Here is an 81,860-nt window from a genome sequence, read left to right on the forward strand (position 1 = left end):
GGTGACCAAGACAACGCAGCTGTACGCCGCCGACCCCGAGGAGTCGAGCCCGGAGGGCCCCCGAACCCGACACCGGACAAGAACCCGAGGCCCAACAAGGCCCCCGCCCCAGGAGGGGGCGTGCAGGGAACGGGCCCCGCAGGGGATCGGCGGCACGACCCGGGTGACCAAGACAACGCAGCTGTACGCCGCCGACCCCGAGGAGTCGAGCCCGGAGGGCCCCCGAACCCGACACCGGACAAGAACCCGAGGCCCAAGCACCTCGCCGGCCCGGCCCCCGGACCCGACGCCCGACAAGCACCCGGACCCCAAAGCACCCGCCCCCGCCGAGACCCGGCAAGGCCCCGGCGCCCGGCACGGGACCCGCGCCGCCCCAGACCCCGCACCGCGTAAAATCAGCCCCACTGTGTCTGAGTTCCGAGAATCCGCCCCCCAGCCCATCCGCGACCGCCGCGCCCCCCGGTTCCCCGACGGGCCCACTCCCGATCCCGCCGGGTCGCATCACGAGCGGCGCATTCGGAGTTTTCAGCCGCGGCGCAGTCGTGTCACCGCCGGGCAGGGCGACGCTCTCAAGCGGCTCTGGCCCGTCTGGGGCTTCGACATCGACGGGCATCGCGTCCTCGACCTGGAGGCCATGTTCGACGGGCTCCCCGTCGTCCTCGAGATCGGCTTCGGCATGGGTGAGGCGACCGCCCAGATGGCCGCCGCCGACCCCGCCACCGGCATCCTCGCCGTGGACGTCCACACCCCCGGCCAGGGCAATCTCCTCGCCCTCGCCGAGCGCAACGGCCTCTCCAACGTCCGGGTCGCCAACGGTGACGCGATCATCCTCCTCCGCGAGATGCTCGCCCCCCGCTCGCTCGACGGTCTGCGCGTGTACTTCCCCGACCCCTGGCCCAAGAAGCGGCACCACAAGCGCCGGCTGATCCAGCCCGAGTTCCTCAGCCTCGTCGCCGGCTCGCTGAAGCCCGGCGCGATCGTGCACTGTGCCACGGACTGGGAGTCGTACGCCGAGCAGATGCTCGAGGTGCTCTCGGCCCATCCGGACTTCGAGAACACCCAGGAGCACGGCGGTTTCGCGCCACGACCCGACTTCCGGCCGCTCACGCGGTTCGAGGGCCAGGGCATCGACAAGGGCCACAAGGTGCACGACCTGCTGTTCCGCCGCACCGCGGGAGCCTGACCCGAGCGAACGGCGGCCGCGCGGCCGGCGGGGGGCCCGGCGGCGGCCCGGCGCACAGCCCCACGCACCGTCGCCCGTTGTCGGTGTCCCTCGTTAGGGTCAGTGGGTGTCCGAGTCGTCGCCCCCGCAGCCTCATCCGCCGCGCCCCGCGGTCCCGGCGTTCGAGCAGCAGCGTGTCGACGAGCTGCTCGCCGCCGTACCGGAGCGTGCCCGCTGGCGCTACAAGCCCCGCCGTGTCTCCCGGTTCTGGCACAGCAAGGCCGTCCGGGCCGGGGTGCTGATCACGCTCCTCGCCCTCTCGGGCCTCGTCATCCTGTCGCTGGTACGGGAGCAGACCGGCACCCAGGGCTTCCTGGTCGGCCTCGGGCTGGCGACCCTGCCGGTGCCCCTGCTCACCGCCGCGTTCCGCTGGCTGGACCGGGTCGAGCCGGGTCCCTGGCGGAATCTGCTGTTCGCCTTCGCCTGGGGCGCGTTCGCCGCCGCCCTCGTGGCAATCATCGCGAACACCTTCGCGACGCAGTGGATAGCCACCGCCACCGCGGACCCCACGGGCGCGGACACGCTCGGCGCGACGGTCATCGCGCCGGTCGTCGAGGAGAGCGCGAAGGCCGCGGCGATCCTGCTGATCTTCCGCTTCCGCAGACAGGAGTTCCGCGGGATCGTCGACGGCGTGGTGGTCGCCGGGTTCACCGCGACCGGCTTCGCGTTCACCGAGAACATCCTCTATCTGGGCAACGCCTTCGGTGAGGACCAGCAGATGGGCTTCTCCGGGATCGCCTCGGTGACGGCGGCGACGTTCTTCGTACGGATCGTCATGTCCCCGTTCGCACACCCGCTCTTCACCGTGCTGACCGGTATCGGCTTCGGCATCGCGGCACTGGCCTCACGGCGCATGCGCGTCCGGCGCATCGTCCTGCCGCTGCTCGGTCTGGCGTTGGCGATGGGCATGCACGCGCTGTGGAACGGCTCGACGTCCCTCTTCGGCCCGTGGGGCTTCTACCTCGTGTACGGGGCCTTCATGGTGCCCGTCTTCGGGCTGCTGACCTGGCTCACGATATGGAGCCGCCAGCGGGAACTGCGAACGATAGCCACCGAGTTGCCGGCGTACGCGGCGGCCGGCTGGCTGTCGGCGGACCAGCCGCCCGCCCTGGCGTCGATGCGGGCGCGCACCCTCGCCCGGGATGTGGCCCGGCGTATGCACGGGCCGACCGCGGCGCACGCGGTGTCGGAGTACCAGCACTTCGCGACCTCGCTGGCGTTCCTGCGCCACCGGGCCCACCGGGGCGCTGCGGACCCGGACTTCGTGGAGCGCGAGCAGGAGCTGCTGCACCATCTGTGGCAGCGCAGGGAGGTGGCGGCACCGGCGCTGACCTACGCGGCACGGGCCACCGGGCGGGTGCACGTGCCCCCGCCGCACCGCGACTACGGCGCGTACAACCCGTACCGGACCTGACCGCGCATTCGTACGGACCGGACCTGACCGGACACCCGTACGGACCGGACCCGACACCACACCGCACTGCGGCCCTGCGGGAAGGGCCCGGCGGCAAGACTGCCCGGCGACGAAACCGGCAGTCCTGGCGTCGGGGGGTGAGCGCCGGGACTGCCGGGGACCGGGATTCGCGGGAAGGGTCCCGCAGGATCAGGGAGTCAGGCCCTTGTCCCGCAGCCAGGCCATCGGATCGATGCCCGAGCCGCCGGGGGTGTGGACCTCGAGGTGCAGGTGCGCGCCCGTCACATTGCCCGTGGCACCCACGCGGCCGATCGTCTCGCCGGTCGCCACCTTCTGGCCGGCGCTCGCGGTCATCGACGACAGGTGCGCGTACCAGACCTCGGTGCCGTCCTCGAGTTCGAGAACGATGCGGTAGCCGTACGAGCCGGACCAGCCCGCCGACTTCACGGTGCCGCTGTGCACGGCCTTGGCGGGCGTACCCGTCGGGGCGGCGAAGTCCAGGCCGGTGTGCTGGCCCGAGGACCACAGGGAGCCGGACTCGCCGTACGTGGAGGTGATCGTGTACGAGGAGGTCGGGAGCGAGTAGCTCTTGGCCAGCTGAGCGAGGCGCTCGGCCTCCGCCTTGGCCTTCGCCTCGTCCTCGGCCTTCTTCTTCGCGGCCGCGGCCTTCGCCGCCGCCTCTTCCGCCTTCTTCTTCGCCGCGGCCTCGGCCTTGTCCGCCGCGGCCTTCGCTGCCGCCGCCTCGGCCGAGGCGACCGCCTTGGCCTGCTGCTGCTCGGCCTGCTGAAGGATCCGGGCGCGCAGCGCCTCGCCGGTGCCGCCCTGGCCGGTGTCGGAAGCGGTGTCGGCGTAGGCGATGCCCATCGCCGAGTACGTGGCCGCCTCGTCCACGACGTCCGAGGAGTCTTCGGACATGAAAGAACCGACGCCGGGAAGAGACTTGGCGTCGGGCAGATTGTCCGAGAGGGAGTCGGGAAGGGATATGGAGACCGCGGGTTTGTCCTGCGCGGTCGCGATGCCGCCCGCGCCGACCGCGGCGATCACGCCGACGCCGAGCACGGTGGAACTCCGGGCAAGTCCGCCGCGCTGCTTGGCGACACGGTGCCGACCGCGCACCGGACGGACGGAGTCCTCGGTGGGGTTCCACTCTTCGAGGGACCGCTCCGCGCCCTCCGCACCGAAGAAGTCATTGGCGAAGGGTGCTTCTGGGGCAGGCCTGTTGGACGCCACTGAGGCGTGCTCCTTTCCTTCCTTCTCGCCTACCGGGTTAGCTGACGGGTTCGGAGCAGGAAGGTCTCCTACGAGCGCCATCCGCCGCACAAGTCGCGGTGGAAGGTGCCCGATTCACCCCAAGGATTGGTTCCCCGGTTCCCTTGCGGAATTCGGCGCACGCGCACGGCGCCGTCCTGACGACGGCTGGGACGACCGCGCTGCGTTATCGAACGTTAATAGACGCGAGGACTGTATTCCAAGCTGTTCCGGGTGATCGTTAACGACTTCCCGCGGGACCAATCGGGACACAAGCAGCCGGAGTCGGGCGACTTGATCGACCTTCGGACTTCGTCACATTACTGACGGGTCGTCAAATGGTATGCGGAGGGGGATCTTCCCACTACGAAGCGTGCACGGCCGCCGGGAGCGGGTCGCGCCGGCGAGACCCCTGGCTCGTTCAAAGTGCCCGCGATCGCCTGCACCACTCATCAGGGCAAGCACCCCAGACGCGTTCCCCGACCCACCCAACTCATCCGGCAAGACCACCGAACCGTTCCTCATCCGGCCAAGCCCACCGTCACGTTCCGCAGCCCGCCCGCACACCTCGCACTGCCTCGCACTGCGTCGCACCGCCTCGCACGGCGAGAGACACCCGCTACGTACCCCCGGAGCCGGTGCCCCTCACACCGGCGGCACGACCGGCACCGTCCTGCGGCGCTCCTGCTGCCTCTCCGCCGGCCGGGCGACCGCCAGCAGCGCCATGTCGTCCCTCGATCCGCCGCCGGTGTACCGGCGCACGTCGTCGACGAGCGCGTCGAGCAGTTCGTCGGGCCCGGGGAAGAGCCGCCCGGAGAGCCGAGCGCCGGGATCGTAGAACTCGCCGGCCGCGTTGCGCGCCTCGCTGACACCGTCCGTGTAGAGCAGCAGGGTCGCCCCCGTCGGCAGCGAGTACTCCACCGCCTGGTCCGGCCAAGTCTCCAGATCGCCCATGCCGAGCGGCAGCGCGGCAATCGACGGCTTCAGGAACTCCAGGTCACCGTTGGCGTACAGCATGATGGGCTCCGGGTGGCCGCGATTGACCAGCCGGACGATTCCGGCGCCGCGCGGGATCTCCCCCAGTACGGCGGTGGTGAAGCCCTCGACCGCGTCCAGGCTGTCCCGGCGCGTGCCCTCGCGTGCCAGCGCCCGCTCGAGGCGCTGGGCGACGCCCTCCAGGGAACTCTCCTGTTCGGCCGCCTCCCGGAACGCACCGATGACCACGGCCACCGCCTCGACGGCCTCCAGCCCCTTGCCCCGTACATCGCCGACCACCAGCCGTACCCCGAAGGGCGTCTCCTGCACGGCGAACAGGTCGCCGCCGATGAACGCGTCGGCGAGCGCGGCCTCGTACCGTGCCGCGACGTGCAGCCCGCCGATCCGTTCGGCGGGCGTGGGCAGCACCGCACGCTGCGCGGTCTCGGCGATGACCCGGGCCGAGGCGAGCCGCTCACCGCTGCGTCTGACGACGGCGTTGATGAGCAGCGCGAGTCCGGAGACGGTGAAGAGCGTGAAGATCTCGGTGTACGCCGTGACCTCGCCGGCGGTCCGGTTGTAGAAGTGCAGCCCGAGCACCGCGAGGGTCGCCGTGATGCCGGTCACCAGCGTGGTGCGCAAGGAGAAGAACGGAGCGGCGATCAGCGGGGCGGCAGCGAACATCGGTACGGCCGTGAACTGCGCCGGGGTCGCCAGGTCGAAGACGAGCCCACCGATGATCATCAGCGTGGGCAGGGCGCGGATGAAGCGGCGGGCGCCGTACACGCGACTCTGTTGGAACTGCGCCAACGGTGCTCTCCTCCCCGGTCCGTCCACGGCTGCGGACGGTACCGCGCTCTACCCAGGCTGTCCGGAGCCGCGCCGCCGAGCGACTCTCCGTCGGCCAACCGGGCGAAACGCCGTGCCCACAGACGGGAAACAACAGCGGCCCGACACTCGAGACGAGTGCCGGGCCGCTGTGTCAGTAGCGGGGACAGGATTTGAACCTGCGACCTCTGGGTTATGAGCCCAGCGAGCTACCGAGCTGCTCCACCCCGCGTCGGTGAACACCACTCTACGCCATCCGGAGCAAGATCAACTCCAATTGAGGGTGCCCCCGCTCTGTCGCTCACGTTTCCGGTGGGTCACCATCTCGCGCATGAGGGGGAAACAGTCCGTGCCCAGGAACCTGCGTCCGTCGATCGTCCGCCCGCTCGTGCGCCGAAGGATCGGCCCTCTCGCCCGGGCGGCGGCGGCGCTGGTGGCGCCCGCCGTCGGCATGGCCGCGTACGTTTTCCACCCCGGCGTGCAGGACGACAAGCTGGCGGGCGCCCTGGCGAACAGCTCCCTCCCCCGTGCCCAGCTGCTGGTCATCGATCCCCCCGGCGGCTTCGAGACGGAACCGGGCAGCGGCCGTCTCGACGCGGACTTCCGTCTCCACTACAGCGCGGGCGGACGGCCCGGCTCCGTCCCCGGCGTCGACTACGAGGTCACCGCACGGCCCGACGCGGGCTGCCCCGAAGAACTCCCCGGCCAGATCGTCTGCCTGGACGCCGGAGACGGCTTCACCGTCGTCAAGCAGTGGCACGTGGACGGCACGGTGTCCCACTACGTCGTCCAGCGCCGCGGGACCCTGCTGCTGCGGGCGCGTACGGCCCCCGGCCTGGACGTGGAACGGCTGCGCAGCACACTCGCCGCCGCCCGCCCCGCGACCGACGAGGAGCTGGCGAGGGCGCTGCCCAACCGCTGACCACGCTCTGTCCACCCGCTGATCGGCGGCGGGAGGCCGGCGGCGGGGAGACCGGCCCGCGGGTGCCACGTGATCACTCGACGGTCAGGTGCCGCTCCCCGTACACCTTCATCGCGTCCCGGACCAGGACGGCCGTCCCCTCGCCGTACCGGTCGTACGCGGCGGTGAAGCGCGGATCGGCGACGTACATCTCGCCCAGACCGATGAAGTACGACTTCGAGGGCGTCGTGGTCGTCGACAGCCATCCGTACTGCCGCGCGGTGACCGCCTGCACCTCGTCGCTGTCGGCGGACCGGCCGTCCCGGAGCGCTTGCGCGAAGGCCTGGGCGATGGAGACCTGCTCGTCCTGGAAGGCGCGCTTCTCCTCGTCGCTCAGGGAGCGCCACCAGCGGTCGCTGTTCTCGTACGCGTCCCGGCCCCAGCGCTCGGTCACCTCTTCTTCGTACTGTGTGTGGTCGAAGCCGTCGAACACTTCCTCGGCCATGAGTTCTTCCCCTCTCTCGGTCTTGTGGAGAGTGGTCCGCACCGAGGCGATCTGCCGCCCGATGCGTTCGCGTTCCTGCTCCAGGAGGCGCAGATGAGCCCGCAGCGCGGCACCCGTGTCGCGTTGCCCTTCGAGCACCTCGGCAATCGCGGGCAGGCCGAGACCGAGCTCGCGGAGCAGCAGAATCCGCTGCAACCGCACGAGCGCGTCCGGGCCGTAGTAGCGATAGCCGTTGCTGCCCACCCGGGTGGGTTCGAGCAGACCGAGCTCGCCGTAGTGCCGCAGCGTGCGGCTCGTCGTCCCGGCGCGCCGGGCAATCTCCTGGATCGACCACTCCATGACTCAGACGCTAAATCTTTACGCTGCGTCAAGGTCAAGCGGCGTTTCGGGAGCGCTGGGCGAGCGGCGGTCCGGGAGCCGGGCGCGGCTCAGGGCAGCAGCCGGGACGCCCGGGCCCGGAGATAGCGCGCCTCGGGGATGCTCAGCGTGCGCCGGGCTGCCAGCTGGTAGGCGGAACGTGCCCCTTCGACGTCCCCCGCCTTCTCCAGCAGATGCGCCCGCACGGCCTCCAGCCGGTGGTGGCCGGCCAACCGGTCCTCCAGCCCGTCGAGCTCCGCGAGCCCGGCCTCGGGTCCGTGCACCATCGCGACGGCGACGGCCCGCCCGAGCTCGGCCATCGGCTCCGGAGCCAGCCGTACGACGAGGTCGTAGAGCGCGAGGATCTGCGGCCAGTCCGTGTCCTCGGCGCTCGCGGCCTCGTCGTGCAGCGCCGCGATCGCGGCCTGGAGCTGGTAGACCCCCGCCGGGCCCTGTCCCAGGGCTTCTTCCACCAGGGCCGTTCCCTCGTCGATCGCCGGCCGGTCCCAGAGCCCGCGGTCCTGCTCGTCGAGCGGGATCAGCTCCCCGTCCGGCCCGGTCCGCGCGGCGCTGCGGGCGTCGGTGAGCAGCATCAGCGCCAGCAGACCGGTGACGGCACCCTCCCGCGGCAGCAGACGGCGTATGGCCCGGGTGAGCCGGATCGCCTCACGGGCCAGATCGGCGCGGTGCAGCGCCCTGCCGGACGTCGCCGTATAACCCTCGTTGAAGATCAGATACAGGACCTGAAGCACGGCGGCGAGCCGCCGGTCGCGGTCCTCGGGGCCCGGCTGCCGGAACGGCAGGCCCCGGACCTTCTGCTTGGCCCGGCTGACCCGCTGCGCCATCGTCGCCTCCGGCACCAGATGGGCGCGGGCGATCTCGGCGGTGGTCAGACCGCCCACGGCTCGCAGCGTCAGGGCGATCTGGGCGGCGGGCGTGAGCTCGGGATGACAGCAGAGAAAGAGGAGGGTGAGGGTGTCGTCCTCGGCGGGCGCCCGGCTCTCCCCGGGGGCGGGGGTGGTGAAAGCGTCGCGCGGCATGAGGGTCACGACCGACTCCTCGCGGCGGCGCCGGGCCTCCTCACTGCGCAGCTGGTCCGTCAGCCGTCGCGAGGCGACCCTGATCAGCCAGCCTCGGGGGTTGTCCGGGACGCCCGCGTCCGGCCACTGCTCGGCGGCCGCGAGGAGGGCTTCCTGCACCGCGTCCTCGGCCAGGTCGAAGTTCCCGTAACGGCGTACCAACGCACCGAGGACCTGCGGCGCGTGCCGGCGCAGCAGGCCCTCGACAGCGGTCGTACGGCTCAACATTCGCCTCCGGCGGCGTCCTGGATGGGCCGGATGACGACGGGGTACTCGGTCGTTCCCTCGGGAGCCGGGCACTGCGCGACGCGTGCCGCGATCTCGGTGACCCGCTCCAGGCTCTCGCAGTCCAGGACCCAGTACCCGGCGAGGACCTCCTTGGTCTCGCCGTAGGGCCCGTCCGTGACGACCGGACGGCCGTCCTGGCCGGCGGCCACCGTCCGGGTCCGCGCGGGCTCGGTGAGCCCTTGCGCGTCCACGAGTTCACCGGATTCGGCGAGGTCGTCGTTGATCGCTCCCATGAAGGCAAACATCGCCTGCATGTCCTTCTCGCTCCACGCGGGGCTCCCCGCGGAAGGCTTCCCGGACATGGCCTCGTAATCGGCCTGCGTGCCCTGGACCATCACCAGATACTTCATGACTCGCTCCCTCGGATGCGCGGTCACCCTCGTGGGCAACTCTCACAGGGGACGTCGGAGCCGGTGAAGGGTTCTCGACACCTCGCGGAAGAATCCTGGGAGATCTTTTCGGGACCACCCGGCCGGCGCCCTGGCCGGGCATCTGGCACCGAGAAGGGCTGCCGGCCGACGAGGACCACTGAGCCGCCTCGTGCCGCCGGAGCGCCGGTGTTACTGGACGGCGCCGAGCACCCCGGTCACGGGCGCGACGACTCCCGTGAGCTGCCCCAGCTGGCTGATCTGGTCGAGCTGGTTCAGGGACGGTGCTCCGGCGCCCGCCCGCTCGGCGGTGTGTCCCGAGGCGTGGGCACCGGATGCGGCCATGGCGGTGGCGCCGGCGGCGATGGCAACGGCGGTGAGGATGCGCTGTGTCTTGTTCATGCCGGGACAACGGCGGAGGGGACGCGGGGTCACGGGGACGGCTCCCGGATGACCCGCACCGACGACCTCACCGATGCCCCGCGACGACGAAACAGCGCTCCTGTGCGAGGACTCGGGCCGACTATGGCGTGTTCTGGACCGTCCCCCGGCCCGCTCCCCCCGAGATCCTCTAAGGGTCCACCGGCGTGAGAGCCCACGCATCGACCTGATTGGGGGACGCATGGCCTGGTATCCGAACGCCACGAAGTACGAACTCCAGCCCGAGTCCGACAGTCAACCGGCCATCCGGCCCACGCAGTTCATCCTGCACAGCATCGCGGCGCCCTGGACGGCGAAACGGGTGTACGAATACTGGCGGGACAGCACCAATCTCGAAAGTCATTTCGGGCTCGGTTACGCAGGCGACCTCGGCCAGTTCATCGGCACGGAGACCCGGGCCGACGCCAACTATCAGGCCAACCGGCGCCCCGACGGGACCGGCGCGGTCTCCATCGAGACGGCGAGCAACACCGGTGCCACCGACCGGTGGACGGACGAACAGGTCGACCGGCTGATCCGGTTGGGGGCGTGGCTGCACCATCGCCACGGCATCCCGCTTCGGATCTGCCGCACCCACGACGACCCCGGCTACGGCTACCACCGGCTGCACGAGGAATGGGCGGTCGGCGGCACGATCTGCCCCGGCAACGCCCGGGTGACCCAGTTCCGTGAGGTGGTCTTCCCCGGCATCGTCGCCGAGGCCGCGAACCCCAGCCCGCCCGAGGAGGACGACATGCCCATCGCGAAACTGCACGAGACGAACGCCTTCGACGTCGAACTGCCCTCCGGCTCCTGGGTGGGCCTCGCCTTCCGGGACGCGGTCATCCACGCCGGCCCCCGCACCCTGATCGGTCCGCTCTACGTCCAACTGACCATCAGCGACGCCCCTCAGGGCACCCGCCTGGACGGCCGCTTCTACGCCACGAACCCGGACGGCTCGTCGCCGTCGGGTTACGGCGACCTCACCAAGTGGGGCGCGGGCACGCACCAGTTCCTGCACAACGTGGACGTCCCGGCGGGCAAGCACCTGCGATTCGAGATCTGCGCGACGACACCGGACGGCAGCCCGGTGACGCTGCTCCACCGGCTGGTGACGGGGGATTACGTGGCGTCGTGAGGCACGGGCGGGACGGGGCGGCGAGCCGGGTGCACGCCGCCCGCAGACACGGAAGCGCCCGGCCGGGGAACCGGTCCGGGCGCTCGGGTGGTGGCCGACCGGAGACCGGTCGGCCGGGTGGTAGGCCGTGTGGGACTCGAACCCACAACCAACGGATTAAAAGTCCGCTGCTCTGCCAATTGAGCTAACGGCCCTCGGCAGGACACCCCGAGCATAGCCCGAGCTGACTCGTGAGCCGATCGGGTATCCGATCAATGGCTTGTCGCGCTCTTCCTGGGAGGTGCCACGAGTCAGTGGGGAGTGTCGTACCGGTCGGCGCGGCCACCGCAGGAGGCGCCTGGTCCCCGTGACGCGTCAGGGCCCGCCCGACACCGAAGTGTCGTGCGGGCCCTGTCAGCGGTCAGCAGGTCCGGCTCGGTGAGCCGGGACCGGATCAGCCGTTGCGCTTCCAGCGCGGCTTGTCGTCACGGCGACCGAAGGAACCGGTGTTCGTGCCGGTGCCGGTGCCGCCGCGGTGGTCGTCACGGCGGCCGTACGGGCGGTCCGCCGAGCCGGCGCGGTAGCCGCTGGAGGGGCGGTCGTCGCGGCGGTCACGGTTGAACGGGCGGTCGCTGCCCCGGTGGCCGGACGGACGGTCGTCGCGGCGGAAGCCGCCACGGTCGTCACGACGCTCGTTGTCGCGACGGAAGCCGCCGGAGGGGCGGTCGTCGCGGCGGAAGCCACCCGCGCCACCGGACGGACGGTCGTTGTTGTCACGGCGGAAGCCACCGCGGTCGTCACGACGCTCGAAGGAGCGGCCACCACGGTCACCACCGCGGTCGTCACGGTTGAAGCCGCCGGAGGGGCGGTCGTCGCGGCGGAAGCCACCCGAGCCACCGGACGGACGGTCGTTGTTGTCACGGCGGAAGCCGCCACGGTCGTCACGACGCTCGAAGGAGCGGCCACCACGGTCACCACCGCGGTCGTCACGGCGGTCGCGGTTGAAGCCGCCACGGTCGTCACGACGGTCGCGGTTGAAGCCACCACGGTCACCACCGCGGTCGTCACGACGGTCGTTGCCACGACGCTCGAAGTTGCCACGGTCGTCGCGGCGTTCGGTCTGCTCCGGCACGGCGGCCGCGGCCACGGCGGCCTCGACCTCCGCCGTGGCGGCCTCGGCCACCTCGGCGATCGCCGTCTCCGGGTCGTCGCCCCGCTCACGGGCCGCACGCGCCACCAGGCGGTCGGCCTCCTCGCGGAGCTCCACCGCGCGGCGCTGCACCCGCTCCAGCTGCTTCGTCAGGTCGGCGACCTCGCGCTCGGCCTGCTTGGCGGCGTTGTTCGCGGAGTCGGCCTGGACCTCGGTGAGCGAACGCGCACCGGTGATCTCGGCGACCTCGGGGTCGAACGCGCCCGCTCCGCCCACGATGTGGCGCGAGGCGTCGACGCCCGCGTCCTCCATGAGACGGAAGATCTGGCGGCGCTGGTGCGGCAGCGACAGCGACACGACCGTGCCGGACTTGCCGGCGCGGGCAGTACGGCCCGAGCGGTGCAGGTAGTCCTTGTGGTCGCCGGCCGGGTCCACGTTCAGGACCAGGTCGATGCCGTCGACGTGGATGCCGCGGGCGGCGACGTCGGTCGCGACGAGCGCGTTGACGTAGCCCTTCTTGAAGTCCTCCAGCACGCGGGTACGCGCGCCCTGCGTCATACCGCCGTGGAGCGCGTCGGCCTTCACGCCCGAGTCGCAGAGCTGCTCGGCGATGCGGTCGGCGCCCAGCTGGGTGCGGACGAAGATGATGGTGCGGCCCTTGCGGGCGGCGATCGCCGCGGTGACGGGCGCCTTGTCCTTCGGCTTCACGACGAGGACGTGGTGCGTCATGGTCGTGACGTTGCCCTGGGCGCTGTCGACCTCGTGGCTGACCGGGTCGACGAGGTAACGGCGCACGAGGGTGCCGATCTCGTTCTCCATGGTCGCGGAGAAAAGCATCCGCTGACCGCCGGCCGGGATCTGGTCGAACAGCTCGGTGACCTCGGGCAGGAAGCCCAGGTCGGACATCTGGTCGGCCTCGTCGAGGACGGCGACCTGGATGTTCTCCAGCGAGCAGGCACCGCGGTTGATGATGTCGCGCAGTCGGCCCGGGGTGGCGACGAGGACGTCGACGCCGCGCTCGAGCGCGTAGATCTGGTTGCCCATGGACGTACCGCCGCAGACGACCTTCATCTTGAGGCCGAGCACGTCGCCGTACGGCTGGAGGGCGTCCGCGACCTGCATCGCGAGCTCACGGGTCGGGGTGAGGATGACGCCGCGGGGCTTCTTCTTGTCGGTGTGGCCGCCGGCCAGCGTCGCGAGCAGCGGGAGACCGAAGGAGAGGGTCTTGCCGGAGCCGGTGCGGCCACGGCCGAGGATGTCCTTGCCGGCCAGGGCGTCCGGGATGGTCGCGGCCTGGATCGGGAAGGGGGTGGTGACGCCGTTCTGCGCGAGCTTGCGGACGACGCCCTCGGGCAGACCGAGGTCGTAGAACGTCACCTCGGGGGTGGAGGGAGCCTCGGAGACGTCCGCGGTCTCGGGGGCGTCGGAGACCGCGACGGTCTCGACAACGGCCTCGGCCGACTCGTTCTCGGGCATGACGGCGTGATCAGTACTGAAAGTGGACATGCGAAATGCGAAACCTTCCGGAGTCTCGGCACGCGCCCAAACTCCGTGATTCGCAATTCGACCGCCTCGATGCGGTCAGCCACGGCTAGGGAGAGTACGCGCCACGCGGCGCTCTTCTTTTTCGGCGCCGGGCAATGGGATCAAACGATCTACCACCATACGCACCCTCCCCCGCCCTAGGCAAACCGCCGGGGAGTGACCCCGGTTACACCGGCCCCATCTGCGGTGATGCGCTGGGTACTCCCATTGTGGGTACTCCCATTGTGCCCTGTCCGTCGGCCAGCCGCATGGCACCGGCGTGCACCTCGGGAGCGGACGACGCCGACGGCACATCGGTGGGCTCGCTCGGAGACTGGGTGGGAGGGTCGACCGGCGGCGGCTCGGACGGCTCGACCGGGGGCTGCGGCTGCGACGGCTGCGCGGAGGGGGACGATCCGCCCCCTGTCGGGTCGGGCCCTTTGGGCGGCCGGGGCTGCTGGCCGCCGCGCGGGGGCTGCGCCGAGGGCGCGGCCGTACCGCTGGCGCTGGGCGAGGCTCCCGGGCCGTCACCCTTGTCGCCGGCCTTGCCGGAACCGCTTCTTCCGCCGTCGGCGTGGCGGCCGCCGGACACCGCCTCGCCGCCGTCCGGTTCGGCCACCGCACCGGGGCGGTCGGCTGACTTGCCGGGCGCCGGTTTGCCGCCTTGATCGTCGCTCACGCTCATACAGCCGGCCGAGGCTGCGACGGCCAGCGAGGTGGCCAGGGCGACAGCCAGACGGCGGGGGGCGGACAACTGGCGCACGAGGGGCACCTCCGGGGGGCACAGGGCACGGTTTCCGTGCCCAACTCCCTGTGCCCCACAGGGGACACGCCCCGACGCCTGACAAGTACACGACCCGTCCCGGCGGTCGGGTGCCCTGCGGTGCGCCCCGGGTCGCCTCCCAGTGCCTCGACCGGCGATGTCCGGCGCGACAGGGCAAAGCCCGCCGGGAGCGGCACTAGTGCGTCCAGGAGCGCGCCAACTCCGCGCCCAGGAACACCGATCCGAGCCCCACCAGCACCGACGCGGTCACGTTAGCCATGGCGAGGAACCCCCGGCCGCGTTCGGCGAGCCGCAGCGTCTCGTAGGAGAAGGTCGAATACGTCGTGAGTGCCCCGCACAGGCCCGTCCCCAGCAAGGCGTACGTGCCCGAGGAGACCGACGCTCCCGCGACCGCGCCCAGCACCAGGCTGCCGGCGGCGTTGACGGTGAAAGTGCCCCAGGGGAACAGCGAGTCGCTACGGGCCTGCACCGCACGGTCCGTCAGATAGCGCAGCGGTGCGCCGACCGCCGCGCCGATGGCCACCAGCAGCCAGGTCACTTCGGCACCGCTCTGCTCGCGGCGGCCCTGGCCGCTGCCGCCCTGGTCGTCACCGCGGCGAGCCACACGGCGCCGAGGCAGCCGGCCACCGTGCCGCCGGCGTAGGCGAGCGCGAGCCCGGCCTCCGCGCGTTCCAGGAGACCCTTGAAGTCCAGGGCGTACGTCGAGAAGGTGGTGAACCCGCCGAGCACCCCGACGCCGACGAACGGCCGCACCAACGGATGCGCGCGCCGGCTGCCCTCGGCGACGAACACCATCAGGACGCCGATCAGGGCGGACCCCAGCACGTTGATCCAGAACGTGGCCCACGGGAAGGTGCCTTCGGCCGCGGGCCACTGCCGGTTCACCGCGTAGCGGGCGAGCGCCCCGGCCGCACCGCCCGCGGAGATCGCCAGCAGCACGGGGAGACGGCGGCCTCCCGTGGTCTCCGCGCGCTGCTCGGGCACGTGGAGGTCGACATCGGGGTCGATGGCTTCGGCGGACGCATCACATGCCTCGGGGGCATCACCGGCACCGGGCACCCCGCCGGCAGCACTCTCACCACGGTCCCTGCCCGCATCCGACGTCCCGCGTGCACCAGCCGCTCCCCGGACCCCCTCCGCACCCGACGCCCCGCCCGCAGCACTCGCACCATGCGCCCCGGAGGCCCCGGAGCCTCCGGACTCCCCAGGCCCCCCGGACCCGGACCCGGACGCGGACGCGGACCCGGACCCGGACCCGGACGGACGGTCCTCGCTCACCCGTACCCCAGCGCGTGCAGCCGTTCGTCGTCGATGCCGAAGTGGTGCGCGATCTCGTGCACCACGGTGATCTCGGTCTCCTCGACCACGTCCTGCCGGGTCTCGCTGATCCGCAGCGTGGGCCCCCGGTAGATCGTGATCCGGTCCGGCAGCACCCCCGCGTACCACTCGCCGCGGTCGGTGAGCGGCGTCCCCTCGTACAGCCCGAGCAGCTCGGGGTCGTCCGCAGGCGGCTCGTCCTCGACGAACACCGCGACGTTGTCCATCAGCCGCGTCAGCTCCGGCGGAATCCTGTCCAGGGCCTCGGCGACCAGTTCCTCGAACTCCTCGCGCGTCATCTCCAGCACGTGGCCATTGTCACGTACGCCGTCCGGCCGGTCGCCCCGGGCCGGCCACTGTGCCGGCCCGGGTGCCTCCGATCCCTCCCCGTACGCCCGGCCGGCCCGGCATGACGCCCCGCATCGCTGGGCATACGCGCCCAATGGCACGCAAGGTCCCGGAACCGGTCCGAGCCGCGACGACACGGCTGCAACGCCTCTATCGCTCCCGACACACCGAACCGACCAGCGCCCTCGTCCATACGCCGCACCCGTGGGCCCGCGCACTGGGACTGACCGTCGTCGTGCTGTTCGGCGCATGGCTCGGCCTGCTGATCGTCGGCAGCGTCCGGACCCCGGTCGGGCCGATGAACACGAGCATGACGCTGCGCCCGGACCTGACCGGTGGCACGAAGATCAACGTCTCGCCACTGGGCGCGCTCGAATTCGACTCCCATGTGGCACCCATCCGCCTGGACGTCGACGTCGACCAACTCGACCCGGCTCGTTCCCAGGCGCTGGTCGAACACCCCGAACGGCTCGCCGGCCTCCAGGACGAGGTCGCCCACGACGTGGCCGACGGCACCACGGAACTGGCCGTGCGGTCCTGCGTCGCCGTCGTCTCCGGCGCCGCCGCCCTCGGCCTCGCCGTCTACCGCCGCCCCCGCCGCGCCCTCGCCGCCGGCGGACTGGCCCTGGCGCTGCTGGCGGCCTCCGGTGTCTCCGCGTACGCCACCTGGAACCCGAAGTCCGTCCTGGAGCCGAAGTTCTCCGGCCTGCTCTCCAGCGCCCCCTCGCTGGTCGGCGACGCCCGCTCGATCGTCACCGAATTCGATGTCTACCAGCAGGAGTTGGCGCGTCTGGTCACCAATGTGACGAAGCTGTACGACGCGACGTCGACCCTGCCCACGTACCAGCCGGACCCGCTGAGCATGCGGGTGCTGCATGTCTCTGACATCCATCTCAACCCGGCGTCGTGGCACATCATCAGCTCGCTCGTGGAGCAGTACGGCATCGACGTGATCATCGACTCCGGCGACACGATGGACCACGGAACGGCGGCCGAGAACGGCTTCCTGGACCCCATCCGGGATCTCGGCGCCCCCTATGTGTGGGTTCGCGGAAACCACGACTCCGACGTCACGCAGGCGTACCTCTCCCGGATGAAGAACGTCCACGTCCTCGACAACGGCCGGGCCGTCACGGTCGCCGGGGTGCGGATCGCGGGCAGCGGAGACCCCCAGTTCACCCCGGACCGCTCGGTCGTCGCCCAGGGCGACCCGGCCGAACGCATGATGGGCATCCGCCTCGCCTCCGCCCTGCGCGACCAGGAACGCGCGGGCACCCCGGTGGACATCGCGGTCGCCCACAACCCGGTCGCGGCCCGCCAGACCGACGGCACGGTCCCGCTCGTCCTGGCCGGCCATGTCCACCGCCGCCAGACGGAGGTGATGCAGCTGGGTACCCGGCTGAAGATCGAGGGCTCGACGGGCGGCGGCGGCCTGCGGGCCGTGCAGAACGAGAAGCCGGAGAAGGTGCGCGCGTCGGTGCTCTATCTGGACCGCTCCACGAGGAAGCTCCAGGCGTGGGACGAGATCACGCTGGGGGGTCTGGGCCTGACGACGGCCGAGGTCAGCCGCCATCTCCCGGAGGACAATCAGCCGGGCGCGGTGCCGTCGCCGAGCGTCTCCTCGCCCTCCCCCTCGGCTACCCCCTAAACCGTTTTGGCGATACCTCCCCCCATCCCATATGCTTCTCACGTCCCCGACGCGCCGAGAGGCGCCCAGGCGGGCCTTTAGCCCTCATCGTCTAGTGGCCCAGGACGCCGCCCTTTCAAGGCGGTAGCACGGGTTCGAATCCCGTTGGGGGCACGCATCACCCTGTGCGAGACTTGTCTCGCACATTGCTTGGTCCTGTGGAGCAGTTTGGAGTGCTCGCCACCCTGTCAAGGTGGAGGCCGCGGGTTCAAATCCCGTCAGGACCGCTGTGGTCACGCGAGTGATCGCGTGGCTGGGTAGCTCAGTTGGTACGAGCGATCGCCTGAAAAGCGATAGGTCGCCGGTTCGACCCCGGCCCCAGCCACCAACCGAAGGCCCCGATCCCCGGATCGGGGCCTTCGTCGTTTCCCTACGCCTCCTCCCGCCGTCGCCACCCCCGTACCCCCAGCACCACCGCCGCGACCGCGACCACCGCGATCAGCAGGGCCCAGTCCGGGACCGCACGGCCCACGTCGCCCGCCCACTGTTCCGCGGCGAACGAGTCGTCGACCGACAGCAGGCCGGGCAGGGCCGTCGCGCCGTCGAAGACGAGGAACAAGGTGCCGAGGACGACGAAGAACAGGCCCGACGCCAGCGAGGTGGTGTGCAGGCGCAGGCGGCCGATGGTCAGTGCGCGGCCGCGGAGCCAGCGTCTGCCGCCCAGGTCGTACCGGTCCCACAGCAGGGCGAGCAGGAACAGCGGGACCGCCATGCCCGCGGCGTAGACCGCGAGGAGCAGTCCGCCGTAGGCGGGGCTGCCGCTGAGGGCCGACACCGTCAGCACGCTGCCGAGGATGGGGCCCGCGCAGAAGCCGGCAAGGCCGTAGACCAGGCCCAGTGCGTAGACCGGGAGGGCCGTCGTCGGGCGGATGCGGCCGGAGAGCGCGGCCATCCGGCGGGAGGCGAATCCGAGGCCGAGGATCTGGGCGAGGCCCAGCACGATGATCAGCCACCCGCCGGTGGTGACCAGGAGGTCGCGGTTGCCGTAGAAGAAGCGGCCCGCCAGAGAGCCGGCTGCGCCGAGCGGGACGAGGGTGGTCGCCAGGCCCGCGTAGAAGATCGCGGTACGGGCGAGCAGCCTGCCCGCCGAGTCGAGGGAGTACGCGAAGAACGCCGGGAGCAGCAGCGCGCTGCACGGACTCACCAGAGCGAGCAGGCCGCCGAGGAAGGCGGCCAGATAGCCGAGGTCGGTCATCGGGCGGCCTTCGCCGCCGCGTCGACCGCCTCGGTGAACGTCCGCTCCGACTGCGCGCCCGCGATCGGCCGGCCGTTGATGAGGAAGGACGGCGTCGAGGTGGCGCCGAGACCGTACGCCTCGTCCTGGTCCTTCTTGACCGCCTGCTGCGCGGCGGCGCTGTCCACGTCACGGCCGAAGCGGGCGAGGTCCTTCACCCCGGCCTCGCGCGCCAGCGCCTCCAGCCGGTCGCCGGTGAAGCCCTTCTCCTTGGCGCCCTCGGCGTACGCGGCGGCGTGGAAATGCCAGAACCGGCCCTGCTGTCCGGCCGCCCAGGCGGCGCGCGCGGCGGACTCGGACTCCGCGCCGAAGATCGGGAAGTTGCGCCACTCGATGCGCAGGATGCCCGCGTCGACGTACTTCTTCACCAGCGCCGGTTCGGTGTCGCGGGCGAACTTCCCGCAGTAGCCGCACTTGAAGTCGGCGTACTCGACCATCACGACGGGCGCGTCCGGGCGGCCCATGGCGAGCGGGTCACCGGCGTCGCGGCGGGCCAGTTTCGCCAGTTGGGGATAGGTGCCGGCGCCCGGCTCGGCGGACACCTCGGCGGCGGAGCCGGTCGAGGGCGCCTCCGGCCGGGTGGCGCTGTACGAGGCGAAGCCGAGCAGCAGCGCGGCGACGAGCACACCCGCGGCGACGGCGACGGTCGTGCCGGACGGCCGGGACGACCGGGCAGAGGGGGAGGAAGGCATGGTGGTTCGGTACTCCTGAACGAGAAGGAACAGCGAGAAGGAACAAGGACGCCGCGAACGGGCACGCGTGAGCGGCCCGTCGCCTTCTAGACGCGCAGGACGGACAGGTCCACCGGAGTGGGAGGTGCGGGTGGGGGCGGCGCCCGGTCGGGCGTGATGGCCGGGGCCACCGCGCTCAGGACCGGGCCGGTGAAGCAGGGCGCGGCGTGCGGCGCGGGCAGCAGTTCGTACGCCGCCGACCCGCGCGGCGGAGTCGCGGGGTGCGCCCCGCGGTCCCCGTCCGGCGCCCCCTTGCCGCAGCCGGGCGTCTTCCCCTGCGCCGTCACCACGATCACGTCGTCGGCGGGGCTCGCGTACGACTGCGAGCACAGCAGCAGCGCGAACAGCATGCCCAGCAACGCGGTCGCGGTCACCGCGGAGCGGTACCGGTGGTCGCGGCCGATCGGCATGAACGCGCGGCCCTTCGTGGGGAGGTGAACGGATCTGCTCCATACTGCACCAGCTTGTGGGCGAAATGCGTTCGCCAGTGCTTTCCCGGGGGTGCGATCCTGGGATCCGTATGTCTACTTCCTTCGCCGATCTTCAGACCCTCCTGGCCGGGGCATCGCTGCGCGACGCCCACCGGCTGGGCCGTCGTCTCGAAGGCGCCCGCCGCATCCATAAGCCCGAGGCGCGGCAGGCCGTGCTGGACGAGATCGCCGCCGAGGCCGAGCAGTCCGCTGCCCGCACCGCCCGGCGCGCCGAGCGCATGCCCGCGATCACGTATCCCGAGCAGCTGCCCGTCAGCCAGAAGCGCGACGAGATCCTGGAGGCGATACGGGACCACCAGGTCGTGATCGTCGCGGGCGAGACCGGCTCGGGAAAGACGACGCAGATCCCCAAGATCTGTATGGAGCTCGGCCGGGGCGTGCGCGGCATGATCGGCCATACGCAGCCGAGACGGATCGCCGCCCGGACGGTCGCGGAACGGGTCGCCGAGGAGCTGAACACCCCGCTCGGCGAGGCCGTCGGCTGGAAGGTCCGCTTCACGGACCAGGTCAGCGGCAACACCTTCGTCAAGCTGATGACGGACGGCATCCTCCTCGCGGAGATCCAGACGGACCGCGAGCTGCGCGCGTACGACACGATCATCATCGACGAGGCCCACGAGCGGTCCCTCAACATCGACTTCCTGCTCGGCTATCTCGCCCAGCTGCTGCCCAAGCGCCCCGACCTCAAGGTCGTCATCACCTCCGCGACCATCGACCCCGAGCGGTTCTCGCGCCACTTCGGGGATGCCCCGATCGTCGAGGTCAGCGGGCGTACGTATCCGGTCGAGGTGCGCTACCGGCCCCTTCTCGAGGAAGAGGGCGACGACAGCGACCGCGACCAGATCACCGCGATCACGGACGCCGTCGAGGAGCTCCAGGGCGAGGGCAAGGGCGACATCCTCGTCTTCCTCTCCGGTGAGCGGGAGATCCGCGACACCGCGGACGCGCTCAACAAGAAGCAGTACCGATTCACCGAGGTGCTCCCCCTGTACGCGCGGCTCTCGCACGCCGAGCAGCACCGCGTCTTCCAGCCGCACACCGGCCGCCGGATCGTGCTCGCCACGAACGTCGCCGAGACCTCGCTGACCGTCCCGGGCATCAAGTACGTGATCGACCCGGGCACCGCCCGTATCTCGCGCTACAGCCATCGCACCAAGGTCCAGCGGCTGCCGATCGAGGCGGTCAGCCAGGCCAGCGCCAACCAGCGCAAGGGCCGTTGCGGCCGTACCTCCGACGGCATCTGCATCCGGCTGTACTCCGAGGACGACTTCGCGTCCCGTCCCGAGTTCACCGACGCCGAGATCCTGCGCACCAACCTGGCCTCCGTCATCCTCCAGATGACCGCCGCCGGCCTCGGGGACATCGAGAAGTTCCCCTTCATCGATCCCCCGGACCACCGCAACATCCGCGACGGTGTGCAGCTCCTCCAGGAGCTGGGCGCGTTCGACCCGGCCCAGAAGGACCCGAAGAAGAAGCTGACCCAGCTGGGCCGCAAGCTCTCGCAGCTGCCCGTGGACCCGCGGCTGGCCCGGATGGTCGTGGAGGCCGAGAAGAACGGCTGCGTACGCGAGGTCATGGTGATCGCGGCCGCGCTCTCCATCCAGGACCCGCGCGAGCGCCCCGCCGAGAAGCAGACGCAGGCCGATCAGCAGCACGCGCGCTTCAAGGACGAGACCTCCGACTTCCTCGCCTTCCTCAATCTCTGGCGCTACGTCCGCGAGCAGCAGAAGGAGCGCGGCTCCTCCAGCTTCCGCCGGATGTGCAAGCAGGAGTATCTGAACTTCCTGCGCATCCGCGAATGGCAGGACATCTACGCCCAGCTGCGCCAGGTCACCAAGTCCATGGGCATCGAGGTGAACGAGGACGACGCGCCCGAGACCAGCGTCCACATCTCGCTGCTGGCCGGCCTGCTCTCGCACGTCGGCCTGAAGGACACCGACAACAAGAACGAGTACCTGGGCGCGCGCGGCGCCAAGTTCGCGGTCTTCCCCGGCTCGGCGCTGTTCAAGAAGCCGCCGCGGTTCGTGATGTCGGCCGAGCTGGTGGAGACGTCCCGGCTGTGGGCGCGGGTCAACGCCAAGGTCGAACCGGAGTGGATCGAACCGCTCGCGCAGCATCTGCTCAAGCGCACCTACAGCGAGCCGCACTGGGAGAAGGACCAGGCGGCCGTGATGGCGTTCGAGAAGGTCACGCTGTACGGCGTACCGATCGTCGCCCAGCGGAAGGTCAACTACGGGCGCATCGACCCGGAGACCTCTCGCGACCTGTTCATCCGCAACGCCCTGGTCGAGGGCGACTGGCGCACGCACCACAAGTTCTTCGCGGACAACCGCAAGCTGCTGACCGAGGTCGAGGAGCTGGAGCACCGGGCGCGCCGCCGCGACATCCTCGTGGACGACGAGACGCTGTTCGACTTCTACGACCAGCGCATCCCCGAACACGTCGTGTCCGGCGCGCACTTCGACTCGTGGTGGAAGCACAGGAAGCGCGAGGAGCCCGAACTCCTCGACTTCGAGCGCGAAATGCTCATCAACGAGAAGGCCGCCGGGGTCACGAAGGACGACTATCCGGACTCCTGGCGGCAGGGGCCGCTGAAGTTCCGCGTGACGTACCAGTTCGAGCCAGGCGCCGACGCGGACGGTGTGACCGTCCACATCCCCCTCCATGTGCTCAACCAGGTCACGGACGAGGGCTTCGACTGGCAGATCCCGGGCCTGCGCGAAGAGGTCGTCATCGAGCTGATCCGGTCCCTGCCGAAACCGGTTCGCCGCCACTACGTTCCCGCGCCGAACTACGCGAAGGCGTTCCTGGAGAGGGCCGTGCCCCTTCAGGAGCCGCTGCCGGTGACGCTGGCGCGTGAGCTGAAGCGGATGGTGGGGGTGCCGGTCGGTGCCGAGGACTTCGATCTCGCCCGGGTCCCGGACCACCTGAAGATCACTTTCCGGATCGTCGACGAGCGCCGCCGCAAGCTCGCCGAGGACAAGGACCTGGAGGCGCTGAAGCTCCAGCTGAAGCCGAAGGCCCGGCAGGCGCTGTCCAAGGCCGCAGCGGCCGCCACGGCGGGCCCCTCGGGCTCGGGCGAGTCCCTCGAGCGCACCGGGCTCACGGACTGGACGATCGGGACGCTGACGAAGGTCTTCGAGACCCGGCGCGCGGGCCAGCCGGTGAAGGCGTATCCCGCGCTCGTCGACGAGGGGGACAGCGTCGCCGTACGCCTCTTCGACACCGAGGCGGAGCAGCAGCAGGCGATGTGGCGGGGCACGCGGAAGCTGATCCTGCTCAACATCCCGGTCAACCCCGCCAAGTTCGCCTCGGACAAACTGAGCAACCAACAGAAGCTCGCTCTGTCGGGCAATCCGCACGGCTCGGTGCAGGCCCTGTTCGACGACTGTGCCACCGCCGCCGCGGACAGGCTGGTCGCGGACCACGGCGGACCGGCGTGGGACGAGGAGTCGTACCGGAAGCTCTACGACAAGGTGCGTGCGGACCTGGTGGACGCGACCGTACGGACGGTGGGCCAGGTGCAGCAGATCCTGGCCGCCTGGCAGGCGTGCGAACGCCGGCTGAAGGACACGAGGAGCCCGACCCTCGCCGCCAACGTCCAGGACGTACGCACCCAGCTGGCGGCCCTGATGCCGGCGGGCTTCGTGACCCTCACCGGTCTGCGCCGCCTCCCGGACCTGATGCGGTATCTGGTCGCCGTGGACCGCAGGCTCCAGCAGATGCCGACGTCGGTGCAGCGGGACACCACGCGCATGGAGAAGGTCCACGACATGCAGGACGAGTACGCGTGGCTGCTGGAGCAGCTGCCCCGGGGGCGGCCGGTGCCGCAGGAGGTCCTGGACATCCGCTGGATGATCGAGGAGCTGCGGGTGAGCTACTTCGCCCACGCCCTGGGCACCGCGTACCCGGTCTCCGACAAGCGGATCGTGAAGGCGATCGACGCGGCGGCGCCGTGACGAAACCGCTGGTCGGCGCCGTGACAACGCCGTCGCCCACCGTGAGTTCGACCGCCGGGCCCGGCCTGCTGTAGAGTCTCTTCTCGCAGCACAGCGCACGATTCGGAGCTGCAAAACCTGGTCCTGTGGAGCAGTTTGGAGTGCTCGCCACCCTGTCAAGGTGGAGGCCGCGGGTTCAAATCCCGTCAGGACCGCACAGACGACGAAGGCCCCGCACCATCACGGTGCGGGGCCTTCGTCGTTCTCGCCGTCTTGACGACGCCACCCGCCGCCGGTACCCACTGAACCAGGGCCTGCCGCTCTTTCGGGGCCAGGCGGGGGACGGCACACACCGGAGGTGACGCGTATGGCGGCGTCCACGGCGAGGCGGCACGAGACGAGGGCACTTCTGCGAGCCCATCTGGCGGCGGCTTCCGGCTATCGGCACCTCACCCGTACCTGCCCCATCTGTCATCGTCTCCTGAGGCTCGCCATGGAGCCGTCAGCGGACGACGAAGGCGCCACCCTCCGCCCTCCCGTGGCGTCCGGGGCCGCCGAGACATCCGAGGGGTCCGCCGCCCGACGGGCATCCGAGGCTTCCGATCGGCCCGCAACACCCGTCGGCGCGGAGGGCGCAGGCACCACCAAAGCGTGACGCCGGGCGGCTGTGGCCCGTTCCGGGGGCGTGTGGTGGGGAGTTGGCAAGAGTCGTGCAGTGTGACGGGAGTCACCGCATGGGTTTTCAGAACCCCCCTCCTTAACCCCTCCCTACAACCGACCAATTTAATATGTGCCATTGCACCGCCCTGGGAGGGCCTCCCGCACCCCTCCGGATGCGCCCTGTGCAGGGGCGATGCCGGCCCCCGAAGAAGCGCACAAAAAAGATCGCGCTGGACCCGGCGGAGTCCAGCGCGATCAACGACGAAGTCTGTTGGGGCAGAGCGCGTCATGTGGAGCTATGGGTGGGCTTACCGGGATGGGGGTCCCGAATACGCCCGTTTCAACGGGGCTTTCAGGCCTCGCTGCGCTGCTGCGGGATACCCGCAAGCAGTGCGCGGACCTCAGCCTCGCGGTACCGGCGATGTCCACCGAGGGTTCGGATGGACGTGAGCTTGCCTGCCTTCGCCCAGCGGGTGACCGTCTTCGGGTCCACGCGGAACATCGTGGCAACCTCTGCCGGGGTCAGCAGCGGCTCGGCATCAGGGGTGCGAGCGGTCATGAGCGGCCTCCTCGGGAGAACCGAACCTTCTCGGTTCTTTCCTCTAAATTCTGCACCTTGACCCGCGTTGCCCGAAATGGCGGACGCGGGCCGAGTCGGTTATAGGACGAACGGCTTGTCCTCGGCACTACAACTACACCATCTGTCCAGCCACGTCGGCCAAACCGACGGAATTGCCCTCTGAGGTGTTCATCAGTGGCGGAAGCCGATGGGACCATGCCATAACGGACAGTCACGCCACAGTGACGATCAGTCACAGAGCGATCAGGAGTCACCAGACCCCCCATAGAGCGCAATACCGAGAAATCCGCCTGAAGTTGGACGGAAGGAGCCCTCCCCGGACTCCTTGTCCTATTTTGACACGAGGGTAGGCGATAGACGCAAGGGCCCTGTTAGTGCAGTCCGTCACGCTTGAGACAAAGGCCCGGATCGGGACCTACGTCCTGGACGGAGGGGCTCAATGATCCCCAGAATCGATCAGTTTGCGAACTGAAGGTCCCTCACGGCCCGCCAGCGTTCCACGAGACGGGCGTACGCCGCGCTCGCGCCGTCGCCGTCACCGGCCCCCAGCGCCGCGATCCCCGCGGCCAGATCCGCCGCCGAGCGGTCCTCCTCGAGGTGCGCTGCGCCGAGCGCGTGCACCAGGCCGCCGTAGTCCAGCTCGACCAGGGAGCGCGGGTGGAACTCCTCCAGCCACTTGCCGACGTCCACCATCCCGTCGGTCAGCAGACCGCCGTCTGCCGACTCCCGCAGCGTCCGCAGCGACCGGGCCACCCGGCGCCGCGCCTCCACCATCGGCGTGCGGTACCGCAGCACGGCCGCCTCGGGCCCGGCCGGCTCGTAGACGCGCTCCTCGTCCGAGAACAGCGCGAACCAGCGCACCGGCACCTGCCACACCGCGGTCCTGATCCACGGCCGGGCGTCCGGGTTCCGCTCGCGCCACTGCTCGTAGTCGGCCGCTGCCTGTCCGCGCACGACCGGCGGAAGGGCCGCGTCCAGCAGTGCGGCCGGCAACTGCTCGGTCAGCTCCTCCAGCGCCAGCCAGCCGCGCAGCCGGGTCCGCCAGGGACAGACGCAGACCACACCGTCGACCTCCGTGACGAAGGCGTCGCCGCTCTCGTGGACGGGCACCGGGACGGGCGGGGTCGGCAGCAAGTCCGCCAGCGAGCGCCGCAGTTCGTCCTGCGCCGTGGGGGTGCTCTCCCGCTTGGCGTAACGGGTCCAATGAGCCCGTTCGTCGTCCGGGAAGGCCGCCAGCGGTTCGTAGACCCGCAGGTAGGCCGCGTAGGGAACGGGGACAGAGGACAGCGCCGGCATGTCGCGAATCCTTCCACGCCCGTACTCCGCCAGGGGGTGATCCTCGGCACTGCGTCGGATCTACCCTGACGTAGGACTTACCCTCATGCCCAAACGGACCTCCCCATCCCTTCCCCTGCCACAAGCGACGGGGAGACCCCAAGGGGGTCCTCCACATCCGCCGCTTCGTACTTGGGAGTCACCACAGTGACCGATCTGACCGGCGCGTCCGTCCCCGTAGATGTGCTGCACACCCTGTTCCGATCGGACCAGGGCGGCCACGAGCAAGTCGTGCTGTGCCAGGACCGCGCCTCCGGCCTGAAGGCCGTCATCGCCCTCCACTCGACCGCCCTGGGCCCCGGCCTGGGCGGCACCCGCTTCTACCCGTACGCCTCGGAGGCGGAGGCCGTCGCCGACGCGCTGAACCTCTCCCGCGGGATGTCGTACAAGAACGCCATGGCCGGTCTCGACCACGGCGGCGGCAAGGCGGTCATCATCGGTGATCCCGAGACCCTCAAGAGCGAGGAGCTCCTGCTGGCGTACGGGCGGTTCGTCGACTCCCTCGGTGGCCGTTACGTCACCGCGTGCGACGTCGGCACCTACGTCGCCGACATGGACGTCGTCGCCCGCGAGACCCGCTGGGCCACCGGCCGCTCCCCCGAGAACGGCGGCGCCGGGGACTCCTCCGTCCTCACCGCCTACGGCGTCTTCCAGGGCATGCGCGCCTCGGCCCAGCACCTGTGGGGCGAGCCCTCGCTGCGCGGCCGCCGGGTCGGCATCGCCGGCGTCGGCAAGGTCGGTCACCACCTCGTGGAGCATCTGATCGAGGACGGCGCCGAGGTCGTGATCACGGACGTCCGCGAGGAGTCCGTACGCCGCATCCGCGACAAGCACCCGCAGGTCACCGCGGTCGCGGACACCGACACGCTGATCCGCTCGGAGGGCCTGGACGTCTACGCGCCCTGCGCGCTCGGCGGCGCGCTGAACGACGGCTCCGTCCCCGCACTGACCGCCACGGTGGTCTGCGGCGCGGCCAACAACCAGCTCGCCCACCCGGGCGTCGAGAAGGACCTCGCGGACCGCGGCATCCTCTACGCGCCCGACTACGTGGTGAACGCCGGCGGAGTGATCCAGGTCGCCGACGAGCTCCACGGCTTCGACTTCGACCGCTGCAAGGCCAAGGCGTCGAAGATCTTCGACACCACGCTGGCAATATTCGCACGTGCGAAGGAGGACGGCATTCCGCCGGCCGCCGCAGCCGACCGGATCGCCGAGCAGCGCATGGCGGACGCCCGCCGGAGCTGACCGCACGGACGCCGGCCCGCCGCCTCGGGAGACAAGACTCACCCCGGTCGGCGGGTCGACCGTCGAGAAGAGGTTAAAATCGCAGTTGACCAGCGAGGACGGGGCTCCTCGCGGGTCCTGTGAAGTGGCACCTCATGCGGGCGGCGTACCGTATGGCCGCGGAAGCAGGTACCGTTGAAGCTCTACGGACCGGTCTCTCCACGGAGAGCCCGTTCCGACTCATGAACGCGTGTCAAGACTCTGGGGCCGTCGAGCCCCGTCACCGAGGGGGTCGAGCCATGGGGCGCGGCCGGGCCAAGGCCAAGCAGACAAAGGTCGCCCGCCAGCTGAAGTACAACAGCGGCGGGACTGACCTGTCGCGTCTGGCCAACGAGCTGGGCGCTTCAACTCCGAGTCCGATTTCGAGCCAGCCGCCGAACAGCGAGCCGTTCGAGGACGACGACGAGGAAGACGACCCGTACGCACGGTACGCGGACCTGTACAACGACGACGAGGACGAGGACGAAGAGTCCGGCCCGTCGTCACAGCGCCGCGGCGCTTGACGTCGTACCCACCGACCCGGTCCGGGGCCTGCCCCGGACCGGGTTCTGTGCTGTTCAGCTCGCGTAGTCGCCGGTGAGCTCCGCCCCGGTGGCCCGGTCGCCGCGCTCGGTGATCTCTCCGGTCACCCAGGCGTCCACACCGCGGTCCGCGAGGGTGGTCAGCGCCGCGTCCACCGACGCCTCGGGGACGACGGCGATCATGCCCACGCCCATGTTCAGCGTCTTCTCCAGCTCCAGCCGCTCGACCTGGCCGGCCCTGCCGACGAGGTCGAAGACGGGGCCGGGCGTCCAGGTCGACCGGTCGACGACCGCGTGCAGGTCGTCCGGCACGACGCGGGCCAGGTTGTTGGCGAGCCCGCCGCCGGTGACGTGGCTGAAGGCGTGCACCTCGGTGGTCCGGGTGAGCGCCAGGCAGTCCAGCGAGTAGATCTTCGTGGGCTCCAGCAGCTCCTCGCCGAGCGTGCGGCCGAACTCCTCGACCTGCTGGTCCAGCGACATGTTCGCCCGGTCGAAAAGGACATGACGGACGAGCGAGTACCCGTTCGAGTGAAGCCCCGACGACGCCATGGCGATCACCGCGTCACCCTTACGGATACGATCCGGGCCCAGCACCCGGTCGGCCTCCACCACTCCGGTGCCGGCGCCCGCGACGTCGAAGTCGTCCTCGCCCAGCAGACCGGGGTGCTCGGCCGTCTCTCCGCCGACCAGGGCACAGCCGGCCAGCACACAGCCTTCGGCGATGCCCTTGACGATGGCGGCGACCCGCTCGGGGTGGACCTTGCCGACGCAGATGTAGTCGGTCATGAACAGCGGCTCGGCGCCGCAGACGACGAGGTCGTCGACGACCATGCCCACGAGGTCGTGGCCGATCGTGTCGTACACGCCCATCTTCCGGGCGAGATCGACCTTGGTGCCGACGCCGTCCGTGGCGGAGGCCAGCAGTGGACGCTCGTAGCGCTTGAGGGCGGAGGCGTCGAAGAGGCCGGCGAATCCGCCGAGGCCGCCGAGGCCCGCCGTCTCGGGGCGCTGCGTCTTCTTCACCCACTCCTTCATCAGCTCGACGGCGCGGTCGCCGGCCTCGATGTCCACACCCGCGGCCGCGTAGCTGGCACCGGTGCCCGCGTGCGGGGCACGCTCGGAAGATTCAGCAGACATTGCTGGAGAACTTTCGTGTCGTTGAGCGGGGTCTCACGGGCGACGGAGCGCGTCGGCGGCGTCGGCGCCGCCCGCAAGCTCGGTCTCCAGAAGCTGCTTGCCGAGCAGTTCGGGGTCGGGGAGGTCCATCGGGTACTCGCCGTCGAAGCAGGCGCGGCAGAGGTTCGGCTTGTCGATGGTCGTGGCCTCGATCATGCCGTCGATGGAGATGTAGGAGAGCGAGTCGGCACCCATCGAGGTGGCGATCTCGTCGACCGTCATGCCGTTGGCGATGAGCTCCGCGCGAGTGGCGAAGTCGATGCCGAAGAAGCAGGGCCACTTCACCGGCGGGGAAGAGATCCGGATGTGGACCTCGGCGGCGCCGGCCTCGCGGAGCATCTTGACCAGGGCGCGCTGGGTGTTGCCGCGCACGATCGAGTCGTCGACGACGACCAGGCGCTTGCCCCGGATGACTTCCTTGAGGGGATTCAGCTTGAGGCGGATGCCCAACTGGCGAATGGTCTGTGAGGGCTGGATGAAGGTGCGGCCCACATAGGCGTTCTTCACCAGGCCGGAGCCGTAGGGAATGCCGCTGGCCTCGGCGTAGCCGATGGCCGCGGGGGTGCCGGATTCCGGCGTCGCTATCACCAGGTCCGCCTCGACGGGCGCTTCCTTGGCGAGCTTGCGGCCCATCTCCACCCGCGAGAGGTAGACGTTCCGGCCGGCGATGTCGGTGTCGGGGCGAGCCAGGTAGACGTACTCGAAGACACAGCCCTTGGGCTTCGCTTCCGCGAATCGCTGGGTGCGGAGACCGTTCTCGTCGATGGCGACGAGCTCGCCCGGCTCGATCTCGCGGACGTAGCTCGCGCCGCAGATGTCGAGGGCGGCGGACTCGCTGGCGACGACCCAGCCGCGGTCCAGCCGGCCGAGGACGAGCGGGCGGATGCCCTGCGGGTCCCGGGCGGCGTACAGAGTGCCCTCGTCCATGAAGACGAGCGAGAAGGCGCCCTTGACGTCGGGGAGGATCTTGGCGGCGGCTTCCTCGATGGTCAGCGGCTTGCCGTCGTCGTCGACCTGGCCCGCGAGGAGCGCGGTGACGAGGTCGGTGTCGTTGGTCGCCGCGACCTGCGTGGAGCGTCCGTCCTGCCGGGGCAGATCGGCGACGAGGCCGGCGAGCTCGGCGGTGTTGACCAGGTTGCCGTTGTGGCCGAGCGCGATGGAGCCGTGGGCCGTGGCCCGGAACGTCGGCTGCGCGTTCTCCCACACGGAGGCGCCGGTCGTCGAGTAGCGGGCGTGACCGACCGCGATGTGTCCCTGAAGAGATCCGAGGGACGTCTCGTCGAAGACCTGCGAAACGAGGCCCATGTCCTTGAAGACGAGGATCTGGGAGCCGTTGCTCACCGCGATTCCCGCGGATTCCTGCCCTCGATGCTGGAGGGCGTAGAGCCCGAAGTACGTGAGCTTTGCGACCTCTTCGCCCGGAGCCCAGACACCGAAGACGCCGCAAGCGTCCTGGGGGCCTTTCTCACCGGGGAGAAGATCATGATTGAGTCGACCGTCACCACGTGGCACGGCACCGAGTGTAGGCGAGATCGACCACTGGTCCGAATTGGGGACGACCTGGGCCTCTCGGTGACCGGCCGGTCACCCGGTGGCGGCGTTCGCGGAGACGCCCTTTCCATCGGGTCCGGTGAGGGTGAGACCGCGGTGCTGGAGGGTGAACGTCACCTTGCCGTCGAGCACCTTGCGCATGTGGTTCTCCACCGTGCCCGCGGTGCCGGCGCACATCTTCCGGGTGCTGGCCAGGCGGTCGAAGGTGATCGTCGAGCCGGAGACCTTCGCCGTGCCGCTGAAGGTGTTGCAGCCGAGGCTACCGCGTACGGAGCCGTCCTTGGCGAGGGTGAACCAGGCGTTCTTCTCGGTGCCGGCCGGCGGTGAGCTCGCGACATCGCCCGTGAGCAGCGAGTTCACCGTCCACTTGGTGCCCGCGAGGGGCGCGGCCGGCTCGGAGGTCAGGGTGATCGAGTCGCCCTTCGGGGTGGTCAGGGTGAGGTTCTTGTCGACGAGCTCGGCCTTGAGCTTTCCGGTGAAGGCGTCCTTCATCGCCTTCTCGAAGCCCTGGATGTCCTCGGCGCAGCCCATCTCGGTCATCTCGCTCCTGCCGACGGTGACCGTGTCGCCCTCGACCTTCACGGCGGCGCCGAACTGGTTGCAGCCGTAGTTGCCCTGGGCGCGGCCCTTGTCGGTGATCTCGACATGCGCGCCGCTCGGGGCGGCGGACTTCTTGCCGTCGACGGTGACGCTGTCGACGGTCCAGTGCACGCCGGTCAGGGGCAGGTCGGTCGTGACCGATCCGCCCCCGTCGCCGCCCGACCCGGAACCGGATCCCGATTCCGTGCCGCAGGCTGCGAGCGCGAGGAGGGCCAGGGCAGTGACAGGAATGCTCAGCTGGTTACGCATACCGATGTGACGGAGCACACCGCGCTCCGGTTCCCGTCCGCGCCCGGACGCGGGATGCCTTCTCGGCTCAGCCCAGCACCGGCAGCAGCGCGGCGAGGTCGGCCCGCTCGCCGCTGGCGCTCACCTTCGCGGCATCGAGTGACTCGGCCCAGCCCGTGCGTCCGGTGGCGAGCCGGATCCAGGTCAGCGGGTCGGTCTCGACGACATTGGGCGGGGTGCCCCGGGTGTGCCGGGGGCCCTCGACGCACTGGACGACCGCGTAGGGCGGCACCCGGACCTCGACCGATCCCCCGGGCGCCTTCACGGCGAGCGCGTCGGCGAGGAGCCGGGTGCAGGCGGCGAGCGCCTGCCGGTCGTACGGGATCGCCGTCCCGGCCGCGTCGTTCAGATCGTCGGTGTGGACGATGAGTTCGACGGTCCGTGTGACGAGGAAGTCGCCGAGACGCATGGCTCCGAACCGGGTCGGGATCAGCCGGTCGTCGGGGACACCCGTCAGCGCTTCCTCGACCCGGGCGGCCGCGTGCTCGTACAGCTCGTCGGTGGTGGCGCCGGCCACCAGTGCGCGGACGTCCTCGTCGACCTGGCCGGCGGCCGAGGCCGTGGCGAACGGCCACTCCAGCAGGGCGACTTCCTGCCGGGCGGGCTCGGGCAGGGCGAGGTTGCGGGCGACGACGGCGACGGCCATGGACAGATGGGCGGCCAGCTCGCGCACGGTCCAGTCCCCCAGGCGGGTGGGCAGCGCCTGCTGCTCCGGCGTGAGCTTCGACACCCCGTCGCGTACGTGCGCGAACTGGGTCAGCACGGCCGTACGGATCTTGTCGGGGTCGTAGCTGCGGGTGCGCTTTGCGGCTGGTGGCATGGCCCGAGGGTAATCAATCCTCCTGCGCCGGCAGGGCTGTTTTTCCGGCCGGGGAGGGGTCCGCGGAAAGGGTGGGGGACGAGTCCGCCGCGGACCCGGCCGCGAACGTCTCGCCGTTGCGCGGGACGCCGATGCCCCGCCATGTGAACGGGACACCCCGGGCGGTGTCCAGGTCCGGCCCGTCCATCAGCTGGAAGTGGACGTGCGGCTCACTGGAGTTGCCGGAGTTCCCGCAGCGGGCGATCTGCTGCCCGGCCCGGACGGTGTCGCCCGCGCGGACGCTCAGCGAACCGCGCCGGACGTGGGCGTACAGGGCGTAGGTGCCGTCGCCCAGGTCCAGCACGACGTGGTTGCCCACCACCCAGGACGCGCCGCTGATGTCCCGCACACTCGCCTCCACCAGCAGCATGTAGACCAGCATGATGAGGGAGTTGCGGCTGAGATGGTCGCGCCGTCCGTCCGAGGCGTGCACGACAGTGGCGTCCGCGACGGCGAGCAGGGGTGCGCCGAAGGCCGGGAAGGCGCTGTTGGGGCGGGCGAGGGGCCAGAGCCAGGCGAACGCGGGGCGCCTGCCTTCCTCGGGCTCGGCGACGATGTCGATGGCGTACGTCTGTCCGTAGGCGTGGACCCCGTGGCTGGGCACCTTGTCCGCCGGGCTGTTGAGCGCCGTCCACCGGCCCGCGACCGGGGCCTCCACCTCGACGGCGGGCGGCCGGTGGGCGTGGACGCGGCGCGCACGGCGGCTCAGCTCCACGACGGCGGCGAGAGCGAGGACGGCGGGCAGCCAGACCCAGTGCGGGGAGAAGGGCAGCTCGGTGACGAGGCTCGTGATCACCAGCGCGAAGAAGACGACCCAGCAGACGCGCTGGGTCACTGTCAGCAGCTTCTGGACGGACATCGTCATCACCTCTCGGGGCGATCGGGGGGCGGGTCGGGTGGTGGGGACCGGACGGCGGCGCTACGGGCGGGCCGCGGCGAGCACCACCAGCAGCGGCACCACCCGCGCTCCCGGCACCTCGTAGCGGCCCCGGCTCGCGGTGTGCAGCCAGCCCGCGGCGGTCAGCTGGCGCAGGTGGTGGTAGATCTGGCCGGTCGTGCCGAGCCCTTCGAGCTCGGTGAGCTCGGCCGCGGTGCGCCGGCCGCCGAGGATCTCGCGCAGCAGCCGCAGCCGTACGGCATGGCCGAGAGCGGCGAAGGAGTCCGCGGCGTCCGACCAGTCGCCGTCGAGCAGCTGCTCGCTCAGCAGGCCGTACTGCCATTCGTACTGCTCCTGGGTCGGCAGCCGTACGGCACCCGTGAACAGCACGCCCCCGGTCTGTGCGCCGGCCTCGGCGAGCTGTTCCTTGAGGCCCTCCAGCGCCCAGAAATCACCCTCGCCCAGCCGGGGAGCCACGCGGTCCGCCTGCTCCAGGGCGGCGAGCCGGCGTTCCAGCGCGGCGACCCGCTCCTCCAGTTCCATGATGCCAACATACGTAGTTACGTAATCTCGCGCAACGGTCCCGCGGAACGATGTCCGGACACGACCTCCGGACACGACGGAGCCCCCGCCCCCGGAAAGGGGCAGGGGCTCAGCGGACGCTGTGATCAGACCAGCAGACCCGGGATGGTCTCCTCGTGCGCCGTGCGCAGCTCGCTCAGCGCGATGCCGAACTCGCCCTGGACCTCGATCTCGTCACCGTCCACGACACCGATGCGGGTCACCGGCAGGCCCCGCGCACCGCACATGTCGGTGAAGCGGAGTTCCTCGCTGCGCGGCACCGCGACGACCGCGCGCCCCGCCGACTCGCTGAACAGGAAGGTGAAGGCGTCCAGACCGTCGGGAACGATCAGTCGCGCGCCCGTCCGGCCGCGCAGGCAGGACTCGACGACCGCCTGGATCAGACCGCCGTCGGACAAGTCGTGCGCCGCGTCGATCATGCCGTCGCGGGAGGCCGAGATCAGGATCTCGCCGAGCAGCTTCTCGCGGTCCAGGTCCACGGCCGGCGGCATCCCGCCGAGGTGGTCGTGGACGACCTGCGACCAGGCAGACCCGCCGAACTCCTCCTTCGTGTCCCCGAGGAGGTACAGCAGCTGCCCCTCCTCCGCGAACGCGATGGGCGTACGGCGCGTGACGTCGTCGATCACACCGAGCACCGCCACGACGGGCGTCGGGTGGATCGCCGTCTCACCGGTCTGGTTGTAGAGCGACACATTGCCGCCGGTGACCGGGGTGCCGAGCTGGAGGCAGCCGTCGGCGAGACCGCGGGTGGCCTCGGCGAACTGCCACATGACAGCCGGGTCCTCGGGCGAACCGAAGTTGAGGCAGTCGGAGATGGCGAGCGGCTTGGCACCAGAGGCGGCGACATTGCGGTACGCCTCCGCCAGCGCCAGCTGCGCGCCCGTGTACGGGTCGAGCTTGGCGTACCGGCCGTTGCCGTCGGTCGCCATGGCCACACCCAGATTCGACTCCTCGTCGATCCGGACCATGCCCGCGTCCTCGGGCTGAGCCAGGACGGTGTTGCCCTGCACGAAGCGGTCGTACTGGTCGGTGATCCAGGCCTTCGACGCCTGGTTCGGCGACGCGACCAGCTTCAGGACCTGCTCGCGCAGCTCCTGCGAGGTCGTCGGCCGCGGCAGCTTGCCCGCGTCGTCGGCCTGGAGGGCGTCCTGCCACTCGGGGCGGGCGTACGGCCGGTGGTAGACCGGACCGTCGTGCGCCACGGACCGCGGCGGTACGTCCACGATCTGCTCGCCGTGCCAGAAGATCTCCAGCCGCTCGCCCTCGGTCACCTCACCGATGACGGTGGCGATGACGTCCCACTTCTCGCAGATCTCCAGGAAGCGGTCGACCTTGTCCGGCTCGACCACCGCGCACATGCGCTCCTGCGACTCGCTCATGAGGATCTCCTCCGGCGAGAGCGAGGAGTCGCGCAGCGGCACGGTGTCCAGCTCGACCCGCATGCCGCCGGAGCCGGCACTCGCCAGCTCGCTGGTGGCGCAGGAGAGCCCGGCGCCGCCGAGGTCCTGGATACCGGCGACGAGGTGCTCGCGGAAGATCTCCAGGGTGCACTCGATGAGGAGCTTCTCCTGGAAGGGGTCGCCGACCTGGACGGCCGGGCGCTTGGCGGGGCCGGTCGCGTCGAAGGTCTCGGACGCGAGGACCGAGACACCGCCGATGCCGTCGCCGCCGGTGCGGGCGCCGTACAGGATGACCTTGTTGCCAGGGCCCGACGCCTGCGCGAGGTGGATGTCCTCGTGCTTCATCACACCGATGCAGCCGGCGTTGACCAGCGGATTGCCCTGGTAGCAGGAGTCGAAGACGACTTCGCCGCCGATGTTCGGCAGGCCCAGACAGTTTCCGTAGCCGCCGATGCCCGCGACGACACCGGGCAGCACCCGCTTGGTGTCGGGGTGGTCGGCGGCGCCGAAGCGCAGCGGGTCGACGACGGCCACGGGGCGCGCGCCCATCGCCAGGATGTCGCGGACGATGCCGCCGACGCCGGTGGCCGCGCCCTGGTAGGGCTCGATGTAGCTGGGGTGGTTGTGCGACTCGACCTTGAAGGTGACCGCGTACCCCTGGCCGACGTCGACGACGCCGGCGTTCTCGCCGATGCCGACGAGCATCGCGTCGTTCTCGGGGACCTTCTCGCCGAACTGCTTGAGATGGACCTTGCTGGACTTGTACGAGCAGTGCTCCGACCACATGACGGAGTACATGGCGAGCTCGGCGCCGGTGGGACGGCGGCCGAGGATCTCGTTGATCCGCGCATACTCGTCCTGCTTCAGACCCAGTTCGGCCCAGGGCTGGTCGACGTCCGGCGTCTCGGTGGCGTGCTTGACGGTGTCGAGGGTCATACGGTGACCAGCTTCTTGATGATCGAGGTGAAGAACGCGAGGCCGTCGGTGCAACCGGTGCCGACCAGCGGCTCGACGGCGTGCTCGGGGTGCGGCATCAGGCCGACGACATTGCCCTCGGCATTGGTGATGCCGGCGATGTCACGGAGCGAGCCGTTCGGATTCCCGTCGAGGTAGCGGAAGGCCACCCGGCCCTCGGCCTCGAGCTCGTCGAGGACCCGCTCGGCGGCGACGTAGCGGCCGTCGATGTTCTTCAGCGGTACGGAGATCTCCTGGCCCGCCTCGTAGTCGGCGGTCCACGCGGTCGTCGCGTTCTCCACCCGGAGCTTCTGGTCGCGGCAGATGAAGTGGAGGTGGTTGTTGCGCAGCATCGCGCCCGGCAGCAGATGCGACTCGGTGAGGATCTGGAAGCCGTTGCAGATACCGAGGACCGGAAGTCCCGCCCTGGCCTGCTCGATGAGCGTCTCCATCACCGGCGAGAACCGGGAGATGGCTCCGGCGCGCAGATAGTCCCCGTAGGAGAAACCTCCGGCGAGGACCACGGCGTCGACCTGCTTGAGGTCCTTGTCCCGGTGCCAGAGCGAGACGGGCTCGGCGCCGGCGAGACGCACGGCGCGCAGGCTGTCCCGGTCGTCCAGCGTTCCGGGGAAAGTGACGACTCCGATGCGAGCTGTCACGACTCCACCTTTACGACGAAGTCCTCGATGACGGTGTTGGCGAGGAACGTTTCGGCCATCTCGTGGATGCGGACGAGGGCGGCGTCGTCGACCGGCCCGTCCACCTCCAGCTCGAAACGCTTTCCCTGACGTACGTCCGCGATGCCGTCGAATCCGAGACGGGGCAGTGCGCGCTGAACTGCCTGTCCCTGGGGGTCGAGGATCTCGGGCTTGAGCATGACGTCGACTACGACGCGTGCCACGGGCACTCCCGGTGGTGTGTTGCGAGGGCGGTTCCCTCAGCGTACCCGGCCGGAAAATCTACTCGCGTAGATATCCCGAGAACATCCTGGCTAACGCACGGAGAAAATCCGTGGAAATATCCCGCCCGCCATTGCTCCAGACACGCGCATGCAATTGAGTGGGCTTCACAATGTGTCGTCGGCCGCTGTACAAAGGAATACAGAGGAAAGCAGCTTTGCCCCTCGGCAGCCGGAAAGTCGGTGGCACCGCATGTCAGAACGGGTGACACCGCAGGGAAAGGACCGATATCCGTGGCTCAGCGAGTAGTGGTCGCGCTCTTCGACGACATCGACGGCGGAGAAGCGGCGGAAACGGTCACGTTCGCCCTGGACGGGAAGTCGTACGAGATCGACCTCAATCCCGCCAATGCAAAGAAACTGCGCAAGGCGCTGGCCCCGTACGTCGCGGCCGGCAGGAAGCAGCGGGACACGGGACGGCGCGGCAGGGCCCGCACCGCCTACACGCACACCTCGCTCGAGCCGGCCCCGGCCGCCGTACGGGCCTGGGCGCAGTCCAACAAGATGGACGTGCCCGCGCGCGGACGTATCCCGAAGGCGGTCTACGAGGCGTTCCGCGAAGCCAGTTGAGCGCTCGGCGCCGGGCCGCGCGCCGATCCGAGTTGCACAGCACCCCTGCTGTTCGGCTAGAGTCTGGAGCACGCCGAGGGGCGAGGCCGCAAGGCCCCACCTCACGCAGCGTGCGGGTGTAGTTCAGTAGTAGAACATCCCCCTTCCAGGGGGAAGGCGCAGTGTGCAATTCCTGTCACCCGCTCTCATCGCTTTACCGTCCTCTCACGGGGATCGGGTAAGGTGATGCGGCACCGCCCGGTGAGAGCCGAGCGGGAGCAATGCGGACGTAGCTCAGTTGGTAGAGCGCAACCTTGCCAAGGTTGAGGTCGCCAGTTCGAACCTGGTCGTCCGCTCCGGAATGAAGGCCCTGGTCATCGACCAGGGCCTTCATCGTTCTCCCGGATGCCCGCCGACCCGGGACCGCCTGCCGCGCCCATGACATTTGTCATCGGGGCCGATGACAGGGCGCACTGCTCGCGGGCCCGTCCGGGCGGAAGCCTTGAGACATGACCACAGACGACCACGTGATCACGGCCGAGCAGGTCCGGCGCTCCTACACCGGGGGCTTCGAGGCCGTGAGCGGGATCTCCTTCTCCGTCTCGCGCGGCGAGATCTTCGCGCTGCTCGGGACGAACGGCGCCGGCAAGACCTCCACCGTCGAACTGCTGGAAGGACTCGCCCGGCCGACCGGCGGGACCGTGCAGGTTCTCGGCCACGACCCGTACCGCGACCGCACCGCCGTACGGCCCCGCATCGGGGTCATGCTCCAGGAAGGCGGCTTCCCCTCCGATCTCACCGTCGCCGAGACCGCCCGTATGTGGGCCGGTTGCACCACCGGAGCACGGCCCGTCCCGGAAGCCCTGGAGCTCGTCGGGCTCGGGATGCGGTCCGGCGTCCGCGTCAAACAGCTCTCCGGCGGCGAGCGGCGGAGGCTGGATCTGGCGCTGGCGCTCCTCGGGCGGCCCGAGGTGCTCTTCCTCGACGAGCCGACGACCGGCCTGGACGCCGAAGGGCGGCGCGACACCTGGGAGTTGGTGCGCGCCCTGCGGGAGCGCGGCACCACCGTCCTGCTGACCACGCACTATCTGGAGGAGGCCGAGTCGCTGGCCGACCGGCTGGCGATCATGCACCGGGGGCGGATCGTGACCGGCGGCACCCCCGCCGAGGTGACCGCGTCCCGGCCCGCCAGAATCCGCTTCCTGCTCCCCGAGGGCTTCCCGGCCGGACGCCTGCCGCTGTCGCTCCAGGCCGGCGTCCAGGGCCGCCGCGTCGAGATCCGTACGCACGAACTCCAGGACGACCTCGGCGAACTGCTGCGCTGGGCACGGGAGTCGGACGTACGCCTCGAAGCGCTCGACGCCCGCTCCGCCTCCCTCGAGGACGCCTTCCTCGACATCGCGCAGACCGAAACGGCAGGGGTGTGACATGAACGCCACCACACGCAGGCTCAACGCCCTCGGGCGCGCGGAGCTGACCCTCCTCGTACGCAACCGGACCACCCTCTTCGTGGCCCTGCTGATGCCCCCGGCCATGATCATGCTGATGGCGTCGACGCTGGACGGCATGGACCTCGGCCCGGCCGGGATGAGCATCGGCGAGGCGACGATGACCGGCGCGATCGGGATGGTGCTGATCCTCGTCGTCCATCTCAACCTCGTCTCGGCCTATGTGGCCCGGCGCGAGGAACTGGTGCTCAAGCGGCTGCGCACCGGAGAGGTGCCGGACCACGAGATCCTCACCGGCACCGCGCTGCCCGCCGTCGGGCTGGCACTCGCCCAGTGCCTGCTGATCGTGATCGCCGGCATGGCCCTGCTGGACCTCGGGGCGCCCCGGCGGCCCGAACTGCTCGTCGCCGGCATCCTGCTGGGCATGCTGCTGATGGCCGCCCTCGCCGCCGCCACCTCCGCGTTCACCCGGACCGTGGAGAGCTCGCAGATCACCACGATGCCGATGTTCCTGATCTCCCTTCCGGGCTCCGGCCTGCTGATCCCGCTGGACGTCCTGCCGGACAGGATCGCCTCCGTCTGTGAACTGCTGCCGCTGACCGGGGCGATGACGCTCGTACGTGCGGGCTGGCTCGGCGACACCGGCTCCGGGGAGCTGCTGGGCGCCGCCGTGACCGCCCTGGCCTGGGTCGTGATCTCGGTCTTCGCTGTGCAACGGTGGTTCCGCTGGGAACCCCGCCGCTGACCTCGGGAGTACGTGTGCCGGTGAAGGCATGGAGCAAACGCAGCGGTCCGGCCAAGGTGGACCTGTACACCCGCGGCACCGTGCATCTGATCGTCTGGATCGGCCCCCTCGGGCTGTCGCTGCTGCTGATGACCAGGCCGGTGCGCCAGGGCGGGCAGACGCCGGTCCAGCTGGCCACGCTGCTCTGCGGCGTCGTGGCGGGCGTACTGTGCGGCCGTCTCGTCCGGCCCGCGATGGACGTCTACCTGGGCAGGGGGAAGCTGCCCCCACGACTGCTCGGCCAGGCCGCCGCCGCGACAGCCGCCACGGCCGGCGGGGTCGCCCTGCTGGCGGCCACCGTCGATCTCGACGGGCTGCTGCCCACGATGCTGGCGTCGGCGGTCGTCCCCTTTCTCACCGTCCACAGTCTGCTCGTGCCCAACCGGATCTCGGTCGTCGTCCAGCTCGGCGTGCTCCTCGCAGTGACGGGACTGCTCGCGGCGACCGGCAGCCCGGTGTGGGAGATCCTCGTCGTCCTCCCCGCCATCGCCTTCAGCACCGGGTGGATGGCCTTCACCGCACGGGCGTCGATGTGGGTGCTTGCGGTGATGTGGGAGCTGCGGGAGGCACGGGACGTCCAGGCACGGCTCGCGGTCGCCGAGGAGCGGCTGCGCTTCGGCCGCGATCTGCACGACGTCCTCGGCCGCAATCTCGCCGTCATCGCGCTGAAGAGCGAACTGGCCGTCCAGCTGGCCCGGCGCGAGCGGCCCGAGGCGGTCGACCAGATGACCGAGGTCCAGCGCATCGCGCAGGAGTCGCAGCGGGAGGTACGGGACGTGGTGCGCGGTTATCGCGAAGCGGATCTGCGCGTCGAACTGGAGGGAGCACGGGGCGTGTTGGCGGCCGCCGGCATCGCCTGCACCGTGACCGCCGGGGACACGGTCCTGCCCGGTGACGTGCAGTCCGCGCTCGGCTGGGTGGTCCGGGAGGCCACCACCAACGTGCTGCGGCACGGGGACGCGCGGCGCTGCACGATCGCGGTGGACACGGCGGACGGCAGCGTCGTCCTCGTCATCGAGAACGACGGAGCGGGCGCCACGGCAGCCACCGCCCCCGGCTCGGGCCTGACCGGTCTGCGGGAGCGGCTGTCCGCGGTGGCCGGCGCGCTGGAGGCGGGTCCGGTGGACGGCGGACGGTTCCGGCTGACGGCCCGGGTACCGCTGGCACGAGCCGACGTGAGGGAGGCGGTGTGACCGTCCGCGTGCTGCTCGCCGACGACGAGCATCTGATCCGCGGGGCGCTCGCGGTGCTCCTCGCGCTGGAGGAGGACCTCGTGGTCGTCGCCGAGGCGGCATCGGGCTCGGAGGCGCTCGCCATGGCGCTGGCGCACCGGCCCGACGTCGCGGTCCTCGATCTCCAGATGCCGGGTGCCGACGGTGTGAGCGTTGCCACATCGCTGCGGGCCGAACTGCCCATGTGCCGGACGATGATCGTCACCAGCCATGGCCTGCCGGGGCATCTGAAAAGGGCACTGACAGCGGGTGTGCGGGGCTTTGTCCCGAAGACGCTGAGCGCCCAGCGGCTCGCCGAGATCATCCGTACCGTGCACGCCGGAAACCGTTACGTGGACCCGGAGTTGGCCGCCGACGCGATCTCCGCCGGGGACTCGCCGCTGACCGCCCGGGAGGCCGAGGTGCTGACGCTGGCGGCGGACGGCGCACCGGTCGCGGAGATCGCGGAGCGGGCGTCGCTGTCACAGGGGACCGTGCGGAACTACCTGTCCTCGGCGGCCTCGAAGCTGGGCGCGGAGAACCGGCATACGGCAGTCCGTCTCGCACGCGAGCGAGGTTGGGTATAGTGGTCTCCGCGCCACGGCGCATGCGGACGTAGCTCAGTTGGTAGAGCGCAACCTTGCCAAGGTTGAGGTCGCCAGTTCGAACCTGGTCGTCCGCTCGGAAAGAAGGCCCCGGTCCTCAGGACCGGGGCCTTCTTCGTGCCTCCGGGGCTTCTTCGTGTCTCCGGGGCCGGTGTCCCCGCGGGCCGCGTGTCTCCGCGACCCGCGTCGCCGGGCGCCTCGCGGGCGCTACGACCAGCGGGTGCCCGTCAGCAGCTCGTAGGCCTCCAGATACTTGGCGCGCGTCGCCTCCACGACCTCCTGCGGGAGCGCGGGCGGCGGCTGCTCGCTCCGGCGGTCCCAGCCGGACGCCGGCGAGGTCAGCCAGTCGCGGACGTACTGCTTGTCGTACGAGGGCTGGGCACGGCCCGGCTCCCAGGTGGCGGCCGGCCAGAACCGCGAGGAGTCCGGGGTCAGCACCTCGTCCGCGATGACGAGGTCGTCGCCGTCGAAACCGAACTCGAACTTGGTGTCCGCGAGGATGATGCCGCGCGCCCGGGCGATGTCACGGGCCCGGCCGTAGACGGCCAGGGTCGCCTGCCGCAGCTCGGCCGCGGTCTCGGCGCCCACCTGGCGGGCGACCTCCTCGTAGCTCACGTTCTCGTCGTGGTCGCCGACGGCGGCCTTGGTGGCGGGCGTGAAGATCGGGGCCGGGAGCTCCGAGCCGTCGGTGAGGCCCTCGGGCAGCGCGAGACCGCAGACCGTACGGGACTCCTTGTACTCGGCGAGGCCGGAGCCGGTGAGATAGCCGCGGGCGACGCACTCGACCGGGACCATGCGCAGCGACTTGCACACCAGGGTGCGGCCCTCCCAGTCGGCGGGGGCGCCCTCGGGCAGGTCCGTGCTCAGGACGTGGTTGGGTACGAGGTCGGAGAGCCGGTCGAACCACCACAGCGAGAGCCGTGTGAGCACCCGGCCCTTGTCGGGGATCTCGGTGGGCAGCACCCAGTCGTAGGCGGAGATACGGTCGCTGGCGACCATCACGAGGTCGCCCGCCTCGTTCCGGTACAGCTCGCGCACCTTGCCGGTGTGCAGATGCACCAGGCCCGGCACCTGAAGCGGTTCGGGCTTTTCGACGAATCCGGACACGGTTCCTCCCCGTATATCTGTCCCAGCGGTCCGATTCTCCCGCATACGGGGGGCGGACCTCGACGCGGGTCAGTCCCGTTTGCAGATCCGGTCCAGCAGATTGGCCGTCGCACGCTGCACACGCGTGTCCTGGTGGCCGGGCCGGTCCAGCGCCGGTGACCAGGCGAAAGTCCCCGACGCGAAGACGAGGGCACCGGACGGCGCTCGGTACAGGGAGGTCTCCTGATGGCGGACCACCCCCTCGCTGTCCCGGTACGGGGAATGCGCGAGCAGGATGCGGCGCCGGTGGTCGGGGAGCGCGGTGCGCGGGAAGTAACGGTCCGCCTCACCGGCGACCAGCCCGGCGAGCTCGTCGCCCTCACCGGCGCCGGTCGCCTCCCACAGCCAGTGGTCAGCGTTCCGCACGACGAGGGGACGCGGCTCGGGGACGCGGCCCGCGTACTGGATGCCGAGCAGCTGCTGCTCCGCCCGGTCCACCTCGCGCCACAGGGCCGCTTTGCCGGGACCGCGGCGCTTGCGGCAGGTGAGAAGACGGTCGGGCACCCCGGAGGCCGAGGGGCCGAGCTCCACCTGCCAGTACATGGTGTTCGCGGAGAGGAAGACGAGCGAGGTGCCGTGGTCGCGGGCGCGCTCGGCCGTGCGGCGCATGGGCGCCGACCAGTACTCGTCGTGGCCCGGGAAGACCAGGCCGCGGTAGCGGGCCGGGTCGATGCGGCCCGCGTGCAGATCGCGGGTGTCGGCGTAGGCGAGGTCGTAGCCGTACCGCTCGGCCCAGCGGATGAAGTCGTATGCGTGGCCGACGTGCAGGGGCAGGCCGGCACCCGCGTACGGCCGGTCGAACGAGACCGTCACGGCGGCGTCCTGCTCACCGAGGAGCCGGCCCTCCTCGTCCCAGGCGTGGTAGAGACTCGCGCCGGTACGGCCGTCCTCGGGATAGAGGTTGTACGCCTGCCAGGTGACGTCCGGCAGGAGCAGCAGCAGGTCCGCGGGGTGGTCGTCGCGGACGGTGAAGGGGATGTGGGAGCGGTAGCCGTCGAGGGTGGTGAGCACGGCGACATAGGCGCCGACCGACCAGTACGAGGGGATCTGCAGCCGCCAGGAGAGCCACCAGTGGTGGCAGGAGACCGTGCGGTCCGCGGCGAGCGGCGGCGGCTGGACGATGCCGGAAAGCCGGGGACTGGTGGTGATCTTGGCGGCGCCGTCGCCGGCGTAGTGCCCGATGCGATAGACGTCGACGGAGAACTGCTGCGGCGGATCGACGGTGACGTGGAAGTCGAGCGCTTCGCCCGGAGCCGCCGCGCCGGTGGACGTGAAGCCCTTGATCTGGCGGTGGACGTCGTCGGCCGTGCGGGGGCCGCGGGCGCTTCTGCCGCGGTCCGGGTCGGCGTACCACGGCACGACCTGACCGGTGTCGTCGAAGTAGTGCTCGCTGCCACGGAGCCAGGGGAGAGGCCCCTGACCGAACGGGTCCGAGACGGCGTGGGCGAGAGCGCCCGATTCCCACCGTCTGATCTGCTCCGCCCCCATGCCGCACCCTCCCTCGACGCCCCCAGGACAACTGTGGAAGCGCCGAGTTCGTTCAGCGCCGGTCCCAGCACATCACATAACGCACGCGCGCCGTCACCCTTCGTCGCTAATTGTTGCGGCAGTGAGCTATTGCCGAGAGCGGGCGCTCGCCCGGGTGGAGGCGGTCCCCGTGAGCGGTTGTCGGGGCGGGGACGGGCCCTGGGGAGCAGCCGGTTGTCCGGCGCGAGGCGGGTCGGGGCGGGCCCTGGGGAGCGGCCGGTCGTCCAGTGCGAGACGGGTCGGGGGCGCGCCCTGGGGAGCGGCCGGTCGTCCAGTGCGAGACGGGTCGGGGGCGCGCCCTGGGGAGCGGCCGGTCGCCGGCGCGAGACGGGTTGGGAGCGGGCGCTGGGGAGCGGCCGGTCGTCCAGTGCGAGGCGGGTTGGGAGCGGGCGCTGATGGAGCGGCCGGTCGCCGGCGCGAGACGGCTTTGGGGCGGGGGTCAGACGAGGCGGACCGGTTTCTCCGGGCGGACGCCGAGCGTGCGGAGCCAGGTGCGCAGCGGGGCCGCGTCGCCGTCCTCGGTCAGGCTGAGCACCCGGGTCGCGAGGTCCCCGCAGCGTTCGCCGCGGATCAGCAGCGCCGGGCCGTCGAGCCAGTCGAGGCCTGGGGCGGCGCCCGCGGTGTCGACCGCGGCGCAGCAGACCATCGCGGTCACATGGTCGGCGAGCAGCTCACGCCCCGTCCGGGGCGGCTGGAGCGGGAAGAGCGGCAGGGGGTCCGCGGCCCAGCCGGCCAGGGTGTCCCCGGGGCTCTTGGCCACCGGTGCCGCCTCCTCCTCCTCGCGGGCCACATGCGCGGTGATCCCGGCCGCGAGATGATCGCCGGTGTCCGTGCCGCGCCCGGACAGATGCTCCATCACGCGGTCCAGCGTCGGTCCGTCCGGACCGGCCGACTGCGGTACACCGAGTTCGTCGAGGACCCGGTGCAGCCGGGCCGCCTCCGTACGCCACTTACGGTCGACGACCTCTTCCGGATACTGCTGCCAGTCCACCGGGGACCAGTCGGGGCACGTCTTCGCGGGACCGCCGTGGAAGAGGCGGGCCGCCAGCAGGGAGGCGGCCTCGTCGATGGCGCCCGGTTCCTCGAGCAGATCGCAGGCGGGGCGCTCGCCCAGCCGGGAGGTGAAGCCCTCGGCGAGACGGTCGCGGCGGGACAGTTCGGTGAGGGCGGAGACGACGCCCGCGTCGAGGCGGGCGGGCCAGCGGCCCATACGCCAGGCCGGCAGCGCCACCCGGGTCAGCAGCCGATCCCAGCCCGCGTAGGCGAGGCCGACCTGCTCCTGCGCGACGATCCGCAGGCCGTAGTCCACAGCCTGTGCGCGCTCGGAAGCCGCCGCGGCGACCCCGCGCTCCATCTCGGCCGCGTGGGTCTGACAGCTGTGCAGCATCAGCCGGGCGACCCGGCCGACGAAGCCGAGCGCCGCCGTGGGTATCGCGCCCCGGCCGGGGCTCTCGCCGACCGCGACCGCCGCGTCCAGACCCCGGACGAACCTGCGGGCCGCGGCTATGTCGGGCTGCGCCGAGGGGCCGGTGCCGGCGACCACCGGTGCGAGCAGGGCCCGCAGCTCCGCCACCCGCATCCACCACAGGAAGGGCGAGCCGATGACGAGCACGGGCGCCTCCGTCGCACGCCGACGGCGCGCTCCGGATATCGCGTGGGCCGGGTGCGTACGGTCCTCGAGCCAGCTGTCGCAGTCCGGGGTGAGTGCCACCGCGGAGGGCGCCGGCACATCGAGACGGTCGGCCAGGTCCCTGACCAGCCGGTACAGATCGGGTGCCGCCCGCTCGGACAGCTCCACCGTGGGGCTGAGCGCCGGGGACGCCCGGACGACCACGGCCGCGACGACCGCGGCCACCACCAGGACAACCGCGGCGAAGATCCCCACGACCCAGCGGGCCGTGCTCCAGGCTTCGCCGCTCATATGGCCGGACACACCGCCCGCGAAGAGCACGACGGCGACGGCCGCGGGCAGCAGAGCGACGGCCAGGGCCCTGCCGCGGGTGCGCAGCACGGCCAGTGCGCGCGAACGCGCGGCCTGGGCCCCGATCGACTCACCGATACCGGTACCGGACACGATCGGTTCTCACCCCCTTTGCCCTGCGACGGTGTAGGTCACTCCCCCACTGTGGCACCCGCCACTGACATCGCAATGCCGGTGGGCCAAGTGCCGGAACGCCTGCGCCGCACCATAGTTGGGGCTTCGGCGGGCGTCATCCGGATGGCCCAGCCGTCACCCGATGGAATGGCTCTGGGCAAAGGTGATGACGGGATTTGGGGGTTGGAGGTTCACTCCTGCGCGGGCTTGCGTGGAGAGGGGATGACCCTGCTCTGGGGCGCCCCACCGGGGTCGCGCGCGGGGGGCGTTTGACGCGCTTGGCGCGTGGCACCGGGGGCCCTGGGGTTCGCCGTACGGCCGGCCCGGTGCGTGGCCGGGTGTTCGCCGTACGGCGGGCCTGCGCGTGCCCCGGAGTTTCCCCGTACCGGGGCTTGCCCGCCGGGGTCTACTCCCCGGCGGGCTTGCGGGGGCTGCTGAACGGCCTGACAGCGGCCCGGCTCCGCGCGGGGTCTCGGTGACCCTGCGGCGGCGGCCCGCTTCGCGCGGGGTCTCGGCGGGCCTTGCGGGGGCCGGCGGCCCGACGTCCCGGGGGTCTACTCCTCCGCGGCCTTGCGGGCGATGTCCGTCCGGTGCTGCGAACCGTCCAGCCGGATCCGGCCCACCGCCGCGTAGGCGCGTTCCCGGGCCTCGTGGAGGTCCTTCCCGGTCGCGGTGACCGAGAGCACCCGGCCACCGGCGCTCACGACGGCGTCACCGTCGTGCCGGGTCCCGGCGTGCAGGACGTACGCGTGCGGCGCATCCTTCGACGCCACCTCGTCCAGCCCCTCGATCGGGTCGCCGGTGCGCGGGGTGTCCGGGTAGTTGTGCGAGGCGACGACCACCGTCACCGCGGCCTCGTCGCGCCAGCGCAGGGGCGGCTGGAGGTCGAGGGTGCCGTCGGCGGCGTGCAGCAGCAGCCGGCCGAGCGGTGTCTTCAGCCGGGCGAGGACCACCTGGGTCTCGGGGTCGCCGAAGCGTGCGTTGAACTCGATGACGCGGACGCCGCGCGTGGTGATCGCCAGGCCCGCGTACAGCAGTCCGGAAAACGGCGTACCGCGGCGGCGCAGCTCGTCGACGGTCGGCTGGAGGACCGTCTCCATGACCTCGTCGACCAGCTTGGGGTCGGCCCACGGCAGCGGCGAGTACGCACCCATGCCGCCGGTGTTGGGGCCTTCGTCGCCGTCGAGGGCGCGCTTGAAGTCCTGCGCGGGGCTGAGCGGCACCACGGTCCGGCCGTCGGTGATCGCGAAGAGCGAGACCTCGGGTCCGTCGAGGAACTCCTCGATCACCACGCGTCCGCAGGCGAGCGCGTGCTCGCGGGCGGCGGCGAGGTCGTGGGTGACCACGACGCCCTTCCCGGCGGCGAGACCGTCGTCCTTCACCACGTACGGGGCGCCGAAGGCGTCGAGCGCCTCGTCGATTTCCTCGGGCGTCGTGCAGACATAGCTGCGGGCCGTGGGCACCGCGGCGGCCGCCATGACGGCTTTGGCGAAGGCCTTGGATCCCTCCAGCTCGGCGGCCTCGCGGGAGGGGCCGAAACAGAAGATGCCGGCCGCGCGCACGGCGTCGGCCACGCCCGCGACCAGCGGGGCCTCCGGACCGACGACGACGAGCCCGGCAGCCAGCTCGGCGGCGAGCCGGGCCACGGCCGCGCCGTCCATGGCGTCGACCGGGTGCAGCTCGGCGACCTCGCCGATGCCGGCGTTTCCGGGCGCGCAGTGCACAGCGGTGACGTCGGGGTCGAGTGAGAGAGAGCGGCACAGGGCGTGTTCGCGGGCGCCGCCGCCGATGACGAGGACCTTCACGGCAGCCAGCCTAACCGCCGTGCGCAGCTCGTCCTGTACGGGCCTCCGAAGGATGGGGCCCTATTCGTTCGTGTATTCCTCCACGACCGTGGCCCCCAGCTCGCGCACGATCAGGTCGTGACCGGAGAGCGCGGAGTCGACCAGGTCGGGGTCGTCGTCCTCGGGCACGTCGTCCTCGATACGGACGGACGGCGGGGGGTGCGCGGGCCCGGAGGTGTGCAACGGCTCGGGGGCGGCCGCCCGGGGCGGACGGGGCGGAGCCTGCGCGGGCTGCGGCGCAGGGGCGGGTGCGGGCGCGGGTGCCTGTGGGGCGAAGCCGGACTGCGGGGGCCGGCCACCGCCGAACCCGCCGCCCGAGGACGGCGGGGTGCCGCCGCCGGGACCACCCGGACCCGGGCCGCCGGAGCCACCGGGACCGCCACCGGAGCCGCCCGGACCGCCGGTGCCGCCCGAGGGGTCGACGATCGCCTCGACCTTCCACTGCACGTTGAACTGCTCGGCGAGTGCCTGCCGCAGCACCTCTTCGCTGCCGCTGCTCGCGAAGTTGTCCCGGGCGCCGGCATTGATGAAGCCGAGCTGGAGGGTGGTGCCGTCGAACCCGGCCACCTGCGCGTTCTGGCTGAGCAGGATCCAGGTGAAGCGCCGCCGGTTCTTCACGGCCTCCAGGATGTCCGGCCACATGTTCCGCACCTGCCCGGCGCCCTGGGCCATGCCCGGCGTGGGGCCGGGGGCCGATTCCTGAGCCGGGGCCTGCGCCGCGGGGGCCGGCCGGGAGGCGGCGGGCGGGGTGCCGCCCTGGCCCGGGGCGGAGGCGGTGGGCCAGCCGCCGGGCCGACGCGGGGCCTCGGGCGCGGAATCGGGTGCTGAGGCGGGTGCGGACGCGGGGGCGGAGCCGGACGCGGGGGCCGCTGCGGTCGGCCAGGCGCCGGGGCGGGGGCCGGTGGCCGGCTGCGGGTCCGCGGGCGCGGCGTACTCCTGCGGTGCCGGGCCGGACTGGGCGGCGGCCGGCTGCGCGGCGGGCGGTGCGGAGGGCGGCTGAGGGACCGGGGGTGCGTCCGGAACGGGGCCGCGGGCCGCCGCACGGGCCGCGGCCGGTCCACCGCCCGCCGGCACCGCCTGTCCGGGCATGTGCGCCTGCGCCTCCGGCCCGGGGATGTAGCCCATCGCGGGCCCGGGCCCGGCCGTCGAGAAAGTCGCGCCCCGCTCCAGCCGGTCCAGCCTGGCCTGCGTCGAACGCTCGTCGTCGTACGCGGCGGGCAGCAGCACCCGCGCACAGATCAACTCCAGTTGGAGCCGGGGTGAGTTCGCGCCCCGCATCTCGGTCAGCCCGGTGTTCACGAGATCGGCGGCACGGCTCAGCTCGGCCGCCCCGAAGACGGACGCCTGCGCCTGCATGCGCTCAACGACGTCGGCCGGGGCATCGATGAGGCCCTTCTCGGCGGCATCCGGCACGGCGGCCAGGATCACCAGGTCACGCAGCCGCTCCAGGAGGTCGGCGACGAAGCGGCGCGGGTCGTTGCCGCCCTCGATGACCTGGTCCACGACCTCGAAGGCCGCGGCACCGTCACCCGACGCGAACGCCTCCACGACCGCGTCGAGCAACGACCCGTCGGTGTATCCGAGGAGGCCCGTGGCCATGGCGTATGTCACGCCGTCCTCGGCCGCACCGGCGAGAAGCTGGTCCATCACGGACATCGAGTCACGCACGGACCCGCCACCGGCCCGCACGACCAGCGGCAGCACACCGTCCGCGACGGGAATCTGCTCCTTGCCGCACACCGCGCCGAGGTAGTCGCGCAGCGTCCCGGGGGGCACCAGCCGGAAGGGGTAGTGGTGCGTACGCGACCGGATGGTGCCGATGACCTTCTCCGGCTCGGTGGTCGCGAAGATGAACTTGAGATGCTCCGGCGGCTCCTCGACGACCTTCAGCAGAGCGTTGAAGCCTTGCGGGGTGACCATGTGGGCCTCGTCGATGATGTAGATCTTGTAACGACTTCCGGCGGGCCCGAAGAAGGCCTTCTCGCGCAGATCACGGGCGTCGTCCACACCACCATGCGATGCGGCGTCGATCTCGATGACGTCGATCGACCCCGGACCGTTCCTCGCGAGATCGCGGCAGGACTGGCACTCGCCGCAGGGGGTCGGAGTGGGCCCCTGCTCACAGTTGAGACAGCGCGCGAGGATGCGCGCGCTGGTCGTCTTGCCGCAACCGCGCGGACCGCTGAACAGGTACGCGTGATTGACCCGGTTGTTCCGCAGCGCCTGCTGCAGCGGGTCAGTGACATGCTCCTGCCCGATGACCTCGGCGAACGACTCGGGGCGGTAGCGGCGGTACAGCGCAAGGGACGACACGTCTACGAGGTTATCGGGGCGCACTGACAACCGTCGCCGCCCCTGCGCGGCCGCCGGGGGGCCGCCGAGATCGTTCCCGTCCACACGGCCGACGATCACGCACTCACCGCCGACGCCGAGGTCCGTGAGGCGGACACCCCGGAACGCACAACGCCCCTCACGCACCCGCCAGAGCCAACCTACCCTTGCTGCCTTCCGGCCCTGGGGGAGTTCAGTCAGATAGCGCCACGTGAGGGGCTGCGCCCAGGTTACCCGATGACGACGGGTGCTCGATCCCCCGGGCCGGCCCCCCGGGAAGGGGTTCGCGAGCACTCCTCAACGTCTTGTATTGTTTGCGGCGGAGGATTCGCCTAGTGGCCTAGGGCGCACGCTTGGAAAGCGTGTTGGGGGCAACCCCTCACGAGTTCGAATCTCGTATCCTCCGCCATTGCTCTCACCGGGCAATACGTCGAAGGGCCCCACCGCGAGGTGGGGCCCTTCGACGTTGTCCGGGTCAGCGGGTGGCCGACGACCTCGCTGGACGGGCCTCCCGCGGTGTGACACGGGTGATGTGTACGGGGTACGCGTCCGGGCCGCACGGCCGGCACTCAGAGCCGTGATCGCGTGGTGCACCGGGCCTCTAGGACGCGAAGAGGGAGGAGCCTGGCTCTCATCGTGTGACGAGCGTCGCGCGGCCGACGATCTTGGGCACGGCGCCCGCTGCAGGGCCTTACGCGTACGGCTTTGCGGCTCAGCAAGCTGCCGACGGATGAATGGCAACCATGTATCCATACACCGAGAGGACCCGGCCGCTCCACCCGTCCCAAGAGACATAACGCGAGGGCCCAGAGCGCTCAGTTGCCACCGTGAATAGTGCCAAGCTCACGCTGGTCGCCCACACAGCCCCCAAGGCCACTAAGTGGCACCGCCACAAAACTTATTGAGGCATGTGGCGCCTGAGACAGACCAAACCGTGCACGTGCCACTTTTGCGGCTGGTGCGAGGCGCTCGGCCACGCACAGTGTGGCGCTGTGCGGCCCGGCCCCCTCTTCCCTGGCTTCATTCTGACCTTGAGGCGTGCGACGCTGCCGTGACTCACATCCGAAAGGGCACTGCCGCGTAGGCGCCCTCAGGCCGGCGCTCCGACCATTGCAACAACTCGCCGTGTGAAAGAGCAGCAGCTTCGACTATTCCTGGTTGCAACCGCGTTGATGCGGTCGCAACGGGCGTTCAGGCAGCAGTCCGGACAGTACTTGCCTGGGACCAGGACCGGCGAACGAGGACGCCCTAGTTGTTCTGTCCGGGGAGGTTGTGGACGGGTGAGCCAGGTCTCGGCTGAGGGATCTTGAACAGGTGAGGGCCTTCCGGGTTCGGTGTGGATTGCGACGTCTACACCGACCAGAAAGGCCCTCGTGGTCCACCGTAATGCACCCCTGACCGAGACCGGACGGCTGCGTCTGGCCCGCTGCGTGGTCGATGACGGCTGGCCCCTGCGCCGGGCCGCCGAACGCTTCCAGGTCTCCCCGACCACGGCCCAGCGGTGGGCGAGCCGCTACCGGGCCCTGGGCGAGGCCGGGATGAGCGACCACTCCTCCCGCCCCCACACCAGCCCGCACCGGACCCCCACCAGGACAGAGCGGCGCATCATCAAGGTCCGCGTCCTGCGCAGGTGAGGCCCGGCCCGCATCGCCCACCTGCTGGGGCTTGTGCCCTCGACCGTCCATCGAGTCCTCACCCGCTACCGCCTCGCCCGCCTCACCCACCTGGACCGTGCGACCGGCCGGCCCATACGCCGCTACGAACGCGACCACCCGGGTGAACTGGTGCACGTGGACATCAAGAAGCTGGGCAACATCCCCGACGGCGGCGGCCACAAGACGCTGGGCCGCCAAGCGGGCCGCAAGACCCGTTCCGGGGCCGGCTACAGCTACATCCACACCGCCGTCGACGACCACTCCCGTCTCGCCTACAGCGAGATCCTCACCGACGAGAGGAAGGAGACCGCGACAGGTTTCTGGCAGCGGGCCCACGCCTACTTCACCGGCGCGGGCATCACCGTCGAACGCGTCCTGACCGACAACGGCTCCTGCTGCAAGTCCCGCCTATGGCGCGAAGCACTCACGGCGGCCGGCATCGCCCACAAGCGAACCCGGCCCTACCGGCCGCAGACGAACGGGAAGGTCGAACGCCTCAACCGCACCCTGCTCGACGAATGGGCCTACGCAAAACCCTACCGCTCAGAGGCCGAACGCCGACAAGCGTTCCCACAGTGGCTGCACTCCTACAATCACCACCGCGGACACACCGCGCTCGCAGGCAAACCACCCGCCAGCCGCGTCCCCAACCTCACAGGGCAATACACCTAGATGACGTGAAAGAAGTCATGCGCCTTGCCTCCAAGCCAGGCGGATCTCGGTTGGCGGATCAGACGAAAAGAGGACGAATTCGAGCGCCGCACCCGGACGGATCCTGGCTGGATGGACGGGTGGACTGCGGGTCGTGAGTGTTGGCGCAATCAGGAGCCGTAGACCTGGGTCTCCCGTGCCCTGATCACCGGGGTGCCGGCGGATGCTCACAGCGCCCCAACGTTCGAGCGGCCCCGGACCAAGTCGGGTCGACTGGTCAGGGGCCAGTCTTCAGCGCACTAACTGCGCGGTGCGTGTGATGCGTCATCGTGGATCACGAGTTGCCATCCCGCCGCCGTCAACTGAGTCGAGAATTCCGCTTTCTAGCGGCCTAAAAGCCGGAACGGCCCGCCGAATGGATCGACGGGCCGTCACCGGGGCCTAGCCTCTCGTCCACATACCGCCGGTTTCGGCCATGGTGTGCGGCGGGCACGAGACGATGGAGTGCCCGCTGGACTTCCACACCGTCGCATCGCGCTCAACCTTTGGGCCACCACTCAGAGCCAGGCAGCGGACCCATGCCCTGTACTGACCGCCGTTACTCTTACTGCAGATCACGTACCAACCGTTGCTCGCCGCTCCGTTGGAGCAACCGGTCGGGTGAGCAGTGACGGATGCTTCACCCGAAGAGACGGCATGGGCGGTGCCTTGCAGTCCGAGGGAGAAACAGGCTGCTACCCCCATAACTGCGGCTTGCAGCTTCAACATCTTCATTTCTGTTGACCCTTTCTCGACTGTTCAGGTTGATCTCAGGAGGCTTTGGTCCAGATGCCCGCTGACACAGCCTTGGAGTCGCCCTGGCAGTACGCGATGGACCTACCCGACTTTTTCCATGGGCCGTCGAAGAAGGCAATCTTGCCGTCCGAGAACCTGCACGTGACAGTGGCCGCAAAGGTGCCCCCGTTGTTCTTGGAGCAGGTGGCGATCGAGCCCCAGACGTCGGAAACCGCGTAGGTGCAACCGCTCGGATGTGCTGTCGCCCCGACTTCAGACGCCGATACGGTCGCACCGGAACCGACGGCGAAAAGGCCGGTCATCAGCAATCCCACGACTGCAGTGGCACCGGCCCGCCGAATGGGAGGAACCCTGTTTTCGGTACGCATGAAATCCCCCTTTGTTCACGCCTTTTGAAGTCTTCAAGAAGACTCCCGCTCGCCGACGATATTTACAGCCCTTTGCAGTCGCCGCAAGCAAACGCCGTTAATTTGAGCTGAATCTGAGCTCGAGCGATCCATTTCAGCCAAGCCCGGCTCGAATAAACCCTCTTGACCGTTCGCCCTCGGCCTTCACGTATTAGGAACGTGCCTGGCCGGCACCGTTCGACCGCCTGCGCTGGACGCCGAAGCGGTCCGTGTCGCTGAACAGATGGGTGTCGCACCGTGCCCTTAGCAAGGGCATCTTCGGCGGGGGGATGTCGGCCTGCCGAGCGGCCGCCGCGTGGCTGTTGCGGGAGTACCTGCAGTTGTTGATCTGGGGCACGGGCAGGTGCAGCAGCTCGCGCAGGCGGCCATCCAGAGCGAGTTCGGCAGCGGCTGAAAGCTGTGGCTCCGGTCTGGCCGACGGCCACAGGGATGGGTTGACCACGGGGGTCCAGTCGCGTCGCATGGATCGGCCGCTCCCTCAGGGGTTAGCACTCATCTCCGGGGAGTGCTCCTCCCACCGTTGCACCGCTCCCCCGCGAGGTGTGGCCTGTCGGAGAGCGCCCGAGTCCAGCGGCGTCAGGGGGACGTCGTGACCGGTGCGCCCGCGCCGGCCGGCTCCGGCAGTACACGGCGGGGGCGGGACGGGAGGCCGAGCAGGGGGTTGGCCACTCCCCAGGCCGCGCCCTTGCAGACCAGTTCCTTGTAGAACGCGGCGAGCCGGCCGGTCAGGGCCGCGTTGACCGAGCGGTCGTCAGCGGTGACGTACTGGATCAGTCCTTCCCTGCGGCCCAGCGAGATGCACTGGTTGAAGTAGCGGAGCGGCGTCTTAGGGAGCTTGCGGCCGGTCATACGGGCCGCGATGGCGTCGGCGGCCTGCCATGCCATCGGGGTGCCCGTGGCGCACGACATCCGCAGCGGCTTGTCGGCGGGGCCCATCGCCATGGCCGCGTCGCCGACCGCGTACACGTCCGGGTGCGAGAGCGAGCGCATGGTTGCGTCGACCACGATCTGGCCCGCTTCCGTGACCTGCAGGGAGGTGGCCGCCGCGATCGGATGGACCGCGAAGCCCGTGGTCCACACGGTGACCGCGGCGGGCACGGCCGTGCCGTCGGCGGTGGCGACGCGGTCGGCCTCGACGCCGGTGACGACGGCGTGCTCGTGCACGGTGATGCCCAGCTTGGCGAAGACCATCCGCAGGTGCGCGCGGCCCTTGGGCGAGAGCCAGTCGCCGAGTTCGCCGCGGGTGGCGAGGGCGACGTCGAGGTCCGGGCGGGCCTCGGCGATCTCGGTCGCGGCCTCCAGGCCGGTGAGGCCTCCGCCGACGACGACCACGCTCTCGCCGGCATCGAGGCGGGCCAGGCGCTCGCGCAGCCGGAGCGCTCCCGCACGGCTCGCGATCTGGTGGGCGTACTCGTCGGTGCCGGGGACGCCCTGGTCGTTCCAGGCGCTGCCGAGGGCGTAGACCAGGGTGTCGTACGACAGCTCCTCGGCCGCGCCGTCGCCGTCCGCGCCGACCACGGCGACGGTCTTGCAGTCGACGTCGACGCCGGTCACCTTCGCCAGCTTCAGTTCGACGCCGGTGCCGGCGAACATCTCACTGAACGGCCGGGCCCTGAGGTCCTGGCCGACCGCCAGTTGGTGGTTGCGGACCCGCTCGATGAAATCGGGCTCTGGATTGACGAGGGTGATGGCGACGTCCTCGCGGTGCAGACGCCTGGCGAGTCGCCCGGCGGCGATGGCTCCGCTGTACCCGGCTCCGAGGACGATGATGCGGTGCTGCATGTCAGGGCTCCTGTCTTCGCGCGGTTTCGCCCCTTGAACCGGGCAGCCCGCCGATTCCTGACAGGAACCGGATGTGAAGCAGGTCACATCGAGGTCAGAAGGCGCAGAGGGCTCTGGCAGAAGGCTCAGAAGGCCGTGAACAGAGGTTCCCCGTGGTCGGCGGCCGCCCACCGCCGGGTGGCGCGTTCGAGCTTGTCGGGGTTGACCTGGTTACGGAGCGCGGCGATGCCGTCGGCGCCGACCTCCACGCACATGATGCCGACCACCCGGCCGTCGAGGACCACCACGACGGCGGGGACACCGTTGGCGGTCGCGGCCCAGACCCCGGGCGTGCCGCCGATCAGATCGCGCTTGGCCTTGCTCGGCTTGAACAGGCCACGCATGAACTTCGCGACCGCGAGAGCGCCCTCGAACGGAGTGGCGCGGGCGGGGATCTTTCCGCCGCCGTCGCCGACCGACACGGCGTCCTTGGTCAGCATCTTCACGAGCAGTTCCGTCTGCCCGCTGGTGGCGGCCGCGAGGAACTCCTCGACGATCCGCCGGGCCGCGTCCTCGTCGATCTCGGTACGGGACTTGCCGTGCGCCACGTGCTTCTTGGCGCGGTGGAAGATCTGCTGGCAGGCGGCCTCGGTGAGGTCGAGGATCTCGGCGATCTCCCGGTGCGGGTAGTCGAAGGCCGTCCGCAGCACGTACACCGCCCGCTCGTTGGGGGTGAGGCGCTCCAGCAGGGTGAGGACCGCGTACGAGACCGATTCGCGCTGCTCGGCGGTGTCCGCGGGGCCGAGCATCGGGTCTCCGGCGAGCAGCGGCTCGGGGAGCCACTGCCCCACGTAGGTCTCACGCCGCGCGCGGGCGGAGGTCAGCTCGTTGAGGCAGAGGTTGGTGAGGACCTTCGTCAGCCAGGCCTCGGGGACCTCGATGCGCTCCACGTCGGCGGCCTGCCAGCGCAGGAAGGTGTCCTGCACGGCGTCCTCGGCCTCGCTCGCGGAGCCGAGAAGGCGGTAGGCGATGGCCTCCAGGCGCGGCCTGGCGGCCTCGAACCGGTCGACGGCGTTCCTGGTCAAGGCCATGGCCCGGATCCTAACTCCCGCTGCGATCGGCATCCTCCGCAATACGCGACGAACCGGCCATCCGCCAGACCCCGACGGCTGACGGCTGACGGCTGACGGCTGACGGCTGACGGTCGCGGCGTACCCGAACCGCTGACCCTCGTGGCCGAACCGAACCGAACCGCGCTCCGTGAGCGTCGCGCCGATGACTTCGGCAGGGCAGCGCAGTCATCACTGGGCAAGGCCGGGTGGGTAACGGAGCCACGGACGAGGGAGAGCCGGGATGGGCAAGGCAGTCATGTACGCGGTGGTCTCGCTGGACGGTTTCATGGCCGACGACAACGACGGGGTCGGCCCGCTGTTCGACTGGTACGGCAACGGAGACGTCAGTTGGTCCTTCCCCGGCGGAAGCGACGTGAGCCGGACCACGCAGGCGTCGGCCGACTTCATGCGCTCCCAGTACCGGGACGTCGGCTGCGTCGTCATGGGCCGGCGTCTGTTCGACCTGACGAACGGTTGGGACGGCGTGCCCGCCGCGGGTGAGCACGTCTTCGTCGTCACCCATGAGCCGCCGAAGGACTGGGAGCACGCCGGCACGGCGCCCTTCACGTTCGTCGACGGCGTCGAGGCGGCCATCGGCGCGGCTCAGGAGTTCGCCGGTGACCGGCTCGTCGACGTGGCGGGTGGCCAGATCGGTGGCCAGGCGCTTCGGCTCGGTCTCCTCGACCAGGTCGTCGTCAATCTCGTGCCGGTGGTGTTTGGTTCGGGGCGCCCGTTCTTCGCGACCGGCGCACTGGACGACCCGATCCTGTTCGACAACCCGTCGCAGATCGTCCGCGGGGACCGCGTGACGCACCTCGTGTTCGACGTCGCCAAGAAGTGGGTGCGCGCGGACGCAGGAAAGACCTAGGAGAGACGCGGAGAAAGGAATGGAGGACGTCCCATGACACAGATCGAGCCGATCACCGAGGTGATTCCTCGCCGGGGCAGGGGCACACACCCCGATGGCAACGTGGAACTGCCCCCGGCCGACTGGGAGATGGTGTCGAGCGAGCTGAGGAAGGGTTCCGCCACCTCCTGGCTGGCGACCGTGGGCGGCGACGGATCACCCCACGTCCGGCCGGTGTTCGCGGCGTGGACGGGGTCGTCGTTCGTCGTCGCATCGAAGCACGACGCGGTCAAGAGCCGGAACATGCGCGCGGACGGACGTGCCACGATCACCACCGACATCGGATTCCTGCATGTCGTGGTGGAGGGCCTGGCCGAGCGGGTGACCGACCGCGAGCGGCTGCAACTGGCGTCGCGGACGATGCGGGAGGTGTTCTCCTGGCCGACGGAGGTCGTCGGTGAGGAACTCGACGCCGAGTACGGGGCGCCCACCTCCGGCGGGCCGCCGTACGAGGTCTACGAGATGCATCCGCGGAAGGCGTTCGGCTTCCCGATGCAGGAGACCTTCGAACCCACTCGGTGGACCTTTCCCCACCGTTGAGCGGACAGCGGGGTGCGCCCTCGGCAGATGACGTGAAGAGGAATCGGTCGGCGACGGTCAGTCGGTGATCGGCTCGGAGAAGTCGGATCCGAGCTGCGACATCAGATGCCCGAATTCCTTCTCGCTGATCGCCTCGCGAAGCGTGCCCAGCACGGCACGGACGCCACTGTCGGCTTCGTCCGTCTTGAGCACATTGCGCTCGGCCACACGCCGCACGGTCTCCGCGTAGTCGAAAACCTCGATCTGGTCGGTGGCACCCCGTCGGACCGACTCCGCCAGACCTTCGGGGAGCTCCGACATCAGGTTCCGGGTCTCGCCGGAACTCAGCCGATGGGCCAGCGTCTCCAGCGTCGCGCGGGTCAGATCGGCCGCCTCCTGCCGCGACAGGCCCGTGCGCTCCGAGACCGCCTGGATGAATTCCCGCTCTTCCACGCGCTGTCTCCTTTGCCGGCGTACCGGTGCCGCTGCCCTTCCCGTTCGACGACGGTGGAGCGGCCCTGAATCCAGCCTGACACGCACCTGCCGGGCTCGCGCGGCCAAGAAATCGCACCGGCGGGCCGGGCCCGCGCGGCGGGGTCGCCATCGTGCCTGTCGAGGGGCGCAGGGCTGAGAGCGGACACCTCCGGCCGGGCGCCTCGCCCTCCTCGTGCCTGACGCACGGCGCGGCCCTGAACGTCGCACGCTTCTCCCTGCCGCACGGCGCGGTCCCGAACGTCGCACGTCCCTTCCCTGACGCACGGCGCGGCCCCCGCCCTAGAAGGGTGAGGGCCGCTTGCGCGTCCGCTGTGCGAGATCAGGCGTGCCGGTGCGAGCGGCGGTTGCCCGTGATGAGGCGGTAGAGGACGAGCAGGATGAGCGAGCCCACGACGGCCGCGATCCAGGTGGAGAGATCGAAGAAGCCGTCGATGGAGTCGACGCCGAAGATGACCTTTCCGAGCCAGCCTCCGAGAAGGCCGCCGGCGATGCCGATGAGCATCGTGATGATGATGCCGCCGGGGTCCTTGCCAGGCATAAGAGCCTTGGCGATCATGCCGGCGAGCAAACCGATGAGTATCCAGGCGATGATGCCCATGTGTGATCCCCTGCACCTCGAAGTTATTCACTGTTCGATTACCGCGTGCGCCGAGAATGGCGATTCAAACCTCGCCGAATCGTCCGCGGGCAGGGTGGCTCCGGTACCACAGGTGGGCGCCCGGGAAAACGCCCCGGCGGCCCCGGATCCGTACCGCGCCCCCATCGACCCGTAGCTGCCGTCGGCCGGCGGCCCGGCGGGACACGGCAGGGTGCTCACCTCTCGCACGGACCTTGTACGGACAACCTCGTACGGACCTCGTGCGGCCTCGGTGTCCAGTCCGGGCAGGGAGCCTGTGGTGGACCGGCAGGTGTTCTCTCAGGCACCGGTCGCCGCGCGACCGGGGTCCGCATCGACGGTCGCGGGAGGGGTCGCGAGCGGCGGCCCCCGTCAGGAACAGGGGCGCTCACGACATCAGGACGCCCCGGCGAACGCGACAGTCTCCGGCTCCGCCGCGTAGGACAGACCCTCCAGCGTCCTGCCGGTGCAGAAACGCGTCACCAGATCGGCGAAGTCGGCGATGCGTTCCACCGGCGCGAGGTGATCGGTCTCCTCGATCGTCATGAACCGGCCCGCCGGCAGACACGCGGCCACGTCCCGGCCCATGGCGGGCGTGGTCAGCGTGTCGTGCTCGCCCGTGACGACCAGGTTGGGGATCTCCGGCACCGGCTCGGGCCGGTACCACTCGTGGCGCATCAGACGGGTGTTGTGCTCCGCTGACTTTCGCAGCTGCTCGGGGTTCTGCGAGACGATCTGCTGGTGGACGAGGCGGGCCACGGCGGCGTGCTTGCGCACGCGGCCCGTGCCGGGCGGAGACATGAAGCGGTCGGCCAGTTCACGGGCGATCGTCTCCGTCTGCCCCTCCCGGATCATGCCGTCCCAGCGCACCATGGCCGCGGCGTAGTCGTCCGGGATCCTCGTCGTCATACCGACGAGCATCAGCCGGGCGAGGTGGTGCGGGTAGTGCTGGGCGAACCGCAGACCGATGGCTCCGCCGTAGCAGGCGCCCACGAGGTGGACCCGGGACAGCTCCAGAGAGTCGAGGAGATCCCGTACAGCCGCCGCAAGGAAGTCGATGCCGTACGTCGCCGGAAGGAAGTCTGCGCTGCCGTAGCCGGGGAGGTCCACGGTGATGACGGAATGCGCGTGCGAGAGCCACTTCTCATGACGCGTCCAGGAGAAGCGGTCCTGCGACGAACCGCCCAGCACCAGGATGGGCTCGGCTTCGGGACGCGCGCCTCGCGCGATACGGCACGTGTAGCGGAAGCCTGCGAAGGTGAAGTCCCGTTCCTCCACCTGTCGTTCGATGTCGCCGCCGTCGGGGGCCTGGCCTTGGACGGGGTTCATGGTGGGCACGGGCGAGTGGGTACTGATGGTGTCTGCGGCCACAGAAGGACTCCCAGGCAGGTCGAGAAAGCAGGGCTAGTCGCTAACGCCGATCCGTGGTCACCGGTTGCGGATATCCCGTGGGAACTGGTGAGTTACGGGTGCACCGGCGGCGGGTCCGCACCTCTCCAACCGGGACCGGGACGCGCCCGACACGGCGAAGTGCTCTCAAACGCAGGGGAGTTGCGTACGGCGCACGAGCGTCATCGGCCGTACGCCACCCGACACAGCTTTGTGAGCGAGGGATCGGTGATGCCGTCGGAGATCGCGCACAGGCTGCGCATGTCGTACGTCTGCCGGGGGCGCGGGGCCCGGACGACGGGCCGCGGCCGCCGGGGGCGCGGAGGCTGGGCACGTCGTTCGGCTGGGGGCCGGGCGCGCCTCGGCGGTGGCTTCTCGGCCCCGCGGCGCGGGGCCGACACCGGCCGGTCCTCAGGGTGTTGACGCACCGGAGCCCCGGTGGCCGCCGCACCCGGTCCGGTCTCCGCGAGCGTCTCGCGCACCGGCGCCTGGGTCGGGCGGTGTGGTGGGGTCACGGGTTCCGCCGGCCGTGGCTCCAGGGGTGCCGTCGACCGGTCGCCCGCCGGGGCCATGCCCGGGGTGCCCGGCTTCCCCGTATGGGGCACCGAGACGCAGCCGGTCGAGGCCACGAGCACGGCCAGGGCGACGAACGTGATCCGCAGACGCATCCGACCACTCTCCCGCCGGGGGAGCCTGCCTGCGAGGACACGCGGGCAGGACCACCGGCACGAGTGATCACGTGGTCGCCTCCCTGACGCGACGGGTGTCGCGAGCGGACCGATCCTGATCCCGGTCGTGAGCCGACCCATCCAGATCCCGATCCGGATACCGATCCAGATCCCGGTCAAAATACCGATCCCGCACCTGTGCCCGTACCTGCTGGCGCAGCTCGACCCGGACGCCCGGCGACCGGCCGCGCTCCGTCTCCCAGAAGGGATGCCACAGAAGCCGGACCGACAGTCTCAGCAAACGGCGGCGCAAGGTCGTGCAGTGCGGTGCACCCTCTGCGAGCTGCGCATATGTGCGGTTCCAGTCGCGCTGGGCCTGCACCAGGTCGGACGGGAAAGCGGTGTGGGCCATGGCTCGAATTCAATCATATGTTCGATTCTTTGGTCACCCGGAACCCACCCATCGGCGAGTCGCCTCAGCACCCCTCTCGGCGTGACGGAACGCATTCGCGCGCCCTTTCGGCAGTCCGTCCATACGGCGTTCGGTAGACCGCACGTCGTACGTTGGACGCACGCCGTACGCAAGACGCACATCGTTCGTACGCTGGGCTATCCTGGCGGCGAGACGAAGAGGAGACCGGATGTCAGCGGAGAAGCAGCAGGTCCAGTCGGTGTGGACGCGCCCCCAGCGGCAGCGCCGGGAACAGCCGGCCCTGAGCCGGGATCAGATCGTGTCCGTGGCACTCGAACTGCTGGACGCCGAAGGGCTCGACGCCCTGAGCATGCGCAAGCTCGGCACCCGGCTGAACGCCGGCGCCACGTCGATGTACACGTACGTGGCCAACAAGGACGAGCTGTTCGAGCTGGTGGTGGATCAGGTCTACGGCGAGATCGAGGTGCCGGCCGCCGACGACCCCGCGGACTGGCGCACGGCCACCACTCGCTGCGCCCACAGCCTCCGCTCGACCTTTCTGCGACACCCCTGGATCGTCTCGGTGCTCGGCGAAGTGGGCGTGGCCCATCTGGGCCCGAACATGATGCGGCTCTCCGACGCCCTGCTCGGCGTGCTGGAGGACGGCGGCTTCTCGCTGGAGGCGGCGGACCGCGGCGTGAGCACGGTGTTCGCGTACGTCATCGGGGTGTCGACCACCGAGGCGGCGTGGCTGACGACGGTCAAGCGCAGCGGCCGGGCCGAACAGGATCTGATGGAGAGCCTGTTGCCGGCGGCCGAGCAGGCGGTCCAGGGCCACCCCCGGCTGCGGAGGCTCTACGCGGCCCAGCGGGACGCGGACGCGAACGGCGCGCGCGACGACGGCTTCGAGAACGGGCTCCAGTGCGTACTGGACGGCTTGGAAGCCCGGTTGGGACGCGAGCGCGGCGCGAGCTGAGGGAACGGCCCGCCGTCAGCGGCCACGCGGAGGGCGTCACGACCGCTGCCCCCGGTCCGCGCGCGAACCGGGGGCAGGATCAGCAGGACAGGACCTGGCTTTGGAGCGCCCCGCCCATCGCGCAGGGGTGCGCGTCGCGCGCTCTCCGCGTCAGCCGGCCGAGGCTCCCGTCGGGCCGGTCGACGTCAGCCGGCCGAGCCTCCCGTCAGGCCCGTCGACGTCAGGCGGCCCGCAGTCGACGTCAGGCAGTCCCCGTGAACCGGCCGGCAGTCGACGTCAGGCAGTCCCCCGTCAGGCAGTCGGCGTGCCGGTCAGCAGCCGGCCCGTGATGTCGGCCAGCCGCCGGCCCTGGTAGCGCGCGGCCTCCAGGATGTTCTCGCCGGGCTCGCCCGCGCCCGAGGCATGTGCCGTGCCGTACGGGTTGCCGGTGGCGGCGGAGACGGCCGGGTCGGTGTAACCGGGGGAGACGATCAGCGAGCCCCAGTGGTGCAGCGTGTTGTAGAGCGCCAGCAGCGTCGACTCGTTTCCGCCGTGCACATTGGCGGCGGAGACGAAGGCGGTGGCGGGCTTGTCGATGAAGGCGCCCTGGGCCCACAGCCCGCCGGTGCCGTCGATGAACTGCTTGAGCTGGGCCGCGACATTGCCGAAGCGGGTCGGCGTACCGAAGGCGTAGGCGTCCGCCCAGGTCAGGTCGTCGTGGGTGGCGACCGCGATGTCCTTGGTCGCCTCGACGTGCAGGCGCCAGGTGGGGTTGGAGTCGATGGCGGCGTCGGGCGCGAGTTCGGGCGCGCGGCGCAGACGGACCTCCGCGCCCGCCTTCTCGGCCCCCTCGGCGACGGCCTGCGCGAGCTGGTGCACATTGCCGGTGGAGGAGTAGTAGATGACGGCGATCTTCGTGGCCATGAGGGGGTCCCCTTCCGAGGAACAAGGCTCTTTCCGAGGGCGGCGCTCCGGGGAAACGCACGCCGCGGGACGGCACACGGGCCGCCACAGGTAAACGGATGACTATCCGCTTCTGATCGTCGCCCACGCTAAACGGACAGCTATCCATTTTTCAAGTGCTGTCCGGGACCGGCCGGAAACCGGTCCGATACGCTCGGTGCCATGGGAGTGCCACACCGCACCGAGCTGCCGCTCGCCGACCGGCAGCCGCCCGTCGAGCGCGCGGACGCGGCCCGCAACCGGCTCAGAATCCTTCAGGCGGCGTCCGTGATCGTGGCCGAGAAGGGTCCCGAAGCACTCACCATGAACGCGGTCGCCCAGGCCTCCGGCATCGGCGTGGGCACGGTCTACCGCCGCTTCGGCAATGTGGCCCAGCTGCTGAACGCGCTGCTGGACGAGCGGGAGAAGCAGTTCCAGGCGGCCTTCCTCGGCGGACCGCCCCCGCTCGGCCCCGGCGCACCGCCCGCCGAGCGGCTCCGCGCCTTTCTGCACGCCTTGGCCGACCGCGTCATCGAACAGCGGGAGATGCTGGTCGCCGGGGAGTCGGCGTCGCCGTGCGGGCGGTACACGAGCGGTCCGTACACGACGATGCACACCCATGTGGCGATGCTCGTCGCCGAGCTGCGCCCGCGGGCCGACCCCGCCCTCCTCGCCCATCTGCTGCTCGCACCCTTCGCGCCGAGCCTGCTGGACCACCTCTCGCGCGGCCAGGGGCGTACGGCACGGCAGATCACGGACGCGGTGGACGAGCTCCTCGCGACGGGCGGACTGTTGGGGGACTAGCGTCCCTCGGGCCGGACGGGCGGACTGCTGGGGGACCAGCGCCCCTCGGACCGGCCGCTTCCCGTACAACGGCCGTACCCCCGTGTCCGCCGGACGGCGCCACCGGACGCCGTGCTCACTGGCGGCCCGCCGCGCCCGGAGAGATCATCGGGAGATGAGCCCCACCATTCATCTCGCTCAGCAACCCGAGGCCGACGAACTGCTCGGCCGCAGTCCGCTCGCCGCTCTCGTCGGGATGCTGCTCGACCAGCAGGTTCCGATGGAGTGGGCGTTCTCCGGCCCGTACACCATCGCCCGGCGCATGGGCGCGGACGACCTGGACGCCGCCGCGATCGCCGCGTACGACCCCGAGGCCTTCGCCGAGCTGCTGAAGGAAAGACCCGCGGTCCACCGCTACCCGGGAAACATGGCCAAACGCGTGCAGGTGCTCTGTCAGTACCTGGTCGACGAGTACGGCGGTGACGCGAGCGCGGTGTGGCAGGACGTGGACAGCGGCGCGGAGCTGCTGGGCCGGCTGAAGGCACTGCCCGGGTTCGGCGAGCAGAAGGCGAAGATCTTTCTCGCGCTGCTCGGCAAGCAGTACGACGTCCGGCCGACGGGCTGGCGGGAGGCCGCCGGCGCCTACGGCGAACAGGGTTCCTACCGCTCCGCCGCCGACATCACGGGGCCCGATTCCCTCGCCAAGGTGCGGGCGCACAAGCAGGAGATGAAGGCGGCCGCGAAGGCGGCCAAGGGTGGCTGATCATCGGCGTGTTGAAGCGGATCCCTCCACTCCTGGTGTCAATGAGATGAATTGCGACGTGAGTTGAGGCACATCCGTTCACAGAACTGCCGTGCGTCGCTAACTTTCCCTTCCACCTGTCCACACCGGGAAGGATCTCTGTGAAGGCATCCCGTCGCAGAGCCGTGGCCACCATGGCCGCAGCCGCACTCGCCACCCCGCTCCTGCTGGCATCCGCTTCCCCTTCCGCCGCGCATCGCCAGGATCCTGGCGACCAGGCGGCGAAGAACGCGTCGAAGCTGGCGCAGAAGCTGGTCGGCAAGGCGTCCGCCAAGGACGCCCACGAGCATCTGGAGAAGTTCCAGCAGATAGCCGACAGCACGGGCGGCCACCGGGCCGCCGGTTCGCTGGGCCACGACGCGTCCGCCGCGTACGTCTACCAGCAGATGAAGAAGTACGGCTACGACGTCTCCTACGAAGAGTTCAACTTCATCTACACCGAGACGCAGGCCGAGAAGCTCTCCGTGGTCTCGCCCACGCCGCGCGACGTCGCGATCTCGGCGATGACGTACACCAAGTCCACCCCGGTGGGCGGCATCAAGGCCGATCTGGCCGCCGTGCCGGGGGACGCGACGCCGGGCTGCGAGGGCGCCGACTACGCCTCCGGCACCTTCACCGGGAAGATCGCGCTCATCAAGCGCGGCGGCTGCACCTTCGGCGAGAAGCAGGCCGCCGCCGCCGCAGCCGGCGCGGTCGGAGCCATCGTCTACAACAACACCGAGGGCGCGCTCTCGGGCACCCTGGGCGACGTGGCCACCGGCAAGATCCCCACCGGCGGGGTCACCCAGGCGGACGGCGAGAAGCTCGTCGCCGACCTCGCCAAGGGCGCGGTGAACGTCTCCTTCGAGATCCGCCAGCTCCAGCAGAACCGCACGACCAGGAACGTGATCGCGGAGACGCGCACGGGCAACGCGGCCAACACCGTGATGCTCGGCTCGCACCTCGACTCGGTCACCGCCGGCCCCGGCATCAACGACAACGGCTCCGGCTCCGCCGGTCTGCTCGAAGTCGCCCAGGAGCTGGCGAAGGCCGAGAAGCGTCCGGCCAACAAGGTCCGGTTCGCCTGGTGGTCGGCGGAGGAGAACGGTCTGCTCGGCTCCGACGCGTACGTCGCGAACCTCAGCGACCTCGGGAAGAAGGAGATCAAGCTCTATCTGAACTTCGACATGATCGCCTCGCCGAACTACGGGCTCTTCGTCTACGACGGCGACGACTCCGACGGCGTGGGCGCGGGCCCCGGCCCGGCGGGTTCGGCGCAGCTGGAGCGTGACATCAACACGTTCCTCGACAAGCGCCGCACCCCGCACGAGGGCACGGACTTCACCGGACGCTCGGACTACGGGCCGTTCATCGAGGTCGGCATCCCCTCCGGCGGTACGTTCACCGGCGCCGAGGGCCTCAAGACCCCGGCCCAGGTGGCGAAGTTCGGCGGCACCGCGGGTGTCGCGTACGACCCGAACTACCACGCCAAGGGTGACGACCTCAGCAACATCAACATGACGGCGTTCGCCGTGAACATCGGCGTCATCGCCAACGCGGTCGGCACGTACGCCCACGACCTGAGCTCGCTCAGGAAGCCGGTCGTCACCGTCCCGACGGAGGGCGACGCCGGCAGCGGCGGCGGCCTCCACGACGGCCACGGCCACGAGGTCACCGAGTAACGGGACCACCGAGCCACCAGGTCACCCAGCCTGACCGCTCCCCCGCGCCCGCCCGGGCGTGGGGGAGCAGTCGTTTCAGCGCCTGCGGCGGGCGGTGCCGAACAGCGAGCGGGAGATCTCCCGGCCGAGCTGCGTGCCCACCGAGCGCGCCAGCGACCGGAAGACCCCGCTGCCCATCACCTGACCGGCCAGCGACTCGTCCTTCTTCTGCGAGGCCTTCGGCGCCTTCGCCGCGTCCTTCGCTGCCTGCTTCGCCACCTCCGCGTCCCGCGCCGCCGCTTCGGCCGCCGCCTCCGCCGCCTGCTGCTCGGCGGTCAGCTTCTCGTACGCCGACTCCCGGTCGACCGCCTCCGCGTAGCGCGCGTACAGCGGGGAGGAGGTCACCGCCGCCTGCATCGCCGCCGCGTCGATCGGGCCCATCAGGGACTGCGGTGCCCGCAGCCGTGTCGCCGCGACGGGCGTCGGCGCCCCCTTGTCGCTCAGCACGGTGATCACGGCCTCGCCGATGCCGAGCCCGGTGAGCACTTCTTCCAGGTCGTACGCCGAGTTCGGGAAGGTCTTCACCGTCGCCTTCAGCGCCTTCGCGTCGTCCGGCGTGAACGCCCGCAGCGCGTGCTGTACCCGGTTGCCGAGCTGCGCCAGCACATCGGACGGCACGTCCTTGGGTGTCTGCGTCACGAAGAAGACGCCGACCCCTTTCGAGCGAATCAGCCGCACGGTCTGTGTGATCGATTCCAGGAACGCCTTGGACGCCCCGTTGAACAGCAGATGCGCCTCGTCGAAGAAGAACACGAGCTTCGGCTTGTCCACGTCGCCGACCTCGGGCAGATCCTCGAAGAGATCGGCGAGCAGCCACATCAGAAAGGTGGAGAACAGCTGCGGCTTGTCCTGCACCGACGGCAGCTCCAGTACGGAGACGAGCCCCCGCCCGTCCGGGGCCGTCCGCAGCAGCTCGCTCGTGTCGAACTCCGGCTCGCCGAAGAACCCGCCCGCGCCCTGCTGCTCGAAGGCCGTGATCGAGCGAAGGATGACGCCCGCCGTGGCCGTCGAGAGGCCGCCGATGTTCTTCAGCTCCGCCTTGCCGGTGTCGGACACCAGGAAGGCCACCACCGCGCGCAGATCCTTGAGGTCGACCAGCTCCAGGCCCTTGGAGTCCGCGTAGTGGAAGATCAGCCCGAGGGACTGCTCCTGCGTCTGGTTGAGCTGGAGCACCTTGGAGAGCAGCACCGGCCCGAAGCTCGTCACGGTCGCCCGCACGGGGATGCCTGCGCCGATGCCGCCCAGCCCGTAGAACGCGCAGGGAAATCCCTGGGCCTGCCACTCCTGCCCGACCTGCGCCGCCCGCTCGCGCACCTTGGGGCCGTCCTGGCCGGGCGCGGAGACGCCGGACACGTCGCCCTTGATGTCGGCCAGGAAGACGGGCACCCCGTTCGCGGAGAGCTGCTCGGCGATCAGCTGGAGCGTCTTGGTCTTCCCCGTGCCGGTGGCGCCGGCGACCAGTCCGTGCCGGTTGAGCATGGAGAGCGGGATACGGACCGGCGCCGTCGGCAGGCACTGCCCGTCCCAGAGCAGAGCGCCCAGCTCCAGGGCCGGGCCGTCGACGGCGTAGCCCGAGGCGATTTCCTGCGCGGGCTGCGGCACGGTCTCGGCCATGACGGACCTCGGATTTCCGGTCTGTGGCGTGTGATTTCCGGTCTGCACCGTTTTGCCCAGGATCGCATTGGCCTGCCATGGCTGCGCCCGGAGCCGCTTGCCCGGTAGGCTTTCCGTGTGATCTTCAAGCGCATCGGTAACGGGCGGCCGTATCCCGACCACGGCCGGGAAAGCACCCGGCAGTGGGCGGATGTCGCGCCGCGCCCGGTCCGCCTCGATCAGCTCGTGACGACCAAGGGTCAGCTCGATCTGGAAACGCTGCTGGCCGAGGACTCGACCTTCTACGGCGACCTCTTCGCGCATGTCGTGAAGTGGCAGGGCGACCTCTATCTCGAGGACGGCCTGCACCGCGCCGTACGCGCCGCGCTCCAGCAGCGCCAGGTGCTGCACGCCCGCGTCCTCGAACTCGGCTGACCCGCACAAACGGCGGCGAGGCGCTCGGTGAAAGGCCCGCCACTGACCCTTTCGGGCTCATTCGAAGTCCGTACGGACGCAATCAGTTGATCGTTTAGTAGGCATGGACTCCGGGTCGCACTACGCTGCGCCCATGAGCATGCTCACTCCCCCCGGCATGGGCGGAAAGTACCGCATCACGGGCGACAAATACCCCCGCATGCGACGCCACCGCAATCGCCGCAGGATCGTCACGGCAGTCGTTGCCGCGGTCGTCGCCCTCGGGCTGGCCGGGTGGGGAACGCTGCAGCTCATCGACGTCTTCACCGGTGACGGGAAGAAGACGTCGGCGAGCCACAAGGCGAACTGCCGACCGGCTCCGAAGACCCCCGCGGCGGCTCCCGTGGCCCTCAGGCCGGGACAGATCACGGTGAACGTCTACAACGCCACTCCGCGGTCCGGTCTGGCCAAGGCGGCGGCCGACGAACTCAAGAAACGCGGCTTTGCCATCGGCAAGGTGGGCAACGCGCCGGCGGCCTACGACAAGAAGGTTCCGGGCATCGGGATACTGCTCGGCGCGCCGACGGCGACGAAGGGGCCGTTCTCGGTCCTCGGCACCCAGCTGCGGGGTACGACGACCAAGACGGACGCGCGCAAGACGGCGGACGTGGACCTGATTCTCGGTACGGGCTTCACGGCGCTCACGGCCAAGCCGGACGCGGACCAGGCGCTGACGGTGCTCGCGAAACCCGCGCCCGCGCCCGCCGGTAAGTGCTGAGACCGCACCTCCGCGGCGAGGCGCCACCGCACAACAAGGCCGCCGGGACGCAGTCGTCCCGGCGGCCGAGGTGAAGAACGAGGCCCCTCGGGCCCGTCGGATCAGGCCCTAGTCGACCGTGCCGTACATGCGGTCGCCCGCGTCGCCGAGGCCCGGGACGATGTAGCCGTGCTCATTCAGGCGCTCGTCCACGGACGCCGTGACGACCGTGACCGGCGTGCCCGCGAGCTCGCGCTCCATCATCTCGACACCCTCCGGCGCCGCCAGCAGCACGACCGCCGTCACATCGTCCGCGCCGCGCTTGATCAGCTCACGGATCGCCGCCACCAGCGTGCCGCCGGTGGCCAGCATCGGGTCGAGGACATAGACCTGGCGGCCCGAAAGGTCCTCGGGCATCCGGGTCGCGTACGTCGACGCCTCCAGCGTCTCCTCGTTGCGGATCATCCCGAGGAAGCCCACCTCGGCGGTCGGCAGCAGGCGCACCATGCCGTCCAGCATGCCGAGGCCCGCCCGCAGGATCGGCACCACCAACGGACGCGGGTGCGACAGCTTGACGCCCGTCGTCCCGGTCACCGGGGTCACGATGTCCACCTGCTCGGTGCGCACGTCCCGGGTGGCCTCGTACGCGAGCAGGGTGACCAGCTCGTCGGCGAGACGCCGGAAGGTCGGGGAGTCGGTGCGCCTGTCGCGCAGCGTGGTGAGTTTGTGCGCCACCAGGGGGTGGTCGACGACGTGGATCCGCATGGCGCCAACAGTAGCCCGCGCTCGCATCAAGGCAGGTTCCGGAGGGAAGGTGGAGGGCATCCCCCCAGGTCCCGGGGCTGGGGGGGAAGACGGATCCGGCCGTGGGGTGGTGTGTGGGCGATGCCTGAGCCCGAGGGTGAGCAGCACGACATAGGGAGCGAGAGCGAGACCGAGGCGGCGCGCAGAAGACGGCGCGCCCAGTTCCTCCGTGAGCTCCACGAGGCCAAGGCACTGCGCGACCGGGTGCAGCCGCGCCGGGCCCGTGCTGCACGGATGCGTCACCAGATGCGCATGCGCACGTTCCGCTGGTGACAGGCCCAGGCAAACGGTGCCTGTGAGAACTGATGGCCGACGCAACGACGGAAGACCTCTCGCAATGGCCCGCTTTCTGCCACGATTCCGAGAGGGCGGGGCACGCTCAGCGCACCGCCGGTCGTCACACCTCTGATCAGTGGGAGAGTCACGGTGTACTTCGCCGCACTGCTCGCGCGCACTCATGACGGGTGGGAAGCGAGCGACACAGAGCTCGACGATGTGGAGACGCTGTCGGATCTGACCGACCTGGCACGTGAGGCCTCGGTGGACGAGGACACGGTGCTCGTCTTCATCGAGCAGGAGGACGCCTGGTTCGGCATCGTCCGGGTGGAGGGCGAGGAGGACCCTCGTATCTTCGTCTCGGACGCGGCCGCCGCCGCGCGCTCCTCCTACGGGGAGATCCTCACCAACGAACTGCTCGGCGGGGACGATGATGACCCGGCCGACGATCTGGACGCCCTGGACCTCGACGGCACCGAGGACGGCGAGGACGACGAGGACGACGACGAGGAAGCCGTCGACCCCATCGCCGCGCTGGACACCGTGCCCGCGGGACCGGTCGGTGACCGCGACATCCTGACGGACCTCGGTCTGTCGGAGAAGGAGCTGCTGGCACTGGATACGGAGGCACTGCCCGAGATCGCCGAGTCGCTGGGCGCGGCCGAGGTTCTGGAGACCGTTCGCTAGTGACGGGAGCGGCACCCGATCGCGTACCGACAGGCTCGGACCCGGTACGCGGACCCTGGGAGGCTCCGATGCGTGCCGCCCTCGCGGAGGCGGAGCGTGCGGCGCTGTCCGGCGATGTGCCGGTCGGCGCCCTCGTGCTGGACGAGGACGGCACGGTGCTCTCCGCCGGGCACAACGAACGCGAGCTGACGGGCGACCCGACGGCCCACGCCGAGGTCCTGGCGATCCGCAGGGCCGCGGAGCGCCTCGGCAGCTGGCGCCTGACCGGCTGCACCCTGGTCGTGACGCTGGAGCCGTGCACCATGTGCGCGGGCGCGATCGTGCAGTCCCGGGTGGCCCGGGTGGTCTACGGTGCCCGCGACGAGAAGGCGGGCGCCGCGGGTTCCCTGTGGGACGTCGTACGGGACAGGCGGCTCAACCACCGGCCCGAGGTGGTGCTCGGCGTGCTCGCTCAGGAGTGCGCGGCGCTCCTGACGGCCTTCTTCCGTGAGCGCTGAGCACGGATCCGAATATCGATTTCGGAGCACGGCCCACCTTGGGCTAAGCTCTCTCCCGGTAGCGTGTCCGAGCGGCCGAAGGAGCTCGCCTCGAAAGCGAGTGTGGCGCAAGTCACCGAGGGTTCAAATCCCTCCGCTACCGCTCTCGGCAAAGGGTCCGGCTCATCGAGCCGGACCCTTTCGTCTGTTCCGGGACCACTCGTACGGACCTGTCCGGCGGGCCCGGGACCCCGTCGGCAACCGGCCACGATCACCGGGTTCTTGGTCCGGAAAGGCTCGGTTAGACTCACGCGACTCCACGAACGGGGGAGGCACAGGGGCCAGGGGACGCAGGGAGCAAGGGCTGATGGTGCAAACGAAGAAGATCGCTCTCTATGTCCTCGTCGTCTTCGTGCTCTACACGATCATCACGTCCCCGGAGAAGGCTGCCGACCTGGTCCAGATAGGGTTCGAGGGCATTTCGACCGCCGCGCAGGGCGTCGGGGACTTCATGACCGAGCTCGTCAATTAGGGTCTGTCGCTGATCCGGACGACGGACCCCGAGGTCTGTCGCTGGTCCGAACGACCGACGCTGGGAGCGCCCCTTGATCCGCCATCTGGTCCTGTTCAAGCTCAACGAGGGAGTGGGGCGCGACGAGCCCCGGGTGATCGCCGGCGCGCAGGCCTTCCGGGAGCTGGACGGGCTCGTGCCCGAGCTGGAGTTCTGGGAGTGCGGCTGGAACATCACCGACCGCCCCATCGCCTACGACTTCGCCATCAACTCGGCCGTCGCCGACGGTGATGCGCTGACGCGGTACATCGAGCATCCGGCTCATCAGGCCGCCGCCGGACAGTGGCGTGAGTTCGCCACCTGGGTGATCGCCGACTACGAGTTCTGAACCACCTCCTTTTCCGGCCCTCCGCCCGCTGGGCGGGGGGTTTTTTGAGGTTTAGATCACAACATGACGTCAACACGGCATTTTCGGGTGCTTGCACACAGTGGACATGTCTTGTGATGCTATGACCGCTTTTGACGGATGAGTTGACCGTAGTTGACCGCAAAGGGGTGGCGTGACCGTGCCGGCCAGTACTGCGCCTCAGGTGTTGCCCCAGAACGAGCGGCCGGACGACCCGCCCGCCACCGCGCGGCCACAGAGCAGGGGCGCCGACACCAGGGCCCTGACTCAGGTGCTCTTCGGGGAACTCAAGGACCTGGAGCCGGGCACCCCGGAACACTCCCGGGTGCGTGGGGCGCTGATCGAGGCGAACCTCCCGCTGGTGCGCTACGCCGCCGCCCGCTTCCGCTCGCGCAACGAGCCGATGGAGGACGTCGTCCAGGTCGGCACCATCGGGCTCATCAACGCGATCGACCGCTTCGACCCGGATCGTGGGGTGCAGTTCCCGACCTTCGCGATGCCCACGGTGGTCGGCGAGATCAAACGTTACTTCCGCGACAACGTGCGGACCGTCCATGTGCCGCGGCGGCTGCACGAGCTGTGGGTCCAGGTCAACGGGGCCACCGAGGACCTGACGACCGCTCACGGCCGCTCCCCGACGACGGCCGAGATCGCCGAGCGGCTGAAGATCGGCGAGGACGAGGTGCTGGCCTGCATCGAGGCCGGCCGTTCGTACCACGCGACCTCGCTGGAGGCGGCGCAGGAGGGCGACGGTCTGCCCGGCCTGCTGGACCGGCTCGGTTACGAGGACCCCGCACTCGCGGGCGTCGAACACCGGGATCTCGTACGGCATCTGCTCGTACAACTGCCCGAACGGGAACAGCGCATCCTGATGCTGCGGTACTACAGCAATCTGACGCAGTCGCAGATCAGCCAGGAACTGGGAGTCTCCCAGATGCATGTGTCAAGACTTCTGGCGCGCAGCTTCGCCCGATTGCGATCCGCAAACAGGATCGAGGCGTAGCCGGAACGGGTATACCCCGGTCGGACGCTTTTTCATCGGGCCCACATCCGTACACCCCCTGCCGCCTGCGGAGTTTGGCCCGTTACTTGTCGACATGTCACTACAGCGTGTTGCCGACATGTGACATTCTGCGGGAGACGCGTTTGCCGCAGCCTCGCCGCCGGTATTTCAGGGGAAGCTGCGTTCCTCCGTTGGTCGCGGCCACCGCGACCGTCCGCGACCTCAAGGGGGTGGCATGTCCGCAGAACAGGGCAGCTCGAAGGTGCTTACGCTCACAAAGAGCGCTCCCGCACCTGTCACGCCTGACAGCTCGGAGGCCATCGACACTCGCACTCTGTCCCGCTCCCTGTTTCTGCGGCTGCGCGCACTGGACGCGCAGAACGCCGAGGGCGCGGGCAACACCCCGGAGCGCACCTATGTGCGCGACACCCTCATCGAGCTCAACCTCCCCCTGGTGCGTTACGCGGCGGCGCGGTTCCGCTCCCGCAACGAACCGATGGAGGACATCGTCCAGGTCGGGACGATCGGTCTGATCAAGGCGATCGACCGCTTCGACTGCGAACGGGGCGTGGAGTTCCCGACGTTCGCCATGCCGACGGTCGTCGGCGAGATCAAGCGCTTCTTCCGCGACACCTCGTGGTCGGTGCGGGTGCCGCGCCGCCTCCAGGAGTTGCGGCTCGCGCTCACCAAGGCGAGCGACGAGCTTGCGCAGAAGCTGGACCGCTCCCCGACCGTGCCCGAACTCGCGGCCGTGCTCGGGGTCTCCGAGGAGGACGTGGTCGACGGCCTGGCCGTCGGAAACGCCTACACGGCATCCTCGCTGGACTCGCCGTCCCCCGAGGACGACGGCGGTGAGGGCTCGCTGGCGGACCGTCTGGGGTACGAGGACTCGGCCCTGGAGGGCGTGGAGTACCGCGAGTCCCTGAAGCCGCTGCTGGCCAAACTGCCGCCCCGGGAGCGGCAGATCATCATGCTGCGGTTCTTCGCGAACATGACGCAGTCCCAGATCGGCGAGGAGGTCGGCATCTCGCAGATGCACGTCTCCCGGCTGCTGACCCGCACGCTCGCGCAGCTGCGGGAGGGACTGATCTCCGACTGACGTCCGCCGGCCCGGCCCGGTCGCCGATCCGGCGGCTGCGGCCGGGGTTCCTTATTGACGGGCCGTCAGACACACTGACGCGATGCGACGACGTCCAGGAACGGCTCTCGTAGCGGTGGCGCTCTGCCTCGGCGGCACACTGACGGCGTGCGGCAGCGGCGGCGACGACGGATACGCGGCGGTCGGCGCCGCGGGTTCGGGGCCGGACAGAGGTTCCACGGCCGCGGTTCCGCCGCAGGGCGACGTGGTCCTGGTACCGCTGGACGGCGCCACCGGATCCGGTGCGTCACCGGGCGCGACACCGCCGCAGGGCGGGCAGCCGTCCGGTACGCCGTCCGCGGGCGGCGGCAGTGACACGGACGGTACGGGAGGAAGCCCGGGCGCTCCGGGCGGCGCAGGTACCCCGGATGCAGGAGGTCCGGCTTCCGGAGGTCCGGGCGCGGGCTCCGGCACTGCCGGATCCGGCGCCTCGGGCGGATCGGGCACATCAGCGGGCTCCGGCGCCTCGGGCGGATCGGGCACATCAGGGGGCTCCGGCGGCACGACCTCACCCGGCCGGCCCGGGACCCCGCCGGCCGAGCCACCCTCGCAGCCCACTCCGAAACCCCCGCCGGGACCCGCCGTGCTCAGCGTCGGCGAACCGGTGCGCGCGGCACTCGACCGTCGCTGGTGCGAGCAGGTCACCGTGAAGTTCCGCAACACCGGTCAGTCACCGGTGACTTCGGGCACCGTCACCTTCGCCACGCACATCATCGGCGCGCTCGGCATCGACTGGGCGACCATCCGGTCCGCCCAGCCCCTGCCCGCGCCGATCGCCGCGGGGACGGCGCGCACACAGGCGTACACCGTGTGTGTGGACGCCTGGCGGGTGCCACTGGGCATGCACATCGAGACCCAGGACGTCACCGCCGCCTGGACCTGACGAGGCCGCGGCCGCAGTGACGTACCCGGTGGCGTGAGGAAGCGAGCGGGTCAGCCCAGGGCGAGCCAGGCCACCGCGCCGAGGATCACGACGGCGGCGATGACGCCGACGATGAGCCCGACGCGTGAACCGGACTGGGCGGTGGCCGCCGGCTGCCGGGTCTGCGGCGTGCCCTCGTCGACGAACGCGCGGAACATCTGGGTGCTGCCCGCCGGGTCGTAGTTGCCCTCGGGGCCCTGACCTTGGGGAGCGTGGGGGTTGTGTGCCATGGGGCAGGACCCTAGCGAACGCAGGTGTCCTTCCCAACCCCGGGCGAGCGACGGACGGCTCCCCCGGTGCGCCATGACCGGGCGTATGCGAAGCCTTTTGAGTTCCTTTACTACTGCAAGCCCCGTTTTCGTTTGCCTTCAGCAACCAATAACTTCTATGGTTGCCCTAAGCAACAAGATGTCGGGAGGGCTACAGCCATGGCCGCACAGAGCCAGTACGCGGAGCTGGCCAGGCAGCTCAGTGCCATCGGTGCCATCAAGCGCGGACTGGCACGGATGCTCCCCGCCGAGTGCCCCTCCGGCACCGCCGCCGTACTGACCCTGCTGGACCGCAACGGCGAGATGCGGATGAGCCGGCTGGCCGAGCTGCTGGCCGTCGACATGTCGGTGACCAGCCGGCATGTGGCTCATGCGGCGGAACGTGGATGGATCGAGCGCTCCCCCGACCCGGGCGACCGGCGCTCCCGCATCCTCCGGCTGACCCCCGCGGGGCTGGACATGCTCGACGAGCTCGCCCGGCGGACGACGGACATGTTCGCCCACAACCTCCAGGACTGGTCCGACGACGACGTCGGACAGCTGATCGTGATGCTGGCGCGCCTGCGCGACTCCTTCGGAGACTGCCGGGCGCGCCACCACGACGAGCCGCACTCCCGTACATCCGTGTGACAAGACGTAAGAAAAGGAATTTCATGGCTACGACCACACCGTCCGGTGTGCGGGGCGGCCACGCCAAGCACGGCGCTCAACCCGCCGGCGACAGCACGCCGATGACCCACCGGCAGATCATGGAAGCGCTGTCCGGGCTGCTGCTCGGCATGTTCGTCGCCATCCTGTCGTCCACCATCGTCTCCAACGCCCTGCCCGAGATCATCACCGACCTCGGCGGCGGCCAGAGCGCCTACACCTGGGTGGTCACGGCCGCACTGCTGTCGATGACCGCGACCACCCCGCTGTGGGGCAAGCTCGCGGACCTCTTCAGCAAGAAGCTGCTGGTCCAGATAGCGCTCATCATCTACATGGCGGGCTCGGTGGTCGCCGGCCTCTCGCAGAACACCGGCATGCTCATCGCGTGCCGCGTCGTGCAGGGCATCGGCGTCGGTGGTCTGACGGCGCTCGCCCAGATCATCATGGCCGCCATGATCGCCCCGCGAGAGCGGGGCCGGTACAGCGGCTACCTCGGTGCGACGTTCGCTGTCGCAACCGTCGGCGGTCCGCTCCTCGGCGGCATCATCACCGACACCGAGTGGCTCGGCTGGCGCTGGTGCTTCTACGTCGGTGTGCCCTTCGCGATCATCGCGCTGATCGTTCTCCAGAAGACGCTGAAGCTGCCTGTCGTGAAGCGCCAGGTCAAGGTCGACTGGGCGGGTGCCCTCTTCATCAGCGCCGCGGTCTCGCTGCTGCTGGTCTGGGTGACCTTCGCCGGCGACAAGTACGACTGGATCTCCTGGCAGACCTACGCCCTGGTCGGCGGAGCGATCGCGCTCGGGCTGCTCTTCCTGCTCATCGAGTCCAGGGCGAGCGAGCCGATCATCCCGCTGCGGCTGTTCCGCAACCGCACGATCACGCTGGCCTCGCTGGCCTCGCTCTTCGTCGGTGTCGCGATGTTCGCCGGCACCGTGTTCTTCAGCCAGTACTTCCAGCTGGCACGCGACAAGTCGCCGACCATGTCCGGCGTGATGACCATTCCGATGATCGCCGGCCTGTTCGTCTCCTCCACGGTCTCGGGCCAGATCATCACCAAGACGGGCCGCTGGAAGGCCTGGCTGGTCGGCGGCGGTGTGCTCGTCACCGGTGGCCTCGGTCTGCTCGGCACGATCCGGTACGACACGGAGTACTGGCACATCGCGATCTTCATGGCCGTCATGGGTCTCGGCCTCGGCATGATGATGCAGAACCTGGTGCTCTGCACGCAGAACCAGGTCGCGCCCGAGGACCTCGGCTCCGCCTCCTCCGTCGTCACCTTCTTCCGCTCGCTGGGCGGTGCGATCGGCGTCTCCGCACTGGGCGCGGTGCTTGCCAACCGGGTCACGCACTACGTCAAGGACGGACTCGCCGAGCTCGGCCCGCAGGGCGCGGCCATGGGCCACGGCGGCACGGCCGGCGGGGGCATCCCCGACCTGGACACGCTGCCCGGCCCGATCCGTACGGTGATGGAGACCGCGTACGGCCACGGCGTCGGCGACGTCTTCCTGTACTCGGCGCCCTTCGCGCTGCTGGCCTTCCTCGTGACGCTGTTCATCAAGGAGGTCGCGCTGAAGAGCCACGCGTCGCCGGAGTCCTCCGAGTCGGCTACGTCGCCGGCACCCATGGCGTCCGTGGGCGCCCCGGTCGGCGCGCCCGCTGCCGCCGTGTCCCTCGCCGCCGACGCACCGGGCGCGGCCGTCGCCGCACCGGTCGGCCCCTCCGTGCACGGTGTGGTGCGCGGCAACGAGGGTGCCGCGGTGCCCCGGGCCGCCGTCACCCTGATCTCGCCGGCCGGCCGCCAGCTCGGCCGCTCGGTCTCCCAGCACGACGGCAGGTACGCACTGGACGCCCCCGGCGCCGGTTCGTACGTCCTGATCGCCTCGGCCGACGCCTTCCAGCCGCAGGCATCCACGGTGGTCGTCGGTGACGAACCGGTGGCGTTCGACATCCTGCTCTCGGGCACGAGCGGTCTCGCCGGCATCGTGCGGGCCGCCGACGGCGGCCTGCCGGTCGAAGGCGCCATGGTCATCGTCACGGACGTCCGCGGCGATGTGCTGGGCACCGGAAAGACCACCGCGCAGGGCGACTTCGCCTTCGCGGAGCTCGTACCGGGTGCGGTGACCGTCGCGGTGAACGCCACCGGCTTCCGGCCGCTGGCCCTCCCCGTGGAGATCGGCGGCCAGGGCGTGACCCGGGTCGAGGCCGTCCTGCAGGCAGGGGCGCTCGTCCGCGGCACCGTCCGCGGGGGCCCGGACCGCCGGCCGCTGGCCGACGCGCGGGTCACCCTGGTCGACGCCGCCGGCAACGTGGCAGCCACCTCCACGACCGGGGACGACGGGGCGTACGCCTTCGCCGACCTGGACGCGGGGGAGTACACGGTCATCGCGACCGGCTACCCGCCGGTGGCCGGAGCGCTGACCGTGGCCGGCGGCGGGGTCGACGGCCACGACATCGAACTCGCCCACCCGGGCGAGTAGTTCGGACCCCCGGGCAGCGGCGCTCTGTAGCGGAAGCGCGCGCCCGGGGCCGGGGCGGCAGGCAGGGGACGGCCTGTCGCCCCGGCAATTTTTCGCAAGGAGAGAAACGGGATGGGACTTCGCGCACAGGTACGGACGCGGGACGGCTGGGCCGTCCAGCACGCGGTCGTGACGGTCACCGACATGACCGGCGCACAGGTGCTGCGGGAGACGGCGGACGCGGACGGCACGGTGCGCTCGGCGGCTCCGCTGGCCGCGGGCGCCTACACGGTCGTCGTCACCGCACTCGGTTACGCACCGGCCGCGTCGACCGCGATGGTGACCGCGAGCGGGCGCGCCGAGATCGGCACGGTGGTGCTGGCCCGCCAGGGCGGCGCCGAACTGCCACCACCGGGCACCTGGTCCATCGACCCGGCCCACTCCTCCGTGGGCGCGGTCGCCCAGCACCTCGGCATCTCCTCGGTGAGCGGCCGCTTCACCGACTTCGGGGGCCGGATCGCCATCGCGCCCGACCTCGGCTCCTCGCGGGTCGAGGCGGTGATCCGGGCGGCCACTATCGACACGGGCAACGGCCTGCGCGACAAGCACCTGCGCTCGCCGGATTTCCTGGACGTCGAGCAGTACCCGGAGATCGTCTACCGCAGCCACGGTCTGACACCGACCGGCACGGACCGCTGGACGGTGCACGGCGCGCTGTCCCTGCACGGTGTCGTACGGGACGTGGACCTGGACCTCGCGTACCTCGGCACCGGCCCCGATCCGTGGGGCGGGGTCCGGGCGGCCTTCCGCGCGACGGCCGAGCTGCACCGGGAGGACTTCGCGATGAACTACAACCAAGTGGTCCAGGCGGGAATCTCCGCGATCGGCACCACTCTCAGGATCGAGCTCGCGATCCAGGCGGTCCAGGGTGACGCGCTGCCGGGTGCCTGAGGAAGGGGTCCCGGAGGACGGGGCGCCCGAGGATTAGGCTGCGGCCCATGGCACCCAACATCGCCACCAACACCACGGTGGAACTGGACGAGTTGCTCGAGTTCGTACGCCCCCGGCACCGGGCGATCCTGCTGACGGCCCGCGCGGACGGGTCGCCGCAGGGCTCCCCGCTCACCTGCGGGGTGGACGACTCGGGCCGCATCGTGATGTCGACGTACCCCGAACGCGCGAAGACCCGCAACGCGAAGCGGAATCCGCGGGTGAGTGTGATCGTGCTGTCGGACGACTGGGACGGGCCGTGGGTCCAGATCGACGGCGAGGCGGAGGTCATCGACGCGCCGGACTCGGTGGAACCGCTGGTGGAGTACTTCCGCAACATTTCGGGGGAGCATCCGGACTGGGCGGAGTACCGGGAGGCGATGCGGAAGCAGGGGAAGTCGATCATCAGGGTGACGCCGAGGCGGTGGGGGCCGATCGCGAAGGGCGGCTTCCCGGCACGCCTGAGCGGGTCCTGAAGCCGCGCCGGCCACCGGGCGGTGCGGGGCCCGGGCAGCCCGTTCGGCTTCGCCGCGGAGGGGCGGGCAGGTCCAGGCCCGCCCGGTGGCCGGCGCGGCACGGGGTCCGGGGCGGAGCCCCGCAGCGGGCCCGCGCCTCGAAGCCACCCCTCGCCCGGACTGTCCCGCACGCCCTACGGGCATGTCCTCAATCGCCGGACGGGCTTGAGATACAGCCCCTGACGGGAACCAAGCCCATTCCGCTTCGCCGCGAAAGAGCGGGCAGGTCCAGCCCCGCCGGCGCGGCACGGGGTCCGGGGCGGAGCCCCGCAGCGGGCCCGCGCCTCGAAGCCACCCCTCGCCCGGACTGTCCCGCACGCCCTACGGGCATGTCC

General features: G+C 70.5%; 75 protein-coding genes, 11 tRNA genes, 1 other RNA gene, 1 pseudogene and 1 riboswitch. Of the genes and pseudogenes, 44 read left to right on the plus strand and 44 right to left on the minus strand.

The features are described 5' to 3' along the window. Nucleotides 1–406: 406 nt before the first annotated feature. A complete protein-coding gene (gene trmB, locus ABTX78_RS27480) occupies nucleotides 407–1,183 on the plus strand; it encodes a tRNA (guanosine(46)-N7)-methyltransferase TrmB (RefSeq protein WP_352209486.1) in 777 nt (258 codons plus the stop codon). A gap of 106 nt (nucleotides 1,184–1,289) precedes the next feature. After that, entirely contained in the window at nucleotides 1,290–2,636 is a 1,347-nt protein-coding gene (locus ABTX78_RS27485; protein ID WP_352209487.1) for a PrsW family intramembrane metalloprotease, read from the plus strand. 189 nt (nucleotides 2,637–2,825) lie between these two features. Here the strand turns inward: ABTX78_RS27485 and ABTX78_RS27490 are convergent, their stop codons facing one another. From ABTX78_RS27490 to ABTX78_RS27500, 3 genes are all read right to left on the minus strand, one after another. Next, on the minus strand, nucleotides 2,826–3,866 hold the full coding sequence (locus ABTX78_RS27490) for a M23 family metallopeptidase (protein ID WP_352209488.1): 1,041 nt from the start codon (nucleotides 3,864–3,866) through the stop codon (nucleotides 2,826–2,828). Between the two features lie 11 nt (nucleotides 3,867–3,877). Beyond that, a riboswitch (cyclic di-AMP (ydaO/yuaA leader) is annotated at nucleotides 3,878–4,034 on the minus strand. Between the two features lie 495 nt (nucleotides 4,035–4,529). Continuing rightward, entirely contained in the window at nucleotides 4,530–5,669 is a 1,140-nt protein-coding gene (locus ABTX78_RS27495) for a PP2C family protein-serine/threonine phosphatase (RefSeq protein ID WP_352209489.1), read from the minus strand. A gap of 176 nt (nucleotides 5,670–5,845) precedes the next feature. Beyond that, a tRNA-Met gene (locus ABTX78_RS27500) sits at nucleotides 5,846–5,919 on the minus strand. A 99-nt stretch (nucleotides 5,920–6,018) separates the two neighbouring features. Here ABTX78_RS27500 and ABTX78_RS27505 point away from each other — a divergent pair. Next, a complete protein-coding gene (locus ABTX78_RS27505) occupies nucleotides 6,019–6,609 on the plus strand; it encodes a hypothetical protein (protein ID WP_352209490.1) in 591 nt (196 codons plus the stop codon). A 73-nt stretch (nucleotides 6,610–6,682) separates the two neighbouring features. Here the strand turns inward: ABTX78_RS27505 and ABTX78_RS27510 are convergent, their stop codons facing one another. The 4 genes from ABTX78_RS27510 to ABTX78_RS27525 all read right to left on the minus strand — a co-directional run bounded on the left by ABTX78_RS27510 (nucleotide 6,683) and on the right by ABTX78_RS27525 (nucleotide 9,587). Next, entirely contained in the window at nucleotides 6,683–7,432 is a 750-nt protein-coding gene (locus tag ABTX78_RS27510; protein WP_352209491.1) for a MerR family transcriptional regulator, read from the minus strand. 89 nt (nucleotides 7,433–7,521) lie between these two features. Then, entirely contained in the window at nucleotides 7,522–8,754 is a 1,233-nt protein-coding gene (locus tag ABTX78_RS27515) for an RNA polymerase sigma factor (protein ID WP_352209492.1), read from the minus strand. Then, a complete protein-coding gene (locus ABTX78_RS27520; RefSeq protein WP_352209493.1) occupies nucleotides 8,751–9,167 on the minus strand; it encodes a YciI family protein in 417 nt (138 codons plus the stop codon). The genes ABTX78_RS27515 and ABTX78_RS27520 overlap by 4 nt, the downstream gene beginning before the upstream one ends. A gap of 210 nt (nucleotides 9,168–9,377) precedes the next feature. After that, a complete protein-coding gene (locus tag ABTX78_RS27525; RefSeq protein ID WP_352209494.1) occupies nucleotides 9,378–9,587 on the minus strand; it encodes a hypothetical protein in 210 nt (69 codons plus the stop codon). A 220-nt stretch (nucleotides 9,588–9,807) separates the two neighbouring features. Between ABTX78_RS27525 and ABTX78_RS27530 the strand changes: the two genes are divergently transcribed. Continuing rightward, nucleotides 9,808–10,743 (plus strand): peptidoglycan recognition protein family protein, encoded by a 936-nt coding sequence (locus ABTX78_RS27530; protein WP_352209495.1) that lies wholly within the window; start codon nucleotides 9,808–9,810, stop codon nucleotides 10,741–10,743. Nucleotides 10,744–10,861: 118 nt separating this feature from the next. Here ABTX78_RS27530 and ABTX78_RS27535 read toward each other — a convergent pair. From ABTX78_RS27535 to ABTX78_RS27560, 6 genes are all read right to left on the minus strand, one after another. After that, nucleotides 10,862–10,937: transfer RNA gene (locus tag ABTX78_RS27535), tRNA-Lys, on the minus strand. Nucleotides 10,938–11,176: 239 nt separating this feature from the next. Next, the gene (locus ABTX78_RS27540; protein WP_352209496.1) at nucleotides 11,177–13,378 is read right to left on the minus strand and encodes a DEAD/DEAH box helicase; all 2,202 of its coding nucleotides are present in this window, start codon (nucleotides 13,376–13,378) and stop codon (nucleotides 11,177–11,179) included. Between the two features lie 205 nt (nucleotides 13,379–13,583). Beyond that, complete coding sequence (locus tag ABTX78_RS27545; protein WP_352209497.1) at nucleotides 13,584–14,159, minus strand: hypothetical protein; 576 nt, start codon at nucleotides 14,157–14,159, stop codon at nucleotides 13,584–13,586. A 196-nt stretch (nucleotides 14,160–14,355) separates the two neighbouring features. Next, nucleotides 14,356–14,718, minus strand: a complete 363-nt coding sequence (locus ABTX78_RS27550; RefSeq protein ID WP_352209498.1) for a fluoride efflux transporter FluC — start codon at nucleotides 14,716–14,718, stop codon at nucleotides 14,356–14,358. Beyond that, a complete protein-coding gene (locus ABTX78_RS27555; protein WP_352209499.1) occupies nucleotides 14,715–15,164 on the minus strand; it encodes a fluoride efflux transporter FluC in 450 nt (149 codons plus the stop codon). Before ABTX78_RS27555 ends, ABTX78_RS27550 begins: the two co-directional genes overlap by 4 nt. Nucleotides 15,165–15,454: 290 nt before the next feature. Continuing rightward, nucleotides 15,455–15,805: a metallopeptidase family protein gene (locus ABTX78_RS27560; RefSeq protein WP_313945477.1), complete on the minus strand. Its 351-nt coding sequence runs from the start codon at nucleotides 15,803–15,805 to the stop codon at nucleotides 15,455–15,457. Nucleotides 15,806–15,939: 134 nt separating this feature from the next. Between ABTX78_RS27560 and ABTX78_RS27565 the strand changes: the two genes are divergently transcribed. The 4 genes from ABTX78_RS27565 (at nucleotide 15,940) to ABTX78_RS27580 (ending at nucleotide 17,860) form a co-directional block, all read left to right on the plus strand. Next, on the plus strand, nucleotides 15,940–17,493 hold the full coding sequence (locus ABTX78_RS27565; RefSeq protein ID WP_352209500.1) for a metallophosphoesterase family protein: 1,554 nt from the start codon (nucleotides 15,940–15,942) through the stop codon (nucleotides 17,491–17,493). A gap of 80 nt (nucleotides 17,494–17,573) precedes the next feature. After that, a tRNA-Glu gene (locus ABTX78_RS27570) sits at nucleotides 17,574–17,646 on the plus strand. 38 nt (nucleotides 17,647–17,684) lie between these two features. Next, a tRNA-Asp gene (locus ABTX78_RS27575) sits at nucleotides 17,685–17,759 on the plus strand. Nucleotides 17,760–17,783: 24 nt separating this feature from the next. Continuing rightward, a tRNA-Phe gene (locus tag ABTX78_RS27580) sits at nucleotides 17,784–17,860 on the plus strand. Between the two features lie 42 nt (nucleotides 17,861–17,902). Here ABTX78_RS27580 and ABTX78_RS27585 read toward each other — a convergent pair. The 3 genes from ABTX78_RS27585 to ABTX78_RS27595 form a co-directional block, all read right to left on the minus strand. Continuing rightward, nucleotides 17,903–18,727 (minus strand): cytochrome c biogenesis CcdA family protein, encoded by an 825-nt coding sequence (locus ABTX78_RS27585; RefSeq protein WP_352209501.1) that lies wholly within the window; start codon nucleotides 18,725–18,727, stop codon nucleotides 17,903–17,905. Beyond that, entirely contained in the window at nucleotides 18,724–19,458 is a 735-nt protein-coding gene (locus ABTX78_RS27590; RefSeq protein WP_352209502.1) for a DsbA family protein, read from the minus strand. Before ABTX78_RS27590 ends, ABTX78_RS27585 begins: the two co-directional genes overlap by 4 nt. A gap of 86 nt (nucleotides 19,459–19,544) precedes the next feature. Then, complete coding sequence (locus ABTX78_RS27595) at nucleotides 19,545–19,907, minus strand: hypothetical protein (RefSeq protein WP_352209503.1); 363 nt, start codon at nucleotides 19,905–19,907, stop codon at nucleotides 19,545–19,547. A 110-nt stretch (nucleotides 19,908–20,017) separates the two neighbouring features. Between ABTX78_RS27595 and hrpA the strand changes: the two genes are divergently transcribed. The 3 genes from hrpA (at nucleotide 20,018) to ABTX78_RS27610 (ending at nucleotide 24,581) form a co-directional block, all read left to right on the plus strand. Beyond that, nucleotides 20,018–23,947 (plus strand): ATP-dependent RNA helicase HrpA, encoded by a 3,930-nt coding sequence (gene hrpA, locus ABTX78_RS27600; protein ID WP_352209504.1) that lies wholly within the window; start codon nucleotides 20,018–20,020, stop codon nucleotides 23,945–23,947. A 119-nt stretch (nucleotides 23,948–24,066) separates the two neighbouring features. Further along, nucleotides 24,067–24,141, plus strand: a tRNA-Asp gene (locus ABTX78_RS27605). Nucleotides 24,142–24,293: 152 nt separating this feature from the next. Further along, on the plus strand, nucleotides 24,294–24,581 hold the full coding sequence (locus ABTX78_RS27610; protein WP_352209505.1) for a DUF6274 family protein: 288 nt from the start codon (nucleotides 24,294–24,296) through the stop codon (nucleotides 24,579–24,581). A 357-nt stretch (nucleotides 24,582–24,938) separates the two neighbouring features. Here the strand turns inward: ABTX78_RS27610 and bldC are convergent, their stop codons facing one another. Beyond that, on the minus strand, nucleotides 24,939–25,145 hold the full coding sequence (gene bldC, locus ABTX78_RS27615; RefSeq protein WP_003949541.1) for a developmental transcriptional regulator BldC: 207 nt from the start codon (nucleotides 25,143–25,145) through the stop codon (nucleotides 24,939–24,941). 477 nt (nucleotides 25,146–25,622) lie between these two features. Beyond that, a complete protein-coding gene (locus tag ABTX78_RS27620) occupies nucleotides 25,623–26,462 on the minus strand; it encodes a DUF8083 family protein (protein ID WP_352209506.1) in 840 nt (279 codons plus the stop codon). A 186-nt stretch (nucleotides 26,463–26,648) separates the two neighbouring features. Between ABTX78_RS27620 and ABTX78_RS27625 the strand changes: the two genes are divergently transcribed. Further along, nucleotides 26,649–27,746: a Leu/Phe/Val dehydrogenase gene (locus ABTX78_RS27625; RefSeq protein WP_352209507.1), complete on the plus strand. Its 1,098-nt coding sequence runs from the start codon at nucleotides 26,649–26,651 to the stop codon at nucleotides 27,744–27,746. 278 nt (nucleotides 27,747–28,024) lie between these two features. Then, nucleotides 28,025–28,288, plus strand: coding sequence for a DUF3073 domain-containing protein (locus ABTX78_RS27630; protein ID WP_313945468.1), 264 nt, complete (start codon nucleotides 28,025–28,027; stop codon nucleotides 28,286–28,288). 54 nt (nucleotides 28,289–28,342) lie between these two features. Here the strand turns inward: ABTX78_RS27630 and purM are convergent, their stop codons facing one another. From purM to purS, 9 genes are all read right to left on the minus strand, one after another. Further along, nucleotides 28,343–29,443: a phosphoribosylformylglycinamidine cyclo-ligase gene (purM, locus tag ABTX78_RS27635; protein WP_352209508.1), complete on the minus strand. Its 1,101-nt coding sequence runs from the start codon at nucleotides 29,441–29,443 to the stop codon at nucleotides 28,343–28,345. A gap of 33 nt (nucleotides 29,444–29,476) precedes the next feature. Continuing rightward, the gene (purF, locus tag ABTX78_RS27640; RefSeq protein ID WP_352209509.1) at nucleotides 29,477–30,994 is read right to left on the minus strand and encodes an amidophosphoribosyltransferase; all 1,518 of its coding nucleotides are present in this window, start codon (nucleotides 30,992–30,994) and stop codon (nucleotides 29,477–29,479) included. Nucleotides 30,995–31,066: 72 nt separating this feature from the next. After that, a complete protein-coding gene (locus tag ABTX78_RS27645; protein WP_352209573.1) occupies nucleotides 31,067–31,882 on the minus strand; it encodes an META domain-containing protein in 816 nt (271 codons plus the stop codon). A gap of 67 nt (nucleotides 31,883–31,949) precedes the next feature. Further along, entirely contained in the window at nucleotides 31,950–32,741 is a 792-nt protein-coding gene (locus ABTX78_RS27650) for a maleylpyruvate isomerase family mycothiol-dependent enzyme (protein WP_352209510.1), read from the minus strand. Nucleotides 32,742–32,754: 13 nt separating this feature from the next. Beyond that, nucleotides 32,755–33,639, minus strand: a complete 885-nt coding sequence (locus ABTX78_RS27655; protein WP_352209511.1) for a M23 family metallopeptidase — start codon at nucleotides 33,637–33,639, stop codon at nucleotides 32,755–32,757. A 60-nt stretch (nucleotides 33,640–33,699) separates the two neighbouring features. Then, nucleotides 33,700–34,200: an ArsR/SmtB family transcription factor gene (locus ABTX78_RS27660; RefSeq protein ID WP_352209512.1), complete on the minus strand. Its 501-nt coding sequence runs from the start codon at nucleotides 34,198–34,200 to the stop codon at nucleotides 33,700–33,702. 125 nt (nucleotides 34,201–34,325) lie between these two features. Next, the gene (purL, locus tag ABTX78_RS27665; protein ID WP_352209513.1) at nucleotides 34,326–36,575 is read right to left on the minus strand and encodes a phosphoribosylformylglycinamidine synthase subunit PurL; all 2,250 of its coding nucleotides are present in this window, start codon (nucleotides 36,573–36,575) and stop codon (nucleotides 34,326–34,328) included. Then, complete coding sequence (gene purQ / locus ABTX78_RS27670) at nucleotides 36,572–37,252, minus strand: phosphoribosylformylglycinamidine synthase subunit PurQ (protein ID WP_352209514.1); 681 nt, start codon at nucleotides 37,250–37,252, stop codon at nucleotides 36,572–36,574. The genes purL and purQ overlap by 4 nt, the downstream gene beginning before the upstream one ends. Further along, nucleotides 37,249–37,494 carry a phosphoribosylformylglycinamidine synthase subunit PurS gene (purS, locus tag ABTX78_RS27675; protein ID WP_352209515.1) on the minus strand — a complete coding sequence of 82 codons (246 nt, stop codon included), beginning with the start codon at nucleotides 37,492–37,494 and terminating at the stop codon, nucleotides 37,249–37,251. The genes purQ and purS overlap by 4 nt, the downstream gene beginning before the upstream one ends. Nucleotides 37,495–37,785: 291 nt before the next feature. On the opposite strand from purS, the gene ABTX78_RS27680 reads away from it, so the two are divergent. The 8 genes from ABTX78_RS27680 (at nucleotide 37,786) to ABTX78_RS27715 (ending at nucleotide 42,225) form a co-directional block, all read left to right on the plus strand. Continuing rightward, the gene (locus tag ABTX78_RS27680) at nucleotides 37,786–38,121 is read left to right on the plus strand and encodes a histone-like nucleoid-structuring protein Lsr2 (RefSeq protein ID WP_352209516.1); all 336 of its coding nucleotides are present in this window, start codon (nucleotides 37,786–37,788) and stop codon (nucleotides 38,119–38,121) included. Between the two features lie 112 nt (nucleotides 38,122–38,233). Next, nucleotides 38,234–38,305 (plus strand) — tRNA-Gly (locus ABTX78_RS27685). 78 nt (nucleotides 38,306–38,383) lie between these two features. Then, nucleotides 38,384–38,456: transfer RNA gene (locus ABTX78_RS27690), tRNA-Gly, on the plus strand. A gap of 153 nt (nucleotides 38,457–38,609) precedes the next feature. Beyond that, a complete protein-coding gene (locus ABTX78_RS27695; RefSeq protein WP_352209517.1) occupies nucleotides 38,610–39,527 on the plus strand; it encodes an ABC transporter ATP-binding protein in 918 nt (305 codons plus the stop codon). 1 nt (nucleotide 39,528) lies between these two features. Next, a complete protein-coding gene (locus ABTX78_RS27700) occupies nucleotides 39,529–40,293 on the plus strand; it encodes an ABC transporter permease (protein WP_352209518.1) in 765 nt (254 codons plus the stop codon). A gap of 20 nt (nucleotides 40,294–40,313) precedes the next feature. Then, nucleotides 40,314–41,525 carry a sensor histidine kinase gene (locus ABTX78_RS27705; protein ID WP_352209574.1) on the plus strand — a complete coding sequence of 404 codons (1,212 nt, stop codon included), beginning with the start codon at nucleotides 40,314–40,316 and terminating at the stop codon, nucleotides 41,523–41,525. Then, nucleotides 41,522–42,130: a response regulator gene (locus ABTX78_RS27710; protein WP_352209519.1), complete on the plus strand. Its 609-nt coding sequence runs from the start codon at nucleotides 41,522–41,524 to the stop codon at nucleotides 42,128–42,130. The genes ABTX78_RS27705 and ABTX78_RS27710 overlap by 4 nt, the downstream gene beginning before the upstream one ends. A gap of 22 nt (nucleotides 42,131–42,152) precedes the next feature. Beyond that, nucleotides 42,153–42,225, plus strand: a tRNA-Gly gene (locus ABTX78_RS27715). A gap of 130 nt (nucleotides 42,226–42,355) precedes the next feature. On the opposite strand, the gene ABTX78_RS27720 is transcribed toward ABTX78_RS27715, so the two are convergent. The 6 genes from ABTX78_RS27720 to ffs all read right to left on the minus strand — a co-directional run bounded on the left by ABTX78_RS27720 (nucleotide 42,356) and on the right by ffs (nucleotide 51,315). Beyond that, on the minus strand, nucleotides 42,356–43,255 hold the full coding sequence (locus tag ABTX78_RS27720; protein WP_352209520.1) for a phosphoribosylaminoimidazolesuccinocarboxamide synthase: 900 nt from the start codon (nucleotides 43,253–43,255) through the stop codon (nucleotides 42,356–42,358). Between the two features lie 69 nt (nucleotides 43,256–43,324). Continuing rightward, a complete protein-coding gene (locus ABTX78_RS27725; RefSeq protein ID WP_352209521.1) occupies nucleotides 43,325–44,782 on the minus strand; it encodes a N,N-dimethylformamidase beta subunit family domain-containing protein in 1,458 nt (485 codons plus the stop codon). A gap of 478 nt (nucleotides 44,783–45,260) precedes the next feature. Next, nucleotides 45,261–46,895, minus strand: coding sequence for a hypothetical protein (locus ABTX78_RS27730; RefSeq protein ID WP_352209522.1), 1,635 nt, complete (start codon nucleotides 46,893–46,895; stop codon nucleotides 45,261–45,263). 575 nt (nucleotides 46,896–47,470) lie between these two features. After that, nucleotides 47,471–48,721 carry a phosphoribosylamine--glycine ligase gene (purD, locus tag ABTX78_RS27735; protein WP_352209523.1) on the minus strand — a complete coding sequence of 417 codons (1,251 nt, stop codon included), beginning with the start codon at nucleotides 48,719–48,721 and terminating at the stop codon, nucleotides 47,471–47,473. A gap of 60 nt (nucleotides 48,722–48,781) precedes the next feature. Further along, nucleotides 48,782–51,073 (minus strand): DNA polymerase III subunit gamma and tau, encoded by a 2,292-nt coding sequence (locus ABTX78_RS27740; RefSeq protein WP_352209524.1) that lies wholly within the window; start codon nucleotides 51,071–51,073, stop codon nucleotides 48,782–48,784. A 143-nt stretch (nucleotides 51,074–51,216) separates the two neighbouring features. Beyond that, an RNA gene (ffs, locus tag ABTX78_RS27745) (signal recognition particle sRNA small type) lies at nucleotides 51,217–51,315 on the minus strand. A 97-nt stretch (nucleotides 51,316–51,412) separates the two neighbouring features. Here ffs and ABTX78_RS27750 point away from each other — a divergent pair. Together ABTX78_RS27750 and ABTX78_RS27755 are read left to right on the plus strand one after the other, a co-directional pair. Continuing rightward, nucleotides 51,413–51,500 (plus strand) — tRNA-Ser (locus ABTX78_RS27750). A 964-nt stretch (nucleotides 51,501–52,464) separates the two neighbouring features. After that, nucleotides 52,465–53,418: pseudogene (locus tag ABTX78_RS27755) on the plus strand (IS481 family transposase). A 788-nt stretch (nucleotides 53,419–54,206) separates the two neighbouring features. On the opposite strand, the gene ABTX78_RS27760 reads toward ABTX78_RS27755, so the two are convergent. The 3 genes from ABTX78_RS27760 to ABTX78_RS27770 all read right to left on the minus strand — a co-directional run bounded on the left by ABTX78_RS27760 (nucleotide 54,207) and on the right by ABTX78_RS27770 (nucleotide 57,451). After that, nucleotides 54,207–54,560: a hypothetical protein gene (locus ABTX78_RS27760; RefSeq protein ID WP_352209525.1), complete on the minus strand. Its 354-nt coding sequence runs from the start codon at nucleotides 54,558–54,560 to the stop codon at nucleotides 54,207–54,209. Between the two features lie 615 nt (nucleotides 54,561–55,175). After that, nucleotides 55,176–56,381, minus strand: coding sequence for an NAD(P)/FAD-dependent oxidoreductase (locus ABTX78_RS27765; RefSeq protein ID WP_352209526.1), 1,206 nt, complete (start codon nucleotides 56,379–56,381; stop codon nucleotides 55,176–55,178). A gap of 125 nt (nucleotides 56,382–56,506) precedes the next feature. Further along, on the minus strand, nucleotides 56,507–57,451 hold the full coding sequence (locus ABTX78_RS27770) for an RNA polymerase sigma-70 factor (RefSeq protein WP_352209527.1): 945 nt from the start codon (nucleotides 57,449–57,451) through the stop codon (nucleotides 56,507–56,509). A gap of 262 nt (nucleotides 57,452–57,713) precedes the next feature. Here ABTX78_RS27770 and ABTX78_RS27775 point away from each other — a divergent pair, with 262 nt between their 5' ends. Next, the gene (locus ABTX78_RS27775) at nucleotides 57,714–58,340 is read left to right on the plus strand and encodes a dihydrofolate reductase family protein (RefSeq protein WP_352209528.1); all 627 of its coding nucleotides are present in this window, start codon (nucleotides 57,714–57,716) and stop codon (nucleotides 58,338–58,340) included. Between the two features lie 33 nt (nucleotides 58,341–58,373). Beyond that, nucleotides 58,374–58,919, plus strand: coding sequence for a pyridoxamine 5'-phosphate oxidase family protein (locus ABTX78_RS27780; protein ID WP_352209529.1), 546 nt, complete (start codon nucleotides 58,374–58,376; stop codon nucleotides 58,917–58,919). Nucleotides 58,920–58,976: 57 nt separating this feature from the next. Here the strand turns inward: ABTX78_RS27780 and ABTX78_RS27785 are convergent, their stop codons facing one another. The 4 genes from ABTX78_RS27785 to ABTX78_RS27800 form a co-directional block, all read right to left on the minus strand. After that, nucleotides 58,977–59,351, minus strand: a complete 375-nt coding sequence (locus ABTX78_RS27785) for a DUF2267 domain-containing protein (RefSeq protein ID WP_352209530.1) — start codon at nucleotides 59,349–59,351, stop codon at nucleotides 58,977–58,979. A gap of 361 nt (nucleotides 59,352–59,712) precedes the next feature. Continuing rightward, nucleotides 59,713–59,991: a GlsB/YeaQ/YmgE family stress response membrane protein gene (locus ABTX78_RS27790; RefSeq protein ID WP_352209531.1), complete on the minus strand. Its 279-nt coding sequence runs from the start codon at nucleotides 59,989–59,991 to the stop codon at nucleotides 59,713–59,715. A gap of 414 nt (nucleotides 59,992–60,405) precedes the next feature. Then, the gene (locus ABTX78_RS27795; RefSeq protein WP_352209575.1) at nucleotides 60,406–61,338 is read right to left on the minus strand and encodes an alpha/beta fold hydrolase; all 933 of its coding nucleotides are present in this window, start codon (nucleotides 61,336–61,338) and stop codon (nucleotides 60,406–60,408) included. 795 nt (nucleotides 61,339–62,133) lie between these two features. Next, nucleotides 62,134–62,478, minus strand: a complete 345-nt coding sequence (locus ABTX78_RS27800) for a DUF8825 domain-containing protein (protein WP_352209578.1) — start codon at nucleotides 62,476–62,478, stop codon at nucleotides 62,134–62,136. Between the two features lie 229 nt (nucleotides 62,479–62,707). Here ABTX78_RS27800 and ABTX78_RS27805 point away from each other — a divergent pair, with 229 nt between their 5' ends. Further along, complete coding sequence (locus ABTX78_RS27805; RefSeq protein WP_352209532.1) at nucleotides 62,708–63,454, plus strand: TetR/AcrR family transcriptional regulator; 747 nt, start codon at nucleotides 62,708–62,710, stop codon at nucleotides 63,452–63,454. A 291-nt stretch (nucleotides 63,455–63,745) separates the two neighbouring features. On the opposite strand, the gene wrbA is transcribed toward ABTX78_RS27805, so the two are convergent. Further along, nucleotides 63,746–64,357 carry an NAD(P)H:quinone oxidoreductase gene (wrbA, locus tag ABTX78_RS27810; RefSeq protein ID WP_352209533.1) on the minus strand — a complete coding sequence of 204 codons (612 nt, stop codon included), beginning with the start codon at nucleotides 64,355–64,357 and terminating at the stop codon, nucleotides 63,746–63,748. Between the two features lie 201 nt (nucleotides 64,358–64,558). Here wrbA and ABTX78_RS27815 point away from each other — a divergent pair, with 201 nt between their 5' ends. From ABTX78_RS27815 to ABTX78_RS27825, 3 genes are all read left to right on the plus strand, one after another. Further along, nucleotides 64,559–65,179 (plus strand): TetR/AcrR family transcriptional regulator, encoded by a 621-nt coding sequence (locus ABTX78_RS27815; protein WP_352209534.1) that lies wholly within the window; start codon nucleotides 64,559–64,561, stop codon nucleotides 65,177–65,179. Between the two features lie 154 nt (nucleotides 65,180–65,333). Beyond that, on the plus strand, nucleotides 65,334–65,921 hold the full coding sequence (locus ABTX78_RS27820; protein ID WP_352209535.1) for an HhH-GPD-type base excision DNA repair protein: 588 nt from the start codon (nucleotides 65,334–65,336) through the stop codon (nucleotides 65,919–65,921). A 164-nt stretch (nucleotides 65,922–66,085) separates the two neighbouring features. Beyond that, nucleotides 66,086–67,621 (plus strand): M28 family metallopeptidase, encoded by a 1,536-nt coding sequence (locus tag ABTX78_RS27825; RefSeq protein WP_352209576.1) that lies wholly within the window; start codon nucleotides 66,086–66,088, stop codon nucleotides 67,619–67,621. 75 nt (nucleotides 67,622–67,696) lie between these two features. Here the strand turns inward: ABTX78_RS27825 and ABTX78_RS27830 are convergent, their stop codons facing one another. Further along, nucleotides 67,697–69,274, minus strand: a complete 1,578-nt coding sequence (locus tag ABTX78_RS27830; RefSeq protein ID WP_352209536.1) for a helicase HerA-like domain-containing protein — start codon at nucleotides 69,272–69,274, stop codon at nucleotides 67,697–67,699. Between the two features lie 117 nt (nucleotides 69,275–69,391). Here ABTX78_RS27830 and ABTX78_RS27835 point away from each other — a divergent pair, with 117 nt between their 5' ends. Together ABTX78_RS27835 and ABTX78_RS27840 are read left to right on the plus strand one after the other, a co-directional pair. Continuing rightward, entirely contained in the window at nucleotides 69,392–69,688 is a 297-nt protein-coding gene (locus tag ABTX78_RS27835) for a type II toxin-antitoxin system VapB family antitoxin (RefSeq protein WP_003955420.1), read from the plus strand. A gap of 133 nt (nucleotides 69,689–69,821) precedes the next feature. Next, complete coding sequence (locus ABTX78_RS27840; RefSeq protein WP_352209537.1) at nucleotides 69,822–70,445, plus strand: LytR C-terminal domain-containing protein; 624 nt, start codon at nucleotides 69,822–69,824, stop codon at nucleotides 70,443–70,445. 108 nt (nucleotides 70,446–70,553) lie between these two features. Here the strand turns inward: ABTX78_RS27840 and upp are convergent, their stop codons facing one another. After that, a complete protein-coding gene (gene upp, locus ABTX78_RS27845) occupies nucleotides 70,554–71,189 on the minus strand; it encodes a uracil phosphoribosyltransferase (protein WP_313945431.1) in 636 nt (211 codons plus the stop codon). Between the two features lie 120 nt (nucleotides 71,190–71,309). Here upp and ABTX78_RS27850 point away from each other — a divergent pair, with 120 nt between their 5' ends. From ABTX78_RS27850 to ABTX78_RS27890, 9 genes are all read left to right on the plus strand, one after another. Then, nucleotides 71,310–71,501, plus strand: a complete 192-nt coding sequence (locus ABTX78_RS27850; RefSeq protein ID WP_352209538.1) for a hypothetical protein — start codon at nucleotides 71,310–71,312, stop codon at nucleotides 71,499–71,501. A 153-nt stretch (nucleotides 71,502–71,654) separates the two neighbouring features. Further along, on the plus strand, nucleotides 71,655–72,191 hold the full coding sequence (locus tag ABTX78_RS27855; protein ID WP_352209539.1) for a tRNA adenosine deaminase-associated protein: 537 nt from the start codon (nucleotides 71,655–71,657) through the stop codon (nucleotides 72,189–72,191). A gap of 68 nt (nucleotides 72,192–72,259) precedes the next feature. Beyond that, complete coding sequence (gene tadA / locus ABTX78_RS27860) at nucleotides 72,260–72,688, plus strand: tRNA adenosine(34) deaminase TadA (RefSeq protein WP_352209540.1); 429 nt, start codon at nucleotides 72,260–72,262, stop codon at nucleotides 72,686–72,688. Between the two features lie 57 nt (nucleotides 72,689–72,745). Next, nucleotides 72,746–72,830, plus strand: a tRNA-Ser gene (locus ABTX78_RS27865). A 204-nt stretch (nucleotides 72,831–73,034) separates the two neighbouring features. Beyond that, nucleotides 73,035–73,199, plus strand: coding sequence for a hypothetical protein (locus tag ABTX78_RS27870; RefSeq protein ID WP_352209541.1), 165 nt, complete (start codon nucleotides 73,035–73,037; stop codon nucleotides 73,197–73,199). 73 nt (nucleotides 73,200–73,272) lie between these two features. Then, nucleotides 73,273–73,566, plus strand: coding sequence for a Dabb family protein (locus tag ABTX78_RS27875; RefSeq protein ID WP_352209542.1), 294 nt, complete (start codon nucleotides 73,273–73,275; stop codon nucleotides 73,564–73,566). Nucleotides 73,567–73,744: 178 nt separating this feature from the next. After that, nucleotides 73,745–74,587, plus strand: coding sequence for an RNA polymerase sigma factor SigF (locus tag ABTX78_RS27880; protein WP_313945425.1), 843 nt, complete (start codon nucleotides 73,745–73,747; stop codon nucleotides 74,585–74,587). A 235-nt stretch (nucleotides 74,588–74,822) separates the two neighbouring features. After that, the gene (locus ABTX78_RS27885; protein ID WP_352209543.1) at nucleotides 74,823–75,686 is read left to right on the plus strand and encodes an RNA polymerase sigma factor SigF; all 864 of its coding nucleotides are present in this window, start codon (nucleotides 74,823–74,825) and stop codon (nucleotides 75,684–75,686) included. Nucleotides 75,687–76,308: 622 nt separating this feature from the next. After that, entirely contained in the window at nucleotides 76,309–76,608 is a 300-nt protein-coding gene (locus ABTX78_RS27890) for a hypothetical protein (protein WP_352209544.1), read from the plus strand. Between the two features lie 50 nt (nucleotides 76,609–76,658). On the opposite strand, the gene ABTX78_RS27895 is transcribed toward ABTX78_RS27890, so the two are convergent. Then, nucleotides 76,659–76,877 (minus strand): hypothetical protein, encoded by a 219-nt coding sequence (locus ABTX78_RS27895; protein ID WP_352209545.1) that lies wholly within the window; start codon nucleotides 76,875–76,877, stop codon nucleotides 76,659–76,661. A gap of 198 nt (nucleotides 76,878–77,075) precedes the next feature. On the opposite strand from ABTX78_RS27895, the gene ABTX78_RS27900 reads away from it, so the two are divergent. The 4 genes from ABTX78_RS27900 to ABTX78_RS27915 all read left to right on the plus strand — a co-directional run bounded on the left by ABTX78_RS27900 (nucleotide 77,076) and on the right by ABTX78_RS27915 (nucleotide 81,486). Continuing rightward, nucleotides 77,076–77,546 carry a MarR family winged helix-turn-helix transcriptional regulator gene (locus tag ABTX78_RS27900; protein ID WP_352209546.1) on the plus strand — a complete coding sequence of 157 codons (471 nt, stop codon included), beginning with the start codon at nucleotides 77,076–77,078 and terminating at the stop codon, nucleotides 77,544–77,546. 101 nt (nucleotides 77,547–77,647) lie between these two features. Beyond that, nucleotides 77,648–80,041, plus strand: coding sequence for an MFS transporter (locus tag ABTX78_RS27905; RefSeq protein ID WP_502993985.1), 2,394 nt, complete (start codon nucleotides 77,648–77,650; stop codon nucleotides 80,039–80,041). A 111-nt stretch (nucleotides 80,042–80,152) separates the two neighbouring features. Further along, nucleotides 80,153–80,971, plus strand: a complete 819-nt coding sequence (locus ABTX78_RS27910) for a YceI family protein (protein ID WP_352209548.1) — start codon at nucleotides 80,153–80,155, stop codon at nucleotides 80,969–80,971. 47 nt (nucleotides 80,972–81,018) lie between these two features. Beyond that, nucleotides 81,019–81,486 (plus strand): PPOX class F420-dependent oxidoreductase, encoded by a 468-nt coding sequence (locus ABTX78_RS27915; RefSeq protein WP_352209549.1) that lies wholly within the window; start codon nucleotides 81,019–81,021, stop codon nucleotides 81,484–81,486. Nucleotides 81,487–81,860 lie beyond the last annotated feature (374 nt).

The sequence above is a fragment of the Streptomyces sp. NPDC096193 genome (assembly GCF_040302905.1).
Lineage (GTDB): Bacteria > Actinomycetota > Actinomycetes > Streptomycetales > Streptomycetaceae > Streptomyces.

Bases quoted from the DNA above. Each gene is read 5' to 3' on its own strand.
- hrpA (WP_352209504.1), top strand. From the start codon at position 20,018: ATGTCTACTTCCTTCGCCGATCTTCAGACCCTCCTGGCCGGGGCATCG.
- purL (WP_352209513.1), bottom strand. From the start codon at position 36,575: ATGACCCTCGACACCGTCAAGCACGCCACCGAGACGCCGGACGTCGAC.
- ABTX78_RS27620 (WP_352209506.1), bottom strand. From the start codon at position 26,462: ATGCCGGCGCTGTCCTCTGTCCCCGTTCCCTACGCGGCCTACCTGCGG.
- ABTX78_RS27760 (WP_352209525.1), bottom strand. From the start codon at position 54,560: ATGCGTACCGAAAACAGGGTTCCTCCCATTCGGCGGGCCGGTGCCACT.
- ABTX78_RS27885 (WP_352209543.1), top strand. From the start codon at position 74,823: ATGTCCGCAGAACAGGGCAGCTCGAAGGTGCTTACGCTCACAAAGAGC.
- ABTX78_RS27915 (WP_352209549.1), top strand. From the start codon at position 81,019: ATGGCACCCAACATCGCCACCAACACCACGGTGGAACTGGACGAGTTG.
- ABTX78_RS27815 (WP_352209534.1), top strand. From the start codon at position 64,559: ATGGGAGTGCCACACCGCACCGAGCTGCCGCTCGCCGACCGGCAGCCG.
- ABTX78_RS27780 (WP_352209529.1), top strand. From the start codon at position 58,374: ATGACACAGATCGAGCCGATCACCGAGGTGATTCCTCGCCGGGGCAGG.
- ABTX78_RS27900 (WP_352209546.1), top strand. From the start codon at position 77,076: ATGGCCGCACAGAGCCAGTACGCGGAGCTGGCCAGGCAGCTCAGTGCC.
- ABTX78_RS27630 (WP_313945468.1), top strand. From the start codon at position 28,025: ATGGGGCGCGGCCGGGCCAAGGCCAAGCAGACAAAGGTCGCCCGCCAG.
- ABTX78_RS27840 (WP_352209537.1), top strand. From the start codon at position 69,822: ATGAGCATGCTCACTCCCCCCGGCATGGGCGGAAAGTACCGCATCACG.
- ABTX78_RS27830 (WP_352209536.1), bottom strand. From the start codon at position 69,274: ATGGCCGAGACCGTGCCGCAGCCCGCGCAGGAAATCGCCTCGGGCTAC.
- bldC (WP_003949541.1), bottom strand. From the start codon at position 25,145: ATGACCGCTCGCACCCCTGATGCCGAGCCGCTGCTGACCCCGGCAGAG.
- ABTX78_RS27595 (WP_352209503.1), bottom strand. From the start codon at position 19,907: ATGCCGATCGGCCGCGACCACCGGTACCGCTCCGCGGTGACCGCGACC.
- wrbA (WP_352209533.1), bottom strand. From the start codon at position 64,357: ATGGCCACGAAGATCGCCGTCATCTACTACTCCTCCACCGGCAATGTG.
- ABTX78_RS27770 (WP_352209527.1), bottom strand. From the start codon at position 57,451: ATGGCCTTGACCAGGAACGCCGTCGACCGGTTCGAGGCCGCCAGGCCG.
- ABTX78_RS27585 (WP_352209501.1), bottom strand. From the start codon at position 18,727: ATGACCGACCTCGGCTATCTGGCCGCCTTCCTCGGCGGCCTGCTCGCT.
- ABTX78_RS27530 (WP_352209495.1), top strand. From the start codon at position 9,808: ATGGCCTGGTATCCGAACGCCACGAAGTACGAACTCCAGCCCGAGTCC.
- ABTX78_RS27565 (WP_352209500.1), top strand. From the start codon at position 15,940: ATGGCACGCAAGGTCCCGGAACCGGTCCGAGCCGCGACGACACGGCTG.
- ABTX78_RS27800 (WP_352209578.1), bottom strand. From the start codon at position 62,478: ATGGCCCACACCGCTTTCCCGTCCGACCTGGTGCAGGCCCAGCGCGAC.
- ABTX78_RS27870 (WP_352209541.1), top strand. From the start codon at position 73,035: ATGGTGCAAACGAAGAAGATCGCTCTCTATGTCCTCGTCGTCTTCGTG.
- upp (WP_313945431.1), bottom strand. From the start codon at position 71,189: ATGCGGATCCACGTCGTCGACCACCCCCTGGTGGCGCACAAACTCACC.
- tadA (WP_352209540.1), top strand. From the start codon at position 72,260: ATGCGTGCCGCCCTCGCGGAGGCGGAGCGTGCGGCGCTGTCCGGCGAT.
- ABTX78_RS27645 (WP_352209573.1), bottom strand. From the start codon at position 31,882: ATGCGTAACCAGCTGAGCATTCCTGTCACTGCCCTGGCCCTCCTCGCG.
- ABTX78_RS27610 (WP_352209505.1), top strand. From the start codon at position 24,294: ATGGCGGCGTCCACGGCGAGGCGGCACGAGACGAGGGCACTTCTGCGA.
- ABTX78_RS27765 (WP_352209526.1), bottom strand. From the start codon at position 56,381: ATGCAGCACCGCATCATCGTCCTCGGAGCCGGGTACAGCGGAGCCATC.
- ABTX78_RS27660 (WP_352209512.1), bottom strand. From the start codon at position 34,200: ATGGAACTGGAGGAGCGGGTCGCCGCGCTGGAACGCCGGCTCGCCGCC.
- ABTX78_RS27695 (WP_352209517.1), top strand. From the start codon at position 38,610: ATGACCACAGACGACCACGTGATCACGGCCGAGCAGGTCCGGCGCTCC.
- purM (WP_352209508.1), bottom strand. From the start codon at position 29,443: ATGTCTGCTGAATCTTCCGAGCGTGCCCCGCACGCGGGCACCGGTGCC.
- ABTX78_RS27520 (WP_352209493.1), bottom strand. From the start codon at position 9,167: ATGAAGTATCTGGTGATGGTCCAGGGCACGCAGGCCGATTACGAGGCC.
- ABTX78_RS27725 (WP_352209521.1), bottom strand. From the start codon at position 44,782: ATGGGGGCGGAGCAGATCAGACGGTGGGAATCGGGCGCTCTCGCCCAC.
- ABTX78_RS27805 (WP_352209532.1), top strand. From the start codon at position 62,708: ATGTCAGCGGAGAAGCAGCAGGTCCAGTCGGTGTGGACGCGCCCCCAG.
- ABTX78_RS27510 (WP_352209491.1), bottom strand. From the start codon at position 7,432: ATGGAGTGGTCGATCCAGGAGATTGCCCGGCGCGCCGGGACGACGAGC.
- ABTX78_RS27850 (WP_352209538.1), top strand. From the start codon at position 71,310: ATGCCTGAGCCCGAGGGTGAGCAGCACGACATAGGGAGCGAGAGCGAG.
- ABTX78_RS27525 (WP_352209494.1), bottom strand. From the start codon at position 9,587: ATGAACAAGACACAGCGCATCCTCACCGCCGTTGCCATCGCCGCCGGC.
- ABTX78_RS27895 (WP_352209545.1), bottom strand. From the start codon at position 76,877: ATGGCACACAACCCCCACGCTCCCCAAGGTCAGGGCCCCGAGGGCAAC.
- ABTX78_RS27905 (WP_502993985.1), top strand. From the start codon at position 77,648: ATGACCCACCGGCAGATCATGGAAGCGCTGTCCGGGCTGCTGCTCGGC.
- ABTX78_RS27790 (WP_352209531.1), bottom strand. From the start codon at position 59,991: ATGGGCATCATCGCCTGGATACTCATCGGTTTGCTCGCCGGCATGATC.
- ABTX78_RS27775 (WP_352209528.1), top strand. From the start codon at position 57,714: ATGGGCAAGGCAGTCATGTACGCGGTGGTCTCGCTGGACGGTTTCATG.
- ABTX78_RS27505 (WP_352209490.1), top strand. From the start codon at position 6,019: ATGAGGGGGAAACAGTCCGTGCCCAGGAACCTGCGTCCGTCGATCGTC.
- ABTX78_RS27650 (WP_352209510.1), bottom strand. From the start codon at position 32,741: ATGCCACCAGCCGCAAAGCGCACCCGCAGCTACGACCCCGACAAGATC.
- ABTX78_RS27795 (WP_352209575.1), bottom strand. From the start codon at position 61,338: ATGAACCCCGTCCAAGGCCAGGCCCCCGACGGCGGCGACATCGAACGA.
- ABTX78_RS27820 (WP_352209535.1), top strand. From the start codon at position 65,334: ATGAGCCCCACCATTCATCTCGCTCAGCAACCCGAGGCCGACGAACTG.
- ABTX78_RS27590 (WP_352209502.1), bottom strand. From the start codon at position 19,458: ATGCCTTCCTCCCCCTCTGCCCGGTCGTCCCGGCCGTCCGGCACGACC.
- ABTX78_RS27540 (WP_352209496.1), bottom strand. From the start codon at position 13,378: ATGTCCACTTTCAGTACTGATCACGCCGTCATGCCCGAGAACGAGTCG.
- ABTX78_RS27700 (WP_352209518.1), top strand. From the start codon at position 39,529: ATGAACGCCACCACACGCAGGCTCAACGCCCTCGGGCGCGCGGAGCTG.
- ABTX78_RS27910 (WP_352209548.1), top strand. From the start codon at position 80,153: ATGGGACTTCGCGCACAGGTACGGACGCGGGACGGCTGGGCCGTCCAG.
- ABTX78_RS27655 (WP_352209511.1), bottom strand. From the start codon at position 33,639: ATGTCCGTCCAGAAGCTGCTGACAGTGACCCAGCGCGTCTGCTGGGTC.